Below are 115,343 nucleotides of genomic sequence, written 5' to 3'. Positions count from 1 at the left end.
GTATTTCTCTTGATGGAAAAAATAAAGCAGATATTCAAGCCCTTGTTAATCAAAAGGTGAATGAATTAAATCAAAAACCTCTTAACTACGTATTCCAAAATGATAAGCAAAATTACACGTGGAAAGATTTAGGAGTAGATTATAAAGAGAAGGATATTGTCGACAATATCTTTAAAGAACAAGAAGGGAACGTAATGAATCGTTACAACATGCGTAAGCAAGCTGAAAACGGTGAAGTAAAACGTGACTATAAATTAACACCACAATTAAATACAACAACTTATGAAACCTTTATAAAGGATAAATATAATGAAACATTAAAAAATCCTGTCAACGCCGAATTAAGTGTTGAAGGCTCTACAGTAAATATTAGCCAAAGTCAAAATGGAGAAAAAATTGATAAAGGAAAATTAGCCGATTTAACAAGCGCAGCTATTACTTCTGGCACACCCGATGTTGTATTACCAGTTACACTAATAAAACCTGAACGTTCTACAGAAGATATACAACAAATGGGGATTAAAGAAGTGATTGCTGAATATTCTACCCCAATGGCTGGCCGTAATGGAAATCAATCCTATAACGTAAATAAGTCAGCTAATACGTTAAGTGGAGTTATTGTAGCACCTGATGAAACGTTTAGTTTTAATGGCCGTGTTGGCGTAACTGATGCTGCACATGGTTATAAATCCGCAGCAGTATATTCACAAGGTAAAGTTATACAAAGTGCAGGCGGAGGCGTTTGCCAAGTAAGTAGTACTTTATACAGCGCAGCTTTAAGGGCAGATTTAGGAATTGTTTCTCGAAGCAATCATTCTATGCCCGTAAATTATTTACCACTTGGGCAGGATGCAGCAGTGGCAGATTATGGTCCGGATTTAAAATTTAAAAACAATACAGGTAAGCATATTTACATTCAAGCATTTTCAAATGGCGGTAGTATTACTACACGTATTTTCGGTACAAATACTGGTAAAAACGTTGAAGTTTCTTCTCAAGTAATTAGTAATACTGGTGATAAAATAACAGCGGTTACGTATAAAAAAGTAACACAAAACGGTGAAGTACTCTCAAACGGACAAATTTCAAAAAGCGTATATAAAAGTGCCCCAAAACAATGAGATAATATCAAACGGACAAATTTCAAAAAGCGTATACAAAAAGGCGTGATCTACTCACGCCTTTTTCTTTTGCAATAATAGTAAAAAAATTTCCAGATGATCTTTCGTTTCTTCTAAAGACCACACACGATTGCCTTGCTTCGCAGCTAATACGCACGCTTCTTCCCACGCATTCTTTTTCTTCATATTTACTAATTCATCGCGTAATTTCAAAACAATCTCTTCGTCCTCTTGCTCTATAAACTCTTCCATTACGCTTACTATTTCATCCTCATGAATACTTAACGTACAGTACGATTTAAGAAAGTATTGTAATGTTGGATACATATATACTCCCCCCTTTATTTATCTGATGGATAAGAAGTAATAATCTTAAATCCTAGATTTCCTGATTTATCTCTCGCTAAAACAGTAACAGTCTTTACTAGTTTGTCTTTTACATTCATATTTTTCTTTATTACTGTTTTTCCAACTGGGAATGAATGAGTTGTATTCAATACAAGACGAGTCTCTTTAGAGTTTTTCAACCAATCCTGAATTTCTTTATCATGTTGTTTTAAACTATCTTTCACAGCCTTTGTCGCTGTTTCCTTATCATAGTATGTACTTGCCGCTGAAACTTTATCTGTCTTCAAACGATTCTTCAAATCCTCTTCTGATTTGCCTACATGCCTTTCAATCGTATGACCATTTTTAGGTGGCCCTTCCATTTCATCTAAAATATTATCACTAATTTTTTCTACTGATGTAGAATGATCCTCTTTTGGTTTTTCTGTTTTTTGTTCTTTTCCTGCACATCCACTTAAAATCAGCATTAGTGCCAATAAACTACTCAAGAAAAGACTACTTAATCGTTTCATCGTATCACCTCTTCCATGATTATTATCGTAACTCCACTAAAAGTCAATTTCACAAAGAAAAAATGTATACAGTTTTAAAATCCTCATTCATTTTGCTATATTTTCCACCCCCCTTTCATCAAATCACTGTTTTTTGCCCTTTTTAAAATATACCCCCATGTTTTTATAATTATTTCCCGGATGAAAACACCAATCGAAACACTCCATAAACCCTTTAAACACAGGATTTATGGAGTGTTTTTTAAACAAACTAAATATACCCATGCTTTCATATACCCAATACCTATATAAGGTATAAAATCCCCTTTCTATCAACTGTTTTCTACATTATGTAAATTTGCACTTGCCTATACAATGTAAATATGGTGTAATGCAAAAAAAGATAAAGGATTTTATAAAATGGCTGAAACAATTCAAAACTTCTTAACAGACTATTATTCAATCGCAATTCCACTTAGTATATTAATCAACATCATCATCAGTCTTTTAGGTTTTATCCCTAGTATTTTTTTGACCGCTATTAATATACAACTCTTCGGTGTAACAAATGGTACAATCATTTCGATCGCAGGTGAGGCATTGGGGGCTATTATCTCGTTTTATATTTATCGTATAGGCCTTCAAAGGTTCACTCACGATAAAGTAAATAAGTATCCAAAGGTAGAACGCCTTCTTTACGTAGAAGGCAGAGAGGCATTTCTACTCGTCCTATCTTTTCGTTTTATTCCTTTCATTCCGTCCAGTATCGTTACTTTATTTGCAGCTCTAGGCAAAATGTCATTACTCTCTTTCAGTATTGCTAGCACAATAGGGAAAATACCGGCCTTATTGATCGAAGTATATTCTGCATATCATGTCATAAACGGAACAAATGAAGCGAAATGGATTATTACAATCGCAGGTTGTGTTGGATTATTTTATTTGTGGAAAAAATGGAGAAAAAAATAAAGAAGGAGCATAGGCTCCTTCTTTATTTTTGAAGTATTTTATTAATAACTATCCCTTAAAGCCTTAGTTTACACCAACAGCACTAAATGATTGCTTAACTGCTGCTACTTCTGCAGAGCTAGCACCATATAAATCAGCTGCAGCTTGTACTGCACCAGCACGAGCTTGACTAAACGTAGTAGATTGCGTGAAATACTGTGTATTTGCACGGTAGTAAATCGCACCTAATTTATCTTTACCGATACCAGCTACAGTCACACCAGAATGCGTACCACCATTTGCTAATAGATAAGCTTGTTTGTTAATAATACCACTGTTTGTATGAACGCCACCGTTATCACTTGAACCAGTGTAACGCTTAGAATAATGATCTGGATCACCATACTTCGCAGGATCACTCATAGAACGAAGTGCATCTCCTGCTTGTCCAGGTGTATAAATATCTTCACCAATCTCCCAATCTGGGTTACGGTTATCATAGAATTCTACTAAAGTACCAAAGATATCAGAAATTGCTTCATTTAACGCTCCTGATTCATTTTGATAAATTAAATCCGAGCTATTTTCCGTAACTGCATGCGTTAATTCGTGACCAATTACATCAATTCCACCAGATAATGAAGTGAATGTTACACCATCACCATCTCCGTATACCATTTGTGAGCCATTCCAGAATGCATTATTATACTTACTTCCGTAATGAACTGTTGATTTTAATGGTGCTCCTGCATCATTAATAGAGTTTCTGTTAAATGTAGCTTTATAATAATCATATGTTTTACCTGCATAGTAATGAGCATCAACTGCCGCTGCATCATATGCTGCATTGAAAACATTATCTGCATCTGCCCATAATGTTCCTGGTAACGTCGAACGATTTTTCGCATCATATGTGAAAATCGTTGCTCCACGTGTATTATCCTGTAAGTAGTAAGACGATCCAGATAACGTTGTATTAAGCGATTTTGTATCTCCTAATACACCTTTACCAGTCCCTACTTTATTTGTTCCTGTTACAGGCTTTACAACTGCTTTTGCATCCTGCTTAGGAGCCTCTTGTTTAACTGGAGACTTATCATCATTCGTCACATGATCGATTGTATTAAACTTATTTAACACTTTACCGCTTTCCGCCTCAATGAAATAATAATAGTTTCCTGGATTTGGCTCTAAGAAGTTTAAATTCACAACATATGCATATGTTGTTTCTTCACCATTTTGATATACATATAAATCCGCTTTTGGATCCACCTCATATTTAGGTGTTACTCCTAAATCTTGCTGCGCGATTTCAATCGCTTTTGCGCCTTCAATCTTATTTTTATTTTTCAACTTTTCCTTTTTGTCTAAATCAGGCGCAACTGTTCCAGACAATACTTTTAAAGAACCATCTTTACTTACGTGAGCTACTTGAGTAGAACCCCATACAGGCACTCCCTCGTAAACTTGTTGCATACGCACTACCGTTGAATCAGTTACTGCATCTTTCTTCACTTGTTTCACTTTGAAAGAATCTTGCGCACTCTTTTCCCCTAGCTTATAATCACCTTTTGCCGCGTTTAAGTAATCAAACACAACAGATTCCGCTTTCTTGCCAGTTGCTCCAGTTAGATCACCAGAAATAAATTCAGGTGACTGCACCGTCTCATTGTACTTCTTCGTAGAGAGTACATTTTTAGAATCCGCAAACGCAGAGCCTGTCCCTCCAAACGTTGTAACTGCCATTCCTGTCGCTAACACTAACGCTAAACTCTTCCTTTTCATATAACCTTCCCCCTAATAAAAAATTTTTGAAAAAGAGTAATTTTATATTAGCATTATGTTTCCACTATTAATATACTAAAAATTCAAATAATTAATTTCTCAAGTTTTGTAGAATTTTGAGGAACAAATATTGAAAAAACCCCTTTCCAGTTGGAAAGGGGTTTTTTGGTTACGAATTAATTTGTTGAACCGTTTTAGCTTGTTGACCAACGATATCGGGTTTACTACTATACTGATGTATTCCTCCAGCAACTGTAAGAGTCACTATAAACGCTAATACTCCAAATACCATCTTTTTCATTTTTACTCCTCCTTATTATCATTCATCAAATCAATAACTAACCTATAATATCGATTACTTTCCTCAAATCTCGATAAACTAGCGAAATGTTCTGCGAGTTCAACGTATACTTTCTTTAATTCTATTTTATTTCCCGCAGATTTATACAAAGGAATAGCCTCATTTTCCAAAAATACTTTATAATCTTTTGCTTCTTCAAAATGTTTATATCTAAGAATTAAAAGCAAATATAACTTTGCATTAAATCTCTCTTCTTGTTTTGCTGCAACAATTCCCTTATCAATCCATTCCTTTGCCTCTTCTAATTCTTCTAATTTAATGCACACTAATGCCAGTTCATATATTGTATCTAGATAGTTTAAATCTATTTGTTTTTGAAGTTGTAGACTATCCAAATAATATTTCTTCGCCTGCTGATATTTGCTTTTTTTATAATATATACTTCCCATATTGCTTAAAGTAATAGCTAAAAGTACATCCTTATCCGCAAAAGATGTGGCCTCCCTCAATATACTCTCGTACATTCTTAAAGCCTCTTCATACTGACCCTTTTCTGTGTAACTTACCGCAATAAGTATCTGGCAATTAATTATATTTCTAAACTTATATTCACTACGAAATCCTTCTAATGCTATATTCACAAAATGAATTGCAAGGTGATGAATATCTAAATGAGTATATGCAAGCGCTATATTATAGTACATACCCGTTTCATGATACCCTTGTTCCTTGGCCATTACTTCTGTTTTTAATAAATAGTCTAGTCCATCCTTCCATCTATACTGCAAACAGCACAATAACCCTCTACTGTACGTATATAATAACTTCTGAAATGGAGAATACTTTTTGTAGACTTTCTTTAATCTCTCTAATTCTTCTTCAAGAGCTGAAATCTCCCTTTTCATAATTAAATAACGTGTATAAAGCAGTTTATAATAATTTATAATTTCAAAATCTACAACATGTTTCATTTCACCTTGTAACTCTTCATATATGCGTTCTACTTGTTGCTTGTCCAAATGAACTAATGCATTCAACCACTCGTCCAACTTCACTTTCACATCTTCTTCTACATCTCTCAAATCCGTCACAGCAATTTCTAGCCTTGTGCAGAGCAACTGTAGAATTTCTTCTGAAGCTTCGATCTTTCCATTTTCTATCTTACTTAAGTATGAGACAGAACAAATGCCCTGACATAATTCTTCTTGTGTCATTTTTTGCTGTAGCCGTTTATAAAAAACTTGCTTGCCTATTTTTTCTAATGTTTGTTGCATTGTCCTCCTCCATTCTCATTTACCCCATTACTCTAATAATACATAAAATCTGACGAAATATAAATTGATAAATGTAAATTTTCTAAAAAATATGCATTATTTCATTTTTTTCTCTCTTGACTCCAGTCTTATACTTCTTCTTTGCTACGAAAGAAGGAAAATTGGTATACTATAACCAAATTACGGAGGTGTTTTCGCAATGAATCATTATAAAGACGATAGTTACGCCTTACATACAGATTTATATCAAATCAACATGGCTTATACATATTGGAAAGATGGAATTCATAATCGCCGTTCTGTTTTTGATTTATATTTTCGAAAGCTTCCATTCGAAAATGGCTACGCTGTTTTTGCTGGCCTTGAGAAAATTGTAGAGTACATAGAAAATTTCAGTTTTACCGAAAGCGATATCGCTTATTTAGCGGAACTGCAATTTGAAGAAGAATTCCTTCATTATTTACAAAATATGAAATTCACTGGGACGGTGCGGAGTATGCAAGAAGGCGAAGTCGTTTTCAATAACGAGCCTTTATTACGCGTTGATGCACCACTCGGCGAAGCACAAATTATTGAAACCGCCCTTTTAAACATTGTGAATTACCAAACATTAATTGCAACAAAAGCAGCTCGTATGAAGCATGCTGCAAATAACGATGAACTTTTAGAATTCGGCACCAGACGTGCCCATGAGTTTGATGCTGCCCTTTGGGGAACACGCGCTGCCTTTATTGGCGGCTTCTCATCTACAAGCAACGTACGGGCCGGGAAACGCTTCGGGATACCTGTAGCCGGCACACATGCTCACTCTTTCGTTCAAGCGTATCGCGATGAATATGTCGCGTTTAAGAAATACGCTGAAACTCATAAAAAATGCGTCTTTCTCGTTGATACATATGACACATTGAAATCTGGTGTTCCAAATGCTATTCGCGTTGCAAAAGAGTTCGGAGATCGTATCGATTTTTATGGTATTCGCCTTGATAGTGGCGATATGGCTTATTTATCAAAAGAAGCAAGAAAACTACTTGATGTAGCTGGATTTACAAATACAAAAATTATTGCTTCAAGCGATTTAGATGAATATACGATTATGCATTTGAAATCTCAAGGGGCGAAAATTGATGTGTGGGGTGTTGGCACAAAACTGATTACATCCTTTGAACAACCAGCATTAGGTGCTGTCTACAAACTAGTTGCGATTGAAGATGCTGACGGAAAATTAAATGATACGATTAAGATTTCATCTAATCCTGAAAAAATTACCACTCCAGGGCTTAAACGAATTTATCGTATTATCAATCGTGTTAACGATCACGCAGAAGGCGATTATATTGCGTTAGATTCTGAAGAACCTGGAAAAGAAGAGCGTTTAAAAATGTTCCATCCTGTTCACACATATATAAGTAAATTCGTAACAAACTTTGAAGCACGCGAACTGCATAAAGACATTTTCGTTAACGGCGAAAGAACATATGAACTACCAAGTATATTAGATATTCAAAAATATAACGAACAGAGTCTCTCTATATTTTGGGAAGAATATATGCGAACTTTAAATCCCGAAGAGTATCCTGTCGATTTAAGCCAAGAATGCTGGGATCATAAAATGAATTACATTCAAACTGTTCGAGAACAAGTTGAAAAAAACATCCAAAAATAAAGTGAAACTTTAATCAGTGGGGGTTTTGTCCATCCCCCACTGATTATTAACCCTCACCAATCGGGCTTTTACGGACAGTTAACTCCTGCCTAACTTCCTCGCATTCGCCGAATTTCGAGGTGGGAGTCTTACTGCCCGTTAATGCGGGATAAACAGAGAAGTTTCCTCCTTCTCTGTTTTTTCAATACTATATGGATATTTGTAAAAAATATATTAAAATAACAAGGCGAATATTTTTTATTTGTAAAATTTAATATAGCGTTATTCAAAAACAAAATAATATTTGATATTATTTTATTGAGTCAACTTCAACAAAATAACCTATAAAAAAGAGGACGCAATTGCGCCCTCTTTTTTATAAATCTTTCACTCGTAGTACACGCATTGCATTTAATACTGCAATTAACGTCACACCAACATCTGAGAAAACAGCTTCCCACATTGTCGCTATACCAAAAGCACCAAGTAATAAAACTAACCCCTTAACACCTAATGCAAATATAATATTTTGCCATACAATGCTTCTTGTTCGTTTTGCAATTTTTACAGCTGTTGCAATTTTTGAAGGCTCATCAGTCATAATAACGATGTCAGCAGCTTCAATTGCTGCATCTGACCCTAAGCCGCCCATCGCAATACCAACGTCTGCCCTTGCTAGTACTGGCGTATCATTAATACCATCACCGACGAATGCAATCTTTTCTTTACCGCGTTTTGCTGCATCAATTTTTTCGATTTCTTCTACTTTTTGGTGTGGTAATAATTCGGCATGAACTTCATCTAAACCTAATTCTTTACCAACAGCTTCCCCGACTGATTTTGCATCACCAGTTAACATGACTGTCTTCTTAATACCTAGTTCTTTTAACTTTTGAATTGCTTGTTTTGAATCCTCTTTTACCTCATCAGAGATAACAATATACCCTGCATATTTACCATCTACAGCAACATGAACTAGTGTACCTACTGTATTTGGTTGCTTAAATGTAATGTTTTCTTTGCTCATTAATTTAGCATTACCTGCGAAAATTTCTTTTCCTTGTACTTTTACAACCGTACCATGACCAGAAATTTCACTATAGTCTTCAATAGCATTTTCATCGATTGATTTTCCATATGCATTTCGAATAGATTGTGCAATCGGATGATTTGAATATACTTCTGCAAATGCCGCATATTCTAATAGCTCTTCAGCTGTGATACCTTCACTAGGCTCCATCTTCGTAACTTTAAAGACACCTTTTGTTAATGTTCCTGTTTTATCAAAAACGATATATTTCACATCATTCAATGCTTCTAAATAGTTACTTCCTTTTACTAAAATACCACTTTTAGATGCCCCACCAATACCGCCAAAGAATCCAAGAGGAATCGATACAACGAGCGCACATGGACAAGAGATTACTAAGAATACTAAAGCTCTATAAATCCAATCGGAGAATGTAGCACCCTCTAAAATAAGTGGTGGAATAAATGCCATTATTGCTGCTGTTATAACTACAACAGGAGTATAATAACGTGCAAACTTTGTAATAAAGTTTTCTGTTGGCGCTTTTTTGCTACTTGCATTTTGTACTAAGTCTAAAATTTTCGATACAGTGGATTCACCGAACTCTTTTGTAACTTCAACAATTAATACACCATTTTGGTTTACAAAACCACTTAATACGTCATTACCAACTTCTACTTCTCGCGGTACAGATTCACCTGTAAGTGCTGAAGTATCCATCATTGATGTTCCCTCAACTACTTTTCCGTCTAACGGTACTTTTTCACCTGGTTTTACGATAATATACTCACCAATTTGCACATCTTCTGGTGATACTTGTTTCGTTTCATTTCCAACTTTCACATTCGCATAATCAGGACGAATATCCATTAATGAAGTAATTGATTTTCGAGAGCGATTTACCGCAATACTTTGGAATAGTTCCCCCACTTGATAAAATAGCATTACCGCAACAGCTTCTGAATATTGTTGAATTGCAAAAGCTCCTACAGTTGCGATTGCCATTAAAAAGTTTTCATCAAACACTTGGCCGCGAGTTATGTTTCTTACTGCTCTCCAAACAATATCTCCACCAATTAATAAATACGCAAGGACGAATAATGGAATTGTTATCATTTGCGGTAATCCGGCTAACGCAGCAATTCCTGTCAAAATTCCACCGACTACTAATCTTCCTATCATCTTTTTCACATTTCCATCACCATGATCATGGTCGTGTCCTTTTTCCTCTTCACGAACAACTTTTACATCAGGCTCTAACTTTTGAACAACATTTTTTATATTTTGTACAGTCGATTCAAGTTCTCGTTTATTTGCAACTTCTACTCTTAATTTCTTTGATACGAAATCAACAGTCGCTTCTGAAATTGTTGGCATTTCCTTTACCTTATTTTCAATCTTCATTGCACAATTTGCACAGTCTAAGCCTTCTAATACAAATACTTCTTTTACTGATTTTGTTTTTTGCTCTTCTTGCACTTTAATATGTGGCTCTAATTTTGTAACAAGTTGCTTCGCTTCCGTAACAACTTGATTTTCTTTATTTTGCGGTGTTTCTAAAAGCATCGTTTTTGTTGCAAAGTTTACGGAACAAGATGTTACCCCTTCTATATTCCCAACACCTTTTTCAATTTTCATTGCACAATTTGCACAATCTAAACCTTCTAGCATAAGTTTTTTTTTCACTAATGCTTCTGCCATCGTTCTCCCTCCTCGCTTTTTTATTCTTCCTCGTTTACGTGTTCAAACGCTTGCTCGAAGATATGAATTACGTGTTGATCAGCTAATGAGTAATAAACTACCTTTCCTTCTTTACGGTTCTTTACAAGCTTTGCTTGCTTTAATACACGAAGCTGATGTGAGATTGAAGATTGCGTCATTCCTAATAAATAAGCTAAATCACAAACACACATTTCAGCTTCAAATAATGCATGTAATATTCTCGTACGTGTACGGTCACCTAATACTTTAAATAATTCTGCTACTTTACTTAAACTTTCATCAGTCGGAATTGTTTGTTTTACTTGATCCACGATTTCCTCGTGAATTACCGTTTGAGAACATGCTTCCTGTTGCGTTTCTATTTTATTTCCAGCCATTATAGCTCACCTCTTTAATTGAACATATGAACAATCATTCATATATCTTATACTCTTATTATATGAGCGTCTGTTCATATGTGTCAATAAAATCCGTAAGATTTTTTTGACAATTTCGTTCACATTTCAAAATAAACACATAAATATTCTCCGCATCTATCATGCTCTTCATACAAAAAGGATGCACGAAAGCTATCGTGCATCCCTTCTTATTTATCCCGCTATTTGTGGGCAGTAAGACTCCCACCTCAAAATGCAGCTGGAACAAGGAAGTTAGGTGGGAGATTAACTGCCCGTAAAAGCCCGATTGGCGAGGGCTAATAATCAGTGGGGGATGAAGCCCCCCACTGATTAAATTTTCACTTTATTAACTTTCACTGCATCCACAATTAACGAATCGAATCCTAATTTACCATCTTGATTTCTATGATCAAAACGTTTCGATCGATAAATAAATCCACCGTTCTCTTCCCAATCACTATAATGAAACTGGCCATTCTCATCACAGTATTCTAAAAGCTTTACTTGAAAACCTGCTGCTTCAAACATAGATATAATCGTTTTGTAGTTATGTACAATTTTATGACTTGCAGCTGGATGATCTAACGGACCGGGTCCTCCCACTTGCACACCACGCTGATATTCTTCATTGGGGAAAAATGCATCCGGCACTGCACAACGAATATAACCATCATCTTGTAAAAACTCAAAGCATATTTTAGCTGCTTCTATACCTTCTTCATACGATAAATGCTCCCATACGTGTTCAGCTAAAATTACCGATAAAGAATTAGGCTGAAATTTATTAAGCCACGTTTCTCTTTTTAATAAATTTAATTCTTCTTCATTCGTATGTAACCAACCTGGGTTATTATTATATCCCTCTGCTCCAACGACAACTTTCGTCTCCATCTTTCCACCCCTTCTTATATTCCGACATAAAAATTCGACAACATAACATTGGTCTCCTTTATTTCCCAAAAAGAAAAAGCCTTGCGCGCTCCCTAGACGCACAAGGCTTACTAACTTTATATCCCTTTAATTAGCTTTTTCTAAACTATCTTGCGAACTTCCATCGTCTTTTAAATGACTATGTTTTTTCGAATAAACAAAGTATACAACCACTCCGATTGCTAACCAAACACCGAAGTATATCCATGTTTTTAACGGTAGATTTACCATTAAGAATAGACAGCTTGCAACTGAAATAATCGGTAAGATTGGTACAAGTGGTACCATAAATCCACGTTGTAATTTCGGATGCGTTTTACGAAGAATGATGACAGTTACACCAACCATCGCAAATGTTAATAACGCTCCAATATTCGCTAAATTCGACAATTCTTTTAAATCGATAAATCCGGCAATTAAAGCACTACCAATTCCTGTTAACCAAACTGAAAATGTTGGTGCTTCTGTCTTCTTGTCAATTTTCGCAAAAGATTTTGGCAATAAACCGTCACGGCTCATAGCGAAGAATACACGTGTCGTAGCGTAGATGTATGCGAAAATTACAGCCATAATACCAATTACAGCTCCAATAGCGATTACACCAGCCACTTTATCTTGTCCTACAACTTCTAATACATAGGCCATCGCTTCAGGTACATCTAATTCCTTATAAGAAACCATACCTGTCATAACGAGACAAACTACAACATAAATGATTGTACAAATGACTAATGAAGCAATAATACCAATCGGCAAATCACGTTGTGGATTTTTCACTTCTTCAGCAGAAGTTGCTAATGCATCAAATCCTAGGAAAGCGAAGAATACTGCTGCTCCTCCGGCAAAGACTCCACTTAAGCCGTACGGTGCAAATGGTATCCAGTTTTCTGGTTTCACATAGAATACACCAACTGCAATGAATAAAACAACAATACCAATTTTAATTAATACCATTATGTTATTCACACGCTTACTTTCTTTTGTACCTCGTGATAATAACCAAGTTATCACCAACGTAACGATAACTGCGGGTAAGTTCACCATACCACCTTGCGATGGAATCGTTAACAACGCTTTTGGAATTTCAAGTCCCAATCCACTCACTAAATTATTGAAATAACCTGTCCATCCGCCAGCTACTGCGGCAGTCGTTACGACATATACGGATAACAATGTCCACCCCATTAAATGGGCAACAAACTCACCAATTGTTGCATATGAATATGTGTACACACTACCTGAAACAGGAAGTGCAGATGCAACCTCTGCATAACATAAAGCTGCAAATCCACAAACAATTGCTGCAATCATGAATGAAAAAATAACTGCTGGACCAGCATCTCTTGCTGCTACTAATCCCGTTAATACTAGAACTCCTGTACCAATTATCGCACCAATCCCTAGCATTGTTAGGTCAAATGCCCCTAGCGTTTTCGTCAAAGTTTTACTTTTACTTTCCCCTAACAATTGCGTAACGGATTTCTTTTTAAATAGGTTGGCCACGATGAATGCCCCCTTTTACCAAGAAGAGCTAAGAGGTATTATCTCTTAGCTCTTATCATGTTGTTTTATATATTGTTCGATTTTGTTTTGTATAATGCTTCTATTAGCAAGATACTGTTTCTGCTTCTAATAATTCTTTAGCACCTTTGTACTCTACACCGTGAGCTTCTGCAACTGCTTCGAATGTTACATAGCCTTCTAATGTGTTAATACCTTTTAATAATGCAGAGTTGCCTAGGCAAGCTTCTTTGTAGCCTTTGTTAGCAATTTGTACTGCATATGGTACTGTTACGTTTGTTAATGCAAGAGTTGATGTACGTGGAACCGCACCTGGCATATTTGCAACTGCATAGTGAACAACGCCGTGTTTTTCATAAGTTGGGTTATCATGAGTTGTAATACGGTCAGTTGTTTCGAAAATACCACCTTGGTCAATCGCGATATCTACAACAACAGAACCTTGTTCCATTGATTTAATCATTTCTTCTGTTACAAGTTTTGGCGCTTTTGCACCTGGGATTAATACTGCACCGATTACAAGATCAGATTCTTTTACAGCTTCTGCAATATTGTAAGGATTAGACATTAAAGTTTTTACTTGGTTTCCGAAAATGTCATCTAATTGACGAAGACGTTCTGCACTTAAGTCGATGATTGTTACATCCGCACCTAGTCCAACTGCAATTTTAGCAGCATTTGTACCAGCTTGTCCACCACCGATAATTGTTACTTTACCACGTTTAACTCCTGGAACACCTGCAAGTAAGATACCTTTACCGCCTTTGTTTTTCTCAAGGAATTGCGCACCGATTTGTGCAGCCATACGACCAGCTACTTCACTCATAGGTGCAAGTAATGGTAATGAACGGTTTTCTAATTGTACTGTTTCATATGCGATAGCAACAACTTTCTTTTCAATTAACGCTTTTGTTAATTCTGGCTCTGGAGCTAAGTGTAAGTATGTGAATAAGATTAAACCTTCACTGAAATGTTTGTATTCGCTTTCAACTGGTTCCTTAACTTTCATAACCATTTCCATGTTCCAAGCTTCTTCAGCTGTATCAACAATTTTTGCTCCCGCTTCAACATACTGAGCATCTGTGAAACCAGATCCTACACCTGCATCCTTTTGAATGAATACTTCGTGATTGTTACGAACTAAATGTACAACACCTGCTGGTGTCATTGCCACACGGTTTTCGTTGTTTTTAATTTCTGCTGGTACCCCAATACGCATAATGAAATGCCCCCTTATAATTAACAGAAAAAAGAAAGTCTTTTTTCTTTTTGTAATAATTAATAACTTATGTCCTTATTCTAGCATAACTTAAAAATTATGAAAACGCTAACATACTATTTTTTTAAAGTTTATATATTTAGAATAGTGTAAATATACGAAACATTGATTCTATTGGGTTATTTGTACCATCTCATTATCTATCACTCTATTTACATTATATCCATTCAAAACGCATAGTAATTATTTATTATTTGACAATAATGTAACAATGCAAAAAAACTAAGTAGTTACGTATACATATACACTTATTACTTTGTACAATACTTTAGAAATATATTCTTTCCATAAAAAAACAGCTACTAGCATTTAGCCAGCAGCTGGATAGATCATAAATAACTTTGAAAATAGATCTTCTGTCGTCTCGGTAATTTTATCAAACATATCACTTTCACGATCTTCTTGCTCTTTTAACATCTTAATTGTTTCACGTGCGTCTTCAGGATAATCGGTAATGATACCATCCACGTTTAACTTATAATATGCCTTTAAACTTTCCATATCATTTACTGTCCATACGTAAATTGGCTTGTTTAGCTTCCTTGCTTCTTTTACTAATTTCTTATTTAACATGTATTCTTCTGCTACATAAAAATCAGCCTTCACATTCTTTAAGTTAGCTCTACTCGCATACAGTATGTATCCTACTTTTATATTTGGATTTGCACGTTTAAACTCTTTAATAAGCGGATAGTGTAACGTTTGAATGACACATTGCTTCTCAAATTCATTATCTTTAATCACTTTTAATACTTTGTTTACGAAATCTTTTTCGCCACCATGGAGCTTCACTTCAATATTAAGTTTGATTTTTCCTTTTGCCAGCTTAATGATCTCATCAAGTGTACTTATTTGTCCTGAAAACCCATCTTGACTAAGGGTAAGCTGTCTTAACTCCTCCATCGTTAAATCTGACACGTGAACATTAGCATTCGCAAGACGTTTTAGCTTCAAATCATGTATAACTGCTAGTTCACCGTCTTTTGTTTGCAGTACATCAATTTCAGCGTAGTCTGCTTTGGCATCAATAGCCCCCTGCAGAGCTTCTTTCGTATTCTCTACACCTTTTGAAATATAACCACGATGAGCCATAATAATTGGTTCTTTATATGAATTTGAAATAAACGTTACAATGAAGGCAACGACCATTCCGGCAGTAATAATTCCTACAATATATACACCAATAAATTTCCAACGATGTTTTTGGAAGAAACATTTATCTGCTTTTGTTTTCGAATAATCTAATCCTTCTTCTAATAAAACATCTTCAACCGGAACCTTTTGTAAATACAATCGTGTTATTGCCATAATATAAAATGGCGTCACGATAAAACTAAATAAATACAATGTACTCGTTAAAAATACAGACATTGTTGATTCTGCTAATAATGCAAATGTTCCCTGTGGATTTGTAAATTCATACATGCCCCATAGACACAATAAATACATTCCAAAAAATACACCGTACACAATCCCTATTGAAATAAAAAATCCTACTAAAAAGAATAGTACTTTAAAAAAACTTTCTTTTACTAACGTTGCACTTTTACGTGCTGCTGTGCGAAACGGCTTTTGCTCTAAAACAACAATAGGTAGAACAAAAATCCAGCGAAGGTTCAAATACGCAACTACAGCAAAGAACGTGTAATAACCAACTTGTCCCATCGTTGTCTTAAACAGTTCTCCTGTAATAAAGTTAGGAATTTGAATTTGCGGAATTAATGCCGTTTCATATCCAAGATTTAAAAGAGGTAACAATACGACAGCATATAAAATAAATCCTGGTAAGCAATATGTGAAAAGAGTAGGTAAATACGTTACGGTTTTATATAAAATCGGACGTAATTTCACCTTTTGTCTTTTATGAGCGAAGTACGAAATGATAATAAGCACCGCAAATTCCGTAAAGATAAGAAACAGTGCTAACAATGATAAAATTACGATTGCCAAAATGCCGTATGGTGTCTTTAAAAACGCTAATAATTCATCATTCGTCGCATTTGCATAACCACCAAAATACAATAACTTATTAAAAATGATCCCAAATAGCGGGACAAATACAATCGCTGCTAATAATTTATAAGCAAGTTGAAAGGTTAATACATTCCAAAAAGCAAATCTAACTGTTTGAAAGGAATGTCCCATTACCCCTGGTATAGATAGTCTTTTACGGTGTTGCATATATTCCTCCACATTCTAAAACGATATTTGAGATGGATTCCATATTTCCATTTCCAACCCATCTTTTTAATAATAATATATTCCGCTTAACATGAACACTCTTATACATACAATGAAAAAGTGATGGCTACTTGCCATCACTTTTTCATTTACTCTATTTTTTCTCTAACCCTTGACCAAATGCTTTCAAGAAGCTAAAACCGAATGTAATTGCTCTATTGATATCTGGATCTTTTAACACTTTAAAGAAATCCATCACTTTTGTTTTTTTACCACTATTTAATTCCTCTGTTGCAAATTGTAATCCAGTGACTAAACTAGATGTTATTTGTTTCGTTATTTCTGGGTCCACTGAAGATAATGCCTCTCCTGCCCCCATCATGTTGTTTAATGCGTTTTTTACTGGTTCACGATTCAATTGTTCAATAGCTATTTTGGAAACATCTTCTTTTGCAGCAAGTAAACTAATTGCTGCATCTAAAATTCCTGCTTTTTGCAACTGCGCTAATAGCTGCATCGTCTCTTCTACTGCTTCTCTATTTTCAGCTAGATCATTTAACAACTCATCTGTTACTTGCTGTTTTTTTTCTTCTTCTGTTACAATCTTCTTTTTAATTAAAGTAATCTCTTTTGCCATTATCTCCGCCCCCTAATTCTGGTCCACAAGTGATACGTATTGTTTTCTTTGCCACTTTCGCTCGATTTCAACACCATTTTGCGGATGACGTTTTTTATCTCTCGGGTTTGAAGATGGTAACGGACGATTTCCTTTTTCACGTAATACGCGCAGTTTCACCATTGTTTGTTTATAAGCTGGTGTACACGTATAAATGTCTGTTGCTGTTCCTGTTAAAATATTGATTGCCTCTTCATTTACTGTTGCATGCATCGGCAAATATAACTCATTTCCAGTTACACGATCTGTAACAAGCGCTTGTACTTTGATTTTTCCAAATGGTGATGCTAACTCTACAAGACCACCATCTTTCACATTGCGTTCTTTAGCAAGTTCAGGTGAAATTTCAACAAATACTTCAGACACTTTAGATAAAATACCAGCCGACTTATTCGTCATATTCCCTTCATGGAAATGCTCTAGCATACGGCCATTATTTAATAGTAAATCATACTCATCTGGTGCTATAACTGGCGGAACCCATTCATCTAGTGATAAACGTGCTAGTTTGTCTGGGAAGTTAAATCCATCTACATATAATAATGGCGTATCACTACCATCATGGCTACCCCAACATAAACTATTCCAGCCTTCTAGACGGTCGTACGTCGCTTGAGAGTATAACGGTGCAAGCGATGCAATTTCGTCCATAATTTCACTTGGACTTCCATAATTCCAGTCTCCGCCCAGTGCACGAGCTACTTTTTGTAAAATCCACCAATCTGGTTTTGAATCACCAAGCGGTTTCAATACTTCGTATAATCTTTGAATACGGCGCTCTGTATTCGTAAACGTTCCTTCTTTTTCTAAGCTTGGTGCTGCTGGTAAAATAACATCGGCGAAACGAGCTGTTTTCGATAAGAACATATCTTGAACAACAAGGAAGTCTAAATTCGCTAAAATATGTTGTACATGGTTGGCATTTGAATCTACTAAAGCCATTTCTTCTCCCATAACATACATACCACGTAGTTTTCCTTCTTCGGCCGCAAGTAACATTGCGATATTATTTAATCCCGGTTCTTTCGGAATGGTAGTACCGTATGCTTTTTCAAATTTCGCACGATGCACATCATCTGAAACAGCTTGGTAACCCGGAAGCCAGTTCGGTAATGTCGCCATATCACAAGCACCTTGTACGTTATTATGCCCGCGTAACGGATACGCACCGGCACCAGGACGACGGTAGTTACCTGTAACGAGAAGTAAATTTGAAATTGCTGCTGACGTTGTACTTCCTCCTGTATTTTGAGTTACACCCATTCCCCAAAGTACACAAGTACCATCTGCTTCATATACCATACGAGCCATTTCTTTTAACTGAGCTTTAGAAATCCCTGTAATTCCCTCAGTATAATCAAGCGTATATTTTTCTAGCATTTTGCTATATTCATCAAAATTCTTTACATTTTCAGCTATGAACTTTTTATCGTGCCAATCTTGATCAATAATGTATTTCGTTATCCCAGCAAGCCATACATAATCCGTCCCTTGACTCGGGTGAACAAATATATCAGCACGCTCCGCCATTTCATGTTTACGAAGGTCTGCGACAATTAGTTTTTGTTCATGTAATTTATGAGCACGCTTCACTCTAGTTGCAAGTACAGGATGTCCTTCTGTTGGATTTGCCCCAACAATAATAACAAGACCTGCCTCAGCAATATCTTTCACTGTTCCAGCATCTCCGCCCATACCGACAGTTTTAAATAAACCGTCTGTTGCTGGAGATTGGCAATAACGGGAACAGTTATCTACATTATTTGTTCCATATATTTGACGAGCTAGTTTTTGCATAAGATAGTTTTCTTCATTTGTTACTTTCGAAGAAGAAATAAATCCAAACGCATCGCTACCATACTCTGATTTAATATGTTGCATATTAGATGCAACAACTTCAAGAGCCTCTTCCCATGAAGCCTCAACAAACATATCTCCTTGGCGAATTAACGGCTTTGTAATACGCTCTTCACTGTTCACAAAGTCCCATCCGAATTTTCCTTTTACACATGTGGAAATACCATTAACCGGTGCATCTGAAACAGGTTGCACTTTTAAAATTTGACGATCTTTCGTCCATACTTCAAATGAACAACCTACACCACAAAATGTACAAACTGTTTTTGTCTTATTAATTTTCGTCTTACGCATCGCGGACTCTACTTCTGAAACTGCTAAAATACTGCTATATCCAGGCTCTACATCTTTTACAAAATCAATCATTGGATTTAGCACATCTGGTTTTAAACCAGTCATAAATCCAGCTTCTCCTAGCATCGTTTTTTCCATTAATGCATTACAAGGACAAACTGTTACACATTGCCCACAGCTAACACAAGACGAGTCATTTATACTCACACCATTGTCCCAAATAACACGTGGACGGTCTAAACTCCAATCAATCGATAAAGTTTCATTCACTTGTAAATTTTGGCATACTTCTACACACTGCCCACAAGCAATACATTGATTTGGATCGTATCGATAGAATGGATGCGACGTATCCACTTCGCATGCACTTACTTTCGGTTCATATGGATATTTCTGTTCTTCAATCTCCATCATATGTACTGTATTATGGACTTTACAGTTACCATTATTGTTATCACATACTGTACAATACAATAAATGATTCTCTAATATTCGGTCCATCGCTTCAGTTTGTGCTTCCTTTGCACGTTCCGATTGCCTCTCAATATGCATGCCATCTTCCAACTTCGTCGAACAGGCACGTAATAAACTTCCATTCACTTCTACAATACATGTATCACAAGTTTGAATAGGATCTACCTCTGGTACATGACAAATTTGAGGATGTTCTAAATTACTTTCGTTAAACAATTGGAGTATCGTCTTTTCAACTGATACGAAAAATTCTTTACCATCAACGGTTACACGGGCTGTCTGTTCTGTCATAGTTTCCCCTCTCCTTACAACTAACTGTACAACACAATTATGAATCCGTTTTCATAATTGTGTTGTACATATTTTTGAAGCGCCCTGTTGAAATACTTTCCTTTGGAAGTCGATTCTAGATGTTATAAGGTATAACTACGAAAGCTTGAAAATGTCGCTATTCTACAAATCTATTATATCGTACATATACAATAATAACCAAAATAATCTGCCATCTTCTTGTTATTAGATGCTTTTGTTTTTTCGATGTTTTATGATAAATATGGAGAAAAATACATATAAAGGGGAATTTAATATGGGGCCTATTCAAGAAACATATACAATTGTACGTTATCAATCTGGTACATTTTCAAAACAAACCGATGAGGTTGTTACGGAATCCCCTATTACAATTAAATTAAATAGCGAAGAATACGTAACAGTTGTATGCACTCCTAATTACATTGAAGATATGGTAACCGGTTTTTTAATTTCTGAAGGAATTATTTCTTCTTATAAAGATATTGAAGAATTATGGATCCAAAAAGAAAACGGAATTGTCCATGTAAAATCATCAAAAATTAATCCGCTCTATCAAACTTTATATAATAAACGGTACGTAACTTCTTGTTGCGGGAAAAGTAGACAAGGTTTTGTTTTCGTCAACGATGCAGCAAAAGCAAAAAAGTTACATGATATACATATAACTATTACTCCGGAAGAATGTTTTCACCTAATGACTTCCTTACAACAATCTTCAACTACATTTCGCCAAACGGGTGGTGTGCATAATACCGCTTTATGTGATCGAAATAACATTCTTTTATCAAGAATGGATATCGGAAGACATAATGCGCTAGATAAAATATACGGTCATTGTTTACGAAACAATATCTCTGTTCAAGGGAAAATCATTGCGTTTAGCGGACGCATCTCATCTGAAATTTTGTTAAAGGTTTCAAAAATAGGTTGCGAAATTGTTCTATCTAAATCAGCTCCAACTAAACTAGCTCTGCAACTCGCCCACGATTTAGGTATTACCGTAGTAGGATTTATTCGAAATGGATCTTGCAATATTTATACACATCCAGAACGAATCGATGGCTACAAAATAAACGATTGAATACGTAAAAGAAAGTGAAAATTTAATCAGTGGAGGGTTTTTCCCTCCTCACTAATTATTAGCCCAACCAATCGGGCTTTTACGGGCAATCCGACTCCCACGAATAGTTGGATAAAAATGACTCCTTTACAAAGCGGGAATTTTAGTTATAAAAATGTAACATATTAAAACCTTGAATAGTTAATAAAGTTAATATATAATTTCATTACATAAAGTGAAACTATAATCAGTATGGGGGTGTTCATCCCCCACTGATTATTAGCCTTCACCAATCGGGCTTTTACGGGCAGCAGGGCTCCCACCTAACTTCTTTGCTCCAGCCGAATTTTGAGGTAGGAGTTTTACTGCCCACAAATAGCGGGATAAATAAAATGAAAACATAGTAGCATAATCTTTTCATTCTTTTACAAATTAAGAAAGAATAGTCACAGAATACATTTAACTAAACTTAATCTTACAAAGTTAATGAATTAAATTTGAATCAATCTAGGAGGTTACAACTATGGAAATTCGCTTATTAACAACAGAGGATGCAGAAATTTATTTGAAAGTGTGTATGGAAGGTTTAATGAAAAACCCTGAGGCTTTTAGCTCTTCTTATGAAGATGTTCTTAAACAGGAAAACCCTGTCGCTGCTATGGCAAAGCGATTAAGCAATCCGGATAAGTATACTCTAGGTGTCTTCAAAGATAATGATTTAATCGGTATTGCTACTCTAGAAACAAAGCCATTTATTAAGCAAGAGCATAAGGCAAAAATCGGCTCGGTTTTTGTTTCTCCAAAAGCGCGTGGCCTCGGTGCAGGACGAGCTTTAATTAAAGCGATTATTGAAAATGCCGATAAATTACATGTAGAACAGCTTATGCTTGATGTTGTCGCTGATAACACTGCTGCAAAAAAATTATATGAGTCCCTCGGCTTCCAAACTTACGGTGTACAAGAACGGTCCTTAAAACATAATGGCCAATATTGGGACGAAGAGCATATGGTTTTATTCTTAAATAATTAACATTTTAATATAATTTTTCAAAAGCATCTTCTTATTAATTAAGATGCTTTTTTCATTACAACAATGTAATCTTCATGTCACCTTTATCGATCGTTCCAATCCTTTCCATTCGTTATACTAAAAATATAAAGTGAAACTTCACTCAGCGAGGAGGATCCGTCTCCCGCTAATTATTAAATGAACGTATAGCATGCAATTGATATGTAGAGGAGAATGTAACATGAAACAAAACAAACAAGCTATCTTTTTAATATTTGCTACAGCAATTGTAACTTCTGGATTAGCAATTTTACCTTGGTTTATTATATAGAATACATAAAAAAAGCTTATTGCTTCTTAAGAAGCAATAAGCTTTTTTTCTATTATAAAATCCCGAAAAATTTATTTACACAACTTATCATAATAAGCATAGATACCGCAACACACATTACAACCGCATTACGATCTTGCTTTTCTTTTTGTAAATGCTCTACTTTTTTACTCATGTGTACAATCCCCTTTTAAAAAAAGTGTGAGATAGGAAATTTTTCTTATCCGATGCGAGGTGAATACGAAAACCCTCTCTATCTCACATACACAATAGAATGGAATTGTCATTTTATAAATAAAATGACATGACGTTATGTCGCAACATAGGGTATTTGTGTCGCTACGTTTTCTATTATAAAAAATAGTTGTGCAAAACTAGTGCATTTTTTATGTCAATTGCCCTGATTGAAAAAATCAGCCATCCATTCAATCACATAAAAAGAGTTTTTTATTATTTTCATGTAAACTATACAAGTAGAATGAATAGTTTGGGGTGCACAAGATTATGGTGAAAATTTTATTAGTAGACGATGAAGAACGTATGTTACGATTGTTAGATCTGTTCTTAAGCCCTCGTGGCTATTTTTGTATGAAAGCTACTTCTGGCCTTGAAGCGCTAGAATTAATCGAACAAAAGGACTTCGATATTATTTTATTAGATGTTATGATGCCGAATATGGATGGGTGGGATACTTGCTATCAAATCCGTCAAATTTCCAACGTTCCAATTATTATGCTAACAGCTCGCAACCAAAATTATGATATGGTCAAAGGTCTGACTATGGGAGCAGATGACTACATTACAAAACCATTCGATGAGCATGTATTAGTCGCGCGAATCGAGGCTATATTACGCCGTACGAAGAAAGATGGCTTTGTTAGCTTCAATGGTATTGAGTGGGATAAAACGAAACATACTGTTACAGTTTATGGTGAAAGAATCTCACTGACTCCTATTGAATTCTCGTTACTTGGACTCTTTTTACAAAATACAAACCGTGCTTACAGCCGTGATGATTTAATTGAAAAAATTTGGGGATATCAAACAGACATCGAATACAGAACTATCGATTCACATATTCGTAATATCCGTGATAAATTACGCAAAAAAGAATTTCCAGTTGAAGATTACTTAGAAACCGTCTATAAAGTCGGATATAAATGGAAAAGTGAATAATTACTTTAATCAGTGGGGATGGATAAAACCCCACTGATTAAAGTTTCACTCTATATGAAATAAGGTATGGTGAGAAAATGAGCAAACTTTCCCTTAAAGTTGGGACATACTTTTTAATATTAGCTTTATGTATTGAAACAATTGCCTTCGTATCTTTTTATAAGAACCTTTCAAACATACGTATTGAAGAGGAAACCCTTGCTCTTTTAGAGAAAGGAAATCGCTATAGTAAAATGATTAAAAACCGCGCGAAGTGGGGTGCATATTCTAAAGAAAAGCAACTCACAGAAAGCGCTGAACACAGTAAACGGCCTAAACGTGCTGTGTACCCCGAGTTTGATATCAACACTGAGGCTGAACACTTAGTTGAATCAGAATTAATTGCTAACTCTGATATAGCTATCATTATAACAGACAATAACGGCAAAATTATTTCTACCTCAGAACCCGTAACGAAAGAAATGCAAAAACAACTTACTTGTAAAACTGAGACTATCCCAGAAGGTGGATTAATCGTTGAAAAAAACTGGAAAAAATCAAAATTCATCTCAACAGTAAGCCCGCTGGAAATTCAAGGATTTCAAGGTAAGTTATATATGTTATTAAAGACATCTTTCTTAGAAAATATGTTACTTAAACTCATGAATCAATTTCTTATCATTAGTGTTTTGACAATTATTTTAACTACTATTTCTGTCTTTGTTTTTTCTCGTGTTATTACAGAACCGCTTATAAAAATGAAGCGGGCGACAGAAAAAATGTCAAAATTAAATAAGCCGATTCAATTAGGAATTAAACGAAATGATGAACTTGGAAGCTTAGCAAAAACGATTGAAGATTTATCTAGTGAACTTACGTATATGAAAAAAGAACGAAACGAATTTCTCGCTAGTGTAGCGCATGAATTACTAACTCCATTAACCTATATGAAAGGTTATGCAAAGGTAGCAAAAAGAGATTCTCTAACGAAAGAAGAACGTGAAGAATACTTACAAATCATTGAAGACGAAACGGATAGTGTAACCGATCTCGTACAAGATTTATTTATGCTTGTACAATTAGAGCAACACCAGTTTGTTATAAAAAAACAAAAAGTAATTCTTAAACCATTTTTAGAACGAATGGTTGAAAAAACAAAAACAACATTAACAAACAAACAAATGCAACTCCATGTACATTGCAAAGATGATTTAGAAGTTTGCATAGACGAAAGACGTATGGAACAAGTTATGTTAAATTTATTACACAATGCTTATCAACATTCACCAGAAAACACTTCTATAATAATACGTGTACTAACCAGTGCAAATACTTTTACAATAAGTGTACAAGATGAAGGTGAAGGTATTCCAAAAGAAGATATCCCACATGTTTTTGATCGCTTTTACCGTGTCGATAAATCCAGAACACGAGCTACAGGTGGAAAAGGTATCGGACTGGCTGTTGCAAAAGAAATTGTAGAACTTCATAATGGTTCTATTGAAGTTAAAAGCGAATTAGAAGTCGGAACAGAATTTATAATTGAATTACCATTTGTATAATATATGCGTGAAATCACCAGTAGTAGTCAACACTACTGGTGCTATTTTATTTATAAAACCAACTATTATAAGCTAAGCTTTTGAAATTATTCTTATTTCAATATAAAATATAGGTATAACTGTCAAAGATTTGGAGGGTGATACAATTGGATATCCATGTATTAACAAAAGACGAAGCAGAAATTTACTTAGAACTTCGAGTAGAAGGATTAAAACAAAATCCGGAAGCTTTCAGCTCTTCTTATGAAGATATTATTAATAAAGAGTGTGCTATTGAATATAAAGCCCAAAAATTAGCACAAGATGAGAACTATACACTAGGTGCATTTAAAGATGGCACTTTAATCGGAGTTGCAACACTGGAAACGAAACCATATGTAAAACAAGAACATAAAGCAAAAATCGGTTCAGTATACGTGTCTCCAAAAGCACGCGGACTTGGAGCGGGAAAAGCACTTATTAAAGAATGTCTTGAGCTTGCTAAATCTTTAGAAGTAGAGCAAGTTATGCTTGATGTTGTTGTCGGAAACGATGGTGCAAAAAAACTTTATGAGTCATTAGGCTTTAAAACATTTGGCGTGCAAGAACGTTCATTAAAATATAACGGACAATATTGGGATGAAGAGCATATGGTTCTTTTCCTAGATGAAGAAAAGTAATAAAAAAACATCCTCCATTTATGAGGATGTTTTTTTACTTTCTTGTAAACCATGCTGTATATAATAATTGAATGGCCTCTTCAATTTCTTCCTCTAATAAAGTCGCAAATCCAAGCAATACTGTACTTTTGGGAGAAGTCCCTTCCTTATAATATATCGAAGCAGGATACACTTTAATACTCCTTTCAGCTGCAGCTTCCATTAATTCTTTCTCTTCCATCCCATTATGCACTTTTAATAAAATATGTAGGCCGGAATCTTCCCCTATTACTTCAATGCGATTAGAAAAATATTTTTCTAATACCGAAACAAGACGGTCTCTCTTCTTTCGGTACACAACACGCATTTTATGAATATGTTTTTCCCAATGCCCGTCATTTAAAAATTTCCTAATGATCTCTTGATCCATTCTTGAAACGCTTTGTGTGTAAAATAAATATTGTTGTTGATACTTTTTAATCAATTTCTTTGGTAACACCATATAGCTCATCCGTAATGATGGCAACAATGCTTTAGATAGCGTCCCCATATAAATAACTTTCCCGTCTGTATCTAACCCTTGCAGCGCTGGAATAGGCTTTCCTGAATAACGGAATTCACTATCATAATCATCTTCAATAATATATCTTCCTTCATCTTTTTTTGACCATTGTAAGAGCTGCATCCTTCTCGTAATCGGCATAATCATCCCATATGGAAACTGATGAGAAGGTGTAACAAACACAATATTAGCTGAACTATTTTCTAACTCTGAAATACAAATACCATCTTTATCTAAAGATAACATTTGAACATTTTGTTCACCCTGCTCGAAAACAACCATCTTTCGGTGGTAGCCTGGATTTTCAACTGCATAACCACTTCCTTTTAACAATTGAAATAACAACTTCACTAATATTTGCGTACCAGCTCCGATTACAATTTGACTAGCCGAACATCGCACACCTCTTGATTCATATATATAGCTCGCTATTTCTTCACGCAAGCTCACTTCACCTTGTGGATGTCCAAGAAAAAGTAATTCTTTATTCTCTAATTGCCATACCTCGTTCGTAATTTTTCGATATACATGAAACGGAAAAGTGCTAGTATCCACACCCGTTTGAGTGAAGTCAAATTTATACACCTGCTCTTGAAAAGGTACTTCCCCTATTACCTCTTCGCTACCTTCCGCATGAATCATTTGCTCGATTTCACACACAAAATAACCTTTTCTAGAAATCGACTCAATATATCCTTCGGCAAGAAGTTGCTCATAAGCTGCCTCTACTGTATTTTTACTTACTTGTAAATATGTTGCTAGCTTCCTCTTAGCCGGTAATTTCGTAAAAGATAGAATCGTTCCATCTTTAATTTCTTTTTTTATATACTCATACAATTGTACATACAATGCCGTCTTACTATTTGCATTCAAATTAGGCGTTAATTCTAACACAATAACTGACCCCTTTCAAAAACACATAACTGATACTTTTTACAGTACCAGAAGTTCTATATAATTTCTTTTATCATGTAACGCATTAATAATCAAATACTAGAGAGGAGATGCATGATAATGAACAAAAGTAGACGTATTGGACTCATTATGATTATTACAGGAGCCACATTATGGGGATTATCTGGACCGATGATTCAATGGCTATTTCAACATACGAATGTATCATCACTTGATTTTTTAACAATTCGCTTGTTGCTTGCAGGAATATTTATTTTGTCTTTCTTACTAATAAAGAAACAAAACATATTTCAAATTTGGAAACACCCTAGACATTCTATACAGCTTATTATTTTCTCTATTCTTGGCATGCTTGGTGCGCAGTACGCTTTTATCGAAACAGTTCATATTAGTAATGCGGTCACAGCAACACTCTTTCAATTTCTAGGCCCTGTTCTTATTACAATGTATGTTGCATTTGAGCAAAGAAAATTCCCTGCTTCTATGCAAATACTCGCAATTATAACTGCGCTAACAGGAACATACTTTATTATTACAAATGGCTCAATCGAAAATATTGTTTTATCTAAAGCAGCTATTACTTTCGGCCTATTAACAGCGATTGGTTTTGCGTTTTATACCCTTCATCCGGCTTCCCTTATTAAAGAATGCGGAACAACTATAGTAATTGGCTGGGGGATGTTAATTGGAGGGATTGCACTGCTTATTTGTAATCGTTCTTTTGGGTGGAATCAGATTTCGCAAACTTTCACACTTCAAACTTTTTCTATGCTTATTCTTATCATTATAAGTGGCACTCTTTCTTTCCTTCTTTATATCGGGAGTCTTAAATATTTAGCAGCAACAGAAACAAGTATTTTATCTAGCATTGAACCACTTGTAGCTGCCATCGTTTCAATCGCTTGGCTTAATGAATCTTTTGGAGCATATCAATTATTAGGCGGAGTATGTATCGTCCTTTCTGTTATTTTCTTAACAATGCCTCAAAAAGAGAGAGAACCAACCTTTTCAACTGAACAAATATAAAGTGAAACTTTAATCAGTGGGGGGTTCCACCCCCACTGATTATTAGCCCTCAACAATTGGAATAGAAAATGTCAAAAGAGGTCGTACAAAACTTACGACCTCTTTTTATGATTTAAAGGAATTGTCTCGTCTTCTAGCAAATACAATTACACTAACAATAAAATTTAGGAGTGTGGCACCATGAAAAAAATCGGAACTATGCTACTTTTCTCCTTCCTCATTACTGGCTGCGCGCAATCGCAACCCGATTCAACAGCACCTAAAAAAGAAGTAATAGAAACGTCATCCTCTCAAATTAACGCACCTTCCTTTTTTCACCTTAGTGTCTTAAAAGATGTAAATTGGGAAGAAGCACCATCATTCGTAGAAGGAAAAATACCGTTAAAAGGCATTGAAAGAAAAATTGCAATGGCTGATAGCTCTATTATCGCAAATGAGCAAAATGAAATAATGTGGTTCTTCCTGGATCCTGAAATGCCAACTGGAAAACTATCTATTATCGCGTTAAAACAAGGAACTACAACTCCAACACCAGTACTCTTTCAAAAAGAAACCTCCAAACAAACTTGGACTACTTCAAATACAGTCGATACAACCGTAAAGGAACTCCCTCTCGTAATGTCACTACCTTCATCTGGATTATGGGTATTAAACATATATGTGAATGAAAGATATTATGATCAATTTGTAATCAATGCCGAATAAAGTGACAAAACTGAAACACTTCCTTACAACAATGTAATTTCTACGTCACGTACTTCGATAGGTGGATTATCTCTCTTCTCTTATACTTAAAGTAAGAAATGACGCGAGGAGAGATGAGAGATGAAAAAAATGATAGAAGTGATCGTAGCAGTAACTGAGGTTTTAATAAATGGTAAACAAGTTGCAATGGAGTTAAATAAATAATGAACGGGGCTTGAATAAATTTACACTTCTTCATTATTTTGATTTCTTATCTCAAAAAAAGCAGTGCCTTTTTAAGGCGCTGCTTTTGACTATTTATAACTTGGCATTTTCGTAATCTGTGCCACACCTGAATCAATGGCTGCTTTCGCTACTACTTCTGCAACACTTGGAACAACTCTTTTATCTAATGGATTTGGAATTACATAATTCGCATTACGCTCTTCGTCCGTAATTATGTTAGCGATCCCATATGCTGCTGCTAATTTCATCTCTTCTGTAATATCAGTCGCGCGTACGTCTAATGCACCACGGAATATACCAGGGAACGCTAATACATTATTTACTTGATTTGAATAATCAGAACGACCAGTTCCAACTACAGCAGCTCCAGCTTCTAATGCATCTTCTGGGAATATTTCTGGAATTGGATTCGCCATTGCAAACACAATCGCTTTCTCATTCATCGTCTGTACAAGTTCTTTCGTTAATACGTTAGGAGCAGATACGCCAATGAAAATATCAGCCTGATGAATCGCTTCTTTTAATGTTCCACGTACATATTCGCGATTTGTCTTCTTTGAAACTTCGATTTGTGCTTCGTTCATCCATGTTTCACCTTCACAAACAATACCTTCTAAGCTAACTAACGTAATATGTTTTGCGCCAGCTTTTAATAATAATTTCCCAATTGCAATTCCTGCCGAACCCGCACCGTTAATAACAATTTTTACATCATTCATTTGTTTACTTACAACTTTTAGTGCATTAATAACAGCTGCTAAAACGACAATAGCCGTCCCATGCTGATCATCATGAAATACAGGAATATTCGTTTCTTCTTTTAATCGTCTTTCAATTTCAAAGCAACGTGGTGCTGCAATATCCTCTAAATTAATTCCTGCAAATGTAGGCTCTAAATTTTTAACAAGGGTAACGATTTCATCCACATCAGTCGTCCCTAAACATAACGGGAAAGCATCTACATTCGCAAACTTTTTAAATAAAATACTTTTCCCTTCCATAACAGGCATAGCCGCTTTCGGTCCAATATTCCCTAAACCAAGTACTGCTGTTCCATCTGAAACAACTGCAACCATATTCCCTCTTGCTGTATAGTCATACGCTGTTTCTTCATCTGCCGCAATTGCTTTGCAAGACTCTGCTACCCCCGGTGTATAAGTCAAACTTAAATCGTCCGCTGTATTCACTTCTACTTTACTTGTAATTTCAATTTTCCCTACTAATTCTTTATGCAATAACAATGATCTTTCATTAATTTGTTTTTCTAACATACTTATAATCTCCCCTTAATTTGACAAGCTAGCTATATGAATATAGCTAGCTTGTTTGATCATGAAAACATTTTTAATAAAATTGTCGCTGTTACGACCATTGCAGCCCCACCTAAACGCGTTGAAATTTGTGCGAACGGCATTAATTCCATACGATTTGAAGCTGATAAAATAGCAACATCTCCAGTTCCACCTAAACCACTATGACATCCAGTTACAATCGCTGATTCAACTGGATACATTTTCATCACTTTCCCTACAAGAAAACCTGACGCTACCATTGTAAGAACAACCGATGCGCACACAACAACATATCCTACCGAAAGAACTGCTGCTACGTCTTTTAACGGAATATATAGCAATCCTAAACCGACCATTAATGGCCATGTTAAATTCTTTGAAATGAATTTATATAAATGGAATGCTCCTTGCTCCATTTTTGCTGGCATTAGATTAAAGTACTTCACAATTGCCGCTGAAAAAATCATAATGATTGCTCCTGGAATACCGATAAACTTAGAAGCGAATCCTCCGAAAATAAAGAATGTACATGCAATCAATAATCCTGCTCCCATTAATGAGAAATCAATTGGTTTTTCTGTATTTTGCTCCTTTAATAAATCTGCTTGATTGTCTGTTTTTACTAATACACCATTACCACTAAGCTCAGGTCTCTTCTCACCTAAACGCTTCATATACCCTGCACTCACGATTGCAAACATATTCCCAATAATAGCTGCCGGAATAAGCTGTGATACAAACGTTGCTGATGATTCATTTATAATATCACTATAAGCTAGCGACAATGGTAAAATCCCTTCTCCGATACCACCACTCACAATTGGTACGATGATAAAGAAAAATGTCTGCTTCATTTCAAATCCAAATAGTGAACCGACTAATAAGCCCACTGCTACAGAAGCTAACGTTCCTACTACTAAAGGAATAAACATACGAACGAACCCCTGCACTAACACTTTACGGTTCATTCCCAAAATACTTCCAACTACTAAACAAGAAATATATAAATATAAAAAGTTCGATTTTTTCATTAACATAGTCGCAGCTTCCATTGAAGCTGGATTCATCCAGTTAAAAAATACAAGTAACGATGGAATAAATAATGAGAGAATTGCTGGACCACCGATATTTTTTAATATTGGAATTCTCATTCCAATATCACCTAAGAAAATACCCATGATCATAATAACTGCAAAACCACCAATCATATCTGCTGGTAATTTATTATATACAGATGCTCCATAAATAATAGCAGCCAATACTACATATAACGGTAAAGGTATAACACCGATTTTAACGTTCATAATTTTAGAAGCGAAAGATTCACTTTTCAATTCATTGCCTTCAGAAAATGATACCGCTTCCACATTTTTTTGAATTCCCATATGGCACCCCCTTGTTTTCTTAATAACAATATTAAAACGCTTTCAATAGTAAAAATAGTTTTTGTAAGTTTTGTAATTGGTTTTGTAATTAAAAAAAGTATAAGCGACTTATAATAAGCCGCTTATACGTAAAAGTCTATTTTATTCCGGTCAATACACCTTAATTTACTCACCGGTCTTCCCACATTTTGATACACCATTTCATTCTCCAATACTCCGATTTCAGTCAAAAACATTACATACTTTCGAATAGAAACTCTCGAAACCCCTACTAATTGCGCCATTTCATCAGTTGTAAATGCTTGTCCATTAAGTGATTCGATTTTCTTCCAAATTAATTGCAATGTTTGCTTCGTTAATCCCTTTGGAAGTTCTTTATTAACAAAAGATTCTCTTTTTTCTTTTTGCAAAATTAATGAATCTAATTCCGATTGACTAATTTTTTGTTGTTCTTTCATAAAAGTAAGTTTTTCTCGATATACAGTTAATGCCTCTTTAAATCGTTCAAATGTAAATGGTTTAATTAAATAATCTACTACGCCATATTGTAATGCCTTTTTAATACTCACCATATCATGTACAGCTGAAATCATCATAATATCAATTTCTTTTTCTTGATTCCGAATATACATTAACAGCTCAAATCCAGTCTCTTCAGGCATAAAAATATCAAGTAATACTAAATCTACTCGTGATTTCTCTAATACTTCTATCGCCTCTTTTACTGATTTAGCTGCATGAACAAGTTCAAATCCTCCCACTTGCTCTAAATAATGCGTATTTAACATCGCAACCATCGGATCATCTTCTACAATTAAAACTTTAATCATATTTGCTTCTCATCCCTACCTTTAGGTATTTCAATTGTTATCGTTGTTCCCTCTCCTAATAAGGAGGAAATGTGAATCTCCCCATTTATTCGCTGTATACTTTCTTTTACAAGATACAAACCATAACCGCGATTATCCCCTTTTGTGGAATAACCTTTTGTAAATAATGCATCCACTGCGTCTTCTTCTATACCTTTCCCCGTATCTTGTACTGTAATAGTTAATGCATTCTGATATTGTATCCCAACTTCAACTTGTTTCTTTTTGCAATGTATCACTGCCTCTAATGCATTATCTATTAAGTTCCCTACAATCGTAATAAGTTCATGAGTAATACTTTCATCATATATTTCCGGCAAGTAAGAATCTTCACTTATAATTAACTTTATATTTTTCTCCCTAGCATAGCTAAGTTTACCTAGTAAAAAACCAGCAAATACTGGACTTTTTATTCTTTTCATAACCCCACCAATTTCATATTGATGCTCTGATACCATACTACTTACATATTTCTGCAATTCTTCATACTGTTTCATATGTGTTAGCCCTAATACGACATGCATTTTATTCATAAATTCATGAGATTGTGCCCGTAACGCTTCCGCATATAGCCTAATACCAGTTAGTTCCTCTGCTAATTTTCTAATTTCTGTTTTATCACGAAATGTTGCGATCGCGCCAACTATTTCTCCTTTTACATATAAAGGAACACGATTTGTGACAATCGTAATTCCGTAAATATTTTGTTCTTCGTTTAATTGTACCTCGCCTGTTTGCAACACTTCTTTTATACGTGAATTTGGCATATACAATTCAACATCTTTACCAATAAAGTCTTCTTCAAGTCCACTTTTCTTAAATAATCGTTTTGCCTCATTATTTATTAAAGTTACATTCGCCTCTTTATCTACAGCAATAATACCTTCTTTCACCGAAAGCAACATCGTATTTCTTTCTTCAAGAATTTTTGCTATCCTATGCGGCTCAAGACCAAATAAACTTTTCTTTATATGTCTAGCTAGCAATATTGCTCCTATAATCCCAACTAATACTCCAACTCCGACACCAATATAAATAATATGTCTACTTTGCTTAACTCTTTCTTTTACATTATCTGCTGAAATACCGACAGCTACTGCTCCAAGCTGTTCACCTGTTTCAGAAAATATTGGTACAAACACTCGCATTGAAATACCTAAAGTTCCTTCTGCTAGCGATACATGTTCCTTCCCTTTCAATGCAGGTCCTTCATCTCCCCCAATAAAATGATGACCTATTTTTTGAGGATTTGGATGAGATTTTCTTATTCCATCCATATCCATAACTACAATAAATTGAACACCTGTATTTTTTAATATTCTATTTGTATACGTTTGGATTGCTGAAGTATCTGCTTTCCCAATCAAACCATTGATTACAACTGAATCATTCGCCACAATGTGTGCAATTGTTTTCGCTTTCTCTGCTTGGCTTTCCTCCGTTGTCCGTTCTACATTATGACTAATTAATATATCTGTCACAAGTAAAGAAAAAATTACAACTGTACAAACTAACAATGTAATCGTTTTCCATAAATTCCATAGTCTTTTTCTTTTTTTCATCCCGTTAATGACTCCCCTAATTACTGAATAGAAAAATAAGTAAGGTGATATTATTTTCACCTTACTTATTTGCTGTTATTATACTTTAAATTTACTAGTCATTGCTTGTAGTTCTTCGGCCATCTCAGCTAAGTTTTGCGAAGCCGAACTAATTTCTTCCATCGAATTTACTTGTTCTTCTGTTGAAGCTGCAACACTTTGCATACTAGCTGTATTTTCTTCTGCAGCCGCTGCAATTTCATCAATAGCGTTTGTCACTTCATTTGCATCTCCAGCGATTCTCTTCGTTGTTTCTACCATTTGATTAACTTGAGAAACAATATGAGTAGTAGAACTTAAAATTTCTGTAAAACTTACTTTCGTTTTTGTTACAACATCTAAGCCTTGTTGAACTTCCCCACTCACATTATCCATTGCCTTAACAGTATGTTCAATATCAGCCTTAATTTCTGCAATTAAATTTGCAATCTCTCCAGATGATTCTCCTGATTGCTCTGCTAATTTTCTAACTTCATCAGCTACAATAGCAAATCCTCTTCCCTGCTCACCTGCTCTTGCCGCCTCAATAGCCGCATTTAAAGCTAATAAGTTCGTTTGAGTAGCAATATTTTGAATTGCTTCAGAAATAGCTCCTACCTGCTTTGATTTCTCATCAAGAAGTTTAATAATAGCATCTGACTCGGATACCGATTTAGAAATAGACTGCATTTGTTTTGCTGTTTGTTCAACCAATTCTTCCCCTTCTTCAGCTCTTTCTCTCGCATGTAATGAGGAGATAGAAATTGATTCCGCGCTTCCAGTTACATCTTGAATTGCTGTATTTACCTGTTGTAATGTAGCCGCACCTTCTTCAACACCTTGACTTTGTGATTCAGCCCCACCTGATACTTGTTCCATTGCAATTGTAATTTGATCTGTCGCATCATTTGCTTGCTGTACGCTCGCTGTTAACTCTTCAGCCGATGCAGCGACATGTTCTGCTGAAAAACTAATTTGAGTAATCACATCTTGTAAAGAGGCAGACATTTCATTAAATGAATTCCCTAATTTCCCTATATCATCCTTGGAATGGATTGTAATTTTCTCTGTCAAATCTCCCTTACTAATTTTATGTGCCGAGTCAGCTATTTTTCTTAATGGTCTTGTAATAGACTTTGTAATGAAATAAATTAGTACACTACCAAATACTATAGCGATAGCAATGACAATCAAAGTCTTATAAAACACTGGATTCGCAGCTTGGGTAATTTCTTCGTCGAACATAACTCCAACTACTTTCCATCCTGTTTTCTCATTTGTTTCAAAGATTAAATTCTTTTTATCACCTTGTTCTGTATAAGACACATTTCCTTGTTTTTCTTCATAAATTGGTTTAATCCACGGATCAGTAACTTTTGCACCTGGTTTTCTAGACGGATGACTAACAATTTGCTTATTTTGATCTAAAATAACTGTATAACCTTTTTCACCAATGTTAATCATTTTGGAAATTTTTAAGATGTTATCTAAATTTAAGTTAATTCCTATAACACCTTTACCATCTTTTACTTCTTTAGCAATTGTCACTACCATATTTTTAGTAGATGCTGATTGATATGGTGCAGTAACAATTACTTTCCCTTTATTTTCATGTGCTTCTTTATACCAAGATCTATCTGTTGGATTATACCCATCAGCCATTTGGATAAATGGTTCTCTTATAAACTTTCCCGCCTGTGTTCCAATATAAATACCTTCTACTTCTGGATGAAGTTTTATATATTGCGCTAACCTCGTTCTTACTATTTCTTCTTGTCCGTTTGGATATGTATCCTCTGTTAAGATGTCTGCAAAGTACGTCGCATCAACAAATTTCTCTTCTATATTTTGAGAAATAACAGTATTTAAAACTGAAATATTCTCCTTTGCTTTATCGGTCATTTGATGTTCAAAATTTGTTTTGGCAGTTTGATATGAAACACCACCGATAATAAGTCCTGGTATAGTTAAAATAATAAAAAATGAAATGATTAATTTTTTCTTGATACTCATACTTTTAACCCAGTTAAATATATTTTGCATAATAAGCCTCCTTTATGTAATAGAACACTTGTGTAATTTTATACAATCAACATGTATAAAACAATATATAATGATAACATGTAATTTTTTCGTCAATTATGCATTTTTACATATCCACTTCTCCTAAACATTTTAATCCTAAAAAACAAGAGAACTTTAGCATATATAATAAGCTAAAGTTCTCTTGTTTTTTAACAGCTTCTCTTCAAAAAAATCTGCAAAACTTCTCTTACAATTCCTTAAATCTTTATCCTTCACCTTATAGTTATATAGTTCATGCTCTTCTTCCTAATTTATTTGGAGTTATTTACATAGCTAATTGCCTGACTCCCCATCTGCACCCATGCCTGTTCAAATTTTCCTCTTGGCACTTTTACATCTAAGCTATCATCGAGGGGATCTCGAATATATACAGATTCCTTATCGTACCCAACAAGTACAACACAATGTTCATTATACGTAATAGAAACATCCCCACTATTTGTTTCCCATGTAGTAAATTCATCTTCATCTAAAGGAGCATATGTTGCATTCGTAATCATGACTACCGGGTGCCCTGCTTTTACACTCTTATAAATTTCTTCTATACTCTTCCCTGTTAAGTCCACAGCTTTATTCGGTAAATATTTTTTTGCTAATTGAAAAAGTGGTCCGTGATATACACCGTATCCGGATTCAGAAAAGGTATAAATATTCCCTACAAATCCTTCATTCGGATTCCCACGTACACCATCTTCCATAAAATTAACTTTTTTTATTTCATTTGCTAATTTCATCTTATCTACAGAAACACCCGCATATTGTAACATCATCGCTAAACTTGTTACTTCGCAACCTCTATCTAACTCTGGTAATTGCTGAATTAAAGGCACATTTGATAACATGACTTTTTCATCGTTATTACTAAACTCTATTCGTTTTTGACTTTGTATACTTGAGAATAGTAATCCCTTTACTTTCTCCACATACGCTGTAATCTCATTTGTATATGCACCCCATATTCCTATACATAGTACGGACATACATATATACCACTTCCATTTTCGTATCACTCTCACGTCCTTTTTAATTCGTTAAATACGAATAAAATTCATCAGCATCTGTTTGAACCATAGGAACAAACTTAAGCTCTTTTCCCTTTTCAGGTTGTTCAAGATTTATCTTCTCCGCTAAATCTTGAATCTTCAAATTCGCTCTATCCATACCAAGCTCATCTGCTATTTCTATTACCTTTTGCTCATTTATTTCTCTTAATACTTGATATATATCTTTGCCATATAAATCAATATGATATTTTTTTGCTTCTTCCTGTACTTTTTGTTCGTACACTTCTTGTGCTAACTCTTCCATCTCTTTTCCTTGTTGAGCAATACCTAGCTTTTCTGCTTCTTCTCTAACTTTCGTTCCGTAGATTTCTTCCTCAATCTCTTCTATTTCTTTTCCTTCAGTTGAAACACCAAGCTTTTCTGCTTCATTATTAATTTTAATCTTATTAATTTGATCAATTAAACTTACAATCGACGTATTCTCTATAGATATTCCTAGTTTCAACGCTTCTTTCCTCACTTTTGTTTCATAAATTTCTTCTGAAAGAATTCCAACATCTTTCCCTTCTGCCGAGATACCTAATTGATTAGCTTCTCTTCCTACTTCCGTCTCATGAATTTCTTTTTCTAACGTAATTTGTTCTTTCCCATCCGTTTCAATGCCTAACTTTTCCGCTTTTTCTTCCGTATGCATTGCATGTATTTTCCCATCATTTAATTGTTCTTTACTACGCTGCGTGTAATCTGTCTTTCCTTTTGTCATTCCAGAAGGGGAGGCACCCCCTAATATACTTAAACTCATTACTCCAATAGTGAATACCGTCATCATTTTCTTTTTCAAGACTTCTTCCTCCCTCTCACGCTTTCTTTTTCCAGCTTTCCCATAATTTTTTTTATACTATACATAAACTTCATCTCTGTTAGAAATAACCTTATGATTTATCCAGTTCATTCAAAAAAACCTTACATCTTTTCTTTCCATCACAAGTTTCCATTATGTAATACATGCTACAAGTTATTCCTTAACTTTCCCTTAAAAAGACGACCTTGTAAAAACAAGGTCGTCTTCTCACTTATAATCTTTGATTTTTTGGGAAAATCACTTCAAAACAAGTTCCTTCTCCCCATTTGCTCTCTACCGATATTTTTCCATAATGCTTTTCTACAATCCAATTAGCGATTGAAAGACCTAACCCAGCTCCTTCTGACATACTTCTTGCTTTGTCTCCTTGATAAAAACGATCAAATAAATTTGGAATATCTTCTTCTTTAACTCCTATCCCATTATCTTTCACCCGTATACAAATTGAATTACTCGTTTGTGTGCAATCAATTTGAATATGCCCATCTTCATTCGTATACTTCATCGCATTATCTAACAATATGACCATCATTTGATGGATTCTCTCTCTATCACCCATAAACGTTATATCACGTTCTACTTTTAATATCATCGCTTTTTCTTGATAAGAGGCAATTTCTTTATATGGATTTATAATTTCTTCTAACAACTTATCCAGTTCAAATGTTTTCTTATCCATCTCAATTTGATTAGAATCCGAACGTGCTAACAACAATAAATTGCTAACGAGTTTCGATAGCCGCCTACATTCTTTTGAAATTGTAGAGATATCCACGGCTTTTTCTTCTATCGTAGCGGATGGGGACTGGAATAATACATCCGTTTTTGATTGAATAACTGCAAGCGGTGTTCTTAATTCATGTGATGCATCGGAAACGAATTGCTGCTGTTTCTCCCATGAATTTTGAATAGGTATGAGTGCCCTGCCAGCTAGGAAAAAACCGATACCTATTGCACATAGACTTCCTATGCTACAACCTATTATGAGAATTAAAAATAAAGTATTTAGCATTTCTTCTTCAGCTGTTGTATCACGTACAATTTGAACTATTTTTCCATCTTCTTGAAACGCAAACGTTCTAAAATATCGTCCTTGCACTTCAATATCTTGCAAATCCCCTACCTTTTTTGGAGAAAACTTTTCCAAATCCCCTTCAAAGTTAGAGCGAAATTTATGGTTATCGCCTTCTATCTCCACTATTTTTCCATTCCAAGTTATTATAGTTATCCGTGGGTCTCGAATTTTGATATTCTCTATACGTTTTCTTGGTGGTGGCATTTTAACATCAAATTTTTCTCTATACTGAGTTATCATTTTTATAGATTGATCCACTTCATTATAAGTACGCTTGTATGTGTACGAATAAATAATACTACCTAATACACCTATTAATAGGATAAATACTAACGAATTCAATATAGTTAGACGAATACGTGTCTTTTGAAACATGCTTCCCTTTCTCATTGTTCTTTTAATATATATCCAATACCACGAACGGTTTGAATATCTTTCTGATAACCGAATGGTTCTAATTTTTTACGTAAATGATGTACATACACTTCTACAATTGCTACTGTCGTATCAGAATCAAATCCCCAAACACGATCAAAAATTTGTTCACGCATTAAAATCTTCCCGCTATTTTGAATGAGATACTCTAGTAGCTCGTATTGTTTTAATGTCAGCTTAATACCTTGTCCATCTACTTGAATGTCTTTATCTTTTCCGAACAATTCAATCCCTTTATAGCGAATGGTCTGCTGTGTTGTTAAACTACCACTTCTGCGTAGTAATGCACGAATTCTCGCTTTTAATTCAGGGGCCTGAAACGGTTTAACAATATAATCATCTCCACCAAAGTCCAATCCTTTCACTCGATCTTCTAAAGAATCTCTTGCTGTCAAAAACAGGACTGGCGTTTCAATCTTTTCATCACGTATTTTTTGAATCACTTCAAATCCGTCCATTTCTGGCATCATCACATCAAGCAAAATTGCATCATAAATGTTTTGCAGCGCCAAAAACAAGCCGTCTTCCCCATTCATTGCCGTATCCACTTCAAATTCATCACGTAAAATTTGTACGATAGACTCTAATAACGAGGCGTTATCTTCTACTACAAGTAAGCGCATATTCTCACCTTCCACAATCTATTTCAACTCTCTTTATTATTGCATCTCTTCTCTTCATAACGAAATAATGTAATCATATTATGTAATTTCATTTTCAACTATTTCCTTCTAAAGTTTTGCTCGATATAAAATTTTGAACCTTTATTATAAAGGCTCTTTCTTAAATTTTGCTTAATAAAAAATTGAAAGAAATAAGATTACCCTTATCTCTTTCAATTTTTTACTACATACACCTTTTTACTCGGCAATTCTAAACAATTTAACTGACCACCATAAACCGCACCGCCATCAATTCCAATAATACGATTACTACCAAAATACACTCCGCAATTCTCACTACCATGAAGCGTTTTTGTTTCCGTATGGCCAAATACAACAACCTTTTCGCCGCTATATCCATTATGAAATTCATTACGGATCCACATTAACGTATATGGTTCAGATTCAGAAACTCGGTTCATCGGCTCAACACCAGCATGTACAAAGATATACTCTTCTGTTTCAATGTAATGATCTAATTCTTGAATAAACGTTACATGTTCCTCTAATATATGAGATTGTAAAATCGGTTTTTGGAAGTTTTCCTCATTAACCGCAATGTCTTCTTCTACAAATCCATAGCTATATAACGTTTTATCTCCACCATTCCTTTTTACCCAATGGTTCCATGAACGTTCCTCATCAGTCGTTAACGCCTTGATCATCATATCTTCATGATTGCCCTTTAGAACGAGGGCTCCCGCTTCTTTTAACTCTTTTACCTTTTCAATTACTGCACGCGCATTTGGACCACGATCTACATAATCCCCTAATAAAATCAATTGATCCTGTCTTGCATCGTATTGAGCTTCTTCCAATAACTGTTCGAACTTTTCTATTTCTCCATGAATATCACTAATAACAAGTATTCTCTTCATTTCTTCCCCTTCTTTCTAAACCATTCTCTTTCTAATTATAGATTAAAACGACAGAAATTTCTGAATCACAATCCGAAATAGCATTTATTACAAATAAAACTATTATCCTTACAACAATGTAAGTCTCTTGTCATCCAATTCGATGGTTGCAATTACTGCATTTCCTTATACTAAAAGTAAGAAATGAAACAAAAAACAAGGAGAGATGAGATATGAAAAAAGTGATGGAAGTTGTAGTAGCGGTGGCAGAGGTTTTTGTAAATGGGAAACAAGTTGCAATGGAGTTAAACAAATAATGAAAAAGACAAAATTCATTCTAGACCCTTTACTCATATAAACGAGATAAGACTTCATCATTTCTTTGATCCCTTATCTCCCAATAAAGAAAGCCGCATCCTGAAAAAGGATGCGGCTTTCTCTTATTTTTGACTCGTACGAGCTGAAATACTAATTGCTCTATCTGTTGCTTTTGCAGCTTCATCTAAAGCTTCTTTACTATTCTTTCCGTCATACATTGCTTCTAATGCTTTTACAACTGCATCTCTTGATTCTGGGAATACACTAATTAATGCCCCTTGAGTTGCTGGAGATTGCTTCGTTGCTTGTAATTGCTCTACCGTTACTTTTAACTGCGGATACTTTTCATACTGCTCTTTTACTAACGGCTCATTATATGCATCTGGATTAATTGAGAAATATCCTGTTGCAGTATGCCATTTTGCTTGTACATCTGGCTTCGTTAAATATTTCATAAAGTCCCAAGCACCTTGCTGCGTTTCTTCTGAAACCATATTCGTCATCCATAATGATGCACCACCAATAACAACACCATTTTGTTTCGAATCTTCTGGATACGGAATATACGAAACGCCTACATTAAACTTAGATGCATCAATTAAATCACGAACACCAGCTGAAGAATCTAAATACATAGCCACTTGTCCAGACTGGAACGCAGCACGAATATCATCCCAACTTGCTCCATACTTTCCAAGTGCACCAGCTTTATTTAATTCATCTAACATCCCAAATACTTTTTGACCTTCTTTTCCGTTAAATACCGCTTTCTTTGCAGCATCTTTACGGCCGTTTTCGTTGTCTACATATAAAGCACCTTGTGTCGCTAACAACTCTTCAAAGAACCAACCATAATTCAGCATTGAAAATCCATACTGCTTTACATTTCCGCCTTCTTTAATCGTTAACTTTTTCGCCGCTTCTTTTAACTCATCATATGTTTGCGGAGCTTTCTCTGGATCTAATCCAGCCTTCGCGAAAGCATCCTTATTATAAATTAATACTGGTGTAGATGAATTAAACGGCATAGAATACATTTTTTCATCAACTGAATAATAGTTCGTAATTGCTTTTTCTAATTTTGATGTATCGTACTTATCTTTTTTAATCCAGCTATCGATAGGCGTAATCTTTTTGCTATCAATCATATACTTCGTTGTAATTTCACTCGATTGAACAAGAGCTGGCGCTTCTTTCGTTGCAGACATCGTTTTAAATTTCGTTAAAGACTCTTCGTATGTTCCTTGGAACTCTGCCTTTATCTCGTATTTATTCTGCGACTTATTATAGTCTGCAACAAGCCCATCTAGTACACCTTGTGTTTTTCCACCCATTGCATGCCAGAAACGAATTACAGTTTTATCACCATTCTTTTCAACTGGAGCTACTTTTGCCTGTGCTTCAGGTTTCCCCTCTGTTTTACTATTTGAACAAGCTGCGCCGGTTAATGCCATTGTGGCTGCCATTAAAAGAGCAGCACTTTTTTTCAATAAACTCATCTCAATCCCACCTTTTCCTATGTATGCTTATTTAATTGCACCTTTTGTTAATCCTTTTTGTAATTGCTTTTGCCCTAAAAATAGTAAAATCAATGTTGGAATGACGATAACCGTAACACCCGCCATTACACTGCCCCAATCAGTTGCAACTTCTTGAGATTGAAGCTGCTTTACACCAATTTGAACCGTTCTTACTTTTTCATCAGTGGTTACTAAGAGCGGCCACAAATACATATTCCACGTTGTTAAAAAGCTGTATACTCCAAGCGTAATAAAACTCGTTTTACAATACGGAATTACAACACTGAATAAAAACCTTACATTTCCAATCCCTTCAATAAAAGCAGCTTCTTTCAGTTCATTCGGAAGTGTCATAAAATGTTGACGTAGTAAGAAAATACCGAAAGCTGTTGCAAAAAACGGCACCGTCATCCCAGCAAAACTATTAATCCATCCGAAGTTTTGAATCGTTAAAAAGTTCGGTACCATCGTTGCTTCCCACGGAATAAGCATTGTTGAAATAAACAAGAAGAAAATTAAGTTTCTACCTTTAAACTGAAGAAAAACAAAAGCATAAGCTGCTAAACTGGATACGATAAGTTGTCCAAGCATAACAACTGTCGATACAATTAAACTGTTATATAAGTATGTAAAAAGAGGTACTTTTTGAAAAATATTAATGAAATTATCAAAAGTAAATTGAGTTGGAAATAACCTTCTCATTTGAATATCGTCTGGTGTCATAAAGCTTATTAAAAACGCATACAGTACAGGAAAAAACACCATTACTGCACTAATAATGAGCAGCATGTATAATAGGAAATTTTGTTTCCACTGTTTAACGATCATTTATAATGCACCTTTCTCTCAGCAAACTTAAATTGAATCAATGTAGCAATAAAAATGAAAATAAATAATACCATCGCTTGTGCACTTGCTGTTCCAAATTGATGATTCACAAATGCCTCTTTATAAATCGAGTACACAATTAAATTCGTTGCATCATTCGGTCCACCGTGCGTTAAAATATCAATTTGTCCAAAGCTTTGGAATGCACTAATTAACGTTACTGTCACGATAAAAAATAAAGTTGGTGATAGCATCGGTAATGTAACGCGGCGAAGCTTATATAAATAACTAGCACCATCTATAGATGCACTCTCATATAAAGACGTATCAATATTTTGTAAACCACCTAATATAACTAAAAATACAAATCCTGTATTCACCCAAACCGTTGTAACCGATACAGAAAACAGTGCCCATTCTGGACTCGTTAACCATGCGATTGCAGGAAGATTCATAGAGGCTAATATATTATTAAATAACCCTACACTTGGATGAAATAAAAATAGCCAAATCACTGCACTAGCAGCTACTGATATTCCCATCGTTGAAGAAAAGAGAACTCGGAATAATCCGATCCCTCTTACTTTTTCATTTGCAAGTAATGCAAGAAATAAGGCGAATACAATGCTAGTAGGAACTGTATATAAAACAAATAATAAAGTTGACTTTATACTTTTGTAGAAAGCAGGATCCGAAAATAAATATTGATAATTTTCTAAGCCAACGAAAAGATTAGCTTCTCCGTGTATATCTGTTAAATAAAAGCTATAGTAGATCGTCCTAAACAATGGATAGAAAAGAAAAATTGAAAATAACAAAATAGATGGCGCCAAAAACAATAATCCTATTCTTAAATCTTTCGTTCTGTCCCATAAACTCTTCTTTTTTGACACTGTTGTTTGAACTGGTAACTTACCTACTTCAATCATTATTTCGCCACCACTTTTAATCGTTCATTCTTATTTTGATGAAAGAAGCATAGTTTTTCTTGCGAGAATAATAATTTTACTTTGTCACCTTTGTTCAGGAGTAACTGTCCGATGACTTTCGCACTCCAAGTTGTTCCATTTACCGCAAAGTTTAATATAGATTCATTCCCTAATACTTCTACAGATTGCAGCGTCACTTCTTGTCCTTCCTCAGACAGTGCAATATGCTCAGGACGCATACCTATTCGAATAGTTCCTTCTGGTAATTGCTTTAGCTGTCCAATAGATAATGGGATTTGCAATTGCCCTATATGTAATATGCCTTTTTCTTTATCCACTTCCCCATCATTTATATTCATAGAAGGAGAACCTATAAAACTTGCAACAAATTCGTTTGCTGGTTCGTTATATATATCAAGCGGTGTTCCAACTTGTTGTATACTTCCTTTATTTAAAACCATAATACGATCTCCCATAGTCATTGCTTCTATTTGATCGTGAGTAACGTAAATCATCGTAATTCCTAATCGTTGCTGAATTTCTCTAATTTCAATCCTCATCTGTGCACGTAATTTCGCATCTAAATTCGAAAGTGGTTCATCCATTAAACAAATCGGTGCTTGACTGACGATGGCCCTAGCAAGTGCAACACGCTGTCTTTGCCCGCCTGATAATTGGCCCGGTTTCATTTTCACATACTCTTTCAGTCCTACCATTTCAATAGCTTCCATTAATCGCTTTTGTCGCTCTTCTTTTTGTACCTTCCTTACCTTAAGTCCAAATAAAATATTTTCTTCTACAGTTAGGTGTGGATATAATGCATAATTTTGAAATACCATTGATAGATTACGGTCTTTCGGCTCTAAATCATTTGCAACATGTTCATTAATAATTAAATCTCCCGAAGAAATTTCTTCTAAACCAGCCAGCATTCGTAATAATGTACTTTTTCCACATCCCGAAGGTCCAACTAAAACAAAAAATTCTCCTCTTTTAATATGAACTGATACGTCTTTAACTGCTGTCTCTTCCGCATTTTTATATACCTTTGAAACATTTTTCAATTCAATCACAAGGTTGCACTCCTTTTTTCTTCTTGTATCCACACTTCATAATGACTCGTTGAAATTGCACTTGCTCCTGCACGAATTGCGATTTCTGCATCCTCTCGCGTTTGAATCAGCCCACCTGCAATAATAGGGAATTTTATTTCCTCCGCTAGCTGTTTAATAATAGAAGGCATAATGCCAGGCATAATCTCTACTGCATTCGGTTTAGTCGTTTTACAATTTTCAATTGATTTTGTAAGAGATAAAGTATCAACAATAAAAATGCGTTGAATCGTTTTCAATCCAATTTTATTGGCATTTCGAATTGTCGATCCCTTTGTCGAAATAATACCTTGTGCTCCGATAACATCTTGAATATATAAAAGTGCTTCCTCTGTGTTCGTATTTAAGCCTTGTATAAAATCACAATGAAGAAATACATCGTGTCCATGTTTCTGTAGTTCATATACACGCTCTGGTAACTCCAGCATTGAACCAGTCATAAGAAAAACTGTTTTCGGTAATTTTTTGTATGTTTTGTACCCTTTCCAATCCTTTATCATCGCAATATAAGGTTCTTTAAACATTTATTCCACCTAGCTTTTCTATTTTTATCCAAACTAAAAACACCTACTTACATAGAACACCTTTCTCCTTATTTGAACTCTAGGGAATAGAGCACACTTAAGAAAGCGGCACGTTATATGTAAGCGGGTGTTCTCAAATGTTCTCTACCCTAGTTATTTTGTTACCTTTACTATATTACGCATTTATTAAGTCAGTTTTGATAAATTGTTAATTAGATGTTAATCGAATGTTAATATTCACCATATTACTTTTACAATAATCTAGATATACGAATAAACCCCAACAGAACACAACAATGTTTAAAATTCAATCAATATGTAAATTCATTCCATAGTTAATGAGTTTTAGTTTTCTCGCCACTGCTTGCGAAGCAAAGTTATCCCAAGAAGTACTATAAAGCGGAATGCGCTTTTCCTCTTGTATTGATAGTGCCCAGGCTGTAACGACATCAGCACCATATCCATTCCCTTGAAACTCCACTAAAGTTTCCACACTTGCCTCAGCAGCTACGGGCGTACTTCTGGCACTGCAACATATAGAAACTACCTTTTCATTTTTTACAATTGCAAAGTAAGGTTGCCTCCATTCCATCTGTTCTATTAGATTAGGAAAATTTTCTCGCAAAAGCTCTTTATTCTTCTCTGTTATCTGTATTGTTCTAGTTGGCTTATGTAAATTATTAGAGAACATGAAAGCAGGGCCCATCCAAATATTTTTCACTGTTCTTTCTTCATTTAATACATCAATGATCTTTGCTATCTCTATATGATTTGAAGGTTCTCGAATTAATTTCTCAATCTTACCTACCGTTTCATCATCCAGATCACAATGATATTTCGTTATACTCCCTTCACGAGTTCTGCCAAGAAAAAAGCGTGGTGCTTTCGGATTTCCTTGTTCATTTACATATTTCATTTTTCCTACTTGATTATGAACAAATAAAACCTCTACCTGAATTGCTATTAAATTAAGTTCTGAGAGCCTCATTTATATCCTCCTTAGTTACTCCATATACCATTCATAATCTATTTTTCATGCCCAAAACAAAAATCCCATTCAAATACACATTACTGAATCCATCATACTAAAATGACTTCTTCATTCTGTCTATCTAAATGGGATTATTTCGTGCTTTTTATTTCTTCAGCTTGTTATTCCGCCAGTTGTGGTTGCGGCTGTACGACTTCATTCGCTCCAGCTATCCTCAACATATTCGCAATATCTTTAAAACCTCTTTTTTCAGCATATTGCAGCGGCGTAATATTTTCCTTATTGGCCATATTTACATCTGCCCCGTGGTCAATAAGCATTTGAATTACTTTCTTATGACTTTCACTACCATTTCCTAATACAATTGCTTCTAATAAAGCTGTTCCACCACGTTCATTCTTATAATTCACATCAATATCTGTATGCTCCAATAATTCTTTAACAACCTCTACATGGCCACGCTCAGATGCAGAAATAAGTGCTGTTCCACCTGACTTAGTCGTTTCCTTCGTATTAACTCCTGCATTAATTAATACTTTTACAATATCCGTATATCCTTCTCTACTTGCATAAAGAAATGGATTGCTTTGTTTTTCGTCTTGAATTTCAATATCAGCACCCGCATCAATTAATGCTTTAACTGTCTCTACATGATTTTGATACGTCGCTGCAAGGACAGGCGTTTCTCCGTTGTCACCTTCTACATTGATATTCGCTCCATCTTGGATCAGCTTCATAGCTGTTTCTGTGTCTCCAAGCGTCGCAGAAAGTAGCAACTGTTTGTCCATTAAATTTATACTTTTTTCTTCTTTAGATTCTTCCTGTTCTTTATGCTTTTCTTTTTTCTTTTCGTTTTTCACATGAACCGGTTTTGATTCTGGCTCCTCTTGCTTATCGCAAGCCACTACCGTCATTAAAAGTCCTAATAACATACATAATAAAATTTTTTGTTTTCTCACAACTACAGCTCCTATGAAAGATAATGTTTTCTTAACCATTCCTCCATCACATACAATAACTCTTCTTGAGTACATTTATCCATAAGCCCTTTAGATTCCTTCTTTAATCGGATTATCTTAAACTTATACTATGTTTCTCAACCTATTGGAATGATACGCCTGATGGCCTCATCATTAACATTATGAAGCAATTAGTTTAGCACGTTTTTACCGCATTTGTATATATTTCTAAAAAGTACATAAATGATTGCTTTAGGTTACTATATTCCATTGTAACCGTTCTTCTAAAATTTTTACACCTTTTCTATATTTGCACCTGAGTAATAATAGAAAAAGACAACTATATAGTTGTCTTTTTCTATTATTAATGATGCCCACCGTGATTCCCTGTTTTCGGTTTCCCCATCATCTCTTTATTCATTTCCCATTTATGCTCTGATAGCTCTTTATACGAAAGAACTTTCCCCTTATAGTTAGATACAAAACTCTCTGCATCTTTTTTATTTTTAAATGAAATGACATTATAAGCCATCGGTGTCGTTATTGTTTTATCATATACGTAAGTAGCATCTTCCAACGAAACCCAATCTTTCGAATCATAATCTCGAACAAATTTTTCTTTCGTCTTTTCACCTGAATTGATCTCCATCCATTTATACATGCAACCAATATCATCAAACTTTAATGCTTTTCCATTTTCTAAAATAATTTCGGTTGCGAATTGATTATCGATTACCCCAATTTGGCAAATGTCACACTTATCATTTTTCTCATTAATCGCAACAGCTGTTAGTTCTTTTTTCCCACATCCTACTATCGTAAATATGAAACATAAACATATAGCAAGTACGACATATTTTACTTTCATCAATATTCCTCCCTAGAAACCGTATACTCCACGAAAAGAATACCAAAAGGTTGTGTGAGATTTGTGAAAAAACAATGTTCTTTTTGTAATATATGGAACAAAAAAGAGATGTGCAGTTACTTCTACACATCTCTCATCATTCACAACCGGTAATTAATAAATCATCTTCTAACTTAACTAATAATGTATCCGTATCAATTTCCTGTCCAACTTCTACATTTACTAATCTTATATTTCCACTGATCCCTACTACGATTTCTTCAATCTCACCGTCATTTTTTCGGATCATCATTAACTTTTCCCATTCATATACGTAAGAGGATTCATTAATAAAAATCTCCTCTACTTTTCCTTTACACGAACTATAAATTTCTTCTATTCTTGTTTGCATTCAAAATCTACTCCCTACTTCACGCTTCGCTATTTCCATCTTATTCTATCATTCTTGTACGAAGGCATTTATCTTTTTAAAAATTCAAAATTACCCTGTGAACAAAATGATCAAAATAAAGATTATGCTTCTAATGATGTTATTTTTCAAATTATTTACCATTCCAATTGAACCTTTTATTATAAACAAAAAACCTTTTATCTGAATTTTTATTTTATTTTGAAAGCGTAATCATTTTTTGAGGGGGAGATTACATGGTAGCATTACTCGGATTTACAATGGTATTTGTCTTTATGTTTTTGATTATGACGAAACGTATGTCTGCACTAGTAGCATTAATATTAGTTCCAATTATTTTCGCATTAATTGGTGGCTTTTATGCCAATATGGGCCCGATGATGTTAGAAGGAATTCAAAAGCTAGCACCTACTGGTATTATGCTTATGTTCGCCATTTTATATTTCGGAATTATGATTGATAGCGGTTTATTTGATCCTGTTATTAGTAAAATTTTAAAATTTGTAAAAGGTGATCCTTTAAAAATTGTTGTTGGTACAGCTATTCTTACTATTATCGTTTCATTAGATGGGGACGGAACAACAACATATATGATTACAGTTTCCGCAATGTATCCACTATATAAACGTCTTGGAATGAATCCACTTATATTAGCTGGGGTTGTTATGTTAGGAGCAGGTGTTACAAATCTTACACCTTGGGGTGGACCAACTGCTCGGGTTATGAGTGCTCTTGGACTTGATGCATCAGAGCTCTTCACACCACTTATACCAGGAATGATTGCTGGTGCAATTTGGGTAGTTTTCGTTGCCTATTATCTTGGAAAAAAAGAAAGAAAACGTTTAGGAATTATGGATGTACAATATTTAAAACAAATGCAAACAATGGATGAGCAAGCTGCGACAGTTGAAGCTGCCGTGCATAAACGCCCTAAACTGCTATGGATTAACTTTTTATTGACCGCTACATTACTTGTCTGTCTCATACTAGAAGTTATGCCGCTACCTGTTCTATTTACAGTCGCTTTTGCTATTGCTGTTATGATTAACTATCCTAACTTAGAACAGCAAAAAGAGCGTATTGCGTCTCACGCTGGAAACGTATTAGCGGTTGTTTCTCTCGTCTTTGCTGCTGGAATTTTCACAGGTATTCTATCTGGAACAAAAATGGTAGATGCAATGGCTCAAAGTGTTGTTACTCTTATACCAGATGCACTTGGCCCCCAACTTCCAATTATTACAGCTTTACTAAGTATGCCGTTCACATTTTTCATGTCTAATGATGCCTTTTACTTCGGTGTATTACCTATTTTAACGAAAGCTGCTGCCGCTTACGGAATTAGTGCAGCAGAAATGGGACGTGCTTCGTTACTCGGTCAACCTGTTCACTTACTGAGTCCCCTCGTGGCTTCCACTTATTTATTAGTCGGAATGGCCAAGGTTGATTTTGGTGAACACCAACGATTCACTTTACTTTGGGCTGTTGGAACGACAATGGTTATGTTGATTACTGGAATTGTAATTGGAATTATTCCAATATAAGATGAAACTAGAAAAAACAGTAGAGGAAATGTAATAATCCTCTACTGTTTTTATTGTTGTAAAAATCCCCTATGAAGAAACGCGGAAATACCTTCTTTCTGGCCTTCCCACACTTCCATATATGAGCTCCGCATGCACTTTCTTTCCAGAGATCAAATACTCTAAATAGCGCCTAGCAGTTGATCGGCTTACACCTACCATTGAACTTAGTATCTCTGCAGTAATTCCCTCTTCATTAATAGTTAGCATATGCTTTTTTATTTTTGCTAACGTTAAAGGATCGATTCCTTTTGGCGCATATTCTATTGGATTTGCCTGCACCCCTCTTTGGGACCATAGATGTTCAATCTGTTCTGAAGATAATTGAGCATTTTTCTTTAACTTCGTAATCTTCTTTTGATAACTTTCTAAACTTGTTTTAAACCGATCAAATGTAAGTGGCTTTACAATATAATCTGTTACTCCGCCTCTTAAAGCATGTCGCACTACATCCGTCTCTGATGCGGCTGTAATCATAATAATATCTGTATCATGCAAATTATGCCTAATATATGTGACGAGTTCAGTCCCTTGCATGTCAGGTAAATATACATCTAATAAAACGAGTTGTGGCTTTACAAACTCTAACCATTCTTTCGCCTGTTCCCCAGTCGTTGCTGTTCCAATTACTTTAAACCCCTCAATTTTTTCAGTAAAACGACGATGAATTTCCGCAATCCGAATATCATCTTCTACAATCAATACTTCAATCCCCTCATTCATTACAATTCGCCTCTCTCTTTCGGTAATGCAATGATAAATAAAGCACCACCTAAATCCCCTTTTTCAATCGCAATACTTCCATTTAAATCTTCCACTAACTCTTTCACTTTCGCTAATCCATATCCACGTTTTTCGCCCACTTTCGTCGAAAAACCTTTATAGAATATGCTTGTAATTATTTCATCATGAACACCTTGTCCTGAATCTTCTACTTCAATTAATATTTCTTCCCCAATATCTGTTACAAACATTCTTACTTTCTTATCATGATCTTGATTTCTTTCAATTGCTTCAAATGCATTCGTGATCAAATTCCCTAAAATAGAAACAACGTAATTACTCTCAATATGCGGACTTAACTCTTCTAAACTACTTTCCCGATCTAACATAAAATCAATCTTCAACTCTCGCGCCCTATTATAAAATCCAATTAAAATCCCACCTAACCATGGATTTTGAATTCGTTTCATAATAAATTGAACGAACTCTTGATATACTGCCGTTTCCTTATGAATAAGCTCTAAAGCATCTTCATAAGACTCTAATTGAATAAGACCTGAAAGCGTATACAATAAGTTGTTATATTCGTGCGTTTGCGCCCGCAATGCCTCTGTATACTGCCGTGTTTGAGATAATTCCGCTGTTAATTGATCCATCTCAGATTTCAAGCGCAAGCTGGATACTACACCAGTTACTTTATGATTAACTTTAATAGGTAGGCGATTGGCAATAACATCCTGTCCCTTTATATTTAATTGGCGATCAAATTGTTCTTCTCCGGTTTGAAGTACATCCAGTATCGATGAATTAGGAATAACATCTAAAATAAATTCTCCCATTATATTTTGTTGTTTATCTAAAGAAAGGATATCGTATGCCGCTTGATTTACTAAACTAACCATTCCATTTTTATCGATTACTACAATCCCTTCACGTACAGATTGAATAACTGTACTATGCTCCTCGTATAAAGATGAAATTTCTTCTGGCTCCATTCCAAACATCATCCGCTTAATACTTTTAGCTAAATATACAGAGCCAATTATCCCAATTAACAGACCTGTTATTGTAATCCAAAACACACGCTTTCCATACACTTCTATCGCTCCATGAATATCATCCATGGAAAAACCAACAGATACTACACCAATAATTTCATTATCCTGATTACGAATTGGGACTTTTCCACGTAATGAAGGCCCTAATGATCCCGTTGCTTTCGAAACGTAAGATTTCCCTTCTAATAGAACCCCTTTGTTATCTCCGCCCACCATAGCTTCTCCTATTTTATCTCGCTTAGGATGTGCATAACGAATACCATCTTTATTTCCAACTACAATAAAGTCAGCATCTGTTTCGATTCGAATTTTTTCTGCAATTGGCTGAATAATAGAAGCTGGATTTTCTTTTTGAAAAGCTTCCTGGATTTCCGGTATAGCAGCAACTGTTTTCGCAACATGCAACGCCCTTTTTCCAATTTGTTCTTCTACTGTTTCAGATAATATGTAGTAAAATAAATAACTCGTTAACAGAAGCACAGCAAGAATAAGTGTACTAATAGTTAATGTAATTCTCGGTTGTAGTTTCAATTTCTTCAATTTCAAAATCATTCCCCTAACATGGCTAAAGATAGAATTTAAAGAAAATACAGTTTTTTCAATTATCACCTTTTATCATAACACGGTTACTATATATTTCTTTATCTTTATCTTCATAAAGTGAAACTTTAATCAGTGGGGGTTTTGTTCATCCCCCACTGATTATTAGCCTTCACCAATCGGGCATCTACGGGCCGCCCAACTCCCACAAATAGCGGGATAAAAAAAGAAACGAAGTAAAATTACTACCTCGTTTCTTAATGCTTGTTATTACACTTTAAATTTACCAATCATCTCTTGTAATTCTTCAGCCATTCGCGATAAGTGAACTGCTGCTGAATTTATTTCTTCTACTGAAGCTACTTGTTCTTCAGAGGAGCCAGCAATATTTTGAACGCTTGCTGCATTTTCTTCAATCGTTGCTGCAATTTCATTAATAGATGCACTTACTTGTTTTGTATCTATCGTCATTCGCTTCGCTACATCTACCATACTATCAATTTGTACAACTGTATCATTTGTAGATTTCAATATTTCTACAAAGCTTTGCTTCGCCTCATTTGCAACTACAAGCCCTGATTGTACCTCTGTACCAACTTGATTCATAGAACTTACAGTTTCTTTTATATCAAATTGTATCTCTTTCACTAACTTTCCAATTTCCGTAGAAGACTGTCCCGATTGTTCCGCTAGTTTACGTACTTCATCTGCTACAATTGCAAAACCTCTTCCTTGCTCTCCAGCTCTTGCAGCCTCAATTGCAGCATTTAATGCTAATAAGTTTGTCTGCTGTGCAATATGTTGAATCACTTCTAGAATAGCTCCAATTTGCTTCGACTTATCATCTAATAAAGAAATGACTTCGTCTGACTGTGACACAGACTCATGAATTAATTGCATTTGATTCACAGTTTGTTCAACTAACTTTCCACCATCTTCAGCTTTTTGCTTCGTATACATAGAGGCTGTGGATACTAATGAAGAGCTATCCGCAACACGCTGAATTCCTTCTGTAACTTCTTCTAACAGAGTCGCTCCTTCTTCAACTTCCCGCGTTTGTATTTCTGCCCCACTCGATACTTGTTCCATCGCCCTTGTAATTTGTTCTGTTGCTTCACTTGCTTGCTTCATACTAGCCGTTAATTCTTCCGAAGAAGCTGCTACATGACCAGCTGAAGTATTAATATTTGAAATTACATCATGTAATGATGCTGCCATCTCATTAAAACTTTCACCTAACTGTCCAATTTCATCCCTCGAACGAACAGCAATTGATTCCGTTAAGTCACCTTCGCTAATTTTCCTCGCTGATATAACAAGTTGCTTTAACGGTTTAATAATAGAAGCGATTATGAAGTAAATTACAATTCCACCAATTATTAACGAGATACCAATAACAGTTAATGTTTTATAGAAAATAGGTTCAGCCGCTTCAATTATTTCTTTTGAAGGCATAATTCCTGCTATTTTCCATCCAGTTTGCTTATTTGTTTTAAAGGTAAGATTACGATCCTCACCATCTAATGAGAATTTAAAATCACCTATTTCCTGCTTGTACAGCTCTTTTTCAAGTTTCTCTTCTACCTTATCCCCCGGCTTTAACGTTGGATGTGCTACTACATTTTTATCTTGATCAAAAATTGCAACATACCCTTCTTTACCGATGTTAACCATTTTTGAAGTATTTACAATATCATTAATAATTAAATCAATACCGAGAACGCCACTTTTATCTTCATTTTGTTTTGCTATTGTAACAACAATATTTCCTGTCGTTTTTGATTTATATGGAGCTGTGATAATTACTTCACCACTTTTTTTCACTGCCTCTTTATACCAATCTCTTTCTGTAGGATTATACCCTTCTGGCATTTGAAGTACCGGTGATTGAATAAATTGTCCATTACTAGATCCAGTATATATTGCTTCCATTTCTGGATGTAATTTATTATATTCTTCTAATTTATTTTGCACGTTTTGAAGCTGATCTGCTTGATAGCTCGCTCCAGTGAATAATTTTGTAAAATATGCTGCGTCTACTTTCTTACTATCTAACTCTTTATTAATTACATTATTTAAAACCTTCACGTTATCTTTTGCTGATTGCAAAATTGTTTCATTAAAATTTGTCTTCGCCTGCTGATAAGACGTCCAACCAATTACAATACTTGGAAGAATTAAAATAATAATAAATGATACAAGTAACTTTGTTTTTAAGCTTCTACTCCTTAATTTTCCTTGAAACATATTCCTACCCCTCCATACCGTTTTAAATGCAATTACTTTACATTTAATCTCTTTATACAAATCATACGATTTAAATGTATTGATGAGACCCTCTTTCTCTTTTTCCTCATCTTTCTCTACATTTAAAGTATTGTTACATACCTTTTTCATTCTATAGAATTTAAATAATTAAAACAATATATAAAAATGTACATTATTCGAAATATTACATTTCACGAAAGAACCTCTAGTATCCCATTTACTAGAGGTTCTTTCCACCTTACTATTTTTTATCTTTTTCTACTTCTTTTTTCTCATCTTCTACTACTGATACTACAGGTTTATCATTTGATAGTTGCTGCACGGCACCTTTTCCAGCAAACCCTTCTAATAACTCTTTTAAATCAATACCAGAAGAAGCTTTTAGTGTTTCCTGCATTGTTGCCATTAAATCAGTCGCATACCCTGCAACTTTTCCGGCGCCGCTATTCTTTCCACCACCGCCTGTATCAACGACTGTAATTTTATCAATGTTGCTAAGTGGACTCGCAATTTCTTTCGCATAACTTGGAAGCATTTTAAGAACCATATCCATAATCGCGGCTTGCCCATATAATTCAAATGCTTCTGCAATTTTTTGTTTCGCTTCTGCTTCTGCTAAACCTTTTAACCTAATAACATCAGCTTCCGCTGTACCTTGTGCCTTTTGTACTTCTGCCTTTGCCTGACCTTGTGCTTTTTCAATTTCTGCTTTTGCTAAACCTTCTACACGAACTTCTTCTGCACGTGCTCTTGCTTCTGCTTCAATTTTATATTGATCCGCATCTGCTTTTTTCATTTGTTTTACTTTTTCCGCTTCGGCTGATTGTTCAACAGCATAGCGATCTGCATCTGCCTTTTTCTTTACTTCTGCATCGTATTGCTTTTCACGACGCGCAATCTCTTTTTCTTCTAACTCAATTTGCTTTTCACGCTCAATGATTTTAACTCGCATTTGCTCTTCTGTAACACCTTGTTGTGCTTTCGCTTGTTGTAATTCATAAGAAAGATCTGCATCTGCGCGAGCTTGTTCTTGGTCTCTCTTATAAGATTGTACTTTTAATTCCTTATGCTTTTCAGCTTCAGCAATTTGTGCATCACGTTGATATTCTGCTTCTTTTGCTTCTTTCTCAGCACGAGCTTTTTCAATTCGCGCTTCTTTTTCACGCTCTGCATTTGCAACTGTTGCATCACGCTTAACCATTGCAATTTGCGGCTGACCAAGTGCATCTAAGTAACCGTTTTTATCCATTATTTCTTTAATTGTAAAGGAAACGATGCGAAGTCCCATCTTCTTCAAATCAGTAGAAGCCACTTCATGCACCTTTTGTGCGAATTGCTCTCTATTACTATAAGCATCTTCTACGGTCATGGAAGATAAAATAGCACGTAGATGCCCTTCTAAAACTTCTTTTGCTTCTACTTTTAACTCTTCCGTTTCTTTTCCTAAATATTGTTCAGCTGCTGTAGAAACTTCTTCAATTGTCGATCCTACTTTAATAATAGAAACACCGTTTACTGTAATTGGTACACCTTGTTTCGTATACGTATCACGTGTTCCAACTTCTAATTTGTAGTTTAATAAGCTAAGAAGTTCTGCTCGTTGCATAATTGGAACAACGAAAGTACCACCACCGCGGATAATCTTAATCTTCTTTCCATCATCAGTGATAACAACATTCTTTCCACCACCAAGCCAGTTCCCTGTTACAATTAATGCTTCATCTGGACCAACTGTACGATACTTCGTAATGAATACTAAAATGAGTAGAAGTAAAATTGCGAGTAAAACTCCACCGATAATTAATGGAATCGTCATGTAAATTCCCCCTTATAATTTTGGTTTCTTTAAAGAATAAGCGATGTTTTGTACAAGCAAAACACCATCTTGAACTCCCTCGATAATGACCTCGGTTCCTTGTGAAATATCTTTTTTCCCAATTGTTTTCGCTGGTATTGCATTACTTCCAAATTGGGATGAGATTAATACTTCTCCAAATCCTTCTTTCGGAATCGATATAATTACTTCTCCTTTTCGTCCAATAAATTCATCCATGCGGTGCATTGTATTTTGCTCTGCCTCTGCAATCGGTTTTAAAATTAATATTTTCATTATGAAAACACCGATAAAGGATATAGCAAATGAGCCACCAAAAATAATAATGCTATTAAAGGAAAATAAATATTCTCCTATATAACTAAATCCACATAACATTGCAAAAAAACTAAGTAATAAAGTTACAATGGATACAGATCCTCCACCAAAGCTAAATATTGATTCAAATATATCTCCAAAGAAGATATAAATGACAGTAAGTATAGTTGCAATTATAAATCCGTATAAATAAATTGTTTCAAGTGGATAACCAAACAAGACCATTTCTTATCCCCCTTTCTTAAACAATCCCTTTTTTGTTATGTGTATGCCCCACCTCTTTCAAAAATCATTAATCTTAATTTTCAGTTATTTACTTTTTAAAGAAAAACCTGTAAGACAGGTCTCTAAAAAAGAACAGGAGAAACCTATTGTGACAGGCTCCTCCTAGTAAATAACCGATATATTGTATATCTATATAATATACTATTTTCCACAAAAAGTAAAGTTAAACATACATTGGAAAAGCACTTATTTTACTGATAATGCGTACGCTCCATCGCCATTATCATATTTATATACATACAAGTAATACTTACCTGGTTTTGCATTAAATTTTGCTTCTATATGATTTCCATTAGCTTGACCGTAAGCTCCGTAATTTTGCATGTCTGATTCATGGTGAAGTACCCATGTCATCCCGATTCCATACTCATTTAAAACAGAAATATCGATATCTTTCGCTGATGCGACATTAAATGTATAAACATCGGTATGATCCCCACCGATAAGGCTACCTTTTATAGTAGTGTTTAGCCCGATACGATTTGCTTCCTCTGGACGATTATTTGGTTCTGATTCTGTTAAACTTCCATCTGTAATCGTAACAGTTGTTTCATTTCTACTCTCTTTACCTTTATCGTCTTTTACTCTTAAGGCTACTTTATAAGTTCCTTCTCTTTCATATGCATGTACTGGATTAACTTCTGTACTTGTTCTGCCGTCTCCAAAATCCCATAAATAAGAAACGATTTTTCCATCTTCATCGTTTGACCCATCACTTTTGAATTGAATTCCTTCTTTTACAAGCCCGTTATAAGGTCCGTTTACATTAACCGTCGGGGCTTTATTTTCTCCGTCATCTTTTGCGATACCGTGGAAAACTACATCATATTCAAATTGATTAGAGCTATTCACACGGTAATTGACGAAATATGCTGTAACCGTTTTGTAGCCACTCCATTCCTTTTGCGTCAATTGTTCTAAAGTCTCATTTACTCTTTTACTCATTGCTTTCCAGTCTTCTGACTCACCTTTTGTTACACTACCTGTAAACGTGCCTTCTAATGTAAATGTATTAAAGAATTGAGATGTATGCTTTGTCATTTTTGTATCTTTCATAGACAACGTTTCACTAATTTCTTTCTTCACTTCTGTTAATGCTTTTGGTGCATGTTCAGCTAAATAATCATCTGCTACTTCCGGCACATTGTACTTATCTTGATTATCAATTAACTGCTGCATATACTCTTGATACTCTTTATTTAACTTAGAATCTTTACTTAAAGTCTCACGATACGTATCATAATTTCCTACATCATTCGCACGAATTAAATCTTGAATTTTATCAAACGTTTCAAATTGATGAGTATATAAGTAAGACTGCAATGCGAACGAGTAGTTATAGAAATCCCAAGAACCATATTTAGCAAATAGTGTACGCTCTGCTGTATAACGGCTTGCAGGATCAGATGATAATCCACTAATGATGCTCTTTCTTGGTACAACGTTATTTGTACGAGTAGATCCTGCGAAAAATTCTGCATTCCCTTCTTGGAACCAAGTTAATCTTTCATTTTGATACATATCTCCTCTTCCAAATAAACCGGGAACTTCATATCTCCCTTGAAGATAATGAGTAAACTCATGACGGAATAACTCTTCTAAACTATAAATACTTTGCTCTGGCGTACGCTCATATGTAAAGAATGTCCCTGTCTCTTCAATATAAATTCCACCGTTGTTTGTTTCATATCCATACAATTGTCTATTTAACTGGTATTCGTCTGGAGTATTATAGATTACTATCGTTAATACGTCGTCTGCATTACCTTGTTCTAAAGCTTTGTCATTTCCGATCACACGGTGATATTGCGCTTTTACTTCCTTCGCAGCCCAATATAATCTCTTAATTTTTTCTTCTGACACTTTATCCCCAGTTTTAAATACAATAGATCCATCATCGAATGTATACGTTTTTGGTAAGTATTGCTCTTTTCCTTCTTTACGTATCTTCTCTAAATCTACCGTATTCCCGCTATAATCTTTCCCATTATAGTTTGTTGTAATTTGTTCTACTGCAACAAAATACGGCTCACTTAAACGCGGGTACATATGCATTGCCTGTGTAACAACCTCTAATCCTTTATTTGGATTACTATGAAACTTACCTAAACGACTAGCAAAATAAATTCCATTATTAACGAGCCACTTATTTTCTGGTGTTACTTGATTTAAAAGAGCAATACGATTTATTTCATTAATAAACCCATCTACTTTTCCATACCACATCGTTTCATTCGCTTCTTTACGAGCCTCATTTAAGTAAGACTGTATATCATAATCAATGCCTTGCATCATATCGTATACAGCTTGTCCTTTCATACGATCGTCTACATATGCATTAAAATTATCATTATATTGTTTTAAAATATTCGATGCGTATTGCACCGTTTCAACATCACTTGATGCATTACTAATTAATTTTCCGTATGCAGATACGACTGTATCTTGCTCATTTGTTCCAAGCTTAAAGTTGGGATTTTTCGCAATAGCTTTTAACGCTGGTAAACATTTGTCCTGGAAGCTTCTTTCATTTAAGTCGCTTAATTCATTATTATAAAATGCAAGATAAAAAGCTGAACGTAACACTTCAGTAAACGTTTGAATTCCTTTTGAATCATCTTTCGTAAATGTACTACCTCTATGAGCTAATTCGTCTATAATTACTTGCATTTTTCCGTTATCTTTATAAAAGGCTTTTGCATCTTCATTAAACTGGAATAAGTCTGTAATTTGGTGCCACTTAATACTGCCTAACGTTTCAATTAATTCTTGATCATTCATTTTGTTTAAATCAGCCATTGAATAGCTTTCTTTAGCTTGCTTTACTGCCGAGTTCTTCGTAATAGATGCTGGTCGCTGTGAAAAATCTCCTACTTTTAAACGTTCTTGAAATGATAATGTTTCCTCGGCTTTAGAAGCGTGTCCGATCTCATCTACTGGTTTTTCAATTCCAACTGGTTTCGAATGCAATACATTATACGGTACCTTTTCTTCTGCTGATACATTCGTTTGAATTGCTCCGAGCGATAGCGCCATTGTACTAATACTAAGCAACACTTTATTGATCTTTGATTGCTTGTTCATATTATTGCCCCCCTATTTATATATTCCATTCAAGAAATTAACATATTATCTGGATGAAATGATATAAAATGCAATATTTCATATTATTTCTTCATACATTTTGAACATATAGTGAACGAAAGGGACTTACAGTTTCCGCTACAGTTGCTCCATTATTTAAGCAATCGAAACATCCTCGTATTAATATCCTTCCCCTATTCAAAAAGCCCTTATCATAAGCATATTTCAACATGAAATTGCTATAATAAGGGCTTCTCAAAAACTTATATAATCATTTTATATAATAATAAGATAAAACGTTATTTATTTCTTAAATAATCTCTTTCTAAATACAAACATACTTAATGCTGAAAGAACAAGTGCTAATCCAGAAAGTAAGGTCGGTGTGTTAGCTTGACCACCAGTTGCTGCTAAAGACTTCTGATTTTCCTCTTGCTTATTAGCATGTTGTTTATTTGAATCTTTTTCTTTCGCACTCTCTTGTCCTACCACTTTTACTGGACCAACTTGATTATTCCCTTTTGGCTCTTGATCCAATCCAGTTGCTGATTCTTTTACCTCTTCTTTTGTACCTGCAACTTCTTTCGCCGGCTCTTTTACTTCTTCTTTTGTTTCTTCAACTTCTTTTATCGGCTCTTTTACTTCTTCTTTTGTTTCTTCAATTTCTTTTACCGGCTCTTTTACTTCTTCTTTTGTTTCTTCAACTTCTTTTACCGGCTCTTTTACTTCTTCTTTTATTTCTTCAACTTCTTTTACCGGCTCTTTTACTTCTTCTTTTATTTCTTCAACTTCTTTTGTTGGTTCTGTCACTTCTTCTTTTTCAACTATATTCTGGATAACTGCTCCGCTAAATCTTATACTACTTTCATCAGAATCTAAATCAAACTTATACACCTTTTCACCTGGGGTACTCCATTTTATTACTCCGTTATTAATCGTTCCACCCTCACTTGTCAGTTTTATATTCTCAATGATTTCCCCTTCTAAATCATATACAGGAACTTGAATTTCTTCATTTACTTTTGCTTCATTTAAAATGATTTTTTGTCTTCCGACATCAATTGAAAACCATTGACCTAATTGTATTAACGGCCTTACATCACGAATCTCATTTCCAGCTAATTTTAAACTGAGTAGGTCTAACATTAAACCAAGAACTGATACATCTTTAATATGATTATCCGCAAGGTTTAACCACTGTAAATTTTCCAGTGAAGATAACGGCGTTATATCTTCAATTTTATTATGAGATACATTCACCTCTTTCAATTGTTTCAAGTTTGAGATGAACTCAATATTTTTCAACCCTACTCCTTCTAAAGTGATGTTTTCTAAGTTCGTCATGTATTCTAAACCAGTTAGATCTTTTATCTCTTTTCCTTTTTCTTTAAGTATCTCTAATGTTTTAATCTGTAATAAATCTTCTTTTGTTATAGGGGCATTTAGATTCTCTCTACCAAAATTCTTTTTATTAATATGTTGTTGTAAATTTTTATCAAGAATTACATTTTTACTTTCTGTTTGTTTTTCAACTATACTTTGTATAACCGTCCCATTAAATCTTATTTTACTTTCAGCAGAATTCGTATCTAGTTTAAATTCATATGTTTTTTCTCCAGGGCTATTCCATTTTATAAACCCGTTATTCAGAGTAGCCTCTTCACTTTTCACATTAATATTTTGAAGTGTTTCTCCTTTAAGATTGTATATTGGAATTTTTATTTCTTCATCCACGCTTGCTTCATTTAAAAAGATTTTCTGCCTTTGAATATCGATATACATCCTTTTTCCTAACTCTTGAACTGGTCTTACATCACGAATTTCATTCGATCCTAGTTTTAAATTATACAATCCTGTCAATTGACTAAGTGGTGTTATATCAGAAATATAGTTTTCCTCTAAATCAAGCGACTGTACAGTAGATAGCTTTGATAGAGGTGTTATATTTTCTAAGTCATTTTTAGAAAGGTCTAAATCAGCTAACTTTTTCATTGCGGTAATATGCTCAATGTTAGTGAGCCCATTATTACTTAGTGACAGTTTCTTCACATTTTTTAACTGTTCAATTCCTTCAAGGCTAGCATTACTAACTTGATTATTTGCTAAAGTCAAAGTCTTTAAAGATGTTACTGTAAATAATGGCTTAATATCTTTTATATGATTGCTATTTACATCTAATATTTTCACATTTTTCATTTGACTCAATGGGCTTAAATCAGAGATTTTATTGTTTCTTAAACTTAAATTCTCAATATGCTCTAACTCAGCCAGAGGCCCAATATCTTGAAGTTTACTATAAGTTATACTCACTGATTTTAATTGTCTCAACTTCGAGATAAACTTTACATTTTCCAACTCAACTTCCTCTAAAGTTAAGTTTTCTAAGTTTGTCATATATTCCAAACCGCTTACATCTTTTATTCCTTTACGTTTTGCTTCCACTACAATTAAAGATTTAACTTGTAATAAGTCTTCTTTTGTTATAGGATCATCAAGATTTCCCCTACCTAAACTATATTTATTAATATGTTGTTGTAATTTTTTGTCTCGTATTACATTTGCGTTTTCGTCTTGCTCCACTTTGTCATCCTTATTTTCCTTTTGTTCTTCCAAAGTATTATTTTCTAAACTCATCGTATTCACTTCAAACTGCACTTGATACTTATTGTCATACGCCATTGTCGGAATGAAAATATGCATTTGCATATTATATCTTTTTCCTAATTCTCCAACTTCAAATTGAATAACCTTCGTCCCATTTTTCTTTTTATCCTCTGATATGACTTTTACATCATGGAATACACCAGGAGTATCAATATCCTCTGTTTTCAAGTATTCGAAGAAATCACTATCACTTAACGTTGCCGTTACAATTTTCTTCCCATTCTCAATGGTTAATTTAGGATCTTTTATATAAACAGCTGCCATAGACTCTTCATTCGTTTTATCTTTATACGCTTTAATAACAGCATCATATGTACCATCTTCTAAAGCATGTCCAGTTTTGTTCGCCTCAATTGCTACAGCTGCTAAAGCAGGCGTTGAATATGTAGCAAATGGAAGCGATAACGCCGCAGCGATAATCATCGCATTTATATGTTTTCTTTTATTTCTTTCCAACTTTACATCTCCTCCAAAATATATAAATCAAAATGTAATCATTTCTCGAATAAATGATAATGATTTTCATTATCGTTGTCAACTAAAAAAATAAAAAGTTTACAAAAAAATAATCCCTTTAAAAGGGATTATGCCATTTTTTCTCCTGATTCTTCTTTAAAAAAGCTTTTCATTGCATGAAATACATCTGCTTTTTGCTTTAAAATATAATACCTGAAATTCTCATCTTTAATGTTTTTGTAGGCTGACATAAGTGTACTATGGCGGTTGTACTGGTTTAATTAGCAGGGATGCACCCACGATAAAATAAGGCTATAAGTTATCTCATTTCTTATTTTTAAAAGCTGTCGATCAATAAACTTAAGATTCTCCTAGTGTGATTTCCCTTTGCAATATTCTTTTTTCTTTGTCACTTAAAGTTCCATTATTTTCATTTAAGATGAAATACTTCTAATAATTTTCGCGAGAAACTTGCTCGCCTAAAATTGATTTTACATAATATTAACTTGATAAATACGCGCTATTCCCCCATTAAGATAAAATATTTTCTAATATCCTAGTAAAGTATGAAGGATACTTACTTAATACCAAACGTACCTCATCTTCAAAATGTACAAATTCTTTAATTAAAGCTCTTTTAAAAGAATTATTCCCCTTCATAATTGAACATAATTCAATTGTAACAACCCGGTCTGCAAACCCTAATTCATAAATAATAACGGCTTTTGCAGAGAATAAACCATACTTCATTCTTTTTTGTAACTTCCGCAGATTATCCTTAAGTTCTTCGTACTTTTCTTTATAAATAAATTCAATTATTTCAATAATAGCCCCTAGTATTAATGTCCCCTCATATGCAATTGCTTGTTCACAAATATCAATCACATGCTCTATCTTTAATTGTCTTTGTTGCACTTTACTTACAAGCCTCATATCATTGTCTGTAATATATTTATATAAATCCCCAAATGTAATTCCTTGAATCCATTGTTCCGCTACATTAATTAGCACTTCTGGTTTATTACACTTATTAAATGTGTTATTTTGAATATTTTCTGAAAGAACTGGCCATACAACTTTCAAAAGACTCTCTATATTTTCACAGGAAATAAGCGCATTAATATTTTCAATTACCCATTTTTCAATATAAACAGATTGATATACTCCAAACAACGTTTTACCGTAAGCTTTACACCTAGCTGGTTCTGAAACTTTTTCTTTAATATTTTTCGCAACGAGTTTAAATAAATCAATAATTTGTTGTTGTTGATTTTTACTAGCTAAATAATAAGCTAATGTTCCTTTAGCAAGCTCACTAATTCTTTCCTCCGTATCCTGTATATTTAAAGTATCCCAATGCGCCATTAAAAAACTTTCTATAGATGAGATAATATTTATCTTCCTACCGATTTGTTTATTTAAACCTTCAGTTGTAAATGCTTTATCTCCATGATCTAATACAAGATGTTTGGCGAATGTAGTTATTATTCTGATATCTTGCAAATAATCCTTAACAAAGGTTAACGGCTCCATTGGTATATGATATCTACCGTCTTCACTTTCTAAAGGTTCAAAAAGTGATAATATAGTACTTGCACAAGGTTCCGCATTCTCAGGTTTTAACATAGTTTTAATTTGTTTCCATCTCCAGCTATCTCGATCTACTCTTCTTTTATCATATACCATTGGATCAGCAAAAATACTACTTCCTTCTGTATGCATACCTGAACGTCCGGCGCGTCCAATCAAATTGTGAAAATCCCTAGTTTTTATTCTTTCTCCTCCTTGATACACACTTGTTACAATAAGGTATCTAATTGGAAGATTGACTCCTTGTGCTAAAGTAGAAGTACAAATAACAAATTTAATGAATCCTTCTTTCATGGCATATTCTACAGAAAGTCTAATTCCCATAGGAATATTACCATGGTGCGTGAAAACTCCTAACGCAGCACTTTGTGTCGTTACATCATCATGGCCAAGATGGCTTTGATAAAGAAAATGTAGACGTTTTACCTCTGCTTCATCTGAGAATACAAGAGGCTTCACGATAGTTAATTCTCTTTCATAAGCCTCAACAACCTTTTCACACATACTATTTACTGAAGTTTTTGTACCGCAAAAAATTGCCACCCCCCCATTTATCGCCAATTTTAACCCTAAATATAAAGCAATAGATTTCCCATCATTCTTTTCAGGGAATACACGTCTCTTTTTTTCTCTTCCCTTAAGCTTTAGTTCTTGTTCTTCAAGTACTCTAGGGACATAAAACTCTTGATTATCAGGACTATTTTGTTTTACAAACTCCAACCTCCCAAGCTGATCTAACCAACTTGTAAACGCGATAGTTCTATACGTTGGGATAAGGTTGACTCCTGAAACTAACATACTGTCTTCACCATTAAGCCAATTACCTACAGATTGTGCATTACTAATTACAGCAGAAATTAAGACAGTTTGAATCGTTTTAGGTACCATTTCTTTTAATGATGTCAAAAGAAGTTCATACGTAATCCCTCTTGTACCATTATCAAATTGATGTCCTTCATCATATATTAATAAGCCAATACTATTAGCTAGCTCAGGAATATGCCGTAATATGTATAGTAACTTTTCAGGAGTAACAATCAATACTTGCTTCCCTTCTAAAATAGCTTCAATCTCAAAATCCTGTTGAAGTACATCCGAAAGCTCATCTACAGTAATGGATTCGTCATGAAATACTTTTATTAGACCATTACTTATCTCATGACATAATGCTCGAAAAGGTGCTACAATAACAGCAAGCGATGTTCGTCCTGAAAGAAAGGCACTTCTAATTATAATCTCCGTAGCTTTCGTCTTGCCTGCACTAGTAGGCATCTGAACTACAGCCGACTCACCTCTAAAAACCCCTTTTTTCCCTAATAGATGTTGAGCGGGCCATAACTCACGAATAAAGCTTTTTTTATATAAGGTACTTTGCCACTTACTAATATCAATTGATGAGTATATAGGTAATGAATACCATGTAGAGTTTAAAATTCTTTTTCTGATAACTGCACAAACCACATCGGTAATAAGTAATTGACGCGATGTACCTGAAGCATAAACACTTTTTCTCAATGCATTTGTACTTTCCAAAAGCTCATCATTATTTATCCCCTGTTTGAAATAAATAACTACAAATCGAGAAATTTCTTCAATATATCTCTTATAAGATCCACCAGAATAAGTAATTGAATTGTTAAAATCACCTCTAAGTAACCAAAGTAAAAGCATTTCTATTCCTTCACACTCTAAATTCAGACTTTTAATATCAATATTATTAGCTAAAACAATAGAACTTCCTGGTAAATCACATAAATAGTACGATGATGCACCTAGTAACAAAAGATATGGATTTAAATTAGCTTCTAATCGAGATTGTAAGTAAGCATCGAAAAATCTTGCTGAAAACTCTAGATTTTCCCGTAAATCTCTTAAACTCTCTTCATCTAGACTTTCCGAAATGGTCTGAGCCGCAACATCACCTAACAGACCAATTGCTAAAGGAAATAATCTAGCTGGATCTCGAGAAATATTAATGTGATCCTCAAAAGGAACATTATACTCATACATCTTTGCTTTTGATTGAGTTACTCCTAATAATTGTTTTGATTTATTTTCAGGCTTCATCTGCAGTCCTCCTATAAAGTTCATATACAAGTTTCATTAATTCAGCTCCATATATAACTAAAAGTTTAAGGTTACTTTGATTAGGATGATTACCTGCGTCTGTCCCCTGAATTATCTCTCGATCAAATATTTCAGTATTAAATATTGCTACTGCGCCATTTACTTCTTTATATGGCCGATCCTCTGGATTTTGAAACCTTCCTATGCGTTTAGCTTTCTCTATCTGGTTTTCAGCAAAAAGCCTTTGTTTAATAGCGTTTAAAGACTCTCCTCTTCTAGCTTGATCCTTACTTGAATCATTCACAGCATCTTGAAGTCTTGGTTTTGATTTATTCCCCGAAAATTGTGTTTTCGCCTCAAATATAGCCAAAGTATCTTCTAACGATTCTTGACTCTCATCCACAATTTTAAATCCTATAATATCACAACCTTTTGTTGATTCGTTACGAACTGTTTTATTACCATATCGAGTTCGTGGTACCCAGTATGAAGATATATATTGTAGAAAATCCGATACCAAAATTTCGCCAAAATCTCCTGCCATTGTAGAAGGTCCTAATCTCTCAGACTTATCAGGAAGTTTTATTTTCGATAAATATTCCGCTCGAGAATAGCCATAATCTTCTCTTAAAAAATCTATTTCTTCTTCCCTACAGTAATGCCCTCTAAAATGTTTAGCCCACTCTGAAAGCACTGTTTCATCATTTTCATGACGAAACTCCCATACCTCGACAATTTTATTGTCTGCAGTTTCTAATTGTTCTCCAGTATTTATAAACCACCTTATATGTTCTAATTGCTCCTGATCCATTGTATTCATCCTCTTTCATGTATCTAATGAAAAAACAAAAATCATTTATTTATTCATTAATATTTATTGATTAAATAAACCGAGAGTATCTAGAGTAATATTCAAATAGATAGTTAAAATTGTATTTATACCACTTTTTTCTGTTTATCATCCGTATTTAAAATCCCCCCTCAACCCTCTAATAAACTATTAATTCTGACTTACATATATATCATATAACAAATAAGAGTATGCTTTGAAAAAAATTAATCAAAACATACTCTATCGGAATAATTTTTATAATAATTAACTATCCTATTGTAGCTTTAAAATTTATTAAGACCTAAATAGTAAAAAGTCACAAAAAATAAGGGGTGATACATATTAGTCATGTATAATATGTATCACCCTTTTTCCATAATCGCGCCCGATTGTGGAATAGAATGAACCGCATTTTTTTAAAAACTTTATTATTTTTCAAACGATTTTATTGTAAATTAAACAACTTTTTTGTCACTTAACAACTATATAATATTTCTTTAAGTACACCAAGTTTCAAGTTACTTTCCGTTGATATGATATCTGCGTCCATCTGCTTAACTTTAAAACATTCGTTATATTACTCCCCCTTAAAACCGAGATTTTATACTATTCTTTTTGTAAGCCCTCCCTAATCACCGAGCATGTTTATTTCTCCAAATCACTGTACATAATAATAAACAAAGACAAACCCTTTATCCTTAAGATACAAACTCTTTCTTAAGAGTATCAAACTCGGTGATTAGGGTGGAGTGGTATACCACTCCATCCTAACCACCGAGTAGCAAAAAGATCTTCATCTACAGTTCAACCCAAATACCGATACATCAATAACTAAAAAACAGCCACCAATGTGATAGCTGTTTTATAAAATCAAGCTGATTTGATTTTTCACATCACGCTTTGAAAAATCGGTTCGTAACTGTAATGAAATATCATATTCGTTACGCTTTTTATTTTCTTTAATGGATACAGATTGAATGAGAGGTAATAAAAATCGTCTTTTATCCATATCGCTTATTTCTTGAAGCTTGACATCATCCTGAAATACTTTATTCAAAGTATGTAGCCATGTTTCTTTACTTTTTTCAATTTTTTCTTTGAGGATGATTTGCTGTTTAAAGCCGTTCATTTGTTGTATGATTCCATCTAGTTTTCGCTGTACATCCGAACGATAAATCGCTAAGGACTTCAAAAAACGCTTATCATCGTTATTTTTCATACGCTGTTTGAGCTCTTCTGTAATATTGTGAAGTTTGATGGTGTAGTTTTCGAAGAGATGCTGATGCTTTTGAATATTGTTATTCAATTCTTGTATCTCATACTGAATTTTTTGTTCTATTGCATGATACACATTATGAAATCCACTTATTTTTACATCAGTAAGTGTTTGATTAACTACTTTATCATGAAGGAGGTCTGCATCTATTCTTAATTTGCAGTTAGAACAGAAATAAATTTTCCCTCCATACTTTTTATTTGTAGAACTTATTGTTTGTTGATTCTTTGTTTTCATTAGTTCCTGGCACTTTTCACAAGAAAGCAATCCTTGCAAAAGAAAACTTGTTTTGTAATATTTAGGAACCATGTTACCATTACGTTTTTCTGAATAAATACGCCAGCATGATTCCCATGTCGTTCGTGAAATAATTGGCTTCACATAGTAGTTTGGTGCTTCGACCCAAATATCCCTTACATTTTGCTTTCCACCTGTTTGTCGGCGCCATGATAATAAACCACAATAAAAAGGATTAAGCACAATCGCCTTTACATTCTCTTTCCCCCAATCTTTTCCGCGGCGGGAACCGTTAGGGAGCGTATTAGCAATATGCTGAAATCCATGACCATTTAAATATAAGTTGAAGATTTCTTTTACATAGCAAAGCTCTTCGGGGTGTTCTATAAACTGCCCACTATTCTTATCATATGTGTAACCAAACGGCGGCTTACCACCAAGCCATTTCCCTTGTTTTGCTTTGTTTTCTAGACCTGATCGTGTTCTGGCGATAATGGTGTCAACTTCATATTTGGTAAAACCATCTTCCATAAGTTGCACAATCAAGTCAGTATCAGTATTGTACACACTCTCGGTTGAACTAATAATGATGGGAATATCTAGTGTCTTCATGACAATACGTATCGTTTGATGCTCAAGAGGATCTCTAGCCAAACGATCACTTTTATAAACAATGACAAAATCAAATTCTTTTCTTTTTGCCGCTTCGAACATATTTTCAAGTTCTTTCCTACTTGTAATTTTATTTTTACGAGCGGAAACAGCCTTATCAAGAAAAGAATGATTATGAATGCAATCATATTTGCGAATCACTTCCATAACGGAATTCAATTGCATATCCATATCTTGTTTATCCGTAGAATGACGCCCATAAAAAGCAGCCTTCATATTTGGTTGTAATATATGAGAAAGCTTCATGATGTTAACACCTCTTGAGTACGTAAGAATGGGTGTTTAAAAATAATTTCGCAGTTCTTTCCGTCAGTTTTAACTTGTTGTATTAAATCTTGAAAAAAGGAACCTAACTGTCGATTCTCCTTTATCTCGTCATAGGACAACGACATAGAGGATTGATAATTACTTATCTTTTCACGTAATTGCTTTACATCACTTAATTCCTGTATTACCTGTTCTTTTTGTTCTTTATATTTTGCCAGCTCATCATACAGCGCCATAATTTCGACTTCTTTCTGATCCTTATAAGGCGCATCAGTTTCGTGATACCACGTATCTACTTTTGTAATTAACTTTTCATTCATAAGCTGGATTTTCTCTTCAATGGTTTGTATTTTCTGTTGTATTTGTTTTTTAGCATTTTGTTCATATCGATCGAATAGTTCATGAAAATGGGAAGTAAGTAAGCTATCAAAATATTCCTTACAGCGTTCAAAGATTAATGGTTCAATTGTACTCTTCAGAACATAAACCGCAGAATGATTTAAACATTTATACTTTAAATTTTCTTTTTTTCTGGCCTTTACTTTTTGTAATGATTCATTACATTTCGAACAAATTAATAAGTCTTGCAATGGATATAACACTTGTTCGAATACATAATCTTGATGAGTCTTTTTGGGAGATAATATGGTGACAATACTACATGCTTTTTCCCATGTATTCTTATCAATAATGGAAAGTCTTTCATATTTACTAGTAACATCTTCACCAAAAATATTCATAGTACGCAATCCAATATATGTCGGGTTTAATACAATTTTTCTTATATCGGCCGAAGTCCAAGACTTACCATTTTCTTTCAAGCCTAATACACTACAAAGCTCTTTCAAGGATTCATATTTTCCCGATACAAGTTCTTCATAAATCCTTTTAACAATTTGTACTTGCTTATCAACCAATTCAATTTCTTTCGTTTCTTTATTCCATTTGAAACCATACGGAAGATGTCCTGGGTTTTTTCCACTTTGGAAATTTGACTTTAATGTTTGCTTTAAACGTTCAATAATTTGTTCGCCTTCACGTTGGGCCATACCCGCCATAATTAATTCAAGATATTCACCAATTGGTGTGTAGTACATTGGCGGCTCATTCGGTGCAGTTAAAATAACATTTATTTTCTTGTTTCTTAGTATTTGATAAATTTCATAATACTCCATCACATTTCGAGCTAGTCGATCTCGCTTAAATACAAATAAGGTTCCGACATCGTTGTTGTTGATATCTTGTAATAATTTCTGTAGAGCTGGACGTTTTTTAAAACTGACTTTTCGGGCTGATACCGCTTCATCAATATATTCTTCATCGATAATCAATGCCATATCAATGGAGCGAGTAAGAACTGAATTTTGTTGCATTTCGATTGAGTTTTCCTGAGAATCAATTGAACTTCTATAATATGCAACGGTTTTCAATTCAGGACCTCCTCTCATGATGTTCTATTTACACTGTATGTATCAAAAATAGCAGCTAGTCCTTTTTAATTGCTTTAACTAATTCTTTTTCAACAATCTTGATATACGCTTCAAACCATTTTTGAGCTGATTCTGGATCATGAACATAACTTACTGATGTAATTGTAATTTTCTTTTGCTTATTCATTTTATGTATTCCTTTCAATAAATCCATGGAGGTTAGTCTTATGATAAATGAAATTGGTAAACACATTCGTACACTACGTACTCAAAAAGGCATTGGACTAAACACCTTTGCAAAACAGCTGGGTGTATCACCAGCTTATTTAAGTAATCTTGAAACAGGAAAGACGGGTACCATTCAACTTTCATTATTACAAAAACTACAAGATGAACTTCACCTCATTACAATAGATAATTCATCCTTAACCCTAGATGAAACAAAATATAGAATTGCTCGCGCAAGCACCCTATTACATAACTTGATACAACAGGATAAAGCACTTGGATATTACTTATTAGAAACTCTAGAAAAAGGTATTGATCTATCTCAAGCTTCACCTATCTTCCATAACAATGATCAAGATTATTATTTACAGAACTAAAAAAGCTATTCACAATAAAAAACAATTATTTATGTTGATGAATAATTTAACGCAAAAAGAAGAGCATATCTCTTAATGAAAGAGAATGCTCTTTTTATTTTTCACCTTCTTCTTGGCAACTTACTGCGGCTTCAACTATAGATCTTAAAATTGGATTTTTCTTTTCCCACTCTTGTTGAAACCATTCTTTTTGTTCTTCTTTTTCCATTAATGCAAGTGATGAATGAATAATAACTTTTGTATTACCAAATTGAAATTCTTTCATCATATCCCCCCTTGCATTATATGTATGCAAGGCGGGAAAAAAGACGAACTATCATTTTCATAGGACAAGCTAGCCATACATATCCATAACAATAATACTAGACAAGCTGGTAGGTGAAACTAATGTATCGTCCACAAGAACTTGATGTATTTATCTATTTACGTAAAAGCCGAAAAGATCTGGAAGAAGAAAAAAAGGCTATGGAACATGGACAACATTATGATACACTCGAACGTCATCGTACTCAGTTATTAGAACTCGCTCACAAAGAGCATCATAATATCATTGATATTTTAGAAGAAGTTGTTTCTGGTGAATATATATCTGAAAGACCTATGATGCAAAAACTACTTCGTGAAGTAGAATCCGGCATCGGTGATGCTGTGTTAGTAATGGATTTAGACCGCCTTGGTCGTGGGGATATGGTAGATCAGGGAACGATTTATCGTGTGTTTCGCTATTCAGAGACATTCATTATTACTCCAACAGAAATTATTGATCCTAATGATGAAAATCAAGAGTTGACCTTTAGTATAAAATCTTTAATTGCCCGAGAAGAATTAAAAACAATTGTTAAACGTATGCAACGTGGTAGAAGAGTTTCTGCAAAAGAAGGAAAATCCATCTCTCGCGTGCCAGCTTATGGATACTTACGAGATAATAATTTAAAACTTTATCCTGATCCTGAAAAGGGTTGGGTAATATCAAAAGTATTCGAATTAATGGCAAATGGAATGGGAAGACAGACAATTGCTCAAGAATTAGATAGACTAGATATTACTCCTCCTCAAGGTGAGTATTGGAATCCTTCAACTATCTCATCCATTATAAAAAACGAGGTATATCTTGGTCACATTATTTGGGGGAAAATACGTTATACCAAACAAAATGGGAAATACATTCGAAAAAAAGTACCGAAAGAAAGATGGCAACGACACGATTATGCGCATCCTCCGCTTGTATCAGAAGAGCTGTTTCAAAAAGCTAATATGGCACATAGTAAACGCTGGAGACCTCCAACAATAAAAACAAAAAAACTTTCCAATCCCTTGGCAGGCATCTTATTATGTGAATTATGCGGCCATTCCATGCTTTATCAACCAAGAAAGGATCGTCCTAACCCTCAAATACGATGTGTACAGCCATCGTGTAAAGGAATCCAAAAAGGTGCTTCTTTAACACTTGTTGAACAGCGTATACTGGATGGATTAAAGCAAATTATTGAAAGCTTTGAGATACAAGAAAACATGGTACAAAAAAAGCAACCTAAAAATAATATTCAGCTACAACAAAAGGCTCTAGAAAAAAAAGAGCAACAAGTTAACGATTTACAAAAGCAAAAAAATAAACTCCATGATTTATTGGAGAAGGGTGTATACGATATTGAGACTTTTTTAGAACGTCAGAAATCCATTGTAGTACGTTTAAAAGCTACACAAGAAGAAATTAAACAACTTGAGCATGAAATTAAGCATATATTAGAAAGAGAAAAACATATACATGAGTTTGTTCCCAAAATTAAAAATGTATTAGAAGCATACTATGTGACTAAAGATGTAGAAAAGAAAAATCGCCTTCTTAAATCAGTACTCGAAAAAGGAACATATTTACGAAAAAAATCATGGAAAAATCCAGATGCGTTTATAATCGAATTATATACAAAAATATAAAGGATAATAATCAGTGAGGGTTTTCCTCATCCCCGCTGATTATTATCCTTTACCAATCGGACTTTTACAGGCAGTTTATCCCACACCTATTTTCTTTGTTCTCCTTAGAATCTGGAGATGGGAGTACTACTGCTCGTTAATACACAGTAAAAAGGAAGCTCTAAAATATCTACTCCCTAAACACTCTGGAAATGCTTTATTTGGTGAGAGCTCTTATCAAGCAATTTCTATATCATTAGGCGTAGATTCTTGATAGGGCTGAATTTTTTCAAAGAATCTGAGTACATCCTGTTACAGTATTCCGTTACTAACACTTAAATAAGTAATTTTATCATTTTTGATATTAAAAGAATGAAAAAATTACTACTCTTCTTAAAGGTAGACGGTGTTTAATCCAATGGTACTGTTAGTCTATCATATTTACTGTACCGGACGTTATCTAAATTCTATGTACTAACAACATCTATTTCTATCCTTTAAGTTTTCTCCAACCTCATTCTTATTCTTCGATATATCATCCAAACTTTTCATTTTCAATGTTTTTATAGATAGGAAAAAGTAGATGATGTACGATTGTACCATTTACTTCGCAGAATATATCCCATATTGTTCAAATGAATTGAAATCCAGTAATCTCCTGGATTCTTTATGACTACAAGCTAGCTCATATCATCAATAATTTATTACATCTTGCAATTTTTGTTTAAGTTCCATTATAAATTAGTTATATTATTAACTAAGACATCTTGAACAATTTCAGACATATTTTTAATGATAACTTTCTTTGGAAACCGATTAGAAGTTGCACATACAGATAATTTGTAATTAGAATCTATTTGATATTGTTTAAAAAAATAAGAAGAATAAAGATCATCTTGTTTAACGATAATGCCTTCCTCCTTATTTTTTTTAATTGTAAAAGAATTTAAAGGAATTGAAAGACCCTTTCCTATTGCTTTTATATAACTTTCTTTTAATGTCCACAAGTCATAGAAATAATCAATTTTTCCAACCAATGACCTAGTATTTAAATCTTCTACTTCTTCATCTGAAAAAAAATGCGAAACTATTTCTAAGTTTATAGGACATATTTTCTCAATATCTATGCCTACAGGAAATTTATCTACAATACAAACAATCCAATCTCCTGAGTGCGAAATATTAAAGAAAAAATGATTACTTCCTTTCCAGAAAGGTTTACCATACTTATTGTAATCATACTTAATATCTTGATTAAATATTTTAAATTGCTTACAAATCACAGATCGTATCAAAACATCACCTAACAAAGATCTATAAGCATCTTCTTTTTTTACATAACCATCTATTTTTTTCTTTTTTTCCGCAGACACCAAATTTAATAAGTTATTATATCTATTTTCATCTATAAATTGTGGCTTTTTGATCGCGTAAATATTAATCATTTGAAATTCCCTCTCACTCCCTATACGATACTATTTAATTTCTTATAATATTTTCAATATAGACCCTTTCTAAAATAAAACTCTATCTTTACACATTACATTTTAAATCATTAATTATTGCATTTTGGATAAAGGCTTGCTGACTATGAAGAAAAAAATGATCTCCTTCTATCATACGTACTTGATTAAATCCTGTTGTAAGTTCTCCCCACGCTTTTAGGTTTCCCTCATCAACTCTTTCATCCTGTAATCCACCAAAAACAGATATAGGACAGGTTAAAAGACTCCCTTTTTTATAAAGGTACGTATCACAAACTTCAAAATCCCCACGCAAAATTGGCTCGTATATCTCCATTAATTCCTTATTTTCAAGTACTTCCTTAGGCGTACCATTTAGGTTACTCAATTCTTGAAGAAACTGCTCTTTAGGAAGATTATAAATAGTTCGATGAATATTTTTCAAATGAGGAGCCGCTTTTCCTGATACAAACAAGTGAAGTGGAGAGACCTTCTCCTCTTTCACTAAAGTTCTTGCTAATTCAAAAGCAAGGAGTGCTCCCATACTATGACCAAAAAAAGCAAATGGCTCATTCATATAAGGCTGTATTCCTTGTTTTAGACCCTCTACCATTTTGCTTACCGAACGTGGTATCTCCTCCAAAAAACGTTTATCTCTTCCTGGTAGTTGAGCAATATGTATTTCAATATCAGCAGGCAATGTCTTTTCCCATTCCCTAAATACCATACTTCCTCCTCCTGCGTATGGAAAACAAAAGAGCCTTAGTTTAGGCTGATTCCTCAATAAAGGACAAGTAAACCAGTTAGAATTATTTATCTGTCGTATCATGTTATTTCTCCTTATCTAAGTTATAAATTCAATACTACTTATCATACTTAAGTATTAAAATATTTTAGTCTTTAATTAAAGCTTATTTAACGTTCACCTTAAACCCTAAATTATTCTCACTATATTTAGTATCAAAATAAAAAACGTACTGACAACAGTCAGTACGCCTTATAAAAACTGAAAAGTTGTTTACACTATGTTTGAGCAATTTCTATACATCCAAACATGATTAATTTGTTAGCCACTACGCGCAACTAAAAGCTCTATGACTTTAGCATCTATCCTTCATCTTCCTGAAAATAATACGAATATACTTTTCATAATTTTCTTCTAAACATTGTAGTGTATACACCATAGCTTGAAGTAATAATTGCACGTCATTTTGCTCCTTTTGGGAAGCTTTGTTCGTTGGGAGCATCGCTCTTAAATAACCATCCCGCGTCTCTACTTCCATCTCTACATGACATAACTTCTCTATTGAATTTACCGTGCCAATAGTGACTGTAGACACACTTGAACAGACAATATCTTCACCATAGGAAGCATAATCTGCATGCCCTTCCACAATAAATCCTTGAATATAATTGGGTTTTTCAATTAATACTGAAACAGAAATCATAAAATTCATCCTTATCTTCTGATACCTAAATAACATTCTTCAGATATACAATATACATTATCAAAAAATTAATGTCCTATTTAATCCCTCCCATTATTATAAGCACTGCCAATAACAGAAGGGATAAACAGATGTTTTTCACCACTAATTTTACATAATCCTTAAAAAACACAATTATTTTGTAATTGCATGTAACATTCCTAGTTCATCTCGTGATAAAAAACCAGATGAAATCATATATTCTACAACCTTTTGTAAATATTCAATATTAATTTTCGGCCATTGAAAATCAATAATTTCTAATTTCTTTTGTGTCCTGATCGAATCTAATCTTACTTCTTTATATCGACCCTCCATTTTTTCTCCTGATACCATGAGCATTTGAATATCTTCTTGCCTATTTTCATCTTGAGATATTTTTAACATAAGTTGTTGATACTCTAAATCGTCAAGCACTTCAATCGAACACCCTATTTGTTTAAATATTCCCACGACATCTTTAAGTTCAAGCTTCTGATGATTATACATATGGAAAATATAATCCCGAACATTATCAATATCTATATTCGAAGTAACTAATCTAATAATTGCATTACCACAATAGTCAACAGGTGTGAATTCCACTTTACTTGATAATAAACTATTTGCTACGACACCATATTGCAACATAAATTTAAGTTGACTCATAAAGGCATTGTCTACAATATTAGTTTGGTGCTGACCATCAAAATATCTATTGGTAAGATTACCTACTCGATAGATGTTCGCATTGACTCCTTTGGATATCGCTTTGAAAATCTCATGTTCCGCTAAAAATTTACTTTTAACATACACATTATCTTCATAATTTTGTTCAATATAAAAATCATTTTCCCTGAATACTTGTTCTTTTTCTCCTAATGCAAACTGTCCCGACACGCTCATTGTAGATATATAGTGTAACTTTTTGTTATTGCTCACGAATGTTAGTATCTCTTTTAAGGCCTTAACATTTGCTCTCTCAAAATTGGCGTAATCTCCAAAGTGTTTAGTTAAGGCAGCTGCATGAATTACAGTCTTAATATTTTTATTAAGGACTGCATATATATCTTCATTTAAGCCCAATCTCTTCTCAGCTAAATCACCATTTACAATAAAAATCCGCTCATTTATTAATGCCTCATACTTAATAAATTTTCCTTTAAAATAAAATTGTAAACTTTCCACCAAACGTACTTGTGCTTCCTTTTCATCCCTTCCACGGACTAAACAGTATACTTTACATTTTGTAGTATCAAGTAATTGCTCCAATAAATGTATGCCTAAATATCCTGTAGCACCTGTTAACAACACCTCACTATACTGGTCAAATGTTTGATGCAATTTTGCTATTTCTATTCTTTTCTTTGGTGGCTTTAAAAATTCTATCTGCGGTGTATTTGGCTGTGAATATACACTAGCTCCATTATTGATTTTTTCTGCTATTTTACTTATTGTTTGTAACTCATAGTAGTCCTTAATTGTTACATTCCAACCTTCAGATAATGTTTTCACTAATGTTTCCATAATTTTCATTGAATGTCCACCCAATTCAAAGAAATTATCATGCACACCGATTGTTGATGGCTCCACACCCAGTACACTTGACCAAATTGTCACCAATCTTTTCTCCGTCTCATTACGAGGTTCAATATACTCTACGTTTGCCTGCACTACACTATCCCATTTAGGTAAAGCTGTAGTATCGACCTTACCGTTAATCGTCAGTGGTAAAGCATCCATTTTTACAAAATGGGCTGGTATCATATAATTTGGAAGGTGTGCATTTACATGCTCTCTCCAGTCTTGTACACTTCCTTCACCTACGACATACGCGACTAATCGTTTATCTCCAGATTTATCTTCCCGAGCCACTACAGCGACCTCTTTAATCATAGAGTGTTGGCCTAATACGGTTTCAATTTCTCCTAATTCAATTCGGAAACCTCTAATTTTCACTTGGTTATCAATTCGACCAATATACTCTAAATTTCCATCTGGTAAATATTTAACAGAATCACCAGTTCGATACAACTTAGCATTAGTATCACTATTGAATGGATGTGGAATAAAGGATGCTTCTGTCAATTCAGGACGATTCAAATATCCACGTGCTAATCCAGCCCCTCCAATACACAATTCTCCAGCTACACCAATAGGTACAGGTTGCTGATTTTGATCCAACACATACACTTCCACATTAGAAATTGGACGTCCAATATGAGGTTGACCATTTCCCTCATAAATTCCTGCGGTCGCACAAACTGTTGCTTCTGTCGGACCATAAGCATTGATAAATATAAGATTATTTGACCAACGTTTCGCAATCTCTTCACTACAAGCTGAACCTGCAGAGACAACTACCTTGAGATGTTCAAATTTAGATTCATCTAACACATTTAACACCGTCGGTGGTAAAGTAGCGTGTGTAACCTGATTGTTTTGTAAAAATTTCGTTAATGGTTCCCCAGGCATAACATCTTCTTGGCTACTTACACATAATGTTCCACCAGCTACAAGCGTTGTAAACATTTCAAATACTGCCGCATCAAATGATAAGGAAGCAAATTGGATTACTCTACTGTTTGAATTTAATTGCATTAAGTCAATAATAGTATGAACAAGATTACATAATCCTTTTTGTTCCAGTAACACACCCTTCGGGTTCCCAGTAGATCCTGATGTATAAATTACATAGGCTAAATTCTCTGGAGTCACTTCAATTATTGGATTGGTAATACTCGCCTGTGAAATCATTTCTTGATTTTCATCTAAACAAATAATCTCTATTCCCTCAGGTAACCATCCCTTCACATTTCTTTGCGTTACCATCAGTTTGATATCCGCGTTATCCAAGATATACTTCAGTCGTTGTTCTGGATAAGTTGGGTCCAGTGGGACATATGCGCCGCCCGCTTTCAAGATTCCAAGTAAACCAACAATCATTTCTAAAGATCGTTCCACACAGATTCCAACCATCGTCTCAGGTCCTACACCTTTTTTCTGTAGGGAATGAGCCAATTGATTCGCTCTTTCATTTAATTCTTTATAAGTAAGTTGTTGATTCTTATAGACTAAGGCCACTGCCTCTGGTGTTTGTGCTACTTGTTGTTCAAACAATTCTTGAATGACATATTCTGTCGGATATTCTACTCTTGTATCATTCCATTCCTTTAATAATTGCTTCTCTTCACCTTTACTCATCAATTTCAAGCTTCCAATAGATTTTTGAGGAGAATCCATCACTTCACTTAACCAATTTTCAAAATGTTTAGCCATTCTCTTTATTGTAGAGGCATTAAATAAGTCTGTATTATACTCAAAGGCCAATTGTAATCCCTCTTCAGTTTCTTCCATCCCTACTGTTAAATCAAACTTCGCTACTGCCATATGATTTTGAATTGGTTCTAAACTGTGATCCAATACCTTCGGTAGCTCTCTTGAATAAGTCTGTAAAGTAAACATCGTTTGGAATATCGGTGAATGGCTAGCGTTTCGTTCTGGTTGTAATACTTCAACTATTTTTTCAAAAGGAACATCTTGATATTCTTGAGCTTTAAGTGCCTTTCCTTTCACTTGCGCTACCAATTCTTTAAATGTTGAATCCTCAGTAAGGTTTGCGCGATACACAAGTGTATTAACAAAGAATCCAATAAGCCCTTCAATTTCCTTATAATTTCTGTTAGCAATAGGACTTCCGACTAAAATATCTTGTTGTCCTGTATAACGTGAAAGAAATCCTTGATAGCCAGCTAACAATGTCATAAATAATGTGGCATCTACCTCTCGAGAAAAGACTTTAATCTTATCTAGTAATGAGGCTGGTAAAGTAACTTGATACGTATTCCCCTTATAGCTTTGTACCGCTGGGCGTGGAGAATCAAATGGGAGTTGCAATACTGGAAGCTCTCCACTTAGTTCTTTTTGCCAATACCCTAGTTGTTGTGCGAGTACTTCATCCTTCAGCCAATTTCGTTGCCATTGTGCAAAGTCAGCATATTGAAGTGCTAAAGGTGGGAGTTGCGCTGGTTTCTCTTCTACAAACGCTTTATACAAAGCAAACCATTCATCAAATAAAATCCCCATAGACCATCCATCAGAAATAATATGATGCATCGTACAAAGAAGTACTAGTTCCTCTTCTTCCATAATAATCAACTGAGTTCGAATTAATGGTCCTTCTTCTAAACAAAATGGTGTTTCTCTTTCCATTTGAACTAGGTTCTGCATTTGCAGGTCTTTTTCTTCCTTCGGAAGATGACGCAGGTCTATTACTTGTAATGGCTTTGGAGTGTAAGCTTTAATAACCTGCATCGGTTCACCATTCATCTCTTGAATTACCGTACGTAATACTTCATGACGTTGTATCAACGCATTATATCCTTTTTCTAATGCTTCAATTCTCCATTTTCCCTTCAAACACCACGCAGTTGGAATATTATAAAGTGAACTATTTGGTTCAAGCTGATCCAAGAACCACAATCGTTGTTGAGCGTAAGATAATGGTACTCGTTCTCCTCGTTCCTTTGGTTGTAATAGTGGAACGTCATAGCCTCTATCCTCTTGTAATAACGCTGTTATCCGCTGTGATAAACCCTCAACAGTAGAGTGCTGGAATAATTCGCGTAATGGTAACTTAGTTTGGAACACTTCTTGTAAACGAGAAACAACTTGAGTCGCTAACAGAGAATGTCCACCCAATTCAAAGAAATTATCATGCACACTGATTGTTGATGGTTCCACACCCAGTACACTTGACCAAATCGTCACCAATCTTTTCTCCGTCTCATTACGAGGTCCAATATACTCTACGTTTGCCTGCACTACACTATCCCATTTAGGTAAAGCTGTAGTATCGACCTTACCGTTAATCGTCAGTGGTAAAGCATCCATTTTCACAAAATGGGCTGGTACCATATAATTTGGAAGGTATGCATTTACATGCTCTCTCCAGTCTTGTACACTTCCTTCACCTACGACATACGCGACTAATCGTTTATCTCCAGATTTATCTTCCCGAGCCACTACAGCGACCTCTTTAATCATAGAGTGTTGGCCTAATACGGTTTCAATTTCTCCTAATTCAATTCGGAAACCTCTAATTTTTACTTGGTTATCAATTCGACCAATATACTCTAAATTTCCATCTGGTAAATATTTAACAGAATCACCAGTTCGATACAACTTAGCATTAGTATCACTATTGAATGGATGTGGAATAAAGGATGCTTCTGTCAATTCAGGACGATTCAAATATCCACGTGCTAATCCAGCCCCTCCAATACACAATTCTCCAGCTACACCAATAGGTACAGGTTGCTGATTTTGATCCAACACATACACTTCCACATTAGAAATTGGACGTCCAATATGAGGTTGACCATTTCCCTCATAAATTCCTGCGGTCGCACAAACTGTTGCTTCTGTCGGACCATAAGCATTGATAAATATACGATTATTTGACCAACGTTTCGCAATCTCTTCACTACAAGCTGAACCTGCAGAGACAACTACCTTGAGATGTTCAAATTTGGATTCATCTAACACATTTAACACCGTCGGTGGTAAAGTAGCGTGTGTAACCTGATTGTTTTGTAAAAATTTCGTTAATGGTTCCCCAGGCATAACATCTTCTTGGCTACTTACACATAATGTTCCACCAGCTACAAGCGTTGTAAACATTTCAAATACTGCCGCATCAAATGATAAGGAAGCAAATTGGATTACTCTACTGTTTGAATTTAATTGCATTAAGTCAATAATAGTATGAACAAGATTACATAATCCTTTTTGTTCCAGTAACACACCCTTCGGGTTCCCAGTAGATCCTGATGTATAAATTACATAGGCTAAATTCTCTGGAGTCACTTCAATTATTGGATTGGTAATACTCGCCTGTGAAATCATTTCTTGATTTTCATCTAAACAAATAATCTCTATTCCCTCAGGTAACCATCCCTTCACATTTCTTTGCGTTACCATCAGTTTGATATCCGCGTTATCCAAGATATACTTCAGTCGTTGTTCTGGATAAGTTGGGTCCAGTGGGACATATGCACCGCCCGCTTTCAAGATTCCAAGTAAACCAACAATCATTTCTAAAGATCGTTCCACACAGATTCCAACCATCGTCTCAGGTCCTACACCTTTTTTCTGTAGGGAATGAGCCAATTGATTCGCTCTTTCGTTTAATTCTTTATAAGTAAGTTGTTGATTCTTATAGACTAAGGCTACTGCCTCTGGTGTTTGTGCTACTTGTTGTTCAAACAATTCTTGAATGACATATTCTGTCGGATATTCTACTCTTGTATCATTCCATTCCTTTAATAATTGCTTCTCTTCACCTTTACTCATCAATTTCAAGCTTCCAATAGATTTTTGAGGAGAATCCATCACTTCACTTAACCAATTTTCAAAATGTTTAGCCATTCTCTTTATTGTAGAGGCATTAAATAAGTCTGTATTATACTCAAAGGCCAATTGTAATCCCTCTTCAGTTTCTTCCATCCCTACTGTTAAATCAAACTTCGCTACTGCCATATGATTTTGAATTGGTTCTAAACTGTGATCCAATACCTTCGGTAGCTCTCTTGAATAAGTCTGTAAAGTAAACATCGTTTGGAATATCGGTGAATGGCTAGCGTTTCGTTCTGGTTGTAATACTTCAACTATTTTTTCAAAAGGAACATCTTGATATTCTTGAGCTTTAAGTGCCTTTCCTTTCACTTGCGCTACCAATTCTTTAAATGTTGAATCCTCAGTAAGGTTTGCGCGATACACAAGTGTATTAACAAAGAATCCAATAAGCCCTTCAATTTCCTTATAATTTCTGTTAGCAATAGGACTTCCGACTAAAATATCTTGTTGTCCTGTATAACGTGAAAGAAATCCTTGATAGCCAGCTAACAATGTCATAAATAATGTGGCATCTACCTCTCGAGAAAAGACTTTAATCTTATCTAGTAATGAGGCTGGTAAAGTAACTTGATACGTATTCCCCTTATAGCTTTGTACCGCTGGGCGTGGAGAATCAAATGGGAGTTGCAATACTGGAAGCTCTCCACTTAGTTCTTTTTGCCAATACCCTAGTTGTTGTGCGAGTACTTCATCCTTCAGCCAATTTCGTTGCCATTGTGCAAAGTCAGCATATTGAAGTGCTAAAGGTGGGAGTTGCGCTGGTTTCTCTTCTACAAACGCTTTATACAAAGCAAACCATTCATCAAATAAAATCCCCATAGACCATCCATCAGAAATAATATGATGCATCGTACAAAGAAGTACTAGTTCCTCTTCTTCCATAATAATCAACTGAGTTCGAATTAATGGTCCTTCTTCTAAACAAAATGGTGTTTCTCTTTCCATTTGAACTAGGTTCTGCATTTGCAGGTCTTTTTCTTCCTTCGGAAGATGACGCAGGTCTATTACTTGTAATGGCTTTGGAGTGTAAGCTTTAATAACCTGCATCGGTTCACCATTCATCTCTTGAATTACCGTACGTAATACTTCATGACGTTGTATCAACGCATTATATCCTTTTTCTAATGCTTCAATTCTCCATTTTCCCTTCAAACACCACGCAGTTGGAATATTATAAAGTGAACTATTTGGTTCAAGCTGATCCAAGAACCACAATCGTTGTTGAGCGTAAGATAATGGTACTCGTTCTCCTCGTTCCTTTGGTTGTAATAGTGGAACGTCATAGCCTCTATCCTCTTGTAATAACGCTGTTATCCGCTGTGATAAACCCTCAACAGTAGAGTGCTGGAATAATTCGCGTAATGGTAACTTAGTTTGGAACACTTCTTGTAAACGAGAAACAACTTGAGTCGCTAACAGAGAATGTCCACCTAATTCAAAGAAATCGTCATAAACTCCAATATTCTCTCTTCCTAAAACTTGTTTCCAAACAACTACTACTAATTCTTCTGCTTGAGTTCTAGGAGGCACATAACCGTCCCCAACAACTTCTTCAGCCGGAAGTGATAAGGCTTTTGTATTAACTTTTCCATTTGGAGTCAGTGGTAATTCATTTAGTTTAACAAAATAAACAGGTACCATATAATTTGGCAGTTGTGCTTTTACATACTCTCTCCACTCTTCACTATTTCCATCTCCAACGATATACGCCACCAACTGTTTTTCTCCAAGTTTATTTTCTTGAGCCATTACAACTACTTCTTTAACAGTAGGATGCTGACCTAAAACTGCCTCAATCTCCCCTAGTTCAATTCGAAAACCTCTAATTTTCACTTGATTGTCAATACGCCCAAGGTATTCCAAATTCCCATCTGATAAATATTTAGCAAAGTCCCCTGTTCGATACAATCTTGCTCCTTTTTTATTGCTGAATGGGTCTGGAATAAAACGTTCTTCTGTTAATTCGGGACGATTCAAATACCCACGCGATACCCCTACTCCACCGATGTATATTTCTCCAGCTACACCAATAGGTACAGGTTTTTGATTTTTATCTAATACATAGATTTCTGTATTAGCGATTGGACGACCAATTGGAGGGGTACCTCCTGTTGATTCCATAGGGAATTCGCATATGGTCGAAAGTACTGTACACTCTGCAGGACCATAGCCATTAATTAATATAAAAGGTAAATCATGAACGGGATAGTGTTTTAATGCTTGTCCTGCCGTCAAGAGGATCCTCAAAGCGGTTTCTTCGGGCCACTGTAACTTTAACGCTCTTTCAGCTAAAGGAGTCGGCATAAAGGCAATTGAAATTTGGTTTGCAACTAACCAATCTCTTAATGCCTCTGGATCTGTTCTAACCATTTCAGTAGGTATATATAAACTAGCTCCTTTTGCTAAATACGGCCAAGTTTCTAAAACAGCTACATCGAATGCTGTACCTGCAATCTGTGTTCCTCTATCTTGCTCCGTTATTTTCCACACATCTTGATGCCAAAATACTAGATTTACCAATGAGCGATGTTCCACCATAACTCCCTTTGGATTTCCAGTAGACCCAGAAGTATAGATTACATAAGCAAGGTTTTCTGGCGCCACATCAATTACTGGACTATAAATACTTTCCTGTGAAATTAGTTCTCTATCCCTGTCTAGATATATATTTTCTATCCCATCAGATAACCATTCTTTTGGATCTTCTTGCGTTATCAAAATCTGAATACCCGAATCTTGTGACATATATCTGAGTCGCTGTTCTGGATAAGCCGGATCTAATGGAACATACGCACCACCTGCTTTAAGAATACCTAAAGCTCCAATAATCATATCTGGTGAACGTTCTACACATAATCCTACAAGGGACTCTGATTTTACTCCTTGTTTCTGAAGATAATGTGCTAATTGATTAGCCTGCTCATGCAATTCACGATAACTCCATACTTGCCCTTCATACACTATAGCGATAGCATCAGGATTTTTATTTACTTGTTCTTCAAGTAAATCTTGAATTACCAGTTCATTTGGATAAGCAACTTTTGTTTTATTCCACTCTACTACCAATTTTTCTACTTCCTCATTTGGCATTAAAGAATGTTCTATTAATAATCTTTCTGGATAACGAGTAACTTCATTTAACCAATATTGAAAATGATTGGCCATCCGTTCTATTGTCGATGCATCAAATAAATCTGTATTATATTCAAAGGCCGTTAATATTCCATCTTTTCCTTTTTCCATCGATACCGTTAAATCAAATTTAGCAACAGATGTATCCATATTTATATTCTCTATAGATCTATTATTTAATTTCGGAAGAGAATCTACGGTATTATTCATAGTAAACATTGTTTGGAATAAAGGTGAGTAACTTGTACTCCGATCAGGTTGTACTTTTTCTACCACTTTTTCAAATGGAATATCTTGATAATCATATGCTTTTAAAACTTTCTGTCTTACTTGACTCAACACTTCTTGAAAAGTTGAATCACCATTTAATTGAACTCGATATGCTAGCGTATTTACAAAGAATCCTATTAGTCCTTCAGTTTCTTTATAATGACGGTTGGCGATAGGACTTCCCACTAAAATATCACTTTGACTCGTATAACGAGATAGGAAACTTTGATAAGCCGCTAATAACGTCATAAACAAAGTAGCACCTTCTTGACGGCTCAATAATTCTAATTGTTCAGATAAACTGTCTGGTAACAAGAAATAGTGCATAGCTCCTGAATATGTTTGAACCGATGGCCGCTGACGATCTGTCGGTAACTGAAGAACTGGGAGATCGCCTGATAATTCTTCCATCCAATAATCTAACTGTTCTTTCATAATACTGTCATCTAACCATTTTCTTTGCCACTGTGCATAATCTGCATATTGAATTGATAATTCTGGTAGCCTTGCAGGTACCCCTTCCACCTCTTCTTCATATAGAGCCATCCATTCTTTTAAGAACACACCCATAGACCAACCATCTGATATGATATGGTGCATTGTACAACTAAGAATCCATTCATCTTGCTCTAACCGAATTAAGTTTACTCTTAATAACGGTCCTATCTCTAAATCGAAAGGAGTTTCCGCCTCTTTTCGAATTAATTGATATATTACCTGTTCCTTTTCATCTAAAGGTAAATGGCTTAAATCTATAACAGGTAATTTTTTAAAATTAGAAGAACTGATTACCTGCAAGGTTTCTCCTTCTATCTCTTGGATAGTCGTACGTAAAATTTCATGACGATTAATTAATGCATTAAGGCTCTTCTCTAAAGCCATCGGTACCCAAATTCCTTTTAAACGCAAAGTAATTGGAATATTATATAATGTGTTTTTAGGCATAAAACGATCAAAGAACCATAATCGTTGTTGAGCATAGGACAGCGGTACAATTTGTCCCCTATCCATTTTTGTTAATGAAGGAATTCCTTTTGATAGTCCCCCCCGGTGAAGCTTTTCCAACTGTTGAGCGAGTGCTTCAACTGTCGAATGTTCAAATAACTCCCGCAAAGGCATTTCTATTTCAAAAGCCTCTTGTAAACGAGACACAATTTGAGTTGCCAATAAAGAGTGTCCACCTAATTCGAAGAAATCGTCATAAACTCCAATCTTATCTCTTCCTAAAACTTGTTTCCAAACAGCTACTACTAATTCTTCTGCTTGAGTTCTAGGAGGCACATAACCGTCCCCAACAACTTCTTCAGCCGGAAGCGATAAGGCTTTAGTATCAACTTTTCCATTTGGAGTTAGTGGTAATTCATCTAGTTTGACAAAATAAACAGGTACCATATAATTTGGCAGTTGTCCTTTTATATGTTCTCTCCACTTTTCACTATCCCCATCTCCGACGATATATGCCACCAACTGTTTTTCTCCAAGTTTATTTTCCTGAGCCACTACAACTACTTCTTTAATATCAGGATGTTGACCTAAAACTACTTCAATTTCTCCTAGTTCAATTCGGAATCCCCTAATTTTCACTTGATTGTCAATCCGCCCAAGATATTCTAAGTTTCCATCTGATAAATATTTGACAGAGTCTCCAGTCCTATATAGCCTTTCTCCCTTTTTGTTACTGAATGGATGTGGAATAAAACGGTCTTCCGTTAATTCAGGGCGATTCAGATATCCACGTGCTAATCCAGCTCCCCCAATACATAATTCTCCAGCTACACCAATAGGTACAGGATTCCTGTTTTCATCTAATACATAGACTTCTGTATTGGCGATTGGGCGACCAATTGGTGGGGTACATCCTGTTAATTCCATATAGACTTCACTCATTGTCGCGACTACTGTACACTCTGTAGGACCGTAATGGTTAATCAAAGTAAAAGGCAAATTACTAGAGGGATATTGTCTTAGTGTATCTCCTCCCGTCAAGAGCACCCTTAAAGCTGTTTCCTGCGGCCATTGTACTTTTAACATTCTTTCTGCTAAAGGAGTCGGCATAAAACTAATTGACACTTGATTTGCAACTAACCACTCTTTTAACGCCTCTGGATTTGTTCTCACCATTTCATTAGGTATATATAAACTAGCACCTTTTGTTAAATACGGCCAAATCTCCCAAACAGCTGCATCGAATGCTACACTTGCAATCTGTGTTGCTCGATCTTGTTCCGTTATTTTATACACATCTTGATGCCAAAATACCAAATTTAGTAATGAACGGTGTTCCACCATAACTCCCTTTGGGTTTCCAGTAGACCCAGAAGTATAGATTACATAAGCAAGGTTTTCTGGTTCCACCTCAATTTCTGGATTATAAATACTCTCTTGTGAAATCAACTCTCGATCTCTATCCAGACATATACTTTCAATTCCCTCTGGTAACCATTCCTTTGGGTCTTCTTTTGTTATCACAATATTAACACCTGAATCTTGTGATATATATTTAAGTCTCTGTTCTGGATAAGTTGGATCTAATGGTACATATGCACCTCCAGCTTTTAAAATACCTAATAAGCCGACTATCATTTCTAAGGATCGTTCTATACATATCCCTACCATCATTTCTCGCTCTACACCCTGTTTACGTAAATAATGAGCCAATTGATTTGCACGCTCATTTAATTCCTTATAAGTAATTTGTTGGTTATTATATACCGCAGCAACTGCTTCTGGCGTACACACTGCCTTCTGCTCAAATAATTCCTGGACAGAATATTCCTTTGGATACTGTATCGTTGTATTATTCCATTCTTCTAACAACTGCTTTTCTTCAATTTCAGATAAGTAAGTAACCTCAGAAAGCGTTTGGTCGGGAACCGCTGTCATTTGAAATAATACTTTCAAAAAGTGATCTTGAATCCTTTGAATTGTTTCTTCACCAAATCTACTTCGATCATACATAAGTTTTACACCTACCTGATTCCCAGGAAGGATTACTAAGCTCAATGGATAATTAACCTGCTCTTCTACATGATGTTCAATGATTTCTAGTTCCATATCTAATGAAGTATCTTTAACAGGATAATTTTCAAAAGCATATAATGTTTGAAATAAAGGAACCCCTTGTGGAATTTCACTCCATCCCTGAATATTCGTCAATGAAGTGTATTCATACTTTCTTCGTTGCAATTCTTTCTTTTGTAATTGTTGAAGCCAATCGACAACCTTACTTTTTTCAGGAACATGTATTCGTGCAGGTAATGTATTAATAAATAACCCAACCATTTTCTCTACACCAACTAATTCAGTTGGACGTCCAGAGCTAATTGCACCAAATAAAACATCCTTCTCTCCACTATATTTACTTAATAAGTAAGCCCAAGCACCTTGAAAAACTGTGTTTAAAGTAAGTTGGTTATTCCGTGCCCACACCTGTAATATTTGTGTTTGTTCTTCAGAAATTAGGTATAAACTCTCTCCATAACCAATGTTTTCTTTTTTATTTTTCTGCTTCATCCCTAAAAGCGTCGGAGATGTAAACCCTCTCAATTCCTCTCTCCAAAAGTTTTCCGCCTGATTTTTATCCTGTCTTCTAATCCAATCAATATATTTTGAATAAGGTGGTGGTTTGGGTAATTCTATATCCTTCCTATCTATCATTTTTTGATATATTGTAAACAATTCATCTAAAACAACTGATCCACTCCATCCATCAAGCAAAAGATGATGGTGTGTCCAGATTACCCTAAATTTTTTATCATCTTCTTCAATTACAGTAACTCTCATCAATGGTGGATCATCAAAACAAAACCCCTCTTTACGATCCGCTATGAGAAATGCATTTAATTTTTTTTCTTGTTCTACCTTAGTCAGTTCAGTCCAGTCTTCTTTTTTTATTTTTAAAGGCACCGTTTGCAATACTGCTTGTAAGGGTTCTTCAACTTCTTCCCACACAAATGCAGAACGAAAAATTTCATATCGATTAACCATATAGTTCCAGGATTTCTCGAAAACTTCAATATCTAATTCTCCTGCAAGTAGAAAAGCTACTTGATTAATATACGGTGAATAATTCTCCTCATTAGTATCATAAAGAGTATGGAATAACATCCCTTCTTGAAGAGGCGACAGTTGATAAATATCTACAATATTACTCATTTTCTTCCTCGTTTCTTTGTTAATTTTGACAAAACTTTTCCTAAGGATGTTTCTGTAAGATTTGCATTAGGAAAATCAGATGCTGTATATGCCGTCTCAGTAACTGAAGAATTAATTAGAGAAACTAATTGCTCAAGCATTATTTCAGCAACATTTTGAATTGTAGAAGCGTCAAATTGTTTATTACTATAACTCCAATGAAAATGTAATTCTCCTCCAACAACCAGACTTACAATATCAATAAGATGTGACCGTTTAGAATCCTTATCATAATTAAATTTAGAAAATTGCGGATTCCCTATAAATATAGAATCTGAATTAATCAATTGATCAAACTGCCCTAGATAATTAAAACTAATAGAAGGATTTTGTTGAAGTTTCAACAAAGGTTCCATATTTTTGCTTAAATAACGTAGAATTCCATAATCAATTCCTTTATTAGGAATGCCTCGTACTTGTTCCTTCACTATTTTTAAAATCTCTTTAGAGGTACATGCATCCTCAATATCTAAATAAAGGGGGTACATGCTAGTAAACCAACCTACAGTTCGAGAAATATCTATTTCATCGACAATTGCTTCCCTACCATGTCCTTCTAAGTGAACAGCTAATGTTGGATTCCCTGTCCACTGCACCATTGCTTGCATTAACGCCGTGATTAGTACCTCGTTAATTTTGGCCTTATAGTTCACAGGCACTTCTTGCAATAAAGTACGCGTATCTTCTTTACCTAATATTAAAGTAAATTGTTTCATAGTTAATTCCGATACTACTTCTGATTCATAATCTTTTGGAAGAGGCACTATTTCTCTTTTAGAATGCTGTCTCCAGTATTCCTCAATTTCTTTCGAAACTCCAAATTCCCCATAATCATTTAGCTTCTGAGACCATTCTTTATATGATGCTGTTTTAGCTGGTAACTGAATAACTTGGTTATTCTTTTTTTGTTGATAAGCCGTTTGGAAATCTTCCAGTAAAACTCTCCAAGATACTCCATCTATCACCAAGTGATGAACCACTATGAGTAAACTTCCATAATGTTTTTCACCTTCATCAAAATAGACTACTCTTAATAGTGGACCCTCATGTAAATTTAAACTAGCTTGGTTTTCTTTGGTCTTTGCAAGTTTCACTTGATCCCAATCTTCAATAGGAATTTCAGTTAATTTAACAATCTCTATCGGGATTTCCTCTTTATTTCCTTTAATCGTTTGATTCCATATCCCATTTGATAAGCAATTGTATCGCATGCGCAATGCATCATGGTGAGAAACAATTGATTGAATCACTTCTTTTAAAATATTGTAATCTAATCTTTCACGGGTTTTAAAAATCATTGATTGATTCCAATGATTTACGTTAGGATGCTGTTGCTCAAAGAACCAACGTTGAATTGGTGTCAATAAAACATCACCTGTCACTATACCTTGCTCTCCCTGCATTTTTGTTACTTTTCCTGCCACTTGTGCTAATTCAGCAATTGTTTGAAATTCAAAAAGCTGATTTGTACTTAATTTTAAACCTGCTTGATTTGCCCGAGAAACAATTTGAATACTGAGTATAGAATCTCCTCCATTCGCGAAGAAATTATCATAAATCCCAATATTTTTGAGGCCTAATACTTGTTCCCAGATAGAAGTCAACAATTGTTCACATTTATTTCTTGGAGCTACGTATTCTTCCGCTGAACTTTGCAAAGCAGGGACTGGTAACACTTTGAAATTTATTTTACCATTAATTGTAAGTGGTAAGGCATCCATTTTTACAAAATGAGCTGGTACCATATAATTTGGAAGGTGTGCCTTTACATGTTCTCTCCAGTCTTGCACGCTTCCTTCACCTACGACATACGCGACTAATCGTTTATCTCCAGGTTCATCTTCCCGAGCCACTACAGCGACCTCTTTAATCATAGGGTGTTGGCCTAATACGGTTTCAATTTCTCCTAATTCAATTCGGAAACCTCTAATTTTTACTTGGTTATCAATTCGACCAATATACTCTAAATTTCCATCTGGTAAATATTTAACAGAATCACCAGTTCGATACAACTTAGCATTAGTATCACTATTGAATGGATGTGGAATAAAGGATGCTTCTGTCAATTCAGGACGATTCAAATATCCACGTGCTAATCCAGCCCCTCCAATACACAATTCTCCAGCTACACCAATAGGTACAGGTTGCTGATTTTGATCCAACACATACACTTCCACATTAGAAATTGGACGTCCAATATGAGGTTGACCATTTCCCTCATAAATTCCTGCGGTCGCACAAACTGTTGCTTCTGTTGGACCATAAGCATTGATAAATATACGATTATTTGACCAACGTTTCGCAATCTCTTCACTACAAGCTGAACCTGCAGAGACAACTACCTTGAGATGTTCAAATTTAGATTCATCTAACACATTTAACACCGTCGGTGGTAAAGTAGCGTGTGTAACCTGATTGTTTTGTAAAAATTTCGTTAATGGTTCCCCAGGCATAACATCTTCTTGGCTACTTACACATAATGTTCCACCAGCTACAAGCGTTGTAAACATTTCAAATACTGCCGCATCAAATGATAAGGAAGCAAATTGGATTACTCTACTGTTTGAATTTAATTGCATTAAGTCAATAATAGTATGAACAAGATTACATAATCCTTTTTGTTCCAGTAACACACCCTTCGGGTTCCCAGTAGATCCTGATGTATAAATTACATAGGCTAAATTCTCTGGAGTCACTTCAATTATTGGATTGGTAATACTCGCCTGTGAAATCATTTCTTGATTTTCATCTAAACAAATAATCTCTATTCCCTCAGGTAACCATCCCTTCACATTTCTTTGCGTTACCATCAGTTTGATATCCGCGTTATCCAAGATATACTTCAGTCGTTGTTCTGGATAAGTTGGGTCCAGTGGGACATATGCGCCGCCCGCTTTCAAGATTCCAAGTAAACCAACAATCATTTCTAAAGATCGTTCCACACAGATTCCAACCATCGTCTCAGGTCCTACACCTTTTTTCTGTAGGGAATGAGCCAATTGATTCGCTCTTTCATTTAATTCTTTATAAGTAAGTTGTTGATTCTTATAGACTAAGGCCACTGCCTCTGGTGTTTGTGCTACTTGTTGTTCAAACAATTCTTGAATGACATATTCTGTCGGATATTCTACTCTTGTATCATTCCATTCCTTTAATAATTGCTTCTCTTCAGCCTCAGGTAATAAATTAACTTTAGAAATGACTTCTTCGCAATTATGTAAAGCGGATGCAATAAATTGCTCTAAATAACGAGTTAGTCTTAAGATTGTATCTTCATGAAAAATGTCTCTATTATATTCGAAATTACCACAAATCGCTTTATCATTTTCTTGTTCAATAAATAATGTTAAGTCAAACTTGGCCGTATTCTTTTCTAAACTATAAGGGGACAATTTCAGTCCATGTAAACTAAATTCATTCGTAGAATTCCCCAAAATAATCGCTGCATCTTGCCTACAAGCTCTTTGTAATGCAAATCCAGTTTGAAAAATAGGTGAATAACTAACATCACGACTTGATTCTAATTCCTTCAACATCATAGGAAAAGGATAGTCTTGATGTTTCACACACTCCTTTAGTTCCTCATTAAGAATATTTAGAAGTTCCTCAAACGAATAACCATCCTTAAAATTAATTCTAATCGGAAGCATATTAACAAAATATCCACAAGTATTACGGAAATCTTTGTTCCGTCTTCCAAATCTAGGCGTTCCTACTATAATTTCATCTTGTCCTGAATAACGATGTAACAAAGCAAAATAAAGGGACAATAAGACTGTATTAAGAGTAAAACCTTTTCTATCACAGAATTCAAGTAAACTCTCACTAATCTCTCTACTTAGCTTAAAAGGTACCAATCCGCCCTCATACGAAGGAACAGGTGGTCGCTTCTTATCAATTGGCAATTCTAGTACCGGGATCTCACCTTTAAGTTTGTTTTTCCAAAATGCCTTCGATGCTTCTCCAGTTTCGCTTAACAATAAGTTTTCTTGCCAAGAAACAAAATCTGAATATTGGAATATAACAGGTTCTAAATCGTAATTAGTTCCTTCTTTTAAGTTTTTATATATCATTCCAAACTCATCTAATATTAGTGATAAAGACCAACCGTCAATAGAAATGTGATGCCATACTAAAAGCAAAATATAATGATTTTCAGCATAACGAAACAATCTCACTCTAAACGCTGGTTCTTTTTCCAATATAAAAGGTTTATACGATTCTTGATATAACTCTCGATTAATAGAGGCTACTTCTTCTGTCCCCACATCAATAACTTTAAAATCTAGAAACGGCTCACTATAAACCTTCTGTACAGGATCTTTCTCCATAACAAAAATAGATCGATAAATCTCATGGCGTTTGATAATTTCAATAAAAGCTCTTTTTACAAGTGAAACATCTAGCTCCGAATAAATATGCCAAGCATATGGTTCGTTATATGAAGATTTATCTGGATACAAACAATACTGCAAAAAAAAGTCCCTTTGTCCCTTGGATAAAGGAATAGTTTTAATAAACTTTTTACTTATCAATCCATTCACCTCTATTAGATTTTTTCAAAATACAGCCATTACAAATTCCTTTAATCGTTATATACAGTTTTTTTGATCCATGACATTCTTAGCTCTTCTGAAAAAAATAAAAATTGCATAAATAAAATTCCTCCTATTTATTCAACCGATTTCTACTACTAATTAACTTTTTTCATCTATCGAAATTCTCAATTAAAATAACCTTCCAATTTGAAATAATTTCTTTAGTAATGCGATTAACTAAGATGCATAGAAGATTGAGGAACGTTTTATTACTAATACTGTACTTTAAAAACCTTATTTATTATATATTAATATAATTTGAAAAAATGTCGAAATTTGGGATAGTTTTAAAAAAATATTTGTCGAATAATGTTTAATATTATCGAAATTCTGATTTTTTAACTTAAAACATTTAATTTAACTACTCTCAGTATAATTGGATAGTGTTTATTACTGCCTTACGTAAAAAAGCTTTGAACCTGAAATAATTAACTTCAAACTAATTATAATTTATTTCATTTTTCAGACTATTCTATAGTCAGCCTCTTTTTTCATGTTCAATTATATACTGCGTTATCTATAAATTATCTTTATACACAGTTATCCCCCTCAAATCAATATTAGAAAATTAACATATTCGCGAAAGCATTCATGAAAAAAGAAGATACATTTAGAGTTGAGTGATATACCAAAACATAACAGGAGCTATCCCAAAAAGTCTTTAAATAACAATTTTGGGATAACTCCTTCTTCAAGTTGAAATTGATTATATTCCGTTATATCGTTTCATCAAAGTAAATATTTACTTGAAAACAACTCTTTGTATTCTAATCTTCTATTATCATCCTAAACATTTAATTAAATTATTCATAAGTGCTTTTTACATCATTTTTTCACATAATTATTTTTTCTTTCTGTATGTTTAATCGTAATAATCCTTTGAAATTCATTATACTAAAAGGCAATAGCCCTCTTCTTACCAAAACCGCCTGAGTCAAATAGAATAGAGTTATATCTTCTTAAAAATAAACCAAGCGAGTAAATACCTAATAACGGTGTAAGAAATAAATAATTATTGACTGCAAAACAAACCAATAACAAAGTTATAATGCAGACCTTCTAAATCAAATAAAAATGCAACCTAAATAAGGCTACATAAAATAATTTAATTTTTCTTTGACAAAAATTCTTTTAGACAACTAAAAATATCCACCTTACGTTTTAATATATAATACCTAAACTTCTCATCTTCAATGTCTTTATAAACAGAAAAAAGGGTAGATGATGAGCGGTTGTACTGATTCACTTCCCCATACCCAAACATATTACACTTCTTCATCAACTCTTCCACAAGCTTTACGCATCTAGCATTATCCGAAGTCAAATTATCACCGTCTGAAAAATGGAATGGATAAATATTATAACGGTCTGGTGAATATTTATTATCGATTAACTCAAGTGCTTTTTTGTATACGGAAGAACAGATCGTTCCGCCACTTTCCCCTTTTGAGAAAAACTCTTCTTCTGTGACGACCTTCGCTTCCGTATGGTGAGCAATAAACTCAATGTCTACGGTTTCATACTTTGTGCGTAAAAATCTTGTCATCCAGAAAAAGAAGCTACGTGCCATATACTTCTCCCATATTCCCATCGATCCACTCGTATCCATCATCGCTAATACAACAGCTTTTGAATCTGGCTTTAACACTTCATTCCAAGTACGGAACTTTAAATCTTCTTGGTGAATTGGATGGAAAGATGCTTTACCACGCATTGCATTTCGTTTATATGCAGATATCATCGTCCGTTTCTTATCAATATTTCCCCATAATCCTGTTTTTCTAATATCATTAAATTCAATATGTTCAATCCGGTTTTCATCTATTTCTTTTCTCTTTAAATTAGGCAGCTCTAACTCTTTGAAAAACGCTTGCTCCAATTCTAAAATTGAGACTTCTGCTTCATAATAATCTTCTCCAGCTGCATCTCCTGCCCCTTGCCCTTTTCCTGGTCCCTTCTGCTTTTGACCACCTGATCCATCTCTTGCAACAACATCACCAACTTTACTGTCACCGTTTCCTTGCCCAACGTGTTTGTTTTTATCATAATTGTATCTAATCTTATATTCATCTAAAGAACGAATCGGTATTTTCACAACATCCTTGCCATTAGACATAACTATACTTTCTTCTGTTACAAGGTCTGGTAAATTATTTTTGATTGCCTCCTGCACTTTTTCTTGATGGCGTTGTTGGTCGTCATATCCTTTGCGATGGAGGGACCAGTTTTCCTGTGAAATCGTGTAATTTGGTTGGTTTTCTTCGCTCATTCCTTTCCCTCCTTACTGTAATTGTCTTCCCCTATGAACAGCAATCTATAATTTTGTTTTCTAGTGTGCGTAACTAGAATATTTGAAAAATAACTGTTCATCGAAAATCATCCCATAAACATATATAGCGTTTTTCATACAATACTCCGAGCATCCTAAACAAAATTTTGCCACTCACATAATAGAAAGAAACATTCAGCCGTTGATAAGAAAGAAACACAATGCATTGTTGCACACATTTTCGTTTTGCAACATATTGTATTGTGTTGGCTTTTTTGTATGAATGGTTGGTTACTCTATCATATGCATATTGTAAAAATAATTGACAAGAAATTCATAAAATCGCATCTTAATTTATTATATTCGGACAAGCTATGACATTTTTTACAAATATCAATAGATAACAAAACGCCGCCCCAAGAATAAGAGACAGCGTTTTGTTATCAAACTATCGATTTAACAAACTACCTACATATCGTAACAATTCATTCGCAGATGAAGAATTATAGCCATGCTCATCAATTAAGCGTGCAACAACATCATTGATTTTCTTAAGCTGATTTTCGTCTGGTGTTTTCGTTGATGTTGTAATTTTCACTATATCTTTTAAATCGGCAAATAGTTTTTTCTGAATCGCTTCACGAAGACGTTCGTGTGAATTATAATCAAAGCGTTTTCCTTTACGTGCATAAGCAGAAATGCGAATTAAAATTTCTTCACGGAATGCCTTTTTAGCATTTTCTGAAATTCCAATTTGCTCTTCAATCGAACGCATAAGTTTTTCATCTGGGCTCATTTCTTCACCAGTTAACGGATCACGTAATTTTGATTTATTGCAGTATGCTTCGACGTTATCTAAGTAATTATCCATAAGTGTCTTAGCTGATTCTTCGTATGAATAAACAAATGCTTTTTGTACTTCTTTCTTAGCAATTTCATCGTATTCTTTTCTCGCTAATGAGATGAAATTCATATAGCGCTCTCGGTCCTCACTACTAATTGACGGGTGCTGATCCAATCCGTCTTTTAACGATCTCAGTACATCTAGTGCATTAATAGATGGTACCTCTTTTCGAATAATTGTAGAAGAAATTCGGTTAATGACATAACGAGGGTCAATCCCCTTCATACCTTCATCTTGATATTCGCGTTGCAGTTCCTCTACATCAATCGTATTATATCCTTCTACCGTTTCTCCATCATATAAACGCATCTTTTTAATTAAATCAATATCTGGACGCTTCGGATCTTTTAAACGAGTTAAAATAGTGAACATTGCTGCAACGCGAAGTGTATGCGGTGCAATATGAACATTGGACACATCACTTTCACGAATCATTTTTTCATAAATATGTTCTTCTTCACTAACCCGTAAATTATATGGAACCGGCATTACAATAATTCGTGAATGCAATGCTTCATTTTTCTTATTTGCTATGAAGGAACGATACTCTGTTTCATTTGTATGCGCTACAATTAATTCATCTGCTGAAATAAGCGCAAATCTTCCTGCTTTAAAATTCCCTTCTTGTGTAAGCGATAGTAAATGCCATAAAAATTTCTCATCACATTTTAACATCTCTTGGAATTCCATCATGCCGCGGTTCGCCTTATTTAATTCTCCATCAAATCGATATGCACGAGGATCTGATTCCGAACCGTATTCTGCAATTGTAGAAAAGTCTAGACTACCTGTTAAATCGGCAATATCTTGTGATTTTGGATCAGAAGGACTAAATGTACCAATTCCTGTACGGCGATCTTCAGAGAAGAAAATACGCTCTACAACTACATCCTCAATTCTTGACCCATATTCTTGCTCTAGACGCATAACATTTAATGGTGATAAATTCCCTTCAATCCTTACTCCATATTCATCAAAGAAATAATTCCGTAAATGTTGCGGAATTAAATGAAGTGGATCTTCATGCATTGGGCATCCTTTTATTGCAAAAATCGCTCCACGATCTGTTCGTGAATATGTTTCTAATCCTCGTTTCAACATCGTAACTAATGTTGATTTCCCCCCACTAACAGGCCCCATTAATAACAAAATACGTTTCCTAACATCTAATCGTTTTGCAGATGGATGAAAATATTCTTCCACAAGGCGTTCTAAAGCATCCTCTAATCCAAATAGCTGATTACTAAAGAAGTTATATTTTCTTCTACCATCAACTTCTTCAATTCCAGCATCTTTTATCATATTGTAAATGCGAGAGTGTGCTGTTTGAGCCACCCATGGTCTTTCTTTCACAAGCTCCAAATACTCCGCAAACGTACCTTCCCATTGTAAACGTTCTTCTGCTTCCCGATATTGTTCAATTTTCTTTAGAATATCCATTATAGCTCCTCCCCCATCTCCTTGTTCAATCGGATTATTATAAAAGGTATGCTAGGATGTCCTTAAACATTCTTTAAATCAAAACGAAATATACAATAGCGCTATAAAATTCTCTCCAAAATTCAAAGAAAATTCTGTATAATAAAGGTATTAAAGTTTTCACGCTGCTATTCATTGTAAATAAATTCTTTTCTTCTAGGAACCTTACATACATTTCGATTCACAAATAGGATTCGTAAACCGAAAAAGTAAGGAGGAAATTAGTATGAAGTTATTATTAATTTTAGGTGTATCGCTCACATTTCTTACAGCTATTTTCACATCTGGTTATAACGATAAGCCAGGTACACAAAAAAAGTGATGTGCTTTTCAGCACATCACTTTTTTTCTTGTTTTTTATACACTATTTAAAATAAATATTTTCCACATCGTATATCGATAAAGGGCGATTATAAAAATAACCTTGTGCTATTTTTACATTTTTCCCCTTTAAAAATTGTATTTGTTCCGCCTTTTCTACTCCTTCTGCAATTACATTTAACCCTAGAGTATGTGCTAAATGAATAATTGCAGCCGTAATATTCGTATCTCTTTCATCTTTATATATACCTTCCATAAAAGAACGATCAATTTTTAACGTATCAATCGGATATGTTTTTAAATAACTTAAAGATGAATATCCCGTTCCAAAGTCATCTAAATGAATCTTTAAATTTTGTTCTTTTAACTGCAATAACACTCTTTTTGATACATCTTTATGTATAAGAGCCCCTTCTGTAACTTCTATTGCTAATAAATGAGGGGGAACGTTGTACTTATTTAAAGCACGTGTAATCATCTCTATTAATGTAATAGAACGAAAATGTCTAGCTGAAATATTAACTGCGATTGGTACAACCTCATATCCTTTATTTAACCATTCACGTATCTGTTCACAAACTTGATGTACTACCCATTCATCAAGTTTAATAATAAACCCTGTTCTTTCAGCAAGTGGGATAAATTGATTGGGCGAGACAAAACCTAGCTCCTTATTCTCCCACCTTATTAAGGCTTCCATACTGGCTATCTTTCCCGTTTCAATATTAATTTGAGGTTGATAATAGAGGGAAAATTCATTTTTCTCTATAGCACGATGTAACTGATTTTCTATTATAAACCTTTGTTCACGTTCACAATCTAATCCACTACAATAAAAATGATAATACCCTTTTCCTTTTTCCTTTGCTTTTTCCAAAGCTGCGTCGACTCTTTGGAAAAGCATTTTTTCATCCATTCCATCTTCTGGGGCCATTACAATCCCAATTGATGCACTCAAATAAACATCCTCTTCTTCTATTACAAAATGCCCACTAATTTTTTTTAATATTGTTTGTGCAACTTCCTCTACGTATTCTCTCGTTATATTTTCTATTAACATAACAAATTGATCATCATGTTCTCTAAATAAATGCATATCTTCTATTTTTAGGTCTCGTAAGCATTCAGTAACTTTTTTTAAGACTTGATCCCCTTCTTTATGACCAAATGTATCATTAATAAGGTGAAATTCATCCAAATCTATAAAAACCAATGCGAATTCTTTATTCTCAGCTAAAAATTCATTTAGCTTATTTGTACATGATATTCTATTCATTAACCCCGTTAACTGATCAAAGTAAGCTAAATATTCTGTTTTCATCTCATTTAATACTTGCCTCGTAACATCCCTCGTAACAATGTACACCCCGACGATTTCACTATTCACAATAATGGGGATTGTCCTCACGGAAATATAAAGTTCATATCCTTCTTTATGAATATATTTCTTTGCAACAATTTGTTTTGCTCTTCCCTGTAAAGCATTTTTAAATATAATTTGAAAAGTTTTTTCATATTCTTTATTTATAAACTGACAAATAAATTGGTCCTTTAACTCTTCATATCGATACCCAAAAATTTCATAAGTCGCTGGATTTGCATATGTAATTCTTCCAATAGAATCTACAGATATAATGGAATCATTATTATATTCTAGTAATGACTTAAATAACATTTGTTTTTCTTCTATTTCCACTTTTTTCTTAACCTGTGCTGTAATATCTCTAGTAATACAAATAATAAACTGACATGTTCCATTTACATCGCATACTGGATTAAGTGAAGATTCATAATGTATATCACCAGTTGGCAAACTAATTACATCACAAAATGTAATTGCTCTCGCTTCTCTCATTACTTTTGCATAGTGTCCTTGCAATAACCTTGCCGTATCTTCTGGTAATACTTCTGCAAAAGTTTTCCCATAACATTCTTTCCCTAGCCTGGCGTGATTCATTCCTATTTTATTCACATAAATATATTTAAAAGTTTCATCATCAATAACTTTCACAATAAACACTAAATCTTGAATAGCATGTAACAATCCCTGTCTTACTAAATCCATATCTATCATACTTAAAAAGGTATTTTGATTATTATATTGTTCCTTCATATTTATCTCAACCCGTCTTATCTATTTTTATTCATATATCTCATTCTATATGAATATGTACCTTTTTTAAAATGTATGATTACATATTTTTTAAAAAAATAAAAAAGCCGCCAAATGGCGACTTTTAATACACGATTTCTAAATCTAATCCTGGATAATTTTGTTGACGGAACGCTTCATAAATTAAAATTGCTGCTGTATTAGATAAATTTAATGAACGTACTTTATCCGTCATTGGAATACGTAAACAATGATCGAAGTTTTCTTCAATTACATTAGCTGGTAATCCATTTGTTTCTCTTCCAAATACGAAATAGTAATCCTTCTCACGTTTGCTATAATCAAATGCTGTATGAGCTTTCTCGCCATACTTTGTTAAATAAAAGAATTCACCATCTTTATTTTTTTCATAAAATTCTTCGATTGAATCATAATACGTAACTTTTACGTGCTGCCAATAATCTAATCCTGCACGCTTTAACATTTTGTCATCCGTTGAAAATCCAAGCGGTCTAATCAAATGTAATTCTGTTCCAGTTGCTGCACAAGTACGTGCAATATTTCCTGTATTTGCTGGAATTTCTGGTTGATATAAAACAACATGTACTCCCACGCGATATTCACCTCTATTTTTTATCTACTACGTATTATACCACTTGAACGAAAAATCTCTACCCATTAATAATATGAAAGAATTTATATTTCATTTGTGGTGTATATTTACTAGAATCTTCATAGTTCCAATAACGCCTGCGGCTATTCGCTGAATGTGCATTTACAAGCGGCATACCATCTGCGTCTTTTGCTACTACAATTGTCGTATGATTCCACCTACCATCATCCTCAAAATCATACGCAATTACATCGCCAAGAATAAGGTCTTCTGGCCTTTCTACTGCTTCTGCTCGAAGCCCTGTTGTAGCACCTGACAAATACCAATAAAAAGAGTGAGCTACAGCCCAGCTCCAACTCCACTGGTTTCCCCTTTGCCACCACCCTTTACGAATGTTAGGATGTCCATTCATCGGTACTTCTCCAGTGTGCAGACATTGTGAAATGAAATTTGTACAATTATCCGGAAAATTACGGTATGCAGAATTACGATCATCCCACCAACGCTCTGCATATTTCACTGCCTCTAAACGATTATATTGATATGAACCGTATTTTTCTTTCGTGACTTCCCGTTCTAACGTTTCACCTATTCCTATTTCTTCTGACACTTCAAGAGCATAATCATCTATTATACAACTATTTTTTAAACAAACTCGTCGTTTTAATTGTTCCTCTTCGATATAAAATAATTCTTTATGCTTAATTAAATATTTCAAGTGTATTTGATAATCAATTTCTTGATGCTCATTACTATTTAATTGTCTAATGAAAGAAATATCTGCAGTTGCTTTCACTATATGTGCACTACGCTTTTGAAACAATTGTTTCTTTCTCTGTACCATTTGTAACAAATCTACTGCAATACCGTCTACATCTGTTCGTTTCTCTGTTATATATGCTAAAAACTGTTGCACTTGCTTTTCAATATTCGCTTTTACAACCATTTCGTTTCCCTCCCATATTACAATATGAAAAAGGGAGATATTATCTACTCTTTTTTCTGTGCTAACAATTCAAGTCCACGATTCATTTCATGAAGAACCTCTTCATCTTTCTCACGTTCCATCGCTTTTTCAATCGCTTCTCCTACTCCATCTCCACCAATTTTCCCAAGTGCCCATGCTGCTGTTCCTCGAAGTACTGGTCTTGGATCATCTTTCATAACACCGATTAAATCAGGAATTGCTGCTGTTTCTTTAAAATGTGCAAGTGCTAAAATAGCATTTCGTTGCAATGGTTTTTTACCTCTCCATGAACCAGACATAATTCCATACTTCTCTTTAAAATCACGATTACTAATTGTTAAAAGTGGTGTTAATAACGGTTTAACTAACTCAGGATCAGGCTCCATTTCAGGATGGTTATGAAAATCCATTCCTTTATTTTTCGGACAAACAGTCTGACACGTATCACATCCATATATACGGTTTCCTATTTTATCGCGATATTCTTCAGGAAGAAACCCTTTTGTCTGTGTTAAAAATGCAATACATTTCTTCGAGTCCAACTGCCCGCCTTGTACTAAAGCACCTGTAGGACAAATATCAATACATTTCGTACAACTTCCACATTGATCTTCTATTGGCCGATCCGGAGGGAATGGAACATTCGTAATCATTTCTCCTAAGTATACATACGAACCAAATTCCGGCGTAATAATAGCGCAGTTCTTACCACTCCATCCAATACCGGCACGCTCTGAAACAGCTCGATCACTTAGCTCCCCTGTATCAACCATTGATTTCACTTCTATATCCGGCAGCTTTTCGATTAAATACGCCTCTAACTTTTGCAAACGATCTCGTAGAACAAGGTGATAATCTTGGCCCCAAGAAGCACGGCAAAAAATCCCACGTCGTTCCCCTCGTTTACTTAATGGTGCATTTTTTAATTTTGAAGGGTATGCTAAAGCAATCGCAATAATTGATTTCGCACCAGGTAACAATAGCTGTGGATTCGTTCTCTTCTCTATATCAGGCTCTTCGAATCCAGACTGATAATTCAATTGTTGTTGCTGGATTAGACGCTGCTTTAATTCCTCAAATGGTGAAGCACTGGCAAAACCTATTTTATCTATACCAATCGTTTTACTATACGCAATTACATCTTGCTTTAATTGTTCAAAGTCCATTTTCAATCGCCTCCACCGATGAATCCATTCCTTATGTAACGACTATATTGGTTATCAATTCACTTTTGGAATAATATTCTTCACTTCTATTTTCGCATACAATTATGATTTTCAAACATTAAAAAACGCAATGCTTCGTTTATCTTAGAAACGAAACACTGCGTTGATCACAATTTATTAGAAAAACATTAAATAAAATTTGGAGCGGGTGAAGAGAATCGAACTCTCGACCAGAGCTTGGAAGGCTCTTGTTTTACCACTAAACTACACCCGCAAATATGAAAAAAATATAAGATATTGAAATAACTTATGTAAAGTAGTATAGCATGTAAAAAAAATCGAAGCAAGAAATTTATCGAAAAAAGTCGAAAAAGTGATGAGATACCTCATCACTTTTTCAATTCTTTATCAATCGCCTTCTTCATACTATCGAAATCAGGGTTTGCAAGATTCCCATTTATATATACTGAAGGAGCACCTTGAACTTTTAATTTTTGAGCACGATCTGAATCTTTACGTACTTTGTCTTTCATTTCTTTACTGTGTAAATCTTTTTTAAACTGTTCTACATTAATTTTCGGAAGCTTTTCTTTCACAATATTAAGAAGTAATTCTTCTGTAATCCATTCTTCCGTATCTTTCTTTTGATTTTGATAAATCTCATCATAGAAAATCCAGAATGAATCTTGATCTTGTTTATAAATTGCTTCACCGGCAGCTGCACCTAAATCAGAGTCTTTTCCGATAAACGGGAAGTTAATAAAATATAACTGCACTTTACCTTTATCAATATACTCTTCTTTTAATCGTGGTAATACTGTTACATCCCAAGTACGACAAGCTGGACATTTAAAGTCTCCAAATTCAACTACCTTAACTGGAGCATCATCTTTCCCTAAAGATTGTTGCGTAGAATAAGCAAACATCTCATTCCCTTTATCTTTCTTGTCATTTATGATGCTATACACAATCGTCCCGATTACAATCAATACTGCGATAGAAAAAACTATACCAAGAGCCATGAGTTTGTTTGATGATTTCATATACATTCCTCTTTAATTTCATATTCTGTATACATCATTGTACACAATACACATAATATCAATACTTACATAGGTCACGCAATGAACACGCTCACATAAATTACAAAAATACAACGTTTGTGACAATATTGTGTCGCCTTTTGTCACAAATTATTAAAAAAAGAAGCTCCTATGTAGGAACTTCTTTTAACTTACTGCTTTTTCACGGGCATTTTTTAACATGGATTGCTCTGTTTTTATATCATGGCGAATTACTAATTTCTCACTAACTGCTTGCACATATTCATCATGATTTATATACCCTTCTTTCTCCATTAGCCTTAAAACTACATTCCGTCTCTCAACTGCTTTATCATAATTTTGTGCAGGTGAGTAATAAGCCGGTGCTTTTACTATAGCAGCCATCATTGCACTTTCAGCCAGTGTTAATTGATCCACTTTTTTACCGAAGTAAAGGTTTGCTGCTTTTTCAATCCCCCATGCGCCTTCTCCGTAGTAAATATTACTTACATACAATTTTAATATCTCATCCTTTGTGAATGTACGTTCAATCTTTTTCGTATAAAAAATTTCTTTCCACTTACGGGAAAATGTACGTTCATTAGATAAGAAAGCATTTTTAGATAACTGCTGTGTAATCGTGCTTCCTCCTTGCACAACACCACCAGCTTTTATATTTTCAATAGACGCCCTGATAATCGCTATATAGTCTAAACCGTTATGATGATAAAACCTTTTATCTTCCGTCGCAATAAATGCGTGTGTTAATGATTCTGGCACCTCTAACTTAGCGGGTACATGTAATTTACTAATATCACTTCGCTCAATCATTACATTTCCAACGAATAATAATGCAAAACTTAACAATAATAATAATATAATGGCTTTATAAAGAAATTTAGTTAATGGATTTAATGCAACTTTTTGATGATAATTCACTCTAGATAATACTCGTTCTTTCATCTCGAACACCTCTTTTCCACACAGCATATAACTCTTAATTTAAGAATACCTTGTTATAAAAGAATATCCCATCGATTTCTCTTACACCTACCTTACAACATTGTAAGGTGTAAAAATGTATTGTATCACAGTCCCTTTTTATCTACTATTCATATGAAATGTTGAATATACATTTATTTATCACACTATTTATAGGAAGTAGGACTCTCCTTAATTTCACTTTATTCTTTTATTATATCAGTTTATACATTTATACTTTTAAACATCTAGCAATCTAATTATATACGATATATCACCATTATACAGAACGAACGTTCTATAAATCAATACTAGCTTTCGGATTATCTCGCTATTTGTGTGCAGTAAGAATTCTCCCTCAAAACTTGGCTAAAGCTAGGAAATTAGGTGGTAGTCCTGCTTCCTCCACCAATTATTAGCCTACACTTTATTATTGTGACCTTTTTCTGAAACAGTATACATAAAGAAAAGGTTAGCAATTTGAGCTGTCCTCAAATAACTAACCTTTTCTTTACAACCTTCCTATAAGATTATATGGCTGAACTTCCCATGTTTCGTATGGAATAAAATGCATTGCTTTCATCGCATCAAGTGTCCTTGATTTCATATGAGGACGCGTTATATACTCATCAATGTTCTCTTCGTTTAAAGCAACAAATTTAGCCTCTTGTATTTCTTCAGATTGAATTTTTATTTCACCACTAACATATGCTACTTTAAAAACAACAGCTACAATATGCATAGAAGCATTATAATAAATCCCTGTAACTCCGATAGGCTTCACAGTTAATCCTGTTTCCTCCATTATTTCTCTGCAAACAGCTTGATCGAGCGCTTCCCCTTCTTCTACCTGTCCTCCAGGCATTTCCCACGTATCTGCTCGCCAGTGCACTTTCGTTAAAAGCACCTCATTCTTTTCATTTGTTAAATAACCTGCTACGGCAACAATATGCTTTGGTGTTTTATGCTCCACAGAAATACCTCCTAGAAATATGATTATTTAAAATACAAACCTATAACCATATTCCCTAGCAGCTACAAAATACCTTTAATACTTTACCACCTTAATTAACTCCATAAAAAAAGACCCTATCCGTTAAAGGAAAGGGTCTTCTGTCTTATATTATTCCCCTAAGTCTACGTTGTGGTAAACTTGCTGTACATCTTCTAAATCTTCTAATGCATCAACCATTTTTTCAAATTGTACTTGAGCATCTTCAGGAAGTTCTACATCACTTTGTGCAAGCATTGTTAATTCTGCAACTGTAAATTCTTCAACACCAGCACCTTTAAGTGCAGATTGTACTGAATGGAACTGATCAGGTTCAGCATAAACGATAACAGAATCTTCTTCTTCTAGAATGTCACGTGCATCTACATCTGCTTCCATTAAGATTTCAAGAACTTCATCTGATGTTTTACCTTCAAGACCGATAACAGCTGTCGCATCAAACATGTAAGCGACAGAACCGTTTACCCCCATGTTACCACTGTTTTTGCTAAATGCAGCTCGTACATCTGCTGCAGTACGGTTTACGTTATTTGTCAGTGTATCTACAATTACCATAGATCCGTTTGGTCCAAAGCCTTCATAACGAAGCTCGTCATAGTTTTCTTCTGAACCGCCTTTTGCCTTTTCAATCGCACGGTCAATAATTGTTCTTGGCACGTTGTATGTTTTCGCACGTTCTAATACAACTCTTAACGTTTGGTTTGATTCTGGATCTGGCTCGCCTTGTTTTGCTGCCACATAAATTTCACGTCCAAATTTCGCGTATATACGGCTTGTATTTGCATCTTTTGATGCTTTTTTTTCTTTAATATTGTTCCATTTACGGCCCATACTTTCCACTCTCTTTCCCATTTTAAATCTACATAAAAATATTAATATGAAATATAATGTGTATTCAACACATTTTTAAAAGAAATATAAAAAGTTCATTTTTGATTCATATTACAGACATAATATAAATCACTATCATTTTGTTCTTTCGACAAGTTATATTATACATGAATTCCTAAGTTTATTACGAATTTTAAAATCACATAGCATAATTTAACAAAAAAAAACCTAACATTTCTGTTAGGGTCTTTTTAGGTGACATTTATATAGAGTGCTACCCTTAAAATCCTTTATTTTAAAGCATTTTAAAAATTTTGAGCTTCTTTAAACATGATAAATTAAAATGAAACGGAGCCAAAATGGAATCATATTAAATAACTGACACCTTTTACTTTCATTTCTCTCCCTTGATTAAATTTATCATATTTCATTTATTACTGTGATAATTTATTTTATTATTTCTCGCTAAACAATAAGAAACAGGGCAAAGCTGCCATGTCCTTTTAAAGATTTGTTATGTAGTATGTTATGAACTATTCATTATCAAACTAAAGTTATTCCTTTTCATTCCTCTACTAATCCCATAATATTTCCTTAATTACTTTCTATTGCTGTATAATTAAAATAGGGAAAAATTTGAAGAAAAGATGGGAGAGAATTATGACACATTCAAATGAGAAAAAATCACATGGTTTTAAAGGAATAGGAGAGAAGTTAAACCCAACTATCTATCAAGTGAGATTCATGAAATTGGATGGTCCAATTCAATTTGAGTCGTTCCCTAAATTAAAGGAATTAGGGGACTGGTTGAGTACTTCAACGCAAATATGGTCGTGTCACTCAACTATGTACAAGTACAACAGAGAAGAGTTTGAAAAGAAGTTTTTCGAAATTACGAAATTACCAGCTGATAATGTGGTAATTTCAACTGGTGGTATCGGATTTAACTTCATGTCACCAGGGTGGAGAGATTCTCTCTAGAGTGCTCGAAAAAATTCTTGTATATGTAATATTCTACTGAAATTTTATCCTTTTAATACTTCATAGTTTCTTCCAACTGTATCTAAAGTTCGTCACTTACTCACCGCACACTACCCCAACGCACTATTATTGCTTATTTTGTAGTGTGAAGAAAATACAAAAAAACTCTACACAATTAGTGTAGAGCCTTGATGTTACGCCGTTCGTGATACCGATGGTCGGGGTCGAACCGACACTCCCGAAGGAACACGATTTTGAGTCGTGCGCGTCTGCCAATTCCGCCACATCGGCATAAAAGAAAGGCGGCAACCGGATTTGAACCGGTGGTAAAGGTTTTGCAGACCTCTGCCTTACCACTTGGCTATGCCGCCATATGAAGTTAAAATGGAGCGGAAGACGGGATTCGAACCCGCGACCCCAACCTTGGCAAGGTTGTATTCTACCACTGAACTACTTCCGCAAAAATGGCTGGGCTAGCTGGATTCGAACCAGCGCATGACGGAGTCAAAGTCCGTTGCCTTACCGCTTGGCTATAGCCCACCGAAGTTTTACTTAATTATATGTAAGTATCCATTAATTTATTTGTAATTTTTAAAAAATAAAAATGGGGCGACTGATGGGAATTGAACCCACGAATGCCGGAGCCACAATCCGGTGCGTTAACCACTTCGCCACAACCGCCATGTTGTGTTTATATATTTGGCAGGGGCAGTAGGAATTGAACCCACACTGGAGGTTTTGGAGACCTCAGTTCTACCTTTAAACTATGCCCCTATGTAAAATGGTGGAGGGGGGCAGATTCGAACTGCCGAACCCGAAGGAGCGGATTTACAGTCCACCGCGTTTAGCCACTTCGCTACCCCTCCGAAACTTACATGGTGCCGGCTAGAGGACTTGAACCCCCAACCTACTGATTACAAGTCAGTTGCTCTACCAATTGAGCTAAGCCGGCATATTTTATTAAAATGGTGGCTCGGGACGGAATCGAACCGCCGACACGAGGATTTTCAGTCCTCTGCTCTACCGACTGAGCTACCGAGCCTTATTAAAATGGCGGTCCCGACCGGGGTCGAACCGGCGATCTCCTGCGTGACAGGCAGGCATGTTAACCACTACACCACGGGACCATTTGGTTGCGGGGACAGGATTTGAACCTGCGACCTTCGGGTTATGAGCCCGACGAGCTACCGTACTGCTCCACCCCGCGATAATATTATTTATATAATTATATGATAAGTGTTAGCAACCACATTACGAGAATGTTTGGTTGCGGGGACAGGATTTGAACCTGCGACCTTCGGGTTATGAGCCCGACGAGCTACCGTACTGCTCCACCCCGCGACAATATTATTCATATAATTTATATGGTGGAGGATGACGGGATCGAACCGCCGACCCCCTGCTTGTAAGGCAGGTGCTCTCCCAGCTGAGCTAATCCTCCAAAAGTGGTGACCCGTACGGGATTCGAACCCGTGTTACCGCCGTGAAAGGGCGGTGTCTTAACCACTTGACCAACGGGCCAAATATTATAAATTCCTTATGGCGGAGAGCAAGGGATTCGAACCCTTGATACGCTTGTGACGTATACACGATTTCCAATCGTGCTCCTTCGGCCAACTCGGACAGCTCTCCAATGGCTCCGCAGGTAGGAATCGAACCTACGACCGATCGGTTAACAGCCGATAGCTCTACCGCTGAGCTACTGCGGAATAATATTGCCTGGCAACGTCCTACTCTCACAGGGACAAGGTCCCAACTACCATCGGCGCTAGAGAGCTTAACTTCCGTGTTCGGTATGGGAACGGGTGTGACCTCTCTGCCATCATTACCAGACATTATTCTTTTGAGACAATCATTATTATAACTTATTCACCCTGAAAGTCAATAAGTTTTTTATATTCTCTCAAAACTAGATAACGTTGCTTCATATTATATGGTTAAGTCCTCGATCTATTAGTATTCGTCAGCTCCACATGTCACCATGCTTCCACCTCGAACCTATCAACCTGATCATCTTTCAGGGATCTTACTAGCTTACGCTATGGGAAATCTCATCTTGAGGGGGGCTTCATGCTTAGATGCTTTCAGCACTTATCCCTTCCGCACATAGCTACCCAGCTATGCCCTTGGCAGAACAACTGGTACACCAGCGGTGCGTCCATCCCGGTCCTCTCGTACTAAGGACAGCTCCTCTCAAATTTCCTGCGCCCACGACGGATAGGGACCGAACTGTCTCACGACGTTCTGAACCCAGCTCGCGTACCGCTTTAATGGGCGAACAGCCCAACCCTTGGGACCGACTACAGCCCCAGGATGCGATGAGCCGACATCGAGGTGCCAAACCTCCCCGTCGATGTGGACTCTTGGGGGAGATAAGCCTGTTATCCCCGGGGTAGCTTTTATCCGTTGAGCGATGGCCCTTCCATGCGGAACCACCGGATCACTAAGCCCGACTTTCGTCCCTGCTCGACTTGTAGGTCTCGCAGTCAAGCTCCCTTATGCCTTTGCACTCTACGAATGATTTCCAACCATTCTGAGGGAACCTTTGGGCGCCTCCGTTACACTTTAGGAGGCGACCGCCCCAGTCAAACTGCCCACCTGACACTGTCTCCCGGGTCGATAAGACCCGTAGGTTAGAATTTCAATACAGTCAGGGCGGTATCCCACCAGCGCCTCCACCGAAGCTAGCGCTCCGGTTTCAATGGCTCCCGCCTATCCTGTACAAACTGTACCAAAATTCAATATCAGGCTACAGTAAAGCTCCACGGGGTCTTTCCGTCCTGTCGCGGGTAACCTGCATCTTCACAGGTACTATAATTTCACCGAGTCTCTGGTTGAGACAGTGCCCAAATCGTTACACCTTTCGTGCGGGTCGGAACTTACCCGACAAGGAATTTCGCTACCTTAGGACCGTTATAGTTACGGCCGCCGTTTACTGGGGCTTCAGTTCAGAGCTTCGCTTACGCTAACCCCTCTCCTTAACCTTCCAGCACCGGGCAGGTGTCAGCCCCTATACTTCGCCTTACGGCTTCGCAGAGACCTGTGTTTTTGCTAAACAGTCGCTTGGGCCTATTCACTGCGGCTTTC

At 34.9% G+C, this 115,343-nt stretch carries 76 protein-coding genes, 17 tRNA genes, 2 rRNA genes and 3 pseudogenes (2 of these 98 only partly in view); 14 read left to right on the top strand and 84 right to left on the bottom strand.

From position 1 onward, the window contains the following. Nucleotides 1-1,121, top strand: partial view of a VanW family protein gene (locus MKY70_RS03225; RefSeq protein ID WP_341074454.1) — the 3' portion only. Its footprint begins 142 nt before the window's first position; 1,121 of the gene's 1,263 nt are visible here — the last part of the coding sequence; the start codon falls outside the window, past its left edge; its stop codon occupies nt 1,119-1,121. A 54-nt stretch (nt 1,122-1,175) separates the two neighbouring features. Here the strand turns inward: MKY70_RS03225 and MKY70_RS03220 are convergent, their stop codons facing one another. Together MKY70_RS03220 and MKY70_RS03215 are read right to left on the bottom strand one after the other, a co-directional pair. Then, the gene (locus tag MKY70_RS03220) at nt 1,176-1,448 is read right to left on the bottom strand and encodes a hypothetical protein (RefSeq protein ID WP_002091014.1); all 273 of its coding nucleotides are present in this window, start codon (nt 1,446-1,448) and stop codon (nt 1,176-1,178) included. A 14-nt stretch (nt 1,449-1,462) separates the two neighbouring features. Beyond that, on the bottom strand, nt 1,463-1,981 hold the full coding sequence (locus MKY70_RS03215) for an RNase A-like domain-containing lipoprotein (protein ID WP_341023130.1): 519 nt from the start codon (nt 1,979-1,981) through the stop codon (nt 1,463-1,465). Nucleotides 1,982-2,380: 399 nt separating this feature from the next. On the opposite strand from MKY70_RS03215, the gene MKY70_RS03210 reads away from it, so the two are divergent. Next, complete coding sequence (locus MKY70_RS03210; protein WP_044444465.1) at nt 2,381-2,929, top strand: TVP38/TMEM64 family protein; 549 nt, start codon at nt 2,381-2,383, stop codon at nt 2,927-2,929. Between the two features lie 63 nt (nt 2,930-2,992). Here MKY70_RS03210 and MKY70_RS03205 read toward each other — a convergent pair whose 3' ends face one another. From MKY70_RS03205 to MKY70_RS03195, 3 genes are all read right to left on the bottom strand, one after another. Then, on the bottom strand, nt 2,993-4,693 hold the full coding sequence (locus tag MKY70_RS03205; RefSeq protein WP_341023126.1) for a M4 family metallopeptidase: 1,701 nt from the start codon (nt 4,691-4,693) through the stop codon (nt 2,993-2,995). A 169-nt stretch (nt 4,694-4,862) separates the two neighbouring features. Then, complete coding sequence (nprX, locus tag MKY70_RS03200) at nt 4,863-4,994, bottom strand: quorum-signaling peptide NprX (protein WP_002174820.1); 132 nt, start codon at nt 4,992-4,994, stop codon at nt 4,863-4,865. Between the two features lie 2 nt (nt 4,995-4,996). Then, on the bottom strand, nt 4,997-6,268 hold the full coding sequence (locus tag MKY70_RS03195) for a tetratricopeptide repeat protein (RefSeq protein ID WP_088031317.1): 1,272 nt from the start codon (nt 6,266-6,268) through the stop codon (nt 4,997-4,999). A gap of 199 nt (nt 6,269-6,467) precedes the next feature. Between MKY70_RS03195 and MKY70_RS03190 the strand changes: the two genes are divergently transcribed. Continuing rightward, nucleotides 6,468-7,931: a nicotinate phosphoribosyltransferase gene (locus tag MKY70_RS03190; RefSeq protein WP_341023123.1), complete on the top strand. Its 1,464-nt coding sequence runs from the start codon at nt 6,468-6,470 to the stop codon at nt 7,929-7,931. 355 nt (nt 7,932-8,286) lie between these two features. On the opposite strand, the gene MKY70_RS03185 is transcribed toward MKY70_RS03190, so the two are convergent. From MKY70_RS03185 to fdhF, 8 genes are all read right to left on the bottom strand, one after another. Then, the gene (locus MKY70_RS03185; protein ID WP_341023120.1) at nt 8,287-10,641 is read right to left on the bottom strand and encodes a heavy metal translocating P-type ATPase; all 2,355 of its coding nucleotides are present in this window, start codon (nt 10,639-10,641) and stop codon (nt 8,287-8,289) included. A gap of 20 nt (nt 10,642-10,661) precedes the next feature. Beyond that, entirely contained in the window at nt 10,662-11,039 is a 378-nt protein-coding gene (locus MKY70_RS03180; protein ID WP_002113975.1) for an ArsR/SmtB family transcription factor, read from the bottom strand. Nucleotides 11,040-11,390: 351 nt separating this feature from the next. Next, nucleotides 11,391-11,951, bottom strand: a complete 561-nt coding sequence (locus MKY70_RS03175) for a class I SAM-dependent methyltransferase (RefSeq protein ID WP_341023116.1) — start codon at nt 11,949-11,951, stop codon at nt 11,391-11,393. 126 nt (nt 11,952-12,077) lie between these two features. Beyond that, nucleotides 12,078-13,493: an amino acid permease gene (locus MKY70_RS03170; protein WP_002125151.1), complete on the bottom strand. Its 1,416-nt coding sequence runs from the start codon at nt 13,491-13,493 to the stop codon at nt 12,078-12,080. A gap of 103 nt (nt 13,494-13,596) precedes the next feature. Next, nucleotides 13,597-14,730, bottom strand: a complete 1,134-nt coding sequence (ald, locus tag MKY70_RS03165; RefSeq protein WP_002140333.1) for an alanine dehydrogenase — start codon at nt 14,728-14,730, stop codon at nt 13,597-13,599. Nucleotides 14,731-15,099: 369 nt separating this feature from the next. Next, on the bottom strand, nt 15,100-16,971 hold the full coding sequence (locus MKY70_RS03160; protein WP_088294111.1) for a glycerophosphoryl diester phosphodiesterase membrane domain-containing protein: 1,872 nt from the start codon (nt 16,969-16,971) through the stop codon (nt 15,100-15,102). 154 nt (nt 16,972-17,125) lie between these two features. Beyond that, the gene (locus tag MKY70_RS03155; RefSeq protein WP_341023111.1) at nt 17,126-17,608 is read right to left on the bottom strand and encodes a DUF1641 domain-containing protein; all 483 of its coding nucleotides are present in this window, start codon (nt 17,606-17,608) and stop codon (nt 17,126-17,128) included. A gap of 12 nt (nt 17,609-17,620) precedes the next feature. Beyond that, a complete protein-coding gene (gene fdhF / locus MKY70_RS03150) occupies nt 17,621-20,563 on the bottom strand; it encodes a formate dehydrogenase subunit alpha (RefSeq protein WP_341023106.1) in 2,943 nt (980 codons plus the stop codon). Between the two features lie 295 nt (nt 20,564-20,858). On the opposite strand from fdhF, the gene fdhD reads away from it, so the two are divergent. Both fdhD and MKY70_RS03140 read left to right on the top strand, forming a co-directional pair. After that, nucleotides 20,859-21,665, top strand: a complete 807-nt coding sequence (fdhD, locus tag MKY70_RS03145) for a formate dehydrogenase accessory sulfurtransferase FdhD (protein WP_002125147.1) — start codon at nt 20,859-20,861, stop codon at nt 21,663-21,665. 502 nt (nt 21,666-22,167) lie between these two features. Continuing rightward, nucleotides 22,168-22,674: a GNAT family N-acetyltransferase gene (locus MKY70_RS03140; RefSeq protein ID WP_002010444.1), complete on the top strand. Its 507-nt coding sequence runs from the start codon at nt 22,168-22,170 to the stop codon at nt 22,672-22,674. A 362-nt stretch (nt 22,675-23,036) separates the two neighbouring features. Here MKY70_RS03140 and MKY70_RS03135 read toward each other — a convergent pair whose 3' ends face one another. Then, entirely contained in the window at nt 23,037-23,159 is a 123-nt protein-coding gene (locus tag MKY70_RS03135; protein ID WP_002125145.1) for a hypothetical protein, read from the bottom strand. A gap of 329 nt (nt 23,160-23,488) precedes the next feature. Here MKY70_RS03135 and MKY70_RS03130 point away from each other — a divergent pair, with 329 nt between their 5' ends. From MKY70_RS03130 to MKY70_RS03120, 3 genes are all read left to right on the top strand, one after another. Further along, complete coding sequence (locus MKY70_RS03130; protein ID WP_002010439.1) at nt 23,489-24,160, top strand: response regulator transcription factor; 672 nt, start codon at nt 23,489-23,491, stop codon at nt 24,158-24,160. Between the two features lie 77 nt (nt 24,161-24,237). Continuing rightward, entirely contained in the window at nt 24,238-25,701 is a 1,464-nt protein-coding gene (locus tag MKY70_RS03125; protein ID WP_113734783.1) for a sensor histidine kinase, read from the top strand. Nucleotides 25,702-25,847: 146 nt separating this feature from the next. Then, complete coding sequence (locus MKY70_RS03120) at nt 25,848-26,360, top strand: GNAT family N-acetyltransferase (protein WP_002029700.1); 513 nt, start codon at nt 25,848-25,850, stop codon at nt 26,358-26,360. Between the two features lie 34 nt (nt 26,361-26,394). Here the strand turns inward: MKY70_RS03120 and pdxR are convergent, their stop codons facing one another. Next, complete coding sequence (pdxR, locus tag MKY70_RS03115) at nt 26,395-27,795, bottom strand: MocR-like pyridoxine biosynthesis transcription factor PdxR (RefSeq protein ID WP_341023099.1); 1,401 nt, start codon at nt 27,793-27,795, stop codon at nt 26,395-26,397. A gap of 120 nt (nt 27,796-27,915) precedes the next feature. On the opposite strand from pdxR, the gene MKY70_RS03110 reads away from it, so the two are divergent. Together MKY70_RS03110 and MKY70_RS03105 are read left to right on the top strand one after the other, a co-directional pair. Next, entirely contained in the window at nt 27,916-28,842 is a 927-nt protein-coding gene (locus tag MKY70_RS03110) for a DMT family transporter (RefSeq protein ID WP_113734785.1), read from the top strand. A gap of 180 nt (nt 28,843-29,022) precedes the next feature. Next, a complete protein-coding gene (locus MKY70_RS03105; protein WP_002029695.1) occupies nt 29,023-29,547 on the top strand; it encodes a DUF4871 domain-containing protein in 525 nt (174 codons plus the stop codon). A 293-nt stretch (nt 29,548-29,840) separates the two neighbouring features. On the opposite strand, the gene MKY70_RS03100 is transcribed toward MKY70_RS03105, so the two are convergent. From MKY70_RS03100 to MKY70_RS03010, 20 genes and pseudogenes are all read right to left on the bottom strand, one after another. Next, complete coding sequence (locus MKY70_RS03100; RefSeq protein ID WP_341023095.1) at nt 29,841-31,043, bottom strand: NAD(P)-dependent malic enzyme; 1,203 nt, start codon at nt 31,041-31,043, stop codon at nt 29,841-29,843. A gap of 59 nt (nt 31,044-31,102) precedes the next feature. Then, nucleotides 31,103-32,449: a 2-hydroxycarboxylate transporter family protein gene (locus MKY70_RS03095; protein WP_341023092.1), complete on the bottom strand. Its 1,347-nt coding sequence runs from the start codon at nt 32,447-32,449 to the stop codon at nt 31,103-31,105. A 122-nt stretch (nt 32,450-32,571) separates the two neighbouring features. Next, on the bottom strand, nt 32,572-33,279 hold the full coding sequence (locus MKY70_RS03090; RefSeq protein ID WP_002188244.1) for a response regulator: 708 nt from the start codon (nt 33,277-33,279) through the stop codon (nt 32,572-32,574). Beyond that, the gene (locus MKY70_RS03085; protein ID WP_002188243.1) at nt 33,276-34,880 is read right to left on the bottom strand and encodes a sensor histidine kinase; all 1,605 of its coding nucleotides are present in this window, start codon (nt 34,878-34,880) and stop codon (nt 33,276-33,278) included. The genes MKY70_RS03090 and MKY70_RS03085 overlap by 4 nt, the downstream gene beginning before the upstream one ends. Nucleotides 34,881-34,958: 78 nt before the next feature. Next, nucleotides 34,959-35,777, bottom strand: coding sequence for a methyl-accepting chemotaxis protein (locus MKY70_RS30750; RefSeq protein ID WP_434476221.1), 819 nt, complete (start codon nt 35,775-35,777; stop codon nt 34,959-34,961). Between the two features lie 120 nt (nt 35,778-35,897). Next, a pseudogene (locus MKY70_RS30745) lies at nt 35,898-36,800 on the bottom strand (HAMP domain-containing protein); the annotation flags it as partial. Between the two features lie 434 nt (nt 36,801-37,234). Further along, complete coding sequence (locus MKY70_RS03075) at nt 37,235-37,963, bottom strand: C39 family peptidase (RefSeq protein ID WP_341023089.1); 729 nt, start codon at nt 37,961-37,963, stop codon at nt 37,235-37,237. A 43-nt stretch (nt 37,964-38,006) separates the two neighbouring features. Beyond that, nucleotides 38,007-38,828 carry a transporter gene (locus MKY70_RS03070; RefSeq protein WP_088032418.1) on the bottom strand — a complete coding sequence of 274 codons (822 nt, stop codon included), beginning with the start codon at nt 38,826-38,828 and terminating at the stop codon, nt 38,007-38,009. A 232-nt stretch (nt 38,829-39,060) separates the two neighbouring features. After that, nucleotides 39,061-40,299, bottom strand: coding sequence for a sensor histidine kinase (locus MKY70_RS03065; RefSeq protein WP_033708775.1), 1,239 nt, complete (start codon nt 40,297-40,299; stop codon nt 39,061-39,063). A gap of 11 nt (nt 40,300-40,310) precedes the next feature. Next, nucleotides 40,311-40,982: a response regulator transcription factor gene (locus MKY70_RS03060; RefSeq protein WP_002091066.1), complete on the bottom strand. Its 672-nt coding sequence runs from the start codon at nt 40,980-40,982 to the stop codon at nt 40,311-40,313. A 212-nt stretch (nt 40,983-41,194) separates the two neighbouring features. Beyond that, nucleotides 41,195-41,899 carry a metallophosphoesterase family protein gene (locus MKY70_RS03055; protein WP_002029682.1) on the bottom strand — a complete coding sequence of 235 codons (705 nt, stop codon included), beginning with the start codon at nt 41,897-41,899 and terminating at the stop codon, nt 41,195-41,197. 419 nt (nt 41,900-42,318) lie between these two features. Then, on the bottom strand, nt 42,319-43,695 hold the full coding sequence (locus MKY70_RS03050; protein WP_002029681.1) for an ABC transporter substrate-binding protein: 1,377 nt from the start codon (nt 43,693-43,695) through the stop codon (nt 42,319-42,321). 27 nt (nt 43,696-43,722) lie between these two features. Beyond that, nucleotides 43,723-44,544, bottom strand: coding sequence for a carbohydrate ABC transporter permease (locus MKY70_RS03045; protein WP_002125118.1), 822 nt, complete (start codon nt 44,542-44,544; stop codon nt 43,723-43,725). Next, nucleotides 44,541-45,473, bottom strand: a complete 933-nt coding sequence (locus tag MKY70_RS03040; RefSeq protein WP_341023084.1) for a carbohydrate ABC transporter permease — start codon at nt 45,471-45,473, stop codon at nt 44,541-44,543. The genes MKY70_RS03045 and MKY70_RS03040 overlap by 4 nt, the downstream gene beginning before the upstream one ends. Next, complete coding sequence (locus MKY70_RS03035; RefSeq protein WP_193653263.1) at nt 45,473-46,546, bottom strand: ABC transporter ATP-binding protein; 1,074 nt, start codon at nt 46,544-46,546, stop codon at nt 45,473-45,475. The genes MKY70_RS03040 and MKY70_RS03035 overlap by 1 nt, the downstream gene beginning before the upstream one ends. Then, nucleotides 46,543-47,109, bottom strand: a complete 567-nt coding sequence (locus tag MKY70_RS03030) for a glycerol-3-phosphate responsive antiterminator (protein WP_002010401.1) — start codon at nt 47,107-47,109, stop codon at nt 46,543-46,545. Before MKY70_RS03030 ends, MKY70_RS03035 begins: the two co-directional genes overlap by 4 nt. Nucleotides 47,110-47,416: 307 nt before the next feature. Next, nucleotides 47,417-48,097 (bottom strand): GNAT family N-acetyltransferase, encoded by a 681-nt coding sequence (locus MKY70_RS03025; RefSeq protein WP_341023080.1) that lies wholly within the window; start codon nt 48,095-48,097, stop codon nt 47,417-47,419. Between the two features lie 164 nt (nt 48,098-48,261). Then, nucleotides 48,262-49,134 (bottom strand): ankyrin repeat domain-containing protein, encoded by an 873-nt coding sequence (locus tag MKY70_RS03020; RefSeq protein ID WP_002029673.1) that lies wholly within the window; start codon nt 49,132-49,134, stop codon nt 48,262-48,264. A gap of 289 nt (nt 49,135-49,423) precedes the next feature. Continuing rightward, the gene (locus MKY70_RS03015; protein WP_044444442.1) at nt 49,424-49,927 is read right to left on the bottom strand and encodes a nitrous oxide reductase accessory protein NosL; all 504 of its coding nucleotides are present in this window, start codon (nt 49,925-49,927) and stop codon (nt 49,424-49,426) included. Between the two features lie 136 nt (nt 49,928-50,063). Next, nucleotides 50,064-50,318, bottom strand: coding sequence for a hypothetical protein (locus tag MKY70_RS03010; protein WP_044444441.1), 255 nt, complete (start codon nt 50,316-50,318; stop codon nt 50,064-50,066). Nucleotides 50,319-50,572: 254 nt separating this feature from the next. Between MKY70_RS03010 and MKY70_RS03005 the strand changes: the two genes are divergently transcribed. After that, nucleotides 50,573-51,877 carry a CitMHS family transporter gene (locus MKY70_RS03005; RefSeq protein ID WP_044444440.1) on the top strand — a complete coding sequence of 435 codons (1,305 nt, stop codon included), beginning with the start codon at nt 50,573-50,575 and terminating at the stop codon, nt 51,875-51,877. A 69-nt stretch (nt 51,878-51,946) separates the two neighbouring features. Here the strand turns inward: MKY70_RS03005 and MKY70_RS03000 are convergent, their stop codons facing one another. The 14 genes and pseudogenes from MKY70_RS03000 to MKY70_RS02940 form a co-directional block, all read right to left on the bottom strand. After that, nucleotides 51,947-52,639, bottom strand: a complete 693-nt coding sequence (locus tag MKY70_RS03000; protein WP_044444439.1) for a response regulator — start codon at nt 52,637-52,639, stop codon at nt 51,947-51,949. After that, the gene (locus tag MKY70_RS02995) at nt 52,639-54,249 is read right to left on the bottom strand and encodes a sensor histidine kinase (protein WP_341023071.1); all 1,611 of its coding nucleotides are present in this window, start codon (nt 54,247-54,249) and stop codon (nt 52,639-52,641) included. The genes MKY70_RS03000 and MKY70_RS02995 overlap by 1 nt, the downstream gene beginning before the upstream one ends. Nucleotides 54,250-54,507: 258 nt before the next feature. Beyond that, nucleotides 54,508-55,326 carry a methyl-accepting chemotaxis protein gene (locus MKY70_RS30740; protein ID WP_370671442.1) on the bottom strand — a complete coding sequence of 273 codons (819 nt, stop codon included), beginning with the start codon at nt 55,324-55,326 and terminating at the stop codon, nt 54,508-54,510. Nucleotides 55,327-55,446: 120 nt separating this feature from the next. Further along, nucleotides 55,447-56,484 (bottom strand): annotated as a pseudogene (locus MKY70_RS30735) (HAMP domain-containing protein); the annotation flags it as partial. A 262-nt stretch (nt 56,485-56,746) separates the two neighbouring features. Next, the gene (locus tag MKY70_RS02985; protein ID WP_060750494.1) at nt 56,747-58,321 is read right to left on the bottom strand and encodes a flotillin family protein; all 1,575 of its coding nucleotides are present in this window, start codon (nt 58,319-58,321) and stop codon (nt 56,747-56,749) included. 12 nt (nt 58,322-58,333) lie between these two features. Next, the gene (locus tag MKY70_RS02980) at nt 58,334-58,882 is read right to left on the bottom strand and encodes an NfeD family protein (protein WP_088032433.1); all 549 of its coding nucleotides are present in this window, start codon (nt 58,880-58,882) and stop codon (nt 58,334-58,336) included. Nucleotides 58,883-59,128: 246 nt separating this feature from the next. Next, entirely contained in the window at nt 59,129-62,026 is a 2,898-nt protein-coding gene (gene colA / locus MKY70_RS02975) for a collagenase ColA (protein ID WP_341023065.1), read from the bottom strand. Between the two features lie 303 nt (nt 62,027-62,329). Further along, nucleotides 62,330-65,146, bottom strand: coding sequence for a leucine-rich repeat domain-containing protein (locus MKY70_RS02970; protein ID WP_341074453.1), 2,817 nt, complete (start codon nt 65,144-65,146; stop codon nt 62,330-62,332). Nucleotides 65,147-65,274: 128 nt separating this feature from the next. Beyond that, a pseudogene (locus MKY70_RS02965) lies at nt 65,275-65,427 on the bottom strand (sporulation protein YhbH); the annotation flags it as partial. 250 nt (nt 65,428-65,677) lie between these two features. Further along, nucleotides 65,678-68,803: a DEAD/DEAH box helicase gene (locus MKY70_RS02960; protein ID WP_341074452.1), complete on the bottom strand. Its 3,126-nt coding sequence runs from the start codon at nt 68,801-68,803 to the stop codon at nt 65,678-65,680. Beyond that, nucleotides 68,793-69,614 (bottom strand): Hachiman antiphage defense system protein HamA, encoded by an 822-nt coding sequence (locus tag MKY70_RS02955; RefSeq protein ID WP_341023056.1) that lies wholly within the window; start codon nt 69,612-69,614, stop codon nt 68,793-68,795. The genes MKY70_RS02960 and MKY70_RS02955 overlap by 11 nt, the downstream gene beginning before the upstream one ends. Before the next feature lie 883 nt (nt 69,615-70,497). Further along, nucleotides 70,498-72,066 carry a recombinase family protein gene (locus MKY70_RS02950; protein ID WP_341023053.1) on the bottom strand — a complete coding sequence of 523 codons (1,569 nt, stop codon included), beginning with the start codon at nt 72,064-72,066 and terminating at the stop codon, nt 70,498-70,500. Then, nucleotides 72,063-73,517 carry a recombinase family protein gene (locus MKY70_RS02945; protein ID WP_341023050.1) on the bottom strand — a complete coding sequence of 485 codons (1,455 nt, stop codon included), beginning with the start codon at nt 73,515-73,517 and terminating at the stop codon, nt 72,063-72,065. Before MKY70_RS02945 ends, MKY70_RS02950 begins: the two co-directional genes overlap by 4 nt. 55 nt (nt 73,518-73,572) lie before the next feature. Continuing rightward, entirely contained in the window at nt 73,573-73,731 is a 159-nt protein-coding gene (locus MKY70_RS02940; RefSeq protein WP_341074631.1) for a hypothetical protein, read from the bottom strand. Between the two features lie 13 nt (nt 73,732-73,744). On the opposite strand from MKY70_RS02940, the gene MKY70_RS02935 reads away from it, so the two are divergent. Then, nucleotides 73,745-74,122, top strand: coding sequence for a helix-turn-helix domain-containing protein (locus MKY70_RS02935; protein ID WP_070174212.1), 378 nt, complete (start codon nt 73,745-73,747; stop codon nt 74,120-74,122). Nucleotides 74,123-74,216: 94 nt separating this feature from the next. On the opposite strand, the gene MKY70_RS02930 is transcribed toward MKY70_RS02935, so the two are convergent. Next, on the bottom strand, nt 74,217-74,387 hold the full coding sequence (locus MKY70_RS02930) for a hypothetical protein (protein WP_171903037.1): 171 nt from the start codon (nt 74,385-74,387) through the stop codon (nt 74,217-74,219). A 122-nt stretch (nt 74,388-74,509) separates the two neighbouring features. Between MKY70_RS02930 and MKY70_RS02925 the strand changes: the two genes are divergently transcribed. After that, entirely contained in the window at nt 74,510-76,057 is a 1,548-nt protein-coding gene (locus MKY70_RS02925; protein WP_341023046.1) for a recombinase family protein, read from the top strand. Nucleotides 76,058-76,770: 713 nt separating this feature from the next. Here the strand turns inward: MKY70_RS02925 and MKY70_RS02920 are convergent. The 16 genes from MKY70_RS02920 to MKY70_RS02845 form a co-directional block, all read right to left on the bottom strand. Beyond that, nucleotides 76,771-77,481 (bottom strand): 4'-phosphopantetheinyl transferase family protein, encoded by a 711-nt coding sequence (locus MKY70_RS02920; RefSeq protein ID WP_341023043.1) that lies wholly within the window; start codon nt 77,479-77,481, stop codon nt 76,771-76,773. A gap of 88 nt (nt 77,482-77,569) precedes the next feature. Next, entirely contained in the window at nt 77,570-78,328 is a 759-nt protein-coding gene (locus tag MKY70_RS02915) for a thioesterase II family protein (RefSeq protein ID WP_070174209.1), read from the bottom strand. 271 nt (nt 78,329-78,599) lie between these two features. Continuing rightward, nucleotides 78,600-78,947, bottom strand: coding sequence for a ribosomal-processing cysteine protease Prp (locus MKY70_RS02910; protein WP_070174208.1), 348 nt, complete (start codon nt 78,945-78,947; stop codon nt 78,600-78,602). A gap of 174 nt (nt 78,948-79,121) precedes the next feature. After that, nucleotides 79,122-92,939 carry an amino acid adenylation domain-containing protein gene (locus MKY70_RS02905; RefSeq protein ID WP_341074450.1) on the bottom strand — a complete coding sequence of 4,606 codons (13,818 nt, stop codon included), beginning with the start codon at nt 92,937-92,939 and terminating at the stop codon, nt 79,122-79,124. Next, entirely contained in the window at nt 92,936-97,453 is a 4,518-nt protein-coding gene (locus MKY70_RS02900) for an amino acid adenylation domain-containing protein (RefSeq protein WP_445662061.1), read from the bottom strand. Before MKY70_RS02900 ends, MKY70_RS02905 begins: the two co-directional genes overlap by 4 nt. 1,228 nt (nt 97,454-98,681) lie before the next feature. Then, the gene (yhbH, locus tag MKY70_RS02895; RefSeq protein ID WP_341023029.1) at nt 98,682-99,845 is read right to left on the bottom strand and encodes a sporulation protein YhbH; all 1,164 of its coding nucleotides are present in this window, start codon (nt 99,843-99,845) and stop codon (nt 98,682-98,684) included. Nucleotides 99,846-100,293: 448 nt separating this feature from the next. Further along, a complete protein-coding gene (locus MKY70_RS02890) occupies nt 100,294-102,189 on the bottom strand; it encodes a PrkA family serine protein kinase (RefSeq protein WP_341074449.1) in 1,896 nt (631 codons plus the stop codon). A gap of 403 nt (nt 102,190-102,592) precedes the next feature. Further along, nucleotides 102,593-104,662, bottom strand: coding sequence for a sensor domain-containing protein (locus tag MKY70_RS02885; protein WP_341023027.1), 2,070 nt, complete (start codon nt 104,660-104,662; stop codon nt 102,593-102,595). 124 nt (nt 104,663-104,786) lie between these two features. Next, on the bottom strand, nt 104,787-105,275 hold the full coding sequence (gene trmL / locus MKY70_RS02880) for a tRNA (uridine(34)/cytosine(34)/5-carboxymethylaminomethyluridine(34)-2'-O)-methyltransferase TrmL (protein WP_000538149.1): 489 nt from the start codon (nt 105,273-105,275) through the stop codon (nt 104,787-104,789). 58 nt (nt 105,276-105,333) lie between these two features. Next, nucleotides 105,334-106,221, bottom strand: coding sequence for an amidase domain-containing protein (locus MKY70_RS02875; protein ID WP_002091098.1), 888 nt, complete (start codon nt 106,219-106,221; stop codon nt 105,334-105,336). 44 nt (nt 106,222-106,265) lie between these two features. Then, a complete protein-coding gene (gene queG, locus MKY70_RS02870; protein ID WP_002115986.1) occupies nt 106,266-107,408 on the bottom strand; it encodes a tRNA epoxyqueuosine(34) reductase QueG in 1,143 nt (380 codons plus the stop codon). Between the two features lie 200 nt (nt 107,409-107,608). Beyond that, a tRNA-Gly gene (locus MKY70_RS02865) sits at nt 107,609-107,682 on the bottom strand. A gap of 115 nt (nt 107,683-107,797) precedes the next feature. After that, nucleotides 107,798-108,451 (bottom strand): DsbA family protein, encoded by a 654-nt coding sequence (locus MKY70_RS02860; protein WP_002091101.1) that lies wholly within the window; start codon nt 108,449-108,451, stop codon nt 107,798-107,800. A 186-nt stretch (nt 108,452-108,637) separates the two neighbouring features. Beyond that, a complete protein-coding gene (locus MKY70_RS02855; RefSeq protein WP_002091102.1) occupies nt 108,638-109,414 on the bottom strand; it encodes a transglycosylase domain-containing protein in 777 nt (258 codons plus the stop codon). Nucleotides 109,415-109,943: 529 nt separating this feature from the next. After that, nucleotides 109,944-110,405 (bottom strand): NUDIX hydrolase, encoded by a 462-nt coding sequence (locus MKY70_RS02850; RefSeq protein ID WP_002010362.1) that lies wholly within the window; start codon nt 110,403-110,405, stop codon nt 109,944-109,946. 150 nt (nt 110,406-110,555) lie between these two features. Continuing rightward, nucleotides 110,556-111,275: a YebC/PmpR family DNA-binding transcriptional regulator gene (locus MKY70_RS02845; RefSeq protein WP_002113875.1), complete on the bottom strand. Its 720-nt coding sequence runs from the start codon at nt 111,273-111,275 to the stop codon at nt 110,556-110,558. Nucleotides 111,276-111,935: 660 nt separating this feature from the next. On the opposite strand from MKY70_RS02845, the gene MKY70_RS02840 reads away from it, so the two are divergent. Then, on the top strand, nt 111,936-112,256 hold the full coding sequence (locus tag MKY70_RS02840; RefSeq protein WP_044444398.1) for a DUF3884 family protein: 321 nt from the start codon (nt 111,936-111,938) through the stop codon (nt 112,254-112,256). Between the two features lie 209 nt (nt 112,257-112,465). Here the strand turns inward: MKY70_RS02840 and MKY70_RS02835 are convergent. The 18 genes from MKY70_RS02835 to MKY70_RS02750 form a co-directional block, all read right to left on the bottom strand. Next, nucleotides 112,466-112,547, bottom strand: a tRNA-Leu gene (locus MKY70_RS02835). A gap of 9 nt (nt 112,548-112,556) precedes the next feature. Continuing rightward, nucleotides 112,557-112,627, bottom strand: a tRNA-Cys gene (locus MKY70_RS02830). Between the two features lie 14 nt (nt 112,628-112,641). Further along, nucleotides 112,642-112,716, bottom strand: a tRNA-Gly gene (locus MKY70_RS02825). A 5-nt stretch (nt 112,717-112,721) separates the two neighbouring features. Next, nucleotides 112,722-112,796: transfer RNA gene (locus MKY70_RS02820), tRNA-Gln, on the bottom strand. Between the two features lie 65 nt (nt 112,797-112,861). Further along, nucleotides 112,862-112,937, bottom strand: a tRNA-His gene (locus MKY70_RS02815). A gap of 19 nt (nt 112,938-112,956) precedes the next feature. Continuing rightward, a tRNA-Trp gene (locus MKY70_RS02810) sits at nt 112,957-113,030 on the bottom strand. An 8-nt stretch (nt 113,031-113,038) separates the two neighbouring features. Next, nucleotides 113,039-113,122 (bottom strand) — tRNA-Tyr (locus MKY70_RS02805). A gap of 10 nt (nt 113,123-113,132) precedes the next feature. Further along, nucleotides 113,133-113,208 (bottom strand) — tRNA-Thr (locus tag MKY70_RS02800). 14 nt (nt 113,209-113,222) lie between these two features. Beyond that, nucleotides 113,223-113,298 (bottom strand) — tRNA-Phe (locus tag MKY70_RS02795). Between the two features lie 9 nt (nt 113,299-113,307). Further along, nucleotides 113,308-113,383, bottom strand: a tRNA-Asp gene (locus MKY70_RS02790). 3 nt (nt 113,384-113,386) lie between these two features. Beyond that, a tRNA-Met gene (locus MKY70_RS02785) sits at nt 113,387-113,463 on the bottom strand. A 57-nt stretch (nt 113,464-113,520) separates the two neighbouring features. Further along, a tRNA-Met gene (locus tag MKY70_RS02780) sits at nt 113,521-113,597 on the bottom strand. Nucleotides 113,598-113,621: 24 nt separating this feature from the next. Further along, nucleotides 113,622-113,697, bottom strand: a tRNA-Val gene (locus MKY70_RS02775). A 5-nt stretch (nt 113,698-113,702) separates the two neighbouring features. After that, nucleotides 113,703-113,777 (bottom strand) — tRNA-Glu (locus tag MKY70_RS02770). 19 nt (nt 113,778-113,796) lie between these two features. Next, nucleotides 113,797-113,888, bottom strand: a tRNA-Ser gene (locus MKY70_RS02765). Between the two features lie 2 nt (nt 113,889-113,890). Further along, nucleotides 113,891-113,965 (bottom strand) — tRNA-Asn (locus tag MKY70_RS02760). A gap of 8 nt (nt 113,966-113,973) precedes the next feature. After that, nucleotides 113,974-114,089, bottom strand: a 5S ribosomal RNA gene (gene rrf, locus MKY70_RS02755). A gap of 100 nt (nt 114,090-114,189) precedes the next feature. Continuing rightward, a 23S ribosomal RNA gene (locus MKY70_RS02750) occupies nt 114,190-115,343 on the bottom strand; it runs 1,768 nt beyond the window's last position.

Source organism: Bacillus sp. FSL R9-9492 (assembly GCF_038007365.1).
Classification (GTDB): Bacteria; Bacillota; Bacilli; order Bacillales; family Bacillaceae_G; genus Bacillus_A; species Bacillus_A mycoides.
Note: the sequence above shows the minus strand (reverse complement) of the source record. Positions and strands in the feature narration are given on the sequence as shown.

What these genes read in the sequence shown, in the direction of transcription:
- MKY70_RS03220 (WP_002091014.1), bottom strand. Translation starts at nt 1,448, where the DNA reads ATGTATCCAACATTACAATACTTTCTTAAATCGTACTGTACGTTAAGT.
- MKY70_RS03215 (WP_341023130.1), bottom strand. Translation starts at nt 1,981, where the DNA reads ATGAAACGATTAAGTAGTCTTTTCTTGAGTAGTTTATTGGCACTAATG.
- MKY70_RS03210 (WP_044444465.1), top strand. Translation starts at nt 2,381, where the DNA reads ATGGCTGAAACAATTCAAAACTTCTTAACAGACTATTATTCAATCGCA.
- MKY70_RS03205 (WP_341023126.1), bottom strand. Translation starts at nt 4,693, where the DNA reads ATGAAAAGGAAGAGTTTAGCGTTAGTGTTAGCGACAGGAATGGCAGTT.
- nprX (WP_002174820.1), bottom strand. Translation starts at nt 4,994, where the DNA reads ATGAAAAAGATGGTATTTGGAGTATTAGCGTTTATAGTGACTCTTACA.
- MKY70_RS03195 (WP_088031317.1), bottom strand. Translation starts at nt 6,268, where the DNA reads ATGCAACAAACATTAGAAAAAATAGGCAAGCAAGTTTTTTATAAACGG.
- MKY70_RS03190 (WP_341023123.1), top strand. Translation starts at nt 6,468, where the DNA reads ATGAATCATTATAAAGACGATAGTTACGCCTTACATACAGATTTATAT.
- MKY70_RS03185 (WP_341023120.1), bottom strand. Translation starts at nt 10,641, where the DNA reads ATGGCAGAAGCATTAGTGAAAAAAAAACTTATGCTAGAAGGTTTAGAT.
- MKY70_RS03180 (WP_002113975.1), bottom strand. Translation starts at nt 11,039, where the DNA reads ATGGCTGGAAATAAAATAGAAACGCAACAGGAAGCATGTTCTCAAACG.
- MKY70_RS03175 (WP_341023116.1), bottom strand. Translation starts at nt 11,951, where the DNA reads ATGGAGACGAAAGTTGTCGTTGGAGCAGAGGGATATAATAATAACCCA.
- ald (WP_002140333.1), bottom strand. Translation starts at nt 14,730, where the DNA reads ATGCGTATTGGGGTACCAGCAGAAATTAAAAACAACGAAAACCGTGTG.
- MKY70_RS03160 (WP_088294111.1), bottom strand. Translation starts at nt 16,971, where the DNA reads ATGCAACACCGTAAAAGACTATCTATACCAGGGGTAATGGGACATTCC.
- MKY70_RS03155 (WP_341023111.1), bottom strand. Translation starts at nt 17,608, where the DNA reads ATGGCAAAAGAGATTACTTTAATTAAAAAGAAGATTGTAACAGAAGAA.
- fdhF (WP_341023106.1), bottom strand. Translation starts at nt 20,563, where the DNA reads ATGACAGAACAGACAGCCCGTGTAACCGTTGATGGTAAAGAATTTTTC.
- fdhD (WP_002125147.1), top strand. Translation starts at nt 20,859, where the DNA reads ATGGGGCCTATTCAAGAAACATATACAATTGTACGTTATCAATCTGGT.
- MKY70_RS03140 (WP_002010444.1), top strand. Translation starts at nt 22,168, where the DNA reads ATGGAAATTCGCTTATTAACAACAGAGGATGCAGAAATTTATTTGAAA.
- MKY70_RS03135 (WP_002125145.1), bottom strand. Translation starts at nt 23,159, where the DNA reads ATGAGTAAAAAAGTAGAGCATTTACAAAAAGAAAAGCAAGATCGTAAT.
- MKY70_RS03130 (WP_002010439.1), top strand. Translation starts at nt 23,489, where the DNA reads ATGGTGAAAATTTTATTAGTAGACGATGAAGAACGTATGTTACGATTG.
- MKY70_RS03125 (WP_113734783.1), top strand. Translation starts at nt 24,238, where the DNA reads ATGAGCAAACTTTCCCTTAAAGTTGGGACATACTTTTTAATATTAGCT.
- MKY70_RS03110 (WP_113734785.1), top strand. Translation starts at nt 27,916, where the DNA reads ATGAACAAAAGTAGACGTATTGGACTCATTATGATTATTACAGGAGCC.
- MKY70_RS03105 (WP_002029695.1), top strand. Translation starts at nt 29,023, where the DNA reads ATGAAAAAAATCGGAACTATGCTACTTTTCTCCTTCCTCATTACTGGC.
- MKY70_RS03100 (WP_341023095.1), bottom strand. Translation starts at nt 31,043, where the DNA reads ATGTTAGAAAAACAAATTAATGAAAGATCATTGTTATTGCATAAAGAA.
- MKY70_RS03095 (WP_341023092.1), bottom strand. Translation starts at nt 32,449, where the DNA reads ATGGGAATTCAAAAAAATGTGGAAGCGGTATCATTTTCTGAAGGCAAT.
- MKY70_RS03090 (WP_002188244.1), bottom strand. Translation starts at nt 33,279, where the DNA reads ATGATTAAAGTTTTAATTGTAGAAGATGATCCGATGGTTGCGATGTTA.
- MKY70_RS03085 (WP_002188243.1), bottom strand. Translation starts at nt 34,880, where the DNA reads ATGAAAAAAAGAAAAAGACTATGGAATTTATGGAAAACGATTACATTG.
- MKY70_RS30750 (WP_434476221.1), bottom strand. Translation starts at nt 35,777, where the DNA reads ATGGAACAAGTATCAGGTGGGGCTGAATCACAAAGTCAAGGTGTTGAA.
- MKY70_RS03075 (WP_341023089.1), bottom strand. Translation starts at nt 37,963, where the DNA reads ATGTCCGTACTATGTATAGGAATATGGGGTGCATATACAAATGAGATT.
- MKY70_RS03065 (WP_033708775.1), bottom strand. Translation starts at nt 40,299, where the DNA reads ATGTTTCAAAAGACACGTATTCGTCTAACTATATTGAATTCGTTAGTA.
- MKY70_RS03060 (WP_002091066.1), bottom strand. Translation starts at nt 40,982, where the DNA reads ATGCGCTTACTTGTAGTAGAAGATAACGCCTCGTTATTAGAGTCTATC.
- MKY70_RS03055 (WP_002029682.1), bottom strand. Translation starts at nt 41,899, where the DNA reads ATGAAGAGAATACTTGTTATTAGTGATATTCATGGAGAAATAGAAAAG.
- MKY70_RS03050 (WP_002029681.1), bottom strand. Translation starts at nt 43,695, where the DNA reads ATGAGTTTATTGAAAAAAAGTGCTGCTCTTTTAATGGCAGCCACAATG.
- MKY70_RS03045 (WP_002125118.1), bottom strand. Translation starts at nt 44,544, where the DNA reads ATGATCGTTAAACAGTGGAAACAAAATTTCCTATTATACATGCTGCTC.
- MKY70_RS03040 (WP_341023084.1), bottom strand. Translation starts at nt 45,473, where the DNA reads ATGATTGAAGTAGGTAAGTTACCAGTTCAAACAACAGTGTCAAAAAAG.
- MKY70_RS03030 (WP_002010401.1), bottom strand. Translation starts at nt 47,109, where the DNA reads ATGTTTAAAGAACCTTATATTGCGATGATAAAGGATTGGAAAGGGTAC.
- MKY70_RS03025 (WP_341023080.1), bottom strand. Translation starts at nt 48,097, where the DNA reads ATGAGGCTCTCAGAACTTAATTTAATAGCAATTCAGGTAGAGGTTTTA.
- MKY70_RS03020 (WP_002029673.1), bottom strand. Translation starts at nt 49,134, where the DNA reads ATGTACTCAAGAAGAGTTATTGTATGTGATGGAGGAATGGTTAAGAAA.
- MKY70_RS03015 (WP_044444442.1), bottom strand. Translation starts at nt 49,927, where the DNA reads ATGAAAGTAAAATATGTCGTACTTGCTATATGTTTATGTTTCATATTT.
- MKY70_RS03010 (WP_044444441.1), bottom strand. Translation starts at nt 50,318, where the DNA reads ATGCAAACAAGAATAGAAGAAATTTATAGTTCGTGTAAAGGAAAAGTA.
- MKY70_RS03005 (WP_044444440.1), top strand. Translation starts at nt 50,573, where the DNA reads ATGGTAGCATTACTCGGATTTACAATGGTATTTGTCTTTATGTTTTTG.
- MKY70_RS03000 (WP_044444439.1), bottom strand. Translation starts at nt 52,639, where the DNA reads ATGAATGAGGGGATTGAAGTATTGATTGTAGAAGATGATATTCGGATT.
- MKY70_RS02995 (WP_341023071.1), bottom strand. Translation starts at nt 54,249, where the DNA reads ATGATTTTGAAATTGAAGAAATTGAAACTACAACCGAGAATTACATTA.
- MKY70_RS30740 (WP_370671442.1), bottom strand. Translation starts at nt 55,326, where the DNA reads ATGGAACAAGTATCGAGTGGGGCAGAAATACAAACGCGGGAAGTTGAA.
- MKY70_RS02985 (WP_060750494.1), bottom strand. Translation starts at nt 58,321, where the DNA reads ATGACGATTCCATTAATTATCGGTGGAGTTTTACTCGCAATTTTACTT.
- MKY70_RS02980 (WP_088032433.1), bottom strand. Translation starts at nt 58,882, where the DNA reads ATGGTCTTGTTTGGTTATCCACTTGAAACAATTTATTTATACGGATTT.
- colA (WP_341023065.1), bottom strand. Translation starts at nt 62,026, where the DNA reads ATGAACAAGCAATCAAAGATCAATAAAGTGTTGCTTAGTATTAGTACA.
- MKY70_RS02960 (WP_341074452.1), bottom strand. Translation starts at nt 68,803, where the DNA reads ATGAAGCCTGAAAATAAATCAAAACAATTATTAGGAGTAACTCAATCA.
- MKY70_RS02955 (WP_341023056.1), bottom strand. Translation starts at nt 69,614, where the DNA reads ATGGATCAGGAGCAATTAGAACATATAAGGTGGTTTATAAATACTGGA.
- MKY70_RS02950 (WP_341023053.1), bottom strand. Translation starts at nt 72,066, where the DNA reads ATGAAGCTTTCTCATATATTACAACCAAATATGAAGGCTGCTTTTTAT.
- MKY70_RS02940 (WP_341074631.1), bottom strand. Translation starts at nt 73,731, where the DNA reads ATGGATTTATTGAAAGGAATACATAAAATGAATAAGCAAAAGAAAATT.
- MKY70_RS02935 (WP_070174212.1), top strand. Translation starts at nt 73,745, where the DNA reads ATGATAAATGAAATTGGTAAACACATTCGTACACTACGTACTCAAAAA.
- MKY70_RS02930 (WP_171903037.1), bottom strand. Translation starts at nt 74,387, where the DNA reads ATGAAAGAATTTCAATTTGGTAATACAAAAGTTATTATTCATTCATCA.
- MKY70_RS02925 (WP_341023046.1), top strand. Translation starts at nt 74,510, where the DNA reads ATGTATCGTCCACAAGAACTTGATGTATTTATCTATTTACGTAAAAGC.
- MKY70_RS02920 (WP_341023043.1), bottom strand. Translation starts at nt 77,481, where the DNA reads ATGATTAATATTTACGCGATCAAAAAGCCACAATTTATAGATGAAAAT.
- MKY70_RS02915 (WP_070174209.1), bottom strand. Translation starts at nt 78,328, where the DNA reads ATGATACGACAGATAAATAATTCTAACTGGTTTACTTGTCCTTTATTG.
- MKY70_RS02910 (WP_070174208.1), bottom strand. Translation starts at nt 78,947, where the DNA reads ATGATTTCTGTTTCAGTATTAATTGAAAAACCCAATTATATTCAAGGA.
- MKY70_RS02905 (WP_341074450.1), bottom strand. Translation starts at nt 92,939, where the DNA reads ATGAGTAATATTGTAGATATTTATCAACTGTCGCCTCTTCAAGAAGGG.
- yhbH (WP_341023029.1), bottom strand. Translation starts at nt 99,845, where the DNA reads ATGAGCGAAGAAAACCAACCAAATTACACGATTTCACAGGAAAACTGG.
- MKY70_RS02890 (WP_341074449.1), bottom strand. Translation starts at nt 102,189, where the DNA reads ATGGATATTCTAAAGAAAATTGAACAATATCGGGAAGCAGAAGAACGT.
- MKY70_RS02885 (WP_341023027.1), bottom strand. Translation starts at nt 104,662, where the DNA reads ATGAAGGAACAATATAATAATCAAAATACCTTTTTAAGTATGATAGAT.
- MKY70_RS02875 (WP_002091098.1), bottom strand. Translation starts at nt 106,221, where the DNA reads ATGGTTGTAAAAGCGAATATTGAAAAGCAAGTGCAACAGTTTTTAGCA.
- queG (WP_002115986.1), bottom strand. Translation starts at nt 107,408, where the DNA reads ATGGACTTTGAACAATTAAAGCAAGATGTAATTGCGTATAGTAAAACG.
- MKY70_RS02860 (WP_002091101.1), bottom strand. Translation starts at nt 108,451, where the DNA reads ATGAAATCATCAAACAAACTCATGGCTCTTGGTATAGTTTTTTCTATC.
- MKY70_RS02855 (WP_002091102.1), bottom strand. Translation starts at nt 109,414, where the DNA reads ATGAAAGAACGAGTATTATCTAGAGTGAATTATCATCAAAAAGTTGCA.
- MKY70_RS02845 (WP_002113875.1), bottom strand. Translation starts at nt 111,275, where the DNA reads ATGGGCCGTAAATGGAACAATATTAAAGAAAAAAAAGCATCAAAAGAT.
- MKY70_RS02840 (WP_044444398.1), top strand. Translation starts at nt 111,936, where the DNA reads ATGACACATTCAAATGAGAAAAAATCACATGGTTTTAAAGGAATAGGA.